The sequence below is a fragment of the Stieleria mannarensis genome, assembly GCF_014154935.1.
GTDB lineage: Bacteria > Planctomycetota > Planctomycetia > Pirellulales > Pirellulaceae > Stieleria > Stieleria mannarensis.
The window spans coordinates 1-115,343 of sequence record NZ_JACEHH010000019.1 but is presented as its reverse complement, the minus strand read 5'-3'; the positions used below and the strand labels follow the sequence as shown (position 1 = coordinate 115,343).

At 61.1% G+C, this 115,343-nt stretch carries 60 protein-coding genes (1 of these 60 running past the window's edge); 40 read left to right on the top strand and 20 right to left on the bottom strand.

Translation table 11 applies throughout. From position 1 onward, the window contains the following. The 3 genes from H1B37_RS14590 to H1B37_RS14580 form a co-directional block, all read right to left on the bottom strand. Positions 1-1,280, bottom strand: partial view of a TonB-dependent receptor plug domain-containing protein gene (locus H1B37_RS14590; RefSeq protein WP_182867398.1) — the 5' portion only. Its footprint begins 1,099 nt before the window's first position; 1,280 of the gene's 2,379 nt are visible here — the first part of the coding sequence; the start codon lies at positions 1,278-1,280; the stop codon falls past the left edge of the window. A gap of 556 nt (positions 1,281-1,836) precedes the next feature. Further along, entirely contained in the window at positions 1,837-3,180 is a 1,344-nt protein-coding gene (locus H1B37_RS14585) for a DUF1552 domain-containing protein (protein WP_286177761.1), read from the bottom strand. Positions 3,181-3,225: 45 nt separating this feature from the next. Continuing rightward, positions 3,226-5,835, bottom strand: coding sequence for a DUF1592 domain-containing protein (locus H1B37_RS14580; protein ID WP_182867396.1), 2,610 nt, complete (start codon positions 5,833-5,835; stop codon positions 3,226-3,228). A 400-nt stretch (positions 5,836-6,235) separates the two neighbouring features. Here H1B37_RS14580 and aroF point away from each other — a divergent pair, with 400 nt between their 5' ends. The 8 genes from aroF (at position 6,236) to H1B37_RS14540 (ending at position 13,286) form a co-directional block, all read left to right on the top strand. Continuing rightward, positions 6,236-7,273 (top strand): 3-deoxy-7-phosphoheptulonate synthase, encoded by a 1,038-nt coding sequence (gene aroF, locus H1B37_RS14575; protein ID WP_182867395.1) that lies wholly within the window; start codon positions 6,236-6,238, stop codon positions 7,271-7,273. Continuing rightward, positions 7,270-8,025 (top strand): triose-phosphate isomerase, encoded by a 756-nt coding sequence (gene tpiA / locus H1B37_RS14570; RefSeq protein ID WP_182867394.1) that lies wholly within the window; start codon positions 7,270-7,272, stop codon positions 8,023-8,025. Before aroF ends, tpiA begins: the two co-directional genes overlap by 4 nt. Positions 8,026-8,072: 47 nt before the next feature. After that, entirely contained in the window at positions 8,073-8,633 is a 561-nt protein-coding gene (gene secG, locus H1B37_RS33835) for a preprotein translocase subunit SecG (RefSeq protein ID WP_286177760.1), read from the top strand. 9 nt (positions 8,634-8,642) lie between these two features. After that, complete coding sequence (locus tag H1B37_RS14560; RefSeq protein ID WP_182867393.1) at positions 8,643-9,650, top strand: YicC/YloC family endoribonuclease; 1,008 nt, start codon at positions 8,643-8,645, stop codon at positions 9,648-9,650. Positions 9,651-9,673: 23 nt separating this feature from the next. Further along, a complete protein-coding gene (gene gmk / locus H1B37_RS14555) occupies positions 9,674-10,276 on the top strand; it encodes a guanylate kinase (RefSeq protein ID WP_182867392.1) in 603 nt (200 codons plus the stop codon). After that, complete coding sequence (locus H1B37_RS14550) at positions 10,261-10,539, top strand: DNA-directed RNA polymerase subunit omega (RefSeq protein WP_147869873.1); 279 nt, start codon at positions 10,261-10,263, stop codon at positions 10,537-10,539. The genes gmk and H1B37_RS14550 overlap by 16 nt, the downstream gene beginning before the upstream one ends. 477 nt (positions 10,540-11,016) lie before the next feature. Next, positions 11,017-11,568: a flavoprotein gene (locus H1B37_RS14545; RefSeq protein ID WP_182867391.1), complete on the top strand. Its 552-nt coding sequence runs from the start codon at positions 11,017-11,019 to the stop codon at positions 11,566-11,568. A 74-nt stretch (positions 11,569-11,642) separates the two neighbouring features. Further along, on the top strand, positions 11,643-13,286 hold the full coding sequence (locus tag H1B37_RS14540; RefSeq protein WP_182867390.1) for a putative manganese-dependent inorganic diphosphatase: 1,644 nt from the start codon (positions 11,643-11,645) through the stop codon (positions 13,284-13,286). A gap of 286 nt (positions 13,287-13,572) precedes the next feature. Here the strand turns inward: H1B37_RS14540 and H1B37_RS14535 are convergent, their stop codons facing one another. Beyond that, complete coding sequence (locus tag H1B37_RS14535) at positions 13,573-15,051, bottom strand: BBP7 family outer membrane beta-barrel protein (RefSeq protein ID WP_182867389.1); 1,479 nt, start codon at positions 15,049-15,051, stop codon at positions 13,573-13,575. 241 nt (positions 15,052-15,292) lie between these two features. Between H1B37_RS14535 and H1B37_RS14530 the strand changes: the two genes are divergently transcribed. The 3 genes from H1B37_RS14530 (at position 15,293) to H1B37_RS14520 (ending at position 18,186) form a co-directional block, all read left to right on the top strand. Continuing rightward, positions 15,293-15,685, top strand: a complete 393-nt coding sequence (locus tag H1B37_RS14530) for a heavy-metal-associated domain-containing protein (protein WP_182867388.1) — start codon at positions 15,293-15,295, stop codon at positions 15,683-15,685. Positions 15,686-15,726: 41 nt separating this feature from the next. Next, complete coding sequence (locus H1B37_RS14525) at positions 15,727-16,455, top strand: sirohydrochlorin chelatase (RefSeq protein WP_286177758.1); 729 nt, start codon at positions 15,727-15,729, stop codon at positions 16,453-16,455. Positions 16,456-16,926: 471 nt separating this feature from the next. Next, on the top strand, positions 16,927-18,186 hold the full coding sequence (locus H1B37_RS14520; protein ID WP_182867387.1) for an LL-diaminopimelate aminotransferase: 1,260 nt from the start codon (positions 16,927-16,929) through the stop codon (positions 18,184-18,186). Positions 18,187-18,322: 136 nt separating this feature from the next. Here H1B37_RS14520 and lnt read toward each other — a convergent pair whose 3' ends face one another. Continuing rightward, positions 18,323-20,122 carry an apolipoprotein N-acyltransferase gene (lnt, locus tag H1B37_RS14515; RefSeq protein WP_182867386.1) on the bottom strand — a complete coding sequence of 600 codons (1,800 nt, stop codon included), beginning with the start codon at positions 20,120-20,122 and terminating at the stop codon, positions 18,323-18,325. A gap of 303 nt (positions 20,123-20,425) precedes the next feature. Between lnt and H1B37_RS14510 the strand changes: the two genes are divergently transcribed. Next, positions 20,426-22,480, top strand: coding sequence for a serine/threonine-protein kinase (locus H1B37_RS14510; protein WP_182867385.1), 2,055 nt, complete (start codon positions 20,426-20,428; stop codon positions 22,478-22,480). A gap of 140 nt (positions 22,481-22,620) precedes the next feature. On the opposite strand, the gene H1B37_RS14505 is transcribed toward H1B37_RS14510, so the two are convergent. Next, entirely contained in the window at positions 22,621-24,114 is a 1,494-nt protein-coding gene (locus tag H1B37_RS14505) for an SGNH/GDSL hydrolase family protein (protein ID WP_182867384.1), read from the bottom strand. A gap of 22 nt (positions 24,115-24,136) precedes the next feature. On the opposite strand from H1B37_RS14505, the gene H1B37_RS14500 reads away from it, so the two are divergent. From H1B37_RS14500 to H1B37_RS14455, 10 genes are all read left to right on the top strand, one after another. After that, complete coding sequence (locus tag H1B37_RS14500; RefSeq protein ID WP_182867383.1) at positions 24,137-24,679, top strand: shikimate kinase; 543 nt, start codon at positions 24,137-24,139, stop codon at positions 24,677-24,679. Between the two features lie 356 nt (positions 24,680-25,035). Beyond that, positions 25,036-25,782 carry a sugar phosphate isomerase/epimerase family protein gene (locus H1B37_RS14495; RefSeq protein WP_182867382.1) on the top strand — a complete coding sequence of 249 codons (747 nt, stop codon included), beginning with the start codon at positions 25,036-25,038 and terminating at the stop codon, positions 25,780-25,782. A 10-nt stretch (positions 25,783-25,792) separates the two neighbouring features. Beyond that, positions 25,793-26,608: an NUDIX hydrolase gene (locus H1B37_RS14490; protein ID WP_182867381.1), complete on the top strand. Its 816-nt coding sequence runs from the start codon at positions 25,793-25,795 to the stop codon at positions 26,606-26,608. Between the two features lie 231 nt (positions 26,609-26,839). Continuing rightward, entirely contained in the window at positions 26,840-27,169 is a 330-nt protein-coding gene (gene trxA, locus H1B37_RS14485) for a thioredoxin (RefSeq protein WP_147869862.1), read from the top strand. Positions 27,170-27,175: 6 nt separating this feature from the next. After that, entirely contained in the window at positions 27,176-27,970 is a 795-nt protein-coding gene (locus H1B37_RS14480) for a thymidylate synthase (protein WP_182867380.1), read from the top strand. A gap of 127 nt (positions 27,971-28,097) precedes the next feature. After that, positions 28,098-28,634, top strand: a complete 537-nt coding sequence (locus tag H1B37_RS14475) for a dihydrofolate reductase (RefSeq protein ID WP_182867379.1) — start codon at positions 28,098-28,100, stop codon at positions 28,632-28,634. A gap of 185 nt (positions 28,635-28,819) precedes the next feature. After that, a complete protein-coding gene (gene rpsM / locus H1B37_RS14470) occupies positions 28,820-29,191 on the top strand; it encodes a 30S ribosomal protein S13 (RefSeq protein WP_436298275.1) in 372 nt (123 codons plus the stop codon). A gap of 166 nt (positions 29,192-29,357) precedes the next feature. Next, positions 29,358-29,741 carry a 30S ribosomal protein S11 gene (rpsK, locus tag H1B37_RS14465; RefSeq protein ID WP_147869860.1) on the top strand — a complete coding sequence of 128 codons (384 nt, stop codon included), beginning with the start codon at positions 29,358-29,360 and terminating at the stop codon, positions 29,739-29,741. Positions 29,742-29,806: 65 nt separating this feature from the next. Continuing rightward, positions 29,807-30,796, top strand: coding sequence for a DNA-directed RNA polymerase subunit alpha (locus H1B37_RS14460; protein WP_182867377.1), 990 nt, complete (start codon positions 29,807-29,809; stop codon positions 30,794-30,796). 72 nt (positions 30,797-30,868) lie between these two features. Then, positions 30,869-31,537, top strand: coding sequence for a bL17 family ribosomal protein (locus tag H1B37_RS14455; protein ID WP_182867376.1), 669 nt, complete (start codon positions 30,869-30,871; stop codon positions 31,535-31,537). 443 nt (positions 31,538-31,980) lie between these two features. Here H1B37_RS14455 and pgl read toward each other — a convergent pair whose 3' ends face one another. Then, positions 31,981-32,688: a 6-phosphogluconolactonase gene (gene pgl, locus H1B37_RS14450; protein ID WP_182867375.1), complete on the bottom strand. Its 708-nt coding sequence runs from the start codon at positions 32,686-32,688 to the stop codon at positions 31,981-31,983. A 218-nt stretch (positions 32,689-32,906) separates the two neighbouring features. Between pgl and H1B37_RS14445 the strand changes: the two genes are divergently transcribed. Next, on the top strand, positions 32,907-33,683 hold the full coding sequence (locus tag H1B37_RS14445) for a 3-keto-disaccharide hydrolase (RefSeq protein WP_182867374.1): 777 nt from the start codon (positions 32,907-32,909) through the stop codon (positions 33,681-33,683). Then, positions 33,680-35,593 (top strand): AAA domain-containing protein, encoded by a 1,914-nt coding sequence (locus H1B37_RS14440; protein WP_182867373.1) that lies wholly within the window; start codon positions 33,680-33,682, stop codon positions 35,591-35,593. Before H1B37_RS14445 ends, H1B37_RS14440 begins: the two co-directional genes overlap by 4 nt. A gap of 113 nt (positions 35,594-35,706) precedes the next feature. On the opposite strand, the gene H1B37_RS14435 is transcribed toward H1B37_RS14440, so the two are convergent. Next, the gene (locus H1B37_RS14435; RefSeq protein WP_182867372.1) at positions 35,707-37,080 is read right to left on the bottom strand and encodes a glycosyltransferase family protein; all 1,374 of its coding nucleotides are present in this window, start codon (positions 37,078-37,080) and stop codon (positions 35,707-35,709) included. A 179-nt stretch (positions 37,081-37,259) separates the two neighbouring features. On the opposite strand from H1B37_RS14435, the gene H1B37_RS14430 reads away from it, so the two are divergent. Beyond that, positions 37,260-39,575: an efflux RND transporter permease subunit gene (locus H1B37_RS14430; RefSeq protein ID WP_182867371.1), complete on the top strand. Its 2,316-nt coding sequence runs from the start codon at positions 37,260-37,262 to the stop codon at positions 39,573-39,575. A gap of 67 nt (positions 39,576-39,642) precedes the next feature. On the opposite strand, the gene H1B37_RS14425 is transcribed toward H1B37_RS14430, so the two are convergent. Together H1B37_RS14425 and H1B37_RS14420 are read right to left on the bottom strand one after the other, a co-directional pair. Next, on the bottom strand, positions 39,643-41,301 hold the full coding sequence (locus H1B37_RS14425) for a sulfatase family protein (RefSeq protein ID WP_182867370.1): 1,659 nt from the start codon (positions 41,299-41,301) through the stop codon (positions 39,643-39,645). 56 nt (positions 41,302-41,357) lie between these two features. Then, entirely contained in the window at positions 41,358-42,131 is a 774-nt protein-coding gene (locus H1B37_RS14420) for an AraC family transcriptional regulator (RefSeq protein ID WP_286177756.1), read from the bottom strand. A 291-nt stretch (positions 42,132-42,422) separates the two neighbouring features. Between H1B37_RS14420 and H1B37_RS14415 the strand changes: the two genes are divergently transcribed. After that, positions 42,423-43,445: a DUF3500 domain-containing protein gene (locus H1B37_RS14415; protein WP_182867369.1), complete on the top strand. Its 1,023-nt coding sequence runs from the start codon at positions 42,423-42,425 to the stop codon at positions 43,443-43,445. Positions 43,446-43,590: 145 nt separating this feature from the next. On the opposite strand, the gene H1B37_RS14410 is transcribed toward H1B37_RS14415, so the two are convergent. Then, positions 43,591-44,145: an NUDIX hydrolase gene (locus H1B37_RS14410; RefSeq protein ID WP_182867368.1), complete on the bottom strand. Its 555-nt coding sequence runs from the start codon at positions 44,143-44,145 to the stop codon at positions 43,591-43,593. A 104-nt stretch (positions 44,146-44,249) separates the two neighbouring features. Between H1B37_RS14410 and truB the strand changes: the two genes are divergently transcribed. Beyond that, the gene (truB, locus tag H1B37_RS14405; RefSeq protein ID WP_182867367.1) at positions 44,250-45,143 is read left to right on the top strand and encodes a tRNA pseudouridine(55) synthase TruB; all 894 of its coding nucleotides are present in this window, start codon (positions 44,250-44,252) and stop codon (positions 45,141-45,143) included. Between the two features lie 274 nt (positions 45,144-45,417). Further along, positions 45,418-46,119, top strand: coding sequence for a LuxR C-terminal-related transcriptional regulator (locus H1B37_RS14400; protein ID WP_182867366.1), 702 nt, complete (start codon positions 45,418-45,420; stop codon positions 46,117-46,119). A gap of 10 nt (positions 46,120-46,129) precedes the next feature. Here H1B37_RS14400 and H1B37_RS14395 read toward each other — a convergent pair whose 3' ends face one another. Then, positions 46,130-47,425: a hypothetical protein gene (locus H1B37_RS14395; RefSeq protein ID WP_182867365.1), complete on the bottom strand. Its 1,296-nt coding sequence runs from the start codon at positions 47,423-47,425 to the stop codon at positions 46,130-46,132. A gap of 258 nt (positions 47,426-47,683) precedes the next feature. On the opposite strand from H1B37_RS14395, the gene H1B37_RS14390 reads away from it, so the two are divergent. The 3 genes from H1B37_RS14390 to tnpA all read left to right on the top strand — a co-directional run bounded on the left by H1B37_RS14390 (position 47,684) and on the right by tnpA (position 53,090). Then, entirely contained in the window at positions 47,684-50,476 is a 2,793-nt protein-coding gene (locus H1B37_RS14390) for an FG-GAP-like repeat-containing protein (protein WP_182867364.1), read from the top strand. Positions 50,477-50,541: 65 nt separating this feature from the next. Next, complete coding sequence (locus tag H1B37_RS14385) at positions 50,542-51,267, top strand: PEP-CTERM sorting domain-containing protein (RefSeq protein WP_182867363.1); 726 nt, start codon at positions 50,542-50,544, stop codon at positions 51,265-51,267. A gap of 1,370 nt (positions 51,268-52,637) precedes the next feature. After that, positions 52,638-53,090: an IS200/IS605 family transposase gene (gene tnpA, locus H1B37_RS14380; RefSeq protein ID WP_182867362.1), complete on the top strand. Its 453-nt coding sequence runs from the start codon at positions 52,638-52,640 to the stop codon at positions 53,088-53,090. Positions 53,091-53,439: 349 nt separating this feature from the next. Here tnpA and H1B37_RS14375 read toward each other — a convergent pair whose 3' ends face one another. Both H1B37_RS14375 and H1B37_RS14370 read right to left on the bottom strand, forming a co-directional pair. Next, positions 53,440-55,206: an AAA family ATPase gene (locus H1B37_RS14375; RefSeq protein ID WP_182867361.1), complete on the bottom strand. Its 1,767-nt coding sequence runs from the start codon at positions 55,204-55,206 to the stop codon at positions 53,440-53,442. Between the two features lie 43 nt (positions 55,207-55,249). Further along, entirely contained in the window at positions 55,250-55,894 is a 645-nt protein-coding gene (locus H1B37_RS14370) for an MOSC domain-containing protein (RefSeq protein ID WP_182867431.1), read from the bottom strand. An 87-nt stretch (positions 55,895-55,981) separates the two neighbouring features. On the opposite strand from H1B37_RS14370, the gene H1B37_RS14365 reads away from it, so the two are divergent. From H1B37_RS14365 to H1B37_RS14355, 3 genes are all read left to right on the top strand, one after another. Then, complete coding sequence (locus H1B37_RS14365; protein WP_182867360.1) at positions 55,982-57,196, top strand: DinB family protein; 1,215 nt, start codon at positions 55,982-55,984, stop codon at positions 57,194-57,196. 147 nt (positions 57,197-57,343) lie between these two features. Beyond that, entirely contained in the window at positions 57,344-58,477 is a 1,134-nt protein-coding gene (gene solA, locus H1B37_RS14360) for an N-methyl-L-tryptophan oxidase (RefSeq protein WP_182867359.1), read from the top strand. A gap of 430 nt (positions 58,478-58,907) precedes the next feature. Further along, a complete protein-coding gene (locus tag H1B37_RS14355) occupies positions 58,908-59,864 on the top strand; it encodes an AEC family transporter (protein ID WP_286177755.1) in 957 nt (318 codons plus the stop codon). A gap of 241 nt (positions 59,865-60,105) precedes the next feature. Here the strand turns inward: H1B37_RS14355 and H1B37_RS14350 are convergent, their stop codons facing one another. From H1B37_RS14350 to H1B37_RS14340, 3 genes are all read right to left on the bottom strand, one after another. Beyond that, positions 60,106-61,284, bottom strand: a complete 1,179-nt coding sequence (locus H1B37_RS14350) for a hypothetical protein (RefSeq protein WP_182867357.1) — start codon at positions 61,282-61,284, stop codon at positions 60,106-60,108. Further along, positions 61,281-61,682, bottom strand: coding sequence for an SseB family protein (locus H1B37_RS14345; RefSeq protein ID WP_182867356.1), 402 nt, complete (start codon positions 61,680-61,682; stop codon positions 61,281-61,283). The genes H1B37_RS14350 and H1B37_RS14345 overlap by 4 nt, the downstream gene beginning before the upstream one ends. Positions 61,683-61,901: 219 nt before the next feature. Next, a complete protein-coding gene (locus H1B37_RS14340) occupies positions 61,902-62,942 on the bottom strand; it encodes a TIGR00266 family protein (RefSeq protein WP_436298274.1) in 1,041 nt (346 codons plus the stop codon). A 236-nt stretch (positions 62,943-63,178) separates the two neighbouring features. On the opposite strand from H1B37_RS14340, the gene H1B37_RS14335 reads away from it, so the two are divergent. The 4 genes from H1B37_RS14335 (at position 63,179) to metX (ending at position 69,015) form a co-directional block, all read left to right on the top strand. Further along, positions 63,179-64,573, top strand: coding sequence for a Gfo/Idh/MocA family protein (locus tag H1B37_RS14335; protein ID WP_182867355.1), 1,395 nt, complete (start codon positions 63,179-63,181; stop codon positions 64,571-64,573). A 5-nt stretch (positions 64,574-64,578) separates the two neighbouring features. Further along, positions 64,579-65,709: a S1C family serine protease gene (locus H1B37_RS14330; RefSeq protein WP_182867354.1), complete on the top strand. Its 1,131-nt coding sequence runs from the start codon at positions 64,579-64,581 to the stop codon at positions 65,707-65,709. A 232-nt stretch (positions 65,710-65,941) separates the two neighbouring features. Then, entirely contained in the window at positions 65,942-67,246 is a 1,305-nt protein-coding gene (locus H1B37_RS14325; protein ID WP_182867353.1) for an O-acetylhomoserine aminocarboxypropyltransferase/cysteine synthase family protein, read from the top strand. Then, entirely contained in the window at positions 67,243-69,015 is a 1,773-nt protein-coding gene (gene metX, locus H1B37_RS14320; RefSeq protein WP_182867352.1) for a homoserine O-acetyltransferase MetX, read from the top strand. Before H1B37_RS14325 ends, metX begins: the two co-directional genes overlap by 4 nt. Before the next feature lie 51 nt (positions 69,016-69,066). On the opposite strand, the gene H1B37_RS14315 is transcribed toward metX, so the two are convergent. The 3 genes from H1B37_RS14315 to H1B37_RS14305 form a co-directional block, all read right to left on the bottom strand. Then, positions 69,067-71,004: an ATP-dependent helicase gene (locus H1B37_RS14315; RefSeq protein ID WP_182867351.1), complete on the bottom strand. Its 1,938-nt coding sequence runs from the start codon at positions 71,002-71,004 to the stop codon at positions 69,067-69,069. A 62-nt stretch (positions 71,005-71,066) separates the two neighbouring features. Continuing rightward, complete coding sequence (locus H1B37_RS14310) at positions 71,067-72,530, bottom strand: sulfatase (protein ID WP_182867350.1); 1,464 nt, start codon at positions 72,528-72,530, stop codon at positions 71,067-71,069. Between the two features lie 490 nt (positions 72,531-73,020). Beyond that, complete coding sequence (locus tag H1B37_RS14305; protein WP_182867349.1) at positions 73,021-73,761, bottom strand: hypothetical protein; 741 nt, start codon at positions 73,759-73,761, stop codon at positions 73,021-73,023. Positions 73,762-74,106: 345 nt separating this feature from the next. On the opposite strand from H1B37_RS14305, the gene H1B37_RS14300 reads away from it, so the two are divergent. Together H1B37_RS14300 and H1B37_RS14295 are read left to right on the top strand one after the other, a co-directional pair. Further along, the gene (locus H1B37_RS14300; RefSeq protein ID WP_182867348.1) at positions 74,107-114,606 is read left to right on the top strand and encodes a CARDB domain-containing protein; all 40,500 of its coding nucleotides are present in this window, start codon (positions 74,107-74,109) and stop codon (positions 114,604-114,606) included. 4 nt (positions 114,607-114,610) lie between these two features. Further along, complete coding sequence (locus H1B37_RS14295) at positions 114,611-115,072, top strand: hypothetical protein (RefSeq protein WP_182867347.1); 462 nt, start codon at positions 114,611-114,613, stop codon at positions 115,070-115,072. The last annotated feature ends 271 nt before the right edge of the window (positions 115,073-115,343 follow it).

The window sequence follows — 115,343 nt, the reverse complement described above, 5'->3', positions numbered from 1 at the left end:
TTGGTGGTGATTTCGCCCTGCGGAGTGAAGCGTTCGAAATCAAACAGGTCCCAACTGGCCATCCATTCCACGTTGAACGTGTCGGTGCACTCGAAGAGATACTTGCCGGCAAACGTCAGCTGTTGGTAACCGGCCTGGGACGTCAACAAGTCATCGAAACTGCTGCCGAGAGGTGCGACGCCGACCGGATCAAACGCGATGTCACGCCGATCGGGATCAATCTGTTGACCGCCGCGTGTGTAACGTACCCAGGCGTTCAAGTTGCCTTCGGTCCATTGCGCGTGCAACTTATGCTTCGGCTTGGAGCGATAGGAACGCCCGTCATCGTGGACGTCGAACGTCACCGGCTCGCCCGCCGTGACCGGAATGTTGTCTCGGGCAAGGAATGTTCGTCCAAATACCAGCGGTGCGTCGGATTGGTCGGCCCCGTCTTGGGTCGCAAATCCGTAGTACAGAAACACACCCGATTCCTCCGTGAATTTTCGCCCATAGCGAAACTCGGTCGCCGTGAATTCATCCATGAATCCCTGGCGCACGGTCGCATCAAATCCCTGGAACGTGAGTCCCGTGTGTGTCTGCAGATTGATCACACCGGCGATCGCCCCCGGCCCGTCCGTCGCCCCGCCAGGACCACGTAGGAAATCCACCAGGTGAAGATCGCCCATCAACGGCAAATCCCGCTCATGGTACGCCCCCGCCTCGCTCCGGTTGTTCATGATCCGGCCGTTGACCTTCAACAGAATCTTGTCGTCGCGGTCGCTGATGATCCCCCGCATGCCCATCTTGGGACCGGTGGCGACCTGATGCACGTGCTGGTAATTCGGCACCAGAATATCGAACAGCTCGTCCAGGTTCCTCGCACCGGACGACCAGATCGTCGGGGCCGCGATCCGCGTGACCGCCGCCGGAGTGATTCGAGAAATCGCCGGGATCCCGCCTTCAATGGCAACGGGAGCGACTTCGTCGATCGTGTCCAGCGTTGCCAGCGTTGCCGGCGCTTCAACCGGGACCAGCAGTGGTTGCTCGGCAAACTCCTCCAACGAGGGCAGATCAAAATCCAGACCACTTCCCAACGGTTCGTCCGCAGTGGTCGGCTCGTCAGTGGTCGGCTCGTCAGTGGCTCGCGCCGCGTTTTCCGACGCAGCCTCGGCAGCGACGCCTTGTTCGTTCAGCGGTTCCGGCGTGACCGGGACCAGTTCGCTCGCGCCCGGCTGGTCAGAGACGTCTTGTGGCTCGAACGCCCCAAACGTCGAGAGGGGCGTCTCTGCAACGGCCCGCATCGGCAGACCACTCGCTAGACAGCACAAGACGAAGAGCGTCGATCGAATCATGGCACGGCCGAACCAGCACGAATGGAAAAGAAATCATCCCCCTAAGTGTGTGGTCGACCGGAATCCGCGATTTATTCAAATTTGTGCACGCCGCCCTCAAATCTTACTGTGGCAGCCCCCCTGAACGCCCTCCCCGCCGGTGAGGTCGTTTGGCATTTAACCTCTGATTTAACAGGCGTTTACGCCTTCAGCCTGCCTCGGAATGTCGATCGAATGATTGAGGCTTCTAGCAATCCGTTTAGATCCTCTCTCTCCGGGAGAGACGGCGTTTGCGCAGCAAGCAAACGCTCGAGAGGGCCCGCGCTGCATTCGTCTTGGCAACTTCCGCTGCGATCAAATCCGTCACTAATCCAATCGACCCTCCCCTCGCTGCGCTCGACCCTCCCTGCCAGGGAGGGTGAATTCCTTGACTTGGCGTCTCTGCCCCTCGCTGCGTTCGACCCTCCCTGCCAGGAGGCTGATTTTAAGAACCGCATGACCTCGAACCGCAAACAGCGACGCGGTTCTAAATCGTCAAACGTCCGCTGCTGTCGCCGATTGATTCGGCAGGGGTGCCCATCAGATCCAGCATGGTGAGGAACAGGTTCGCCATCGGGCATTCTTTGCCGGCATCGAGGTAACGGCCGGTTTCGACCTGTCCTGACGCACTGCCGGCCAGCACGATCGGCAAATCTTCGTGACGGTGGCGATTGCCGTCGCTGATGCCGCTGCCGTAGAGCACCATCGACTGATCCAACAACGACCCGCCGGCGTCCTCTGTCGCGTCGAGCTTCTCCAAGAAGTAGGCGTATTGCTCGACCAGGTAACGATCGATCTTGCGCAGATTCGCGACCAGTTCGGGCTTGTCGCGGTGGTGGCTCATTCCGTGGTGCCCATCACTGACGCCGATCTCGGTGTAGCGTCGGTTGCCGCCAGCATTGTCCAGCATCATGGTCGCCACCCGCGTCGTGTCGGTTTGGAAGGCGAGCACCATCAGATCAAACATCAACCGCGCGTGTTCGCGGAACGCTTCGACGCGACCGAAGGGGACCTCGAGATCGGGCAGTGCCGCGGCGTCTTCTTGTTCGCTGCGTTCGATCCGCTGCTCGATTTCCCTGACCCCCGAAAAATACTCGTCCATTTTTCGCTGGTCGGTTCGGCCGAGTTGTTTCATCAGCCGTTGTGCGTCGCCGCGAACGACATCCAATACGCTCTTGCGAATCCGGTTGGATTCCCGCCGCTCGGCCAAGTCACCGCTGCCGAACATCCGTTCAAACGCCAAGCGTGGGATCGTCTCCTTGGGCATCGGCTGAGTCTCATTGCGCCAGGAGATGTTGCTGCTGTAGGCACAGCTGTAGCCGGAATCGCAGCTGCCGGCGTTGCGGCTGCCTTCGATTCCGAGTTCGATCGACGGCAAGCGTGTCTGTCCGGCCAATTGAGACGCGGCGACCTGGTCCACCGAAACGCCCAGGCGGATGTTGCCGCTGGTTTTCAGCGGACGCGCCGCGGTCAAGAACGTCGCGCCGCAACGGGCGTGGTCGCCGGCACCATCTTTGTAGCCGCGTCCATTGTCGTGGGTCAAATTGGAGATCACGTTCAACTTGTGCTTCAGTGGCGCCAGCGGCTGCAGCGTCTCGCTGCATTCCCAATCGGTCGGCTGACCGGATGGGCCGACGATCGGTTTCCACTGCGGCATGATCACGCCGTTGGGGACAAAGATGCATGCCATGCGTACCGGACGCTCAATCGCTTCGGCTGACGCAAACGCGCTTTTCGCCATCGGCGTCATCGCCTCCAACAACGGCAGCCCCAGCACCGCTGCGGATCCTCGTAGGACGGTCCGACGATCCACCATCTTGCGCTGAATCATTTTTGATTTCGTGCTCATCATTCAGTTCTCTCCTTCGTTGATTCGCTACCGTTTGGTCGCGTCGGCGTCGTAAGTTTGGAATCGGAATTGGCGGCTGAGGACGACTTCGCTGACCAGGTCGGCCAAACGAAATTGATTGCCACGCGTGTGTTCGATGATTTCGTCGATCGTGCAACGGTCGTCGGGTGTCAGTTCGCGGCCGATGGCAAAGGTCAGCAATCGCTCGGCCAACGTTCGGGCCAGCCCCTCGATCTCGGTCTCGGCCAACATGCCGCTCAGTTCGGCGCCCCCGTTAAAGGACCGCCCGTCAGGCAGCGCGCCGCTGGCGTCGATCGGTTTGCCGCCCTCTTCGGTACGGTATTGGCCGATCGCGTCAAAGTCATCCAAGCCGAAGCCCAATTGATCCATCACACGATGGCAGGACGCACAGGACGGACTTTGACGGTGCAGTTCGAGCTGCTCGCGAAGCGTTGCGTTGTTGTCGGCAGACTTCCCTTCATCTAAATCGGGGACACCCGCCGGCGGATCCGGCGCTTTGGTCCCCAGGATGTTTTCCAGAATCCACTTGCCACGCAGCACGGGACTGGTGCGATTGGGCGTGCTGGTCAACGTCAATACGCTGGCATGAGAAAGCAATCCGCGGCGGGGCGTGCCGGACAACGAAACCTTTTGATACCGCTGACCGCTCTGGGACGCATCATCGACGTTCAATCCGTAATGCCGGGCCAGCGGCTGATTGACGAACGTGTAGTCGGCCGTCAGGAACTCGCCGACCGGCAGGTTCTCTCGCAAAATGTGCAGAAACAATGCTTCGGTTTCACGCACCATCGCCGATTTCAGTTGGTCATCAAACGTCGGAAACCGTTTGCCGTCGGCCTCGTGATCGGTCAGGTTCCGCAGCCCCAACCACTGGGCGGCAAAATCCGATGCCAACGCATCGGCCTTTTGATCGGCAAGCATGCGTTCGACGTGGCCTTTCAATCGTTCCACGTCCAACTGATTGCGATCGGCCTGTTCCAACAAGGTTTGATCCGGCGTGCTGCTCCACAAAAAGTACGACAACCGCGTCGCGAGTTGGTGTTGGGAAAGCGGAACGTCTCCGAACGCATTCGGTTGACTGTCGGCCGGCGGCGTCTCGACACGAAACAGGAAACGCGGACTGACCAAGATTGCCGACAATGCGATTTGTGTCGCCCGATGGTACGATGCCCCGTCCTTGACCGACTGTTCGACCAATTCCGCGTAAGGGCGAACCTCTTCGTCGGTCACCGGACCACGAAAAACCATTTGCATCAGTGGTTTTAAATTCTTCAGCGCCACTTTTTCCACATCGCGATAACGGCCTCCTTTCTTCAGCGCGTCGTGACGGACAATTTCAAACTGCTTCGGCGGATGGGCCTCGCGTGGATGCTTTCTCGGACCGCTGACCTTGAAGGAACGGAACATGAATGGAAAGGCATCCGAATCGATTCCTCGCTCTACCGGGACGGGTTTGCCACGTTTTGCCAGGATCGATTTGACGCGATCCGGATCCAGGTTGGTGACGGATTCAAACTTGGTCTCCCCCACCTTCAACTCTCGATCATCCAAAACGGGAACAAAGATCAAGCGGTGTTTCCCCTTGGACAACTCAATGGTCTTGTTCATCGAATCCGCGCTACCGCCTCCGCCGAAATAATCCAGCCCGTCGGTGGCCAGCAACGTTCCGCTGGCATCGCAAATCGCAACGTTCACGCGGCCGCGATCTTTCGAGGTCGCTCCGCCACGCACATCGATGCGGTACTCGCCGTCAAAGGGCGTTTCCAAATCGATCCAGGCAAAACTTTCACCATCAATAAAGCGGCCGTTGAAACTGCCGATCTTCGGCTCGCCATAAATCGGGATCTGGTCGGGGGGAACATCAAGACGCAATTCCGGCAGGTCGGCGGGATCGACGATCACTTGACGCGAGACGGACTCCGCCGCTTCGATGAACTTTTCGATCAACATCGGACTGAGCGACAGCACATCGCCGTTGTTGTCAAACCCCGCGCCGACTTCATCGGAAGGAAACCGATCGGCCGGTCGCAGATCCATCCCGAATAAATCGCGGATGGTGTTGTTGTACTCGCTTCGGTTGAGTCGCCGAACGGTGACCTTTCCCGCTCGCGGTGTCAGATCGCAAGTCGAGGAATACATCGTGGCCTCCAGCGACGAGACCAACAACTTGCGTTCTTCGATCTCCGGCGTGTCGTAGTCTTCCGGCGGCATCGCGCCGAAGCGGACCATTTCCAGCACGCGTTTGACTTCCGCCGTGGTCAGGTCGCTCAGCGTTTCAAAGGGGCTCAGGTCCAAGCCGCCTTCCTGGACGTCTTCGTTGTGACAATCCACACAGTAGGCCTGCATCAGTGGCAACCCGCTCGATTGCCATTCGGCGAGCGCCTCGGATGCCGCCGTTTGTTCATCGGCCGGTGGGGCGGCCTGCGAAGACGCCCCGTCGGCGACGATCCAGAGGCAGGCGAGCAAACAGGCCAGCGGCGATGGACGCGCGATCGTCAATCCGAAGGTCGAGCGGTTGTAGCGAGGCAGGACGTCGTAGGGACGTATTGCGATCGGGTGATCGAACACGGAAAAACCAGCGGGTAGTTTGTAGGCGGGACCGCAATCGGGATTCATCGGCGGGCGACAAAACGCACCCGACCGACGGCACACCCGACCGCGGTGATGGGAAGGGACAGTTAATTGTAGGAATCCGGTCACCTTTTTCCAGAGAAATCGACGGTTCTGGGCCAATTAAGACAGGATGGACGAATCCCCCCGGATTTTGTCTCCAGTTTCCCCAGGCCACTCGAGAATCGTGTCGTCAATCACCGCTGGAATAAAGAGGGGTTTGGGGCTAGGCCTGCCTTGGAGGTCGCCTTTGGCCAACCGAGCCGAGTTGGGAGAACACGGGGACTGTCTTTCCGCCCCGCAAAAACCTTTGGCCTCGACGAACCGCCCCCCGGATCGCTAGACTCTCCCGCTTCGATTCCTTTCCCGGCCCGATTCTTCCCCATTTTGTTTCCTGCGATTCACCGTGATTCTGATTCTCAAGGGCGGAGCGACTGACGAGCAAGTCGACCACGTCATCGAGCGTGTCGAAGCGATGGGGTTGAAGGCCCACCTTTCGCGTGGGACGTATCGGACGATCGTCGGCATCATCGGTGACGAATCCAAGATCGTCGTCGAATCGGTGCGCTCCATTCCGGGGGTCGCGCAAGTCGTCCCGGTGCTGCCGCCCTACAAATTGGCGTCCCGCGAAGCCCATCCCGAATCCAGCGTGATTGATGTCAGCGGCGTCAAAATCGGCGGCGGGTTTGTCGGCATGATCGCCGGGCCGTGCAGCGTCGAAGAAGAGGACCGCATGCACCGGATTGCCGAGCAGGTCGCCGCGGCCGGTGCCAACCTGTTTCGCGGCGGCGCCTACAAGCCGCGCACCAGCCCGTACGCGTTCCAGGGACTTGGCGAGGAGGGGCTGAAGCGACTGCGGGACGTCGGCCAGGCCCATGGGATGCCGGTCGTGACCGAGGTGACCGACCCTCGGTTGGTCGGACGGGTCGCCGAGTACGCCGACATGCTGCAAGTCGGTGCCCGGAACATGCAGAACTTCGCGTTGCTGAACGAAGTCGGCGCCTCTCAGCGACCGGTGTTGCTTAAACGCGGCATGTCGGCGACGGTCACAGATTTGCTGATGTGTGCCGAGTACATCTTGTCCAAGGGCAATCCCAACGTGGTGCTGTGCGAACGCGGGCTCAAGAGTTTCGACCCGGCGACACGCAACTTGTTCGACGTCGCCGCCGTCCCGTTGGTGCAGCAGCTGAGTCATTTGCCGATCATCGTCGACCCGTCCCACGCCACGGGCAAGCCCGAATTGATTCCCGCCTGCGCCATGGCCGGCTTGGCCGCCGGGGCCGATGGGATTCACATTGAAGTGCACGATTGCCCGGAAGTCGCCAAGAGTGACGGACCCCAGGCGTTGTTGCCCGAACAATATGCCGAATTGACGAGCCAGCTGAAATCGCTCGCCAAATTACTAGGAAAAACCATTTCACCCCTGCCGGAGAAGACAGCGTGAGCCGCCGAACCATTATCGCCGGAAACTGGAAGATGAACACACGTGCCGCAGACGGCGCGTCGTTGGCCCAAGGCATCGCCGATGCCGTCGGCGAAAACCCGACCGTCGAAGTCGTCGTCTGTCCCCCTTCGGTCTACCTCAGCCGGGTCGCCGATGTGCTGGCCGGATCCGCGGTCGGGCTGGGGGCGCAAAACCTGTACCCGGCCGACGACGGTGCCTACACCGGCGAAGTCAACGCCGCCATGCTGTGTGACAGCGGGTGCCGATACGTGATCCTGGGGCACAGCGAACGACGCGCCATCCTGGGTGAAACCGATGCCCAGATCAGCGAGAAACTGGCCGCCGCCCTGGCGGGCAATCTGGTCCCAATCGTCTGCGTCGGCGAAACGCTCGACGACCGCGAGGGCGGCAAGACCGAAGCCGTCGTCGAAGAACAACTCCGCGGCTCGCTCGATGGCCTGGACGAAGCCCGGGCGTCCGGCGTCGTCATCGCGTATGAGCCCGTTTGGGCTATCGGCACCGGAAAAACCGCCTCGCCCGAGCAGGCCGAAGAGGTTCATGCGTTCATCCGCAAACTGCTCGGTGAATTGTTCACCGACGAAGTCGCCCAGCAGATGCGAATCCAGTACGGCGGCAGCGTGAAACCCGGAAACGCCAAGGAATTGCTCGGACAACCGAATATTGATGGCGCCCTGGTCGGCGGTGCCAGTTTAAAAGTGGATGACTTCGTCGCAATCATCAACGCCGGCTGATCTCCCGTCGGCCTCCCTACGATCCAAAGACAGACAACGGATTTTCAATGACCATGTTTACCAATCAGACCTTGATCCTGGGTTCTCTCGGCAGCGCCGTGCTGGGATGGCTGATGTTCATGCTTTCGGTGTTCCTGATTCTGCTGATCCTGGTCCAACGCGGCAAAGGCGGCGGGCTGACCGGTGCCCTGGGAGGACCCGGTGGCCAAAGTGCCTTCGGCAGCAAAGCGGGAGACACGTTCACCCTGATCACCGCCGTTTCGGCGATCATCTGGGGTTTGGTTTGCGCCATCGCGATGTATTCGTTGGGGGTTCCCCCGCTGACCGCCGATGACGCCGACTACCCCATCGACGACACCCCCGCGTTGCAGTCGCCGGCCGATGATTCCGCGGACGCCACCGGCGCCGGCGGACTGAGCGGACTGAGCGGATTGCTGTCGGAAGAACCGGCAGCGTCGGACCAGCCGGCTGCCGATTCCGATCCGGAAGCCGACACACCGTCAATGGAGTTGACTCCGGCTGAAACCACCCCAGCCGAGGACGCTCCGGCTGAAGCCACTCCGGACGAGGACGCTGCGGCCGAATCGACCGAGTCGAATCCCGAATAGGGCGGCTGCATGGCTTCAGACCAATCGACCATCGCAGCGGCCGGCGACACTGGCGGTGTGACCGGGCAAATTCGCAGCATGACCGGGCAAATTCGCAGCATGACCGGGCAGGGGCGGGCCGCGGGGCCGACCGACATCGGCACCCTGACGGTCGAACTGCGGACGGTCAACAACCGCGGATTCAAGTGTTCGATCCGGACGCCGGACGCGCTTTCGGGCGGCGAATCGCGGATCGAATCGGTCGTCCGCAAGTACCTGCACCGGGGATCGGTCAACCTGGCGATCAACGTCGAACGCCAGCAGGGCCAGACACCGGTTCAGATCAACGACACCGTGTTGGCCGGGTACATCCGTCAGTGCCAAACGGCGATCGACCAAGCCGGGGCGGCATCCGCAGCGAACGTTTCACTGGACGTCGCGTCGCTGATGACGCTGCCCGGCGTGCTGACCGGGTCGCTGCCCGAGGGAGATCAGGCGGAGAAGATCTTCCAGCAGACTCGCCTGGTCGTGATCGATGCACTGGAGAATCTGGTGGCGATGCGGCAGCAAGAAGGCGCCCACATGGTCGAAACCTTGCTGGGGGAATGCGCAACGATTGCCGCCCATGTGCGTGCGATCGAATCACTGGCCCCACAGGCGGCCGAAAGCTATCGCGTCCGCCTGGAGGGAAAAGTCAAGCGGGTGCTGGCCGAATACGATGCCGAAGTCAATGCGGTCGACCTGCTTCGCGAAGTCCAGGTGTATGCCGACAAGGCGGACGTCAGCGAGGAAGTCACCCGCTTGGACGGCCACCTGAAATTGTTCCAATCGGTGCTGCGGGGCGAGACCCCCGATGGAGAAAAGAACGCGACGAAAGACGAACCGGTCGGGCGAAAGCTGGATTTCATCATCCAGGAAATGTTCCGAGAAACCAACACGATCGGCTCCAAATCCGCCCACGCCGATGTCTCGGCGATCGTCGTGGAAATCAAATGCGCGATCGAGCGGATGCGTGAGCTGGTGCAAAACCTGGAGTAGCCCGGCAGGGCGGTGTTTGAACAATGGCTGAATCGACTTCTGCGCAACTGATCCTCATTTCCGGTCCCAGCGGGGCGGGGAAATCAACGGTGACGCGGCGGCTGTTGTCCGACTGTGAGCTGCCGCTGCGGTTGAGCGTTTCGGCGACCACCCGAGCCCCGCGCCCTGGCGAAAAAGACGGAAGAGAATATCATTTCCTGTCCCAGCAGCGTTTCCAGGAACTTCGCGACCAAGACGCCTTTCTGGAATGCAAAGAAGTGTTCGGCAGGGGGCATTGGTATGGCACCTTGCGCAGTGAAGTCGCCGAGGGCTTGGCCGCGGGGGATTGGATCATCCTTGAAATCGATGTCCAGGGTGCGATCGAAGTCATGGAGCATCTGGAAGCGGATCCCATTTCGCTGTTCATCCATCCCGGCGGAATGGACGAATTGGAACGCCGGCTTCGCGACCGGGGGACGGAAACCGAAGCCGGGATCCAGAGCCGTTTGGAGACGGCCGCGGGCGAAATGCGGTTCGTGCACCGCTATCAATACGAAATCATCAACGGCTCGGTCGATGCGGCCGTCGCCCAAGTCTGCCAAATCCTAAGAGACCATCAGGAGAAACACACATGCTCGAAGAACTGAAAGACGAAGAAACCGTCAACAAGGTCGGCGGTCGATTCAAATTGAGCACCTTGATTCAAAAGCGACTCGTCCAGTTGAACCAAGGCAGCCGTGCCCTGGTCAACGTCGACACCCACGACAAGATGTCGATCGTGCTGCAAGAAATCATGCAGGACAAGATCGTGCTGAATATGGACAACGAAGTCGAGCAAGTCCAAGAGATGGACTTGGATGCAACCATCGCCGCGGCCGAATCGCCCGACCTGGACGCCGCCGACCTGTAGTCCGGCGGGGACATGTAGGTAGCTACGCTCGTCAGAGCGTGGAAATCATCACGTAGCTACGCTCGCCAGAGCGTGGAAATCATCGCTGGTCTCCAGCGGGACGCGTCACGGCCTGTTGATTAAATCAACCGGCCGGTCAACGACCGGCACGCAGCCATGCTCTCGTACCCAGCCAGAGTTGCGCGATCCTGGTGTGGCTCCGTCACACGCCACACCAGTCCCAGAAGGCTCAGCTTCGGTTGCACAAAATCGCGAGGCCTGCCATCGTAAAATCTCTTCCGAATCGTTTCTTGGACGCCTGCAGAAGTCGGGTAAAAAGATTTTGGGGGTAAGAAAATGATGAGATGCACCATCCATCGCAGTTAGCCAATTTTCCTGCCTTCAAAATCTTCCTACCTCTCCACTTGCCACCTCAGAGGGAATGGAGAGAACAAGCTCGCGATACTCTCCCGTTCCATCGTCTTCACTCACGACACCATGTCCGACGCGGCTCCACCCCCACGAATCTTGCTGGCCGTCGGCGGCGGGATCGCCGCTTACAAGGCCGCGATGCTTTGCAGTCGGCTGGCGCAGCGGGGCTATCGGGTGCAGACCGCGATGACGCGTTCGGCGACCGAGTTTTTGGGGCCGGCGACCTTGGCGGCCTTGTCTGGACGCGGCGTCGGTTTGGACGGATTTGACAACAAGCACCCGCTCGGTTCGCACATCGAACTCGCTCGCGATGTGGACCTGATGATCATCGCCCCGGCGACCGCCAACCTGATCGCCAAGTTCGCCCACGGCGTCGCCGATGACTTGGTCAGCACGCTGTACCTGCAAAACACCGCGCCGGTCCTGGTCGCTCCGGCGATGAGTGACCCGATGTGGAACAAGCTCGCGGTCGGTCGCAACGTCGACCAGCTGGCCGCCGATGGATGCCATCTGATCGGACCAGACAGCGGATGGTTATCCTGCCGTGTCAAAGGCATGGGGCGGATGAGTGACCCGGAGGCGATTCTGGATCGGGCGACGGAAATCTTGGCCCGGTAGGATCGACGATGGCAGCGATTGCGGTGACAATGCCCGGCGGGTCCCGGCAAAACGTTCCATTCTAATCGTGTCTTATGGCTTTATTCGTTTTTGGTCATCGCAACCCCGACACCGATGCGATTTGTTCGGCAATCGCGTACGCCGATTTTCTAAGACGCACGACACGGCCCGATGCGATCGCGGCCAGTTGTGGCCCGCCCAACCAACGGACCGAGTACGCACTCAAGGTCGCCCAGCTCTCGGCGCCCCGGATCGTGATGGACGTCCACCCGTTGGTCGAAGACGTTTGTCAGACCGACGTCACGTCGGCCCATCACGACGAAGTGTTTTACGACGTCTATCGCCGGATGGATGAACGTGGGTTGCGAAGCATCCCGGTGGTTGACCGTGACGGCAAACTGACCGGGCTCATTTCGCTATTGGACATGTTGGAACTGGTGCTCGACAGCGGCGTCGATTCGCTGAAATCACGCCAGGTCCGGACGAACCTCAGCAAGATCGCGTCGGTGCTCGGCGGGTCGTTCCAGCACGTCGTCAACCCGGAAATCGACGAGGACTTGATCGTCAGCGTGGGGGCGATGAGCGCCGGCGGATTCACCGACCACATCAAACAGTTTCCGGCGGAAAAGTTGCTCGTCGTCAGCGGTGACCGACCGACCATCCAATTGCCGGCCTTGGAACTGGGCGTCCGCGCATTGGTCGTCACCGGCGGTTACCAGTTGTCCGACGGGTTGATGCAATTGGCCAAAGCCCGCGGGATCACCGTCTTGGGCAGCCCGTTTGACACCGCGACGACCACGATGCGAATCAAGGCGGCCCAGTTGATCGGCGATATCGTCCAGCAGGATTTCGTTTCGCTGCCCGCCAAAATGCCCGTGACCGAAGCCCGCGACAAAATCTTTCGCTCTCCGCAAACCATTTTCCCCGTGCTCGAAGACGGCAAACTGGTCGGCGTGCTCAGCAAAAGTGACCTGGTCAATCCGCCCAAGACCGAATTGGTGCTGGTCGACCACAACGAACTCGGACAAGCCGTCCCCGGGGCCGAAGACGCGCGGATCGTCGAAGTGCTGGACCATCACCGTTTGGGCGGCTCACTCAAGTCCACCGAACCGATCCGATTGACGATGGAACCGGTTGGTTCGACGTGCACGCTGGTGGCCAAGATGTATCGCCAAGCCCACATGGATCCCGAGCCCGGGGTCGCACTCTGCATGGCGTCGGGAATGATCAGCGATACGCTTTACCTGCGTTCCCCCACGACCACCAACACCGACCGCGAACTGCTGCAGTGGTTGCAGCAGTATTGCACCGTGCCGCTGGAATCGTTTGCCGAAGACTTCTTTAAAGTCGGCTCGGCACTCCGCACCTGCTCGCCCGATCAAGTCGTTCGCGAGGATTGCAAGCACTTCGAAGAATCCGGTCACGCATTCTCCATCTCGCAAATCGAAGAGATCGGATTCGATCTGTTTTGGGAGCGTAAAGACGAACTGTTCGGGGCAATTGAGGGCATGGCCCGGGATCAAAAATTGGACTTCAGCGCCTTGCTGGTCACCGACATCGTCAGCAACGGCAGTTTGTTGATGATGAGCAGCGAACCCAAGGGGTGGGAAGAAATCAACTATCCCGAACTGGAGGACCGGCTGTATCAACTCGATGGTGTCGTCAGCCGCAAGAAACAACTGCTGCCGCTGATCAGCAGCCTGATGGAATCGGCCTAAATCGCCGCGCCCGTTGGTGTTTAGCCTTGAGGCGATCCCCCGTCGCTGCTTGGGACGTCAATGGAATAAGTGACGGATTTGTTCGTAGCGGAAGTCGCCAAGACTTTCGTGTTTCGGGGCAGAAGCGACTCTTCTAGCGCCGGCCCTCTCTGGCGTTTGCTTGCGGCGCTAACTCCGTCTCTGCCTGAGGGAGAGAATTTAAATGGGTTGCCAATAGACGCCGCAATACAATCGACGTTCCAGGCCGCGAGCGCCGGCGGCTAAAGTCTGGACACCAGCGCAAACCCTAAAAATTCAGCTCACCGCCCAGCTGTAACCCATGGGCCAGGTAATCCGATTGGTCCCAAGCGACCGCTGGCCGCAGGACACCTGAGACAGCACCCGCACCGGGCGGGATCAATCCCGGGTGGATGTCCCGGTCGATTTGCTCGGACGCGCGAATCACGTTGGGCAGATACAGCACCGTGTAGCCGATGTGGGCGTGCAACCGATCGGTCAACCGGAATCCCAGCCGAATGCCCAGCTCGGGGATCATGCCGAATTCATCGCGGCTCCGCGTGCCGCCGTTGGTCGTCTGTGCCAACAATCCGCCGCCATAGGTTGCCGAGCTGCCTTGATCATTGATCGTGGTGCTGCCGGAAACTCGCAGCGTTTGTTCGATGTTGCCGATCGCGACCCGCATCGAGGTTTCCAGCCAGGCCCGTTGAAGCAACCGGCGGCGAACGATGCCCAGTTGCAGTCCGTGGAACTGGTTGGTCGTCTGGAACTGATCAGAAGACGCGATCGTTCGGTCCTGCCCGACCACCAAGCTGCGGCGGTTTTCGTTGATCGCCAACGAGTCCCGCAAGCGGATGTTTCGGTAACCGATGATCCAGTCGGTGCGGTTGCGCAGTCCACAATTTTGGCAACAGACGCCATGGGCGGGGCACAACGAGACGCGCGCGTCGATCAAGAACGATCGCAAGTCGGTCTCCGAGCCGACGCGAATGTCACCGCCGACCAACCCCGGGTACGCGATCAGTTCGGCCGTCTCGACGCCTTGGCTGACGTCGACATAAGGACGCCCCAAGATCACCGCGCCGTCACTCGATCCGTTGTAACCGTCATCGAGTTCATCCAGTTGAAAGTACTCCATTTCGATCGCAACATTGCGTTGCGGTGTGATCCACCATCCGCCGCCGAGCAAAAAGCCGCTGACGGAACCGTCGTTGACCGAATCGCCGCCGAAGGCAACCGAGGTGCCCGGCTGGCCGAGCACGGCGGCGCTGCCTTGGCCGGTGCCATTGGGGCTGGTCGTCACCAGTGGCGGGGTGTCCATTCCAGTCACGTCCCAGAGCAGGTATTCGGCGCGAAAAGAAAGCCGGGATTCGATCCGATTTCGCAGCTCGGGAATCAGTGGATCGAAATGACCGACGGTGTTGTAAATCGGTCCGCCCTGAAACAGCGGCCCGCTAAACAGACCGGTCGCGCCTTGCACGTTTTGCCCTGCGGCGGGGGGGCTGGTCGCTGTCCCCAGGGTGGGCGCCGGAGCCAGCGCATAGGGGTCCGCGCTGTGATAGACCTGACTGTCCACTGGCACGAGCCCAGCCGGTGCGACAAACGAAGCCGGTGCGACGATTTGGTAGGGATCGCTCGATGCTGTCCCGGCGACCAGCGGCGGCATGTTGGCGGAAACCGACGACGGGGGCGACTGGGCGTCGCTAAAACCGGCGATCACCAGCAAACTGACCAGCCCGCCGAGTTGCATCAGCGGCGCTAGAGCCACCGGCCGACCGGCCGAAATCCGGCCCCTTTGGTTCGCGATTGCCTTCCAGATGTGACGCAACGGGCTAGTCTCCGAGCGAAAGAGGTGTGAAAATCGCCTGGATCGCGGATTTTCGATCAAGTTTTCGGTGGCGGATGCCGACGACCGACGGAAATTGCGATAATTGACCAATTCACGTCAAGATGAAACGATGGGGGCAGCCCCACCATCGCCTACCTTTCCAAGCCCAAGGACCTACCACATGCGTTCTCTCGCTTACGGTGCCGCCATTTTGGCCGCTGCCGGAATCATGTACCTGATCACGATGTCATCGAACGAACCCGCCGGCCAGAACAGTGAGTCGCCGGCTGCTGCCGAGACCTCTTCGATCACTCCGGATGCCGAAGTGAACACGGCATCGCTGACGATGAACGTTCCCGAAATGCATTGCCCGTTCGCCTGCTACCCTAGCGTCAAAGAAAACCTGGAAAAGCGATCCGACGTCCTGACCGTGGAATTGGCCCCGCAAAAAGAAGACGGCATCATCGACAACCCGCAAGTCATCGTGACCTACAAAGACGGCTTCGATGCCGACCAGGCGATCGCCCAATTGGAAGCGGCCGGATTCAGCGGATCGACGGTCGTCAACAACTAGTGGGCGAGCTTTCGGCAGCCACTTCATCCCCCGATGGGGTTTTGCTGGTCGGTCACGGGACCCGAGACCCCGAGGGGACGGCCGAGTTTTTTCAGCTGGCGTCGGTCTTGGCCCGGCGGATGGTGCCGGTGCCGGTGGAAGGCTGTTTGCTGGAATTCCAGCACCCCACGATCCCCGAAGCGTGGCAGACGCTGGTCCGCCGCGGCGCGAAACGCATTTGTGTTGCGCCCTTGCTGTTGTTCGCCGCCGGACACGCTCGCAGTGATATTCCCGATGCGGTCGCCGCCTGTGCAGCGGAAACCCCCGGCGTGATGTCTGTCCAATCGGGACCCTTGTCACGTGCCCCGACCATCGTCGAACTGCTGGCGTGTCGGATTCAAGAAGCCACACCCCAGGCCGACGATTCGGTCGGCCTGTTGATGGTCGGGCGGGGCAGCTATGACCCTTGTGCGAAAGCGGACATGCGGGTGCTGGGGGAAATCGTGGCGCGGCGTTGCGGCATCGGCCAGCACGCGGTCGGCTTTTACGCGATGGCCGAGCCCAAGGTTCCCGAAACACTGGACGAATTGGCGGCCCGTCCGGGAATCCAGACGGTGATCGTCCAGCCACATTTACTGTTCCAGGGGCGGCTGTACGACGCGATCGGCACGCAAGTCCGCGAGGCCTCGCAGCGCCACCCGGATGTTCGATTCGTCGTCGGCGATTACCTGGGGCCGACCCCCGAGGTCGCCGAGGCGCTGATGCGACGCATCGGCCAAGCGACGTGGTAGGCGGTTGGGCGGGTGTTAGGATCGGCCCTGCAGGCGGGTGTTGCTGCCTCGACAAATTTCTTTGCCTGAAGGGCATGCAAATCCGTAGCCTGGGGCAAGCCGATTGAGCGTAGCGAGGCGGCGCCGCCCCAGGAAAACTGCGGCAACGATCTCGGATTTGGCCAACGGCCATGCACATGCCTCGCGTCGGCCTGAACAGTTGTCTATGGCCGTTGGCCAAAATCGTTCCAGAATTCTTTTTGCACCTTGGGCGATGCCCAAGGCTAGGGGTGTAAACGGCCTATGGCCGAATTCTCTCGGTGCGAGCCGGTTTCCACACTCAAGGTTTGCGGTGCCCCCCAGTGTCCTGCCCGGGAGGGCGAATTGCCAAAACACCCGCCGGGAAAACCCACCCGGCGGCACTCGCGAGTTTTTGTCCGTCGGTTTATCATTCCGAGCTAACATTTTTCTTCAATTCCACCGATCGTCGCCATGTCCACCGCTACCGAACCTGACGTCAAAGATCCCTACTTCCAATCGCTGTTCGCCGACCGCATCGGCGGGGCCGGTTACGGAAAGAGCACCGAGATTTACAAGTTCGAAAAGATCAAACGCGCCAAACGCAACGCGCTGGCCGCCCATCCGGACCGCCAACTGCTGGATTTCGGGATCGGTGAAAACGACGCGATGGCCGACGAATCGGTCCGCAACGTGATGGCGGCCGAAATCAACCAGCCCGAAAACCGCGGCTACGCCGACAACGGCGTGAGCGAGTACAAGGAAGCCGCCGCCCGGTTCATGAAGCGACACTTTGACGTCGAGCTGGATCCCGCGACGCAAATCAATCACTGCATCGGCAGCAAACCCGCCTACGCGATGTTGCCGGCATGTTTCATCAATCCCGGTGACGTGACGATGATGACCGTGCCGGGCTATCCGGTCGCGGGGACGCACACGCGCTACTACGGCGGCGACGTGTTCCGATTGCCGCTCTTGAAAGAGAACAACTTTCTGCCGGATTTGGATTCGGTTCCCGACGACGTCTATCGCCGCACCAAGTTGCTGGTGTTGAACTATCCCAATTCGCCGACCGGACGATTGGCGACGCCGGAGTTTTACGCCAAGGTGGTCGCACTGGCCAAGGAAAAAGAGTTTGTCGTTGTGCATGACGCGGCGCATCTCCTGCTGACCTTTGACGGCAAACCGACCAGTTTCTTGCAAACGCCCGGCGCGTTGGATGTCGGCGTCGAAGTGCATTCGATGAGCAAGGGCTATGACATGATCGGATGGCGGATGGGATTCGTCGCCGGTCACGAGCGGATCGTGTCCGCCTTTGCCGACGTCAAGGACAACAGCGACAGCGGCCAATTCATCGCCACCCAAAAAGCCGCCGCGGCGGCGCTGGATGACGATTCGATCCCCGCGCGGATCAACGCCAAGTATCGTCGCCGGATGGAAAAGCTGGTCGCGGTCCTGAAAGAGTGTGGTTTCGATTGCGAAATGCCCGGCGGAACCTACTTCCTGTACACGCCCGCGCCGACCGGGACCGAAAGCGGCGAGACGTTTGAAAAGGCCGAGGATGCGACGCGATTCCTGATCGAACAACTCGGCATCGTCACCGTGCCGTGGGACGACGCCGGCGCGTACCTGCGTTTCAGCGTCACCTACGTGGCCGACAGCGAAGCCGACGAAGACGCGTTGATGGCCGAGACCAAACGCCGGCTCAGCGCAGCCAAGTTCACCCGCGGGTAGGCGGCTTCCGATGACCGGTGGGGAATGTTCGTCATCCCTCCCATGCAAACGTCACCCCATGCAAACGTAGCTACCTTCGCCAGAAGGTGGTTTGCCGGGATTGATCCGCGCTCGTATCGAGCGTGGCTACGTTGAATCATCGCTGCCCGGCGAGGTCTTCTTCATCCTGCGATCGATCGGCATCTGCCGCTCGGCCGGGTATCCACAGCATCGCCAACACCATCAGCGTGCAAACCCGCGCCGGCCAGTCGCCGATCATCAGCACCAAACTGGTTCGGTTGTCGATGGCGGGCGTGGCGATCACGCATCCGTTGTCGCCTTGACGCAGTTCCTCGACGACGCGGCCGTTGCTGTCGATCCACACCGTCGGGCCGTTGTTGGCCGCCGAAAGGATCGGACGACGACAGGCCACCGCGACCAGTTGGGCGCATCGTTTGTGGTGCACGACGACGCTGGAATCATCGAACCAGGCGTCGTTGGTGACGGTGACGATCGCGTCGGGCAACCCTTGATCGTCGCTTTTAAGTTCACGCAGGTGATTGATCGCGACGCGTTCGACCGCGGTCTCGATGCAAATGTTGGGGCACAAGGTCGTCTCGCCGACCGCAAATCGTTTGGCGTGCTCGCCCGACGTGAGCCCCATGTTCTTGGGCACCCAATCACGCACGATCGGCAGGTGTTTGACCAGCGGAATGTACTCGCCGAACATGACCAGGTGCGTCTTGCCGTACCAGTTGCGGACCTGGCCGTCCGGCCCCACGTGGACGATCCCGCTGTACATCTTTGTCGTCGCACCGTCATCGATCACGCCGCAGCCGCCGATCACAGCGGGTCGAGGCGTGTCGGGGCCGTTGTGGGTCGCCAGCATCGCTTGGAGCGAGGCGGCGCGAAATTGAAACCGATTGCGGTGCTCGGCGATCATCGCCCGCTCTTCATCCTCGGTCAGCCCTAATTCACGCGCCATCGCGCCGTTGCCCTTGCCGGCCATCCAGGGGATCCGGCCGGTGAACATCGACTCCGGCCAGACGACTGCATCGATCGTTCGATCCGTGGACTGGAAGGTTCGGATCGATTCTTGTGCGTAGGCATCAAATAACTCCAGTTCCCGCGACGGGTCTTGGTCGTATTCCACCGGTTCGTTGCGTCCGATCAAAGCGATCGTGGTCGGGGACGGTGTCGTCGGCTGACTCAAACGATACCTGCCGTATAGAAACGTGGCCGCGACGAGCGCGGTGGCGGCGACACAGCAAACCACGACTCCGCCGATCAAGGGCTCTCGCGGCGTCGCACCCCCTGGCGTCTCGGCCGTCGCGTTCACCACAGCGGCTCGCCGTGAGCACACGAGTGAAAACAACGCCACGTTGACGACGACGATCAGCAACGATACCGCGTAGCTGCCGCCCAGGTCGGCGATTTGGATCATGGTCGGAACGTCGGCCAGGGTGTGCCCCAACATCGTCGCCGAGATTCCGGTCAACAGGTAGTTTCGAATGCACTCGATCGCCACCCAGGCCAGCGGTGCGGCAAGGATCATCGCGACGCCGTTTCGCATCAAACGCCGCAGCATGACCACAAAGGCGATCGGATAAATCCCCAAGTACGCCGCCAGCGCGATCCAGCAAGGGTAGATCAAGGGATTGGCGAATCGCAGCCCCTGCAGCGTCAATGCCCAGTAGCCGGCGCCGGCCAGGTACAACACCGCGTACTGTCGCCGCGAGATCGTTTCGCGTGTCGCGGCAACCAGCAGCGGCATGACGGCGACGGCCGCCAACGGCCACCACGCCAACGGGGGCTGGCTCAGCCACGGCACGATCAACGACGCCAGCGCGATCGACCACCACGAGCGCCCGATCGGCGACTTGGCCATCGTCGGCTTGGGGCTTGGCTGGCCTTCGGCGGACAATGTTCGTTCGTCAGATGGTGGTTCAGACCGCATGGATTCCGCTGGGGGGGCCGAGGTATTCATGCCCAGATGGTACGGAAATCCGGCGGCCAGCGGAATTCGGATCCGGCCACCCCCAGACGTATGATGCCGGAAACCTGCTAGATTAATGAAGTCAGCTTGCTCGCCCGGGACCACGGGGTGTCAACACAAAACGTCAGGTTTGTTGAAACCCTCCCCTCGCTACGCTCGACCCTCCCTGGCAGGGAGGGTTTTGCAAGACGAGTCGACCACCAATGGTCTGACACACGGTCTGATTCCCCCTTCTCGCAGTCTTTTCTCACGCTCCGATTCGACATGAAGCCCCCCGAATACCTTGGCCCCTATCGGATCGGCGAGACCCTCGGCAAGGGTGGCATGGGATCGGTGTTCAAGGCCCAGCATGCCAAATCGGGCCAGGACGTGGCGGTGAAATTGATCTCCGCACAAATGTCCGACGAAATGCGGTTTCGACGGCGATTTGACACCGAAATCAAAACGCTCAAGCTGCTCAGCCACCGGAACATCGTCAAATTGATCGGGTTCGGCGAAGAGCAGGGCATGTTGTTCTATTCGATGGAGTACGTCCAAGGTGACACGCTGCAAGAATTGATCCGACGCGAAAAGAAGTTGCCGTGGATGAAGGCCATCGAGATCGCGATTCAAGTTTGCGCGGCACTCAAACACGCCCACGACTTTGGCGTGACGCATCGCGATTTAAAACCGGCCAATCTGGTCGTGCAGCACGACGGCACGGTGAAGCTGTTGGATTTCGGGATCAGCAAGATTTTTGGCCAGGACCAGACCGCCGCCGGGTCGATCATGGGCACCGCCGACTACATGGCCCCCGAGCAGGCCAACAGCGGCGGCGTCACCTCGCGGACCGATCTGTTCGCACTGGGGTGTGTGATGTACGCGATGCTGTGCGGCAAGCCACCGTTTCGTGGCAAGAACATCACCGAAGTCATCTCGGCGCTGCAGCACAAGGATCCCGTTCCGCTGGACCTGGTCGACCCCGACCTGCCCGAGGACGTCGTGCAGATCGTGATGGAGTTGCTCGAGAAGCGTCCCGAGGATCGGCCGCCGACGGCACTGGCCGTGATGAATCGATTGAAAGCGATGCGGGCCGGATTGCATCGGCTGCAGACCTTGTCCGATCGCCCCGTCGATGAGTCAAATTCCCCGACCGGCAGCGGCACCAAGCACCAGCCCCCGGAGGTTTCCGCTGACGACAACCGTGCCGACACGGATCGATCGGGGCGCCAGTTCGATACCACCGGTCCGGAAAAGAAGACCGACGGCAGCGCCGACAAGGCACGCTCGGCCAAAACACGTCCCGAAGACACGGTGCCCTTTTGGGACATCGATGACGAGGGACGCACGGCGGCGGGCAAGGTCGATTCCGCGGCGCCGACCGTGCAAACCGAGGGCCATGACGGGAAACAGGCCACCGTGCTCGGCACCGCGGTCACGGCCCCACTCGGCGGCGACCCGGCCGCAAAGGATGGCACGTCCGGCGATCAAGGCTCCAGCAACATCGACACCTCGGTCGGCTTGGGAGGGAAGACACATTTTCAAACCGTTTCCGACGGCGAAGTGCGCGAAGGTTTTTTTGTGCCCTCCAAAAGCCAGGCGGAACACCCGGCGCTGCGCGTCGTTTCGATCGCCGCGCTGTCACTGTTGCTGATCGCCGGGGCCGTCTTCTTGTTCCTGTCCACACGCGGGCCGACGGCGGAGGAATTGCTCGCCAAGATCGACACCCCGGATCAATCCGTCCAGTCGTTCCAAGTTCAAAATGAAATGGAACGGTTTTTGAAACTGTTTCCCGATCACCCCCGGGCCGACGAGATTCGACAGCGAGAATGGATCTATCGCGTCGAAGGGACGGTGCGGCGTTTGAAGTTGAAGGCCAAATTGCGCACCAGCGAAGACCCGCTGTATGAGGCGACGTTTCTGCAGGCGATGGAGTTGCGGAACAGTGACCCGCCCGCCGCGGTCGAAAAATTGCGTCAATGGATCGCCGTCTTCGCCAACGATTCTGCCGATCAAGACGGCGAGCAAGCGAGCCTGGCCGAGTTGGCCCGATTCGAAATCGAACGGCTCACGCAGGCCCAGACAGAAAAACAAGAGTCGCCGGGTGACCCCAAGTTAGCTGAGCTGATGCGTCGGATCGACAACGCCGAACAATTGCCCGACCAGAAACGCAGGACGTTGCTCGAAGGCATCGTCACGCTCTACGAAGGTCAACCCTGGGCGGCGCCGGCCCGCGAGCGCGCCAAACAGTTGCTGCACGCCCCCTCGCAGTCCGGCGACTCTGAAGAAACGCCGGAAGTGCCGGACCGAGAACAACCCCCACAGCCGGGATCGAAGTGACCCGCTGATAGCGGCGCGAACGAAACGTCGTGTTTTGCCGGACAAACGTAGCTACCTTCGCCAGAAGGTGGGCCCCCGAGTCTTCCACGCTCTGGTGAGCGTAGCTACGTCCGGATCAACGGCTTCCCCCGATGTTCGATTTACTCCGGTTCCAGCGACAGCTTCCCGGCGCGTCCGGCGGCCCAGTTCTTTAGCCCTTCCAATCGCTGTTTGCCGCGGGCGTAATAGGTTTCGTCCAGCGAATCGAGATGTTCCGCCGCGCGTCGTCGATAGGCTTCCTCGCCGGATCCGCTGGCGTGGATCTGAAACAACGCCATCACGGAATCAGACACGGCGTGGGCGATTTCTTGATGCCCGGCGATCGTCGGATGGATGTGGTCGGCGAACCGCTGTGGATCCTCGATCCCATCAGGAAGCGGTCTCAGCTGAGAGTCGGTTTGATCGAACAGCTGGTCGCACCGGATCGGTTCCAATCGATGCCGCTGGGCGAGTTGCAAGACGATGTTGATGATCGGCGTGGTCGCGCGCAAGGGGCACACGTCGTGATCGCGGGCTGCGTAGAGATGGGCTCGCGCCGGCCTTGAGCGACCATTCTCCCAGTGCAACCTGCCCGCCAAGTAGTGGGCCCCGGCATGCTCGGGATCGATCTTCAAACACGCGTCGCAGGCTGCAATGCGTTGCTCGTACGCGATCGAGGGATCTTGAGCGATCGATCGATGATGTTGGAATTCCGCCAGCGAAGCGTCGTCTAATTCCGCCGCCAGCACTTTAAACGGTGGTGTCTTGACCACATCGCTGGTCGGCACACACAGCAGCAACGGAACCTCGGCGGCGGCACACATGCCGATCATGCGCTGGAGCGTGACGCGAAAATGTTCCGCCACGCCGCGTCGCCATTGATCGTCACGAACATAGCGTTCCATGCCGCCGGCATTGTCCAGGCGAGTTTGCAACGCCGGGGACAACTCCTGACTCGGGACGGTTTGGGGCCGCAGACGCCGGCGCAGCGATCGGACCAGGTAAGACGATTGGGCCAGTCGCTGCAGCGGATTGTGTTGCCAGGCGATCGTGTTGTAGCTGCGTTCTTCCAGAAACTCGTTGTGGCCGGTGTACAGCACGATCGCGTCGGGCGAGTGTGCCAGGATTTCGTCCAGGATGATCGCGACGCGGTAACTGGCGTAGGAAACGCCGCCACAATTGACGACTTCGTAGACGTGGGACGGATCCTGTGCCTGAAGCCGCAGCTGCATCCATTTGGCAAACGCGGTTTCGGTTTCGTAAGGCCGGCCCTGGACGGTCGACCCGCCGAGCACGAAGATACGCCGAACGTTGGCGGCTTTGACCGCGGCAAACGAGGCGGGGCGAAAGAAGTTCAGCCGTGATTCGGGAATCATCCAGCGCGACGAGTCATCCGATTTGACGAACAGCGAGGACTGGCCCGAGGTGTCGAACACGGGATCACGGGTCAGGTTTGCCGCGTCGACGGATTGGGTCGCGCGAAGGTAAAGTTCCGCCGCGACCAACGGCAGCACGGCCAACGCAATGCAGGCCAACCGGAACAACCACACTCGCCGCGTCGACAGTTTCGGTGGCGTTGACTCCGTCGGCGTTTGGATAGTGGATCGGTCCGGCACTTGAAATCAGAACTCCTAAGCAATGAATACGGATCGAATTTACTTGACCGGTTACCGGGGCACGGGAAAAACCACCGTCGGAAAACTGATTTCCGCCCAACTGGCCACCGAGTGCGTCGATTTGGATGAGGTGATTGAGCAAGCCGCGGGGAAATCGATCCGCGAGATTTTTGCCGACGGCGGAGAGGAACTGTTCCGCGATTGGGAAACACGTTGCCTGGGCCAGGTCGCTGCCGATCCGGCTCGGGGGCGTGTCATCTCGCTGGGCGGGGGAGCGATCTTGCGTGACCAGAATCGGCAAGTGATTCGTCAGACCGGGGTTTGCATTTGGTTGACCGCCGGCCCGGACGTGATCGCCGATCGTCTGTCCACCGACCAGACTAGCGGCGAGCGCCGCCCGGCGCTGACGGATTTGTCGGCGGTGGAGGAGATTCGTGAATTGCTGGCGAGGCGCGAACCGCTGTATCGCCAAGCGGCCGATTTTGTTCTGGCGACCGACCAGAAATCCCCCGAGCAATTGGCCGCCGAGGTGGTTGGGTGGTTGGACAAGGTGCGGAAAGCGTAACAGCCCCCAATGCCAGCACGCAGCGTGAGCAAGTGGTTTTCCGCATCTTCTTTGATTGGGCTAGACAGTCGCCGTCCTCTCCGAGGTCGGCGCGGGCCAAAGCTTTGCTTTTCCGATCCGCCGAGTTCGGAGAACACGGCGACTCACGCTTCCCGCTGGCATGAACGTTGGGTTTCGATTGGCACAATCGAGCCCCTTGGGCCCTTTCATCACCATCGCCCAAAAACCGGTCTTTTGCCCCGATCGCCAAACTCGGTACCCTTTCGCAAAACCCTTCGTGGCCGGGGCGTGCTGTTCGATCGCCCGCTGTCTTGCGTTCCGATATTTTTAGACGTTTGAATTGAAAGGATACTCCCGTGTTGATCGCCGCTTCTACTGAATGCTTCCCCGGTCTCGAATTACTCGGTGCGATCGAACTGGCTTCCGACTTGGAATTCACCGCCGTCGAGATCGCGATTCACGAGTCCGGGAACGTCAAACCGAGCGAATTGCTGGAGGATATGGATCGCTCCATCCAATTGCTCCGCCACACGCACCGGCTGGATATTTCCGGCTACAGCGTGCAATTGGCCTCCACCGGCGCCGACCATTACCAGCAATTCGCCAAGCTTTGCTGGCTGGCCAAGACCACCAAGGTGGTTACCGTCACCGTCCCCTCGGCCGAACAGGGCACCCCGTTCAACGAGGAGGTGGAACACCTGCAAAAACTGGTCGAAATCGGCGAAGCGGAGGGCGTTCGGGTCAGCGTGAAGAGCCAATTGGGATGCCTGAGCGAGGATCCGGATACCTTGATGGTGCTGTGCAACAACGTCGACGGGCTGGGGATTACCTTGGACCCGAGTGTCTACATCACCGGTTCGGCCAAGGGAAAGAGCCTGGACAACATCCTAAAGTTCGTCTGCAACGTGCACCTGAGAGACACCCGTCCGGATGCGTTTCAGGTCAGCGTCGGGCAGGGCGAAGTCGACTACGGAAAACTGATCACCCAGTTGGAACGCGAGAAGTACGATCGTGCGTTGACTGTCAACATGACGCCGATGGAAGGTTTGGATCACCGGGTCGAATTGCGAAAGCTGCGGCGTTTGCTCGAGACCCTCGTGTAAGGTTTTTGCCGTGTCCGCCGACGACCGTTCAACCGAAATCCAAAAGACGGCGGAATCCATCGAAGCCTTCGCTGCGGCGGTCGGCCCCGTGCTGGGCGGTTGGGACACACCGCGGCTAAGATCTCCGTTAATTCCTGTCTCCGACCAGCGGCTGGCGTCCGCACTCAGCCCACGATTGTCCTACGGTCGCCACCGCGGCCCGGCCCGATTGAACTCCCGCCAGGCGGCCGTTGCGATCGTCGTTTACCCCCAGCGGCAAACCGGGCGGTTGTGCCTGACGTTGACGCGGCGTCCCATGGCACTGTCGCATCACGGTGGACAGATCTGTTTGCCGGGCGGGCGAATCGAGCCCGGCGAGTCGCCGTTTCAGGCCGCCGTGCGTGAATACCAGGAAGAACTGGGGGTATCGCCCCAGGTGATTCAAGTGGTCGGGCGATTGAATCCGATCTACGTTTTCGCCAGCGATAACCTGGTCGAAACACTCGTTTTGACCGCCGGCAGCCCGGTCGGCGATTGGCGTCCCGATCCGGTGGAGGTCGATGAGGTGATCGAGATGCCCCTGGAGAGTGTGGTGCAGCTCGCAGGCGGCTCGCTAGCGTCGTCCTGTCCGCCATGCAAGATCATTGCGGAAAATCGGGACCGTATCGGTAAGAAACAGGGCACCGGCGAGGTATTCCAGTACAGATTTGGACACCCTGCGATCGAGTTTGTCGATTGCCAGGGGCATCGACGTGTCGTCTGGGGCGCGACCGCCATGCTGCTGGGGGAGTTTGCCGACGCGGTCTGCCGTGCCATTGATGAGGGTGCGTCCGACGGCAAGGATTGAACGTTCGTGGGGGCAACGAACCGACGAACCCGTCGTTGTTTGGGGTGTCCGGATTATCCCTGATGTGGAGTGGTGCCCGGACTGCGTTGGCCGGTCGAAACCCGCGTGGGTGAAATTCTCGCTGCGGCTAACTTGGCCGACCACCGGCAGCGTCCTACAATTCGCACTCGAGCATCGGCGTGCTATCGCCGGCCTCCACTTTTCCCTGTCGTTTTCTTGAGGACCAGAACCATGGCTTCAGATGCCGTGAAAGAATTTACTGATGACAACTTTGACGCCGAAGTCCTGCAAGCCGATGGCGCGGTGCTCGTCGATTTTTGGGCACCTTGGTGCGGCCCCTGCCGTGCGATCGCGCCGATGATCGATCAATTGGCCGAGGAAAACAGCAATGCCAAGATCGGCAAACTGAACATCGACGATGCGCCCAGCGTCGCCCAAAAGTTCGGGATCACCGGCATTCCGACGTTGCTGTTGTTCAAAAACGGCGAAGTCGAGCACAGTTTCCGCGGTGGCAACACCACCAAAGCGGCCCTTCAGGAAGCGATCGACGCGTCGGTCTAAAGCGAAATGCTTCAATACCTCCGCCTGCTCGAAGACATCCTGGAATCCGGCTCCGATCGCGGCGACCGGACCGGCGTCGGCACACGAAGCCTGTTCGGCCGCCAGTTGCGATTCGATTTGTCCGACGGTTTTCCGTTGCTGACGACCAAAAAACTGCACCTCCGTTCGATCATCATCGAACTGTTATGGTTTCTGCGCGGTGACACCAACATCGCTTGGTTGAATCAGAACGGGGTCCGGATCTGGGACGAGTGGGCCGACGAGAATGGTGACCTGGGGCCGGTTTATGGGCACCAATGGCGTTCCTGGCCGACCCCCGATGGGAAGACGATCGACCAGATCGCTTGGGTCGAAAACGAAATCCGCACCAACCCGCTTTCGCGCCGGCTGATCGTGTCGGCCTGGAACGTCAGTGAGGTCGGCGCGATGGCGTTGCCGCCCTGTCACACGTTGTTCCAGTTCTACGTCAGCGACGGCCGGCTCTCCTGCCAGCTGTATCAACGCAGCGCCGATGTCTTTTTGGGGGTTCCCTTTAACATCGCCAGCTATGCGTTGTTGACGATGATGATGGCCAACGTCACGGGGCTCAAACCGGGCACGTTCGTGCACACCTTTGGCGACGTGCACCTGTACCAGAACCATTTCGAGCAGGCCCGCGAGCAATTGACCCGCGAGCCGAAGCCGTTGCCGGAATTGTTGATCCGCCGCACACCGGAGTCGATCGATCAATTCGTCTACGAAGACTTCGAAGTCGTCCGTTACGAGCCCCATCCGCACATCAAGGCGCCCGTTGCGGTCTGACAGTCGCCGTCCTCTCCGAGGCCGGCGCGGGCTCAAGCCTCGCTGTTTCGAGCACGCCGAGTTCGGAGAACACGGCGACACTCCGGACACGCCGTCAAACCGCAGGTTGAGGATGAACGAACCACTCATGAGGCCAAACATCGAATTGGAGCGCAGCACTAGCTCCCCTCCCGTCACCGCCGTCGTCGCGATGACCCCCAGCGGGGTGATCGGGCTCGATGGCACCATGCCGTGGCGGCTCCGCGAGGATCTGCAGCGTTTCAAGCGGATGACCATGGGGGGCGTGTTGGTGATGGGCCGCAAGACGTTTGATTCGATCGGCCGGGCGCTCCCCGGGCGGCGGACGATCGTCGTCTCACGTCAACAGGGGCTCGATTACGAAGGCGTCGAACTGGCGTCCTCTCCCGAAGACGCCCTTCGGCTGGGCGGTGATGCCGCGATCTATGTGGTCGGCGGGGCGGAAATCTATCGTCAACTGATCGATCGTTGTGACCAGGTCTATTTAACACGGGTGCTTTCGGGCGTCCGCGGCGACACCCGATTGCAGCTGGATCTGTCGGATTTCCGCACGATCGAGCAGTTTCGCGTGCCGGCCGGGCCGCATGACGTGGTTCCGACGGAGTTTTTTCGGCTGGTGCGGAAACGGGGAAACGAAAATTCCTGAAAAGGCGAGAAAGTGGCCATTGAGCAAAAAGGGGACCATTCGCTATAGTCCGGGATTCTTGGCCAGCACTTTTTCTGACTTTCTGCGGTCGAGGTCCCTTCACGGGTCGCCTCCCACCACAGGTGTGCTGTGTCTTCATAGTTTTAGCACGATGATTTTGCAGGAGCATCGCCATGCCCCGTTTGTTGGGCGTCGACATCCCGAACGACAAACAGATCCAGTATTCGTTGACCTATCTCTACGGCGTCGGCCTTCACACGGCCCGCGAAGCCTGCGAGAAGCTCGGCGTGGAACCGACGCGCGCCGCCAGCGATCTCGGGGAAGACGAATTGGGTCAAATCGCAGCACTGCTGGAACGTGATTACACGGTCGAAGGACCTCTGCGTCGTCAAACGACCCAGAACATCAGCCGGCTGCGTGAGATCAAGTCGTACCGCGGCATGCGGCACCGCATGGGATTGCCGGTTCGCGGACAGCGGACCAAGACGAATTCCCGCACCCGCAAAGGCCCCAAGAAGACCGTCGCCGGAAAGAAGGGCGTCAAGGATCTTCGTTAATCGCCCGGACGGATTCGGCCGCGGCATGATCGCCGCCGGCCGGCCGCTCCGATGCGTTACCCAAGACAGATTTTCGTTCGGTCCGAGACAGTGTCTGCGCCCGCCGCGCCGCTGCCCTTCGGCCCCAGTTCAACCATCAACCGTTTGTAGTTTTTAGGACTTTGCAGTGGCAAAGAGCAACAAGAAAAAGCGAGTACGGCGTAACGTGACTAACGGCATCGCCCATGTTCACGCGACGTTCAACAACACGACGGTGACGATCACCGACGTCAAAGGCGACACGCTGTGCTGGGCAAGTGCCGGGACCAGCGGGTTCAAAGGCAGCCGTAAAAGCACCCCCTTTGCCGGTCAATGCGCCGCCCAGCAAGCCGCCGAAAAAGCGGCCAAGTTCGGCATGCGTGACGTCGAAGTGCGTGTCAAAGGCCCCGGCTCGGGTCGTGAAAGTGCCATCACCGCGCTGCAAGCAGCCGGATTGAAGGTCAAGCTGATCGAAGACGTCACGCCGATTCCGCACAACGGATGCCGGCCGCGGAAAAAACGTCGCGTCTAACCGACGGCGTTCACGTCTCCTCCTTTACACCCGCATTTGCACTCCCAAGCGACAGGATCACAACCATGCATATCCGTTGGCGTGGAATGGAACTTCCCAGCAACCTGGAAGTTGACCGCGATTCCCTTTCCCAAACGTACGGCAAGTTCACCGCCGAGCCCTTCGAGCGCGGCTTCGGCACCAGCGTCGGAAACAGCCTGCGACGCGTTTTGCTGAGCAGCCTGATGGGCAGCGCCGTCACGCAGATCAAGATCCGTGGCGCCCAGCATGAGTTCACCAACATCCCCGGCGTGCTGGAAGATGTGACCGAAATCGTCTTGAACGTCAAAAGCTTGGTCGTCCGCAACCACAGCGAAGCGACGCGGGTGATCACCGTCGAAGCCGACAAGGCAGGTGAGTTGCGTGCCGGTGACATCCAAACCGATTCGGATGTCGAAATCATCAATAAAGACCTCGTGTTGGCCACGCTGACCGAAGACACACCGTTCATGATGGAAATGGTTGTCGAAAACGGACGCGGTTACGTCCCCGCCACCGAGCACAGCAGCGCCGACCACGAAATCGGCATCATCCCCGTCGATGCGGTTTACAGCCCGATCACCCGGGTCCGCTATGAAGTCGAAGAAACCCGCGTCGGTCAAAAGACCAACTACGACAAACTGAACCTGGAAATCTGGACCGACGGCAGCGTCAATCCGGAACTGGCGCTGGTCGAATCGGCCAAGATCCTTCGCAAGCACCTCAACCCGTTCGTGCAATACCGCGAACTCGGTCCCAGCATCTTCTCGGCCGCCCGCGGCGGAGCAGGTTCGCCCGAGGCTCAGCTGGAAGCCAAGCTGAACATGACGCTGGCCGACCTGCGTTTGTCGGTCCGTGCCAACAACTGCCTGGAAAGCGAAAACATTCAAACGGTTCGCGACCTCGTTCAACGCAACGAGGACCAACTGTTGGAAGTCCGGAACTTCGGTGACACCACGCTGAACGAAGTCCGTGAAAAACTGGCTCAATACGGATTGCACCTCGGCATGCGAGTGCCCGCGCAACCGATGTTCTAGCGGACGCGACACTGCGTTGCCGCCGGAATCCCACTTTGCAAACACAACCATCCAACCCTATCCGAAAACGTCATGCGACACCGACGACGTGGCCGCACGCTGGGACGTAGTCCCAGCCACCGAAAGGCCCTGCTGAAAAACCTTGCCAGCGCTCTGTTCCTGACCGAGCGTGACGCCGAATTCGATGAAAACGCACCCAAGGTTGCCGGACGAATCACCACCACCTTGCCCAAAGCCAAGGAAGTGCGCTCGCTGGTCGAAAAGTGCATCACGATCGCCAAAAAATCGTTGCCGCACGCCGAAGAAGCCGCCAAGTACGCTTGCTCGGCCGACCGCGGCAGTGACGAGTACCGCAAGTGGCGCAAGAGCGAAGACTGGCAAAAGTGGGCCGCGGCCCGTGCCCCGGTCGTCGCCGCTCAGCGACGCGTCGTGCAACTGATCGGCGACAAGCAAGCAACCGCGATCCTGTTCGACACGATTGCCGAACGCTACGTCGATCGCGACGGCGGCTACACCCGCGTCGTGCGTCTGGCGATCCCACGCCTCGGCGATGCCGGCACGCGAGCGATCTTGGAACTGGTCGGCAAGAATGACCGCGTCTCGCGGAAAGCCGAACGACCGTCGTTTGCCGATGATTCCGACAGCGGTGAAGACACCGAAAGCAGCGACAGCCAAGCGGAAAGCTCGCAAGAGCAAGAGCCCGTCGCAGCCGCCGCCGATTCGGAAGAAGAAAAGGCGTAACGCCGAATCCCGCATCGAACCGATGCGGTTGGCTTGAAATTGGCCCGCGGATAGCAGGGCGAACCCACGGATCCCAAACCGCAGGCCATCCGTGGGCTCGCGCTGCCATCCGTGGGCTTTTTTTGTTCTTCACCCTCCCTGGCGGAGGACGTCCGTTTTATTTGACTTCACCCTCCCTGGAAGGGAGGGTCGAGCGCAGCGAGGGGAGGGTCGATTCGCGGTGTTTAAGTGCCTTCGAGCCACAGGCAACCCTCCCCGCGTCGTCGCCTACTCCTCCGCGACCCTCCCAATGGGAGGGTGGATTCGACTCAGCGATGCATCGCCCGCTTAACTTAATGCGTATGGGGTCGAGCGTAGTGAGGGGGGCAATGGGCGTGAGCGCCTGATAGATCAGGCTTTATAAACCGTACGGCCGCAACGACGACGGGTAAGTCGTGCTGACGTCATGCCCCATCACCACACGCCGCCGCGTCGACGAACCAACGCGTCGGCTGGATGCGTTGCGAGGGATAGCGAGCCGCATCCTCCTCCCCGAACAGGACCTGCTTCAACGCGTCCTGCTTCGCTTCTCCGGTGATAATGAACCAGATGTTGCGTGCCGATTCGATCGCCGGATAGGTCATCGTGTAACGAAAGGCGTCGAACTTCGGCACCCAGTTTTCGATGAACCATCGCTTCTGTTCGCCCAGCCCCAGTGTTTCGGGGAATAGCGAAGCGGTGTGGGCGTCGTCGCCCATGCCCAACAGAACCAGATCCCAATCGGGCACGGGGCCGTGGAAATGCTGACGGAGCGTTTGCTCGTACTGCTCGGCGGCTTTGGCGGGCGATTCCACATCGACCGGCACGGGGTGGATATTTTGCGGCGGAATGTCCACCTTGCTCAGCAGTGCCGTTTTGACCATGCGGAAATTGCTATCGTCGTGATCGTGCGGGACGTTGCGTTCGTCGCCCCAAAACCAATGGATTCGGTCCCAGGGAAGATTGCGGCCGCTGAGCATTTCGTAAACCCGCCGTGGCGTCGAGCCACCCGAAAGGGAGACGCGGAAGACGCCGTTTTTGGCGACCGTTTGTTCGGCGAGTTGGCAAAACGAATCGGTCACGGCCTGTTGCAGCGACGTGGTGTCGGCGAAGGGTTCAAAGGGGGATTGCATCAGAGGGCGATGGGGCTGTGTGATAGAAAATGCGGATCGCGGTCTGGTCCAGCCGACCCAAGGCCGAGTGTTTTGTCAACGTCTTCTTTTGCCGGTTGCGGACCTTGGTGGGAGATTCCCCGACGACCTGGTCGCTGGCGGCATCGCGGCGGAGTGACCATAATGCCGCTCCGATTAACGTCCCACCAAGTTCTCCCCCCGCATCCGATCAACGCATCATGTCCCGATTCCTTCTTGTCGCGTCCCTCGCCTTGATGACACTGCCGCTCTCCGCCGGTGAATACCTCAATGGCATCACTTGGCAAGCTCCTCCGGTCGTCACGCCGGGCGAAACCAATGCCGCGCCGCCGTCGGATGCCATCGTCCTGTTCGACGGCACCGACATGTCGAAGTGGAAAAACGGCGAGAACTGGCCCGTGGCCGATGGCGTGGTGACCGTCGGCAAGGGGCAGATCGTGACGAAAGACGAATTCGGTGACTGCCAAGTTCACATCGAGTGGTCGGCGCCGAATCCTCCGACCGGCAACGGGCAAGGCCGCGGCAACAGCGGACTGTTCTTGATGGGGACCTACGAAATCCAAATCCTGGATTCGTTCCAGGCCGACACCTACCACGACGGTCAAGCCGGTGCGATCTACAAGCAGACGCCGCCGATGGCCAACGCGATGCGTGCCCCCGGGCAATGGAACACCTATGACATCATCTGGACCGCGCCTCGATTCAACGAAGACGGGTCGCTGAAATCGCCCGCCTACATCACCGCGATTCACAATGGTGTGGTCATCCAACACCACTTCGAACTGCTCGGCGACACGCCCTACCACCGGCCGCCGGCCTACAAGGCCCATCCGCCCAAAGGCCCGATCTCGATCCAAGATCACGGCAATCCGGTTCGGTTCCGCAACATCTGGGTGCGTGAATTGTCTCCGGCCAGTGGCGAACAGACCCGCAAGCCTTACATCCGCGACGGACAGAAAGAAACGCCGATTGAATGACGACCATCACAAAACAACCACTCGACCGATTGAGCGTCGATGACTATTTCGACGTGCTTTCGTCCTGGTTGGATCTGGAAGCCGACGCCGAGCGGGCACGGATGGCGCTGCGTCGGCAGATGCGGAACACCCGTGATGCCGAACGGACCGGCGAGACGATTCTGGGGTTGAAACTGCAGGACCACCAGACGGGGCTTGCCGGACGATTCCTATTCGATTTTGCCAAGCTCAGCGGACAACCGTTGCCGCTGAACCGATTGAAAGTCGGCTCGCCGGTCGTGATCTCGGACGCCGATGATCCCGGCGATCAAGGGATCGCGGGTGTCGTCAGCCGTCGCAGCCAATCGGTGATTCAGGTGGCGTCGGAAAAATGGCCCGACGCCCGATCCTTTCGCTTGGATCTGTCACCAGATGAAACCACGCGTCGCCGACAACTCGCGGCGATGGCATCGGCCCGCTGCGCGAGCGGACGGGCCAAACAGATGCGCGACCTGCTGTTGGGGAAACGCCCGATCCGCGACGGCGACACCGACCCGGTTCAGTTCCGTTCGGGTTTGAATCCGCCCCAGCAGGAAGCGGTGCTGTTCGCGTTGGCCGCGCCGGACGTGGCGATTCTGCACGGACCTCCCGGCACCGGAAAAACGACGACGCTGGCCGAGGTCATCTATCAAGCGGTGATGCGTGGCGACCGCGTGTTGGCCTGTGCCCCCAGCAACACCGCCGTCGACAATCTGTTGGAACGTCTGGTCGCGATGTTGCCCAACGTGCTGCGGGTCGGGCACCCGGCGCGCGTGTTCGAATCGCTGCGTGGTCATACGTTGGATGAATTGGTCGACGCCGATCCCTCCTCGGCGGTGATCCGCGACATGCGGCGTGAGTTGTCGGAATTGATGCGTTCGGCTGCGCGGGCCCACCGCGGACGTGATGCAAAGAAACGCCGCAGTCTGCTGTACTCCACCGCCGGTGACCTTCGCGGCCAAATCCGATCGCTGGAACGAAGTATCGTCCGCAGCGTGATCGACGGGGCGGACGTGATCTGCACGACGACCACCATCGACGAAGACCTGCTGGGGGACGCGCGGTTCGATCTGGTTGTGATCGACGAAGCGTGCCAGTGCACCGAGTCGAGTGTTTGGCAAGCGGTCTTGCGCGCCGACATGGTCGTCATGGCCGGCGACCATTGCCAGTTGCCGCCGACGGTGTTGTCCGACCAAGCCGCGGCCGAAGGCATGCGCGACTCGATGATGCATCGATTGATCGAGCGCGAAGGCGAATCGGTCTATCGAAGACTGACGGTGCAATACCGGATGAATGAACCGATCATGGAGTTCTCCTCGCGTGAGTTCTACGACGATTCTCTGGTCGCCGATCGCAGCGTCGCCGGGCACCGCTTGTGCGATCTGCCGGGAGTGGAAACGTCGCCGATGACGGAAGATCCGCTGATGTTGGTCGACACCGCCGGAGCCAACCTGCAAGAACAACTGGAACGGGACGGGGAGAGCAAACTGAATCCGGGCGAAGGCAAACTGGTCACCCGGTTTGCGACCGAATTGATCCAGGCCGGCGTGCAGCGTGACCAAATCGCCATCATCGCACCCTACGCCGCCCAAGTCCGCTGGTTGCGGAATCGCATGGAGTTGCGCGACGTCGAAATCGACACCGTCGACGGATTCCAAGGGCGCGAGAAAGAAGTCGTCTTGATCACGTTGACACGCAGCAACGACCGCGGCGAAATCGGCTTCCTGGCCGACACCCGCCGGACCAATGTCGCGCTGACCCGAGCCCGACGAAAGCTGATCGTCATCGGCGACAGCGCCACGTTGGGTGGCAACGAGTTCTATCGCCGGATGTTGGAATACTTCGAATCACAAAACGCCTATCGAAGCGTGTTCGAATTCGGCGACGTTTGAATCCACGTCACAGGGCACCGTGGTTGGGGGGAGACGTAAGAAGATTTTGGAGGTAGGAAAATGAGGTCCATCAAATGCATGGGGTACCGTTTTCTTACCCCCAATGATTCTTTTTACCCCAACCTCTTCTTGTGCACACAAAACACCGCGATGATGGCGATCGCGGGCATCATCGGCGCACGCATTCTCATGTTGCTCCAGTAGACCGCGTGCACGCCGGTCAGCGTGACGGCCAACAACCAGACCGCCCACCAGCGACTGCCAAACATGCGATGCCGATGCCGCGCGACCGCGACGATCACGGCGATGAACAGTGTCAAATAAAACAAGCCGACCGCCGCCACGGCCAGCTTGGAACGGCCCGACACGTCATGCGGAAACGGGCTCCACAGACGCGCCACACGAACGACCGCCGACCAGGCAAACATTGACGGTTGACGTTTGATCGTGGCCACGGCTGATTCATAACACAATCGGTCGTCCTCGACTTCCGAAACCTTCGCGTCGAAGGTCGCCGCGGCGTCCCAATCGCGACGCCAAAACGCGGCTTCGCGCGGATCGGATTCATGGCGGTGTGCGTAAGCCTTTAAGAACGATGTGGCGTCCCAAGCCCGGCCGAACCGGCCTTGGGAAAGGTAACGATAGAAGGAATCGTTGTTGGCCAGTAGCAGCGTGTACCCGCCGTGGGTCGTGGCCCAGACCGGGTGTCCCAAAACACGTGCGTTGCGCCACGTCCAACCGCCGACCGCCACGGCGACCAAGGACGCGATCACCGCCGCCGACCACAGACCGCGTCGATTGCGAAAACGCAACACGGTCGCGACGACCAGCAACACCGCCCACACCAAAAACGTCGGTCGGCACAGATACGCCAGCGCCAATGCACCGCCCAGTCCCAGCGGAATCCCTCGCGACGAGGTCGCCGGCGCGGGGGCATCGTCATCGTGCCAAGCGACCCACAACCAGATCACCGCGGCGGATAAGGTGGCCGCCAGGGTTTCGGTCATCACTTCGATCGATTGACGCAACAGAATCGGATCGATGGCCGTCAAGACCGCGGCGGCCAACCCGAAGCGTTCCGGCGTTCGGATGCGGCCGCCGGAAAGGCTTGTCGCCAAGTGGCGTGTGGCAAGGAAAACGAAGGCGGCGGTGAATCCCGCCAAACCCAGGTGCAGCAACGTCACGCAGGTCGGCGACCACTGTCCGCCGGGCATGCACCACGACAGCAGCCACGGATACAGCGGCGGTCGAAACGCGATCGCCCGCGGCACGCCATCGGCACCGGTCAAGCCGAACACACCGGACCGCGCGATCGTCTCGGCGATCACACGATAGGCATCTGGGTCGGCGACAAACGCGTCCGAATCCAGCTCGATCGCCAAACCACGAATCACCAGCGTCAACGCGACAGCCGACAGCAATAACCGCAGGGACGATCGAGCTGGCAAGGAGGCGGGCAAGGCGATCGGCTCGGCAGAAAAGGTCAACGACGGGACAACCCGGAAACGATGTCGCCGATTCTATCAGCCCGGTCAAACCTCGGGCACGCCGGGGCTTCACGTCCATCACCCCCATCATTCTGCCCCGAATCATTCTGCCAACCCTGCCGCAACGCTTCCCGCCGGCATGGTTGACGAGTCGCGGGGCGGGCGCGTAGCCTGTCGCGATGCAGTCCCTGATTCAATACGCGATTCGCTGGCGATTGGCCTTGATGGCCGTCGGGATCCTCACGCTGGCCGCCGCGTATCCCGTCTCCACCCGCTTGACGACCGAACAGAGCGTGTCGTCGCTGTTCGGGGACGAAGACGTCACGCTGCAACAATACGAGAGTCTGAAGCGTTGGTTCGGCGAAGACGACGTGTTGGTGCTGATGTACCGTGACGAAGCCTTGCCAACACCGGGCGGTATCGACCGCAGTCGCCGGCTGACCGAAAGGGTCCGGGGGCTCCAAGGGGTCACCGCCACGCTCTCGCCCTGGGTGCTCAATGAAGCCGCCCAGGGGATGAACAAGGTCAAATTGTTGCCGTTCGGCTTGGGGGGGGATGCCCCGGCCGACAAAACCCCAAAGCTGATGCGCGCGGATGATCCGGTCGGCAAAGGGTTGAGCGAGATCTTTTCCGGCTACACCCATTCGGCGGATTATTCGCACGCGGCGGTCGTGGTGATGATCGATGATGCACAAACCGCCGCGACGGTGGCGGGGCTGCGCGAGATCACCGCGTGGTGGTCGGATCACCCCATGGTCAGCAACGTGTCGCTGGTCGGCGAGCCGGTGCTGGTCGATGAAGCGTTCGCGCTGGTGCGGCGTGACGGAGCGCGGTTGGCCGTCGTCACCGTCGCGTTACTGTCGCTGGTGCTGACGTTCGCGCTGTTGGACGTGCGATTGGTGTTGTTGTTGGCGTTGGTGATCGGCTGGTCGGTCGTCATCACCAAAGCGACGATGTACACCGCCGGGATCTCGCTTTCGTTGATCGCATCGATCCTGACGGCCATCGTCACGGTGGTTGCGGTGACCGCGGTGCTGCACTTGGGCGTGCGTTATCACAGCCGCCGCGGACGCGGGTTTTCTCCGCTGGAATCGACTGTGGAAGTCATGCAGCGGATGGCCGCGCCGATCTTTTGGACCTGTGCGACCGACGCGGCCGGATTCCTGGCGCTCTGGTTCTCCGAAATCCTGCCGGTCCGCCAGTTCGGATTGATGGTCGCACTGGCGGCGATGAACGTGTTCGTCGCGATTTTGCTGTTCACGCCGACCTGTTTGATGCTGCCCGAATGGCGTTGGATTCGACGGATCATCCCGACGCACCATCTGTTGACCCGGACCCTGCGTCGGCTGTGCTTTCGCGTCGCCGCCTGGTTCGCCGGAAATCGCAACTGGACCGTTTCGGGGGCGGCCGTGCTGATCGTCGTGGCGATCGCAGTCGTCACGCGGGGAGAGACCGAAACCAGTTTCCTGAAGAACTTTCGCCCGGACAGCACGATCGTCAAAGATTATGGCAACGTCGAAAACAATTTGGGCGGAGCCGGCGTGTGGGATCTGGTGCTGGATGTGCCCGCGACGCTGTCCAATCCGTTTCTGGCAAAGGTCCAGGCGCTCCAACGCGACTTGCTGGACGAACTCGGCGGCGACCGGGGGCTGGCCAAAGCGATCAGCATCGCCGACGCCACCGAAGTGCTCGGGCGTTCGTCGGCCGGCAAGTGGATGCCGGCCTCGGTGCGGATCGCCGCGATGCGGACTCGCTTGCCCTCCTTCATCAATGCGTTGATCTCCGAGCCGGTCGGTCCGGAACCGCAACGGCGCAAATTGCGTGTCATGTTGCGCAGCGCCGAAGGGTTGCCGGCGGAAACGAAACGAAAACTGATCGGCGACGTCCATCGAATCGCAAGCGAACATTCGCAACGCTGGGAATCTGAATCGGGTCAAGAAGATTCCGCCGCACCGGACGACGAACGTGTTACCGTGACCGGGTACTACGTGATCATGACGCGTCTGGTGGACCAGTTGGTGTCGGACCAGTGGCGGTGTTTTGTCGTTTCGGCGATGTTGATTTGGTTGCTGATGGCGATGGCGACCCGCAGCCTGCGTCTGGCGACGGCGGCTCTGGTGCCGAACTTGCTGCCGGCATTTTTGGTTTTGGCCACCGTTTCACTCGGCGGCGGCCGCATCAACATGGGTGCCGCGATGATCGCCGCCGTCTCGGTGGGGTTGTCGATCGACGGTTCGGTGCACCTGCTGTCGGTCTATCGACGCCGGCGATCGATCGGCCGCACCCCGGGACAGGCTTGTGTTTCGGCGGCCGGCAACATCGGCGCCCCCGTGATGCTGGCGACCTTCGCACTGGTCGCCGGGTTCAGCGTGCTGTCGACCAGCGAATTCATCCCGACGGCAACCTTCGGAACGCTGGTCGCTTGGACGCTGGTGATCGGAACCCTGATCAATCTGAGTGTCCTGCCGGCGCTGGTCCGCACCCTGGATCGTTAACCGTGGGATAGGCTTCCAGCCTGTCGTGATGGTGCATTGACAGGCTGGACGCCTGTTCCACACGTCATCACTTCGGTCGTCGCTCGTCCAGCCACTGTTGCTCGGGAACTTGCTCGGGGTGCTCGCGGGCCCAGTCGGGCTGCGGGAACCAACGCAATCCGCTGACGCGCGGATACGTTTCCCACACATCGGCTTTCTCCGGATCGGTCACGCGGACGTCGCCGGTCTGGCGCAGATAGTTTTCCAGCTGCGTCGACAAACGCTTGCGGAGCATGGCAAACTCAGGGTCGGCCGCCAAGTTGTTCATGCAAGCGGGATCTTTGGTGATGTCATACAACTCGTCGGCGGGACGCAAGGCGACTGACAAATCCAACAGCCGCGCGACGTCTGGCCGGTTCTTGTGCGCGATCATCCAATCCAGCGTCGGACAGGCGTCGATATCGTGATAGCCGCCGTCGGCCGGGCCCAATTCGGCGTCGACCAGCTGAGCGTTGTCGTCGTATTTAGCACGGCTGTATTTCTGTGCCGCACCGGCCGGAAATCGCTCGGGCGCGAAGTTGCGGATGTAAAGGTGGGTGTCCGTGCGGATGCAACGACAGGGGTACCCCAACGTATTGAAACGCGATGACGAGTGCCGTTCGCGACCGCTGAACACCGCCGCGCGTGGCGGGGCGACCTTGCCTGTCTGGTCGCTGCCTGTCTGGTCGCTGTATTGGGGCAGCAAGTTGATCCCGGGCATCTGATCCGATTGTTTCGGCTCGACACCTGCGGCGGCAAACAGGCTGCGGGTCACGTCGATCAGACTGACCAGGTCCTCGCTGTCCTGCCCGGCCGGAATCCGCCGGGGCCAGCAGATCGCCAGCGGCATGTGGATCCCGTACTCGTACAGGTTGGCTTTGGCGCGCGGGAACGACATGCCGTTGTCACTGGTGACGATCACCAACGTGTTGTCCAATTGGCCGTCGCGCTGCAGCCGATCGAGCATCCGTCCCAGGTGTGCGTCGAACCACTGGATTTCGTACATGTAATCGGCGATGTCATTGCGAACCTCCGGCGTGTCCGGCAGGAATTCGGGCACGGTGATCGCGTCGGCGTCGATACCGTTTTGTTTGCCCAATCCTTTTCCGAACACGCGGTGGGGTTCGGTCGCGCCGAACCAAAAACAAAACGGCTGGTCCTCGCCGCGGGCGTCCAGGAAATCGTCGAAGTTGGCGGCGTAGTCGTTCGAGGAAATGCCCTGGGGCGACTTCAGCTTTCGCTTGCTGTACGCTTTGCCGGCGGGATTGTGGGGCCAGCCGACGGCCTTGCCCGGCGACCAGCCTTTGCCGGTCATTCCCACGTGGTAGCCGCTTTCGGCGAGCTGATCGGTGAACACCGGCAAGTCGGTGGGGAAGAAACTGGCGTGCGTCCCGGCTTCGCGGATCTGCCAGATTTCACGTCCGGTCAAAAACGCGGCCCGCATCGGGCTGCATCCCGGCGCGGGGGTGAACGCGTTGTGAAACAGCACGCCGGATCGAGCCACGCGGTCGAAGTTTGGCGTCTTGATGGCCGCATCGCCATAGGCCGACGCGTGCGGATAGGACTGGTCATCGGAGATCGCGATCAAGATGTTCGGCCGTTGGGTCTGGGCGTCTGCACTGGGCGGCTGTACCGCAGACCAGCCACAAAGGCAAACGACCAGGCCGACGATCGTTCGCACTTCAATCAACAGATGGGGATGATTCATTGGGCAGGATGATCCGTCAGGAGGGAGGGGGCAGAGCGAGCGGTCAAAGCGTCGGCTTAGATTCGTGGCAATACACGTTGACGTTTACGGAATTTAAGTGGGGTTTCGCCGAGGTGTTTTTTGAACTGTTGGGTGAACGCGCTCTGGTCGCAGAAGCCGAATTTGACCGAGATGTCTCCGACGCTCAGATCGGTATTGATCAATGCATCGCTGGCCGCTTTGATCCGCGTCTTGGCCAAGAATTCTTGCACGTTCAGCCCGAACAATTCGACAAAGCGGCGATGCAATTGGCGTGACGAAACGCCGGCGATCTCCGCCAGCTCGTTGACGCCGATCTTTCGATCCAGGTTTTGGTGGATGTGGTTCAGGATGTCGTCGATTTGCGAGTAGGCTTGGATCTCCGCTCGCGCGCCGTTGTAATCCCGCACCGTCCCCATCACCCCGATCACCTCACCGCGGTTGTTTCGGATCGGCAACTTGGTCGTCACGAACCAGTCCAGCAGCCGATGTTCGGTGTACCAGATCTCGACGCGATTGATCAACGGTCGCCCGGTTTCGATCACCGCTCGGTCGTCCCGGACGAATTCATCGGCTAGCTGTGCGGGGAAATGATCATGGTCCTTGGTGCCGATGATTTCCGCTTCGGTGGACAATCCCAGCCGTTTGAGAATCGAGTCGCTGACCGCCATCATTCGGCTCTCGGCGTCTTTGACGAAGAAGTAGACGTCGGGAAGGTAGGCGAACAGTTGTTGAAATTGCTGGGGGCCGCCCATCGCTTGGAAAAACTGTTCCTGAAGCTGATAGGGGTTGCCGGGCGGGGATGCACTCATGGTCGGGAACGTCGCTCTGCGGGCCGTTTGCGCGTGGTCGGGAGCTGCTTATCGTCGACCATCGGCACCGCATTTGCAACCAAACCCTCCCCCAGAGTCCGCCGGGGGCAAACCCTGGTGGGTTTCGCGGTCGCTTCGTAGTAGAATTGTCCGCAGACGCCGGCCCCGGTTTCGCTGCCGTGGCGTGGATTTCGGGAGTCCGACAGCCGAGTCGATTTTTCCGACGCCCACCGCGGCGCCCCACCCATTGAACTCCCCCCACCGTTCTCCTTTCTCCTGAGCGTTCCGTCCATGCGAATTATCTCCCTTGCGTTGGTCCTGTTGTGTCTGGTCGTCGTCGGATTGAAGGTCGCCGACGATCCGGGCACCCGAGTTGCCGTGTTCGCCAATAACTTTCTGGACCAATTGGACGACGACCAGAAATCCACGGCAACGATGCCCTATGACAGCGACAAACGAGTCGATTGGCACTTCATCCCCAAAAAGACTCGCAAAGGACTGATGCTTCGCAACATGAACTCCGCTCAACGCGTCGCCGCGCTGCGGTTGCTGCGCAGTGCCCTCAGCGAAGCCGGTTATGACAAGGCCAGCAAGATCATGTTGCTCGAAGGCGTCTTGCGAGAACTGGAAGGCGAAGGACGGACTTGGGAACGCGATCCGCACAAGTACTTTGTGACGATCTTTGGCACCCCCGGCGACGAAGGAAAATGGGGACTCAGCTTCGAAGGCCACCACCTGTCGATGAACTTCAGCTTCAGCGACGGAGCGTTGGTCGACAGCACGCCCCAATTCTTTGCCGCCAATCCGGCCACCGTCATGAACGAAGTGTCCGGCGATCTCGGCAAAGGAACCCGCGTGTTGCGGGACGAAGAACAGCTCGCGTTTGATCTGGTCGAGTCACTCGACGGTGGCCAAAAAGACGTCGCGATCATCGACCAAGACGCACCGGCGGAAATCCGCTTCGCCGGCGAAGCACAGGCCGATGCGGGTGACCCCGAAGGCATCACCTATCGCGAATTGAGCGATGCGTCGAAGTCCCTGCTGACCCAATTGGTCAACACCTACATCGACGCGGTTGCCGAGCCGGTCGCCAAGGAGCGTCGGGCACTGATCGACCAAGACGGCTGGGACGACGTCCATTTCGCATGGGCCGGAGCGACCAAGCCGGGCATCGGTCACTACTATCGCGTCCAAGGCAAGCGTTTTCTGATCGAGTTCGTCAACACCCAAGCCGACGCCGCCGGCAATCCCGCCAACCACATCCACTGTGTCTGGCGTGACCTGTCGGGTGACTTCGATTTGCCCAACGGCTGACCCGCCGCTGAAACGTAGCTACCTTCGCCAGAAGGTGGATCCCCGGACTGTTCCACGCTCTGGAGAGCGTAGCTACGTTCGCCTGGCGTTGCCAAGCAAGAATATCGGCTGCTCGCGAAATGGCCGTTCGGACATGACGTTGCAATCAACCCGTCGCGGTTCCGCCTGACAACCAGGCGTACAACCCCACCAACGTCTTGGCGTCACGGATCGTGCCGTCGGCGATCCAGGTTCGTATCTCATCCCGCGTGGCGATCCGATTGACGATCGACTCGGTCGCTTCACGCTCGGGATCGCCCGCGACCAATTCGGTCGCCCGGTACAGGTGCATCAGCTCGTCGCAAATGCCCGGGGCGGAGTAGAACTCATGAACCAGTTCCAGCTTGCCGGCACGGTACCCGGTTTCTTCGATCAACTCTCGGCCCGCGGTCACGAGCGCCTCTTCGCCCGGTTCGCGGGTGCCGGCCGGTAATTCCAGCAGCGTTTCGCCGACCGTCGGACGCGTGTTTTCAATCAACACCACGCGGCCGTCGTCGAGGATCGGCAGCAGGACGACCGCGCCGGGATGCCGGATCACTTCCCGCTCGTAGAGCCGGCCGTCGTCGCCTTTGAGCGTCATCCGATGCACGTTGAACCTGGCACCCTTTAAAAGCATCGGTTCCTGTGGATCATCGGCTTTCGGTTCATCGGTTCGGTTCATCGGTCGTCACCCTTCTTGGCAGCATCTTGTCTTGGTGGTTCGGCCGGATATGTTACGCCGGACACTTGGTTTTGGACATTCCACCCCACCCTCCGAAAGGAAACATGTTCGGGTTTCTCAACTGCAACAAGCCGGTCGGGTTTTCTTCACGCGACCTGGTCAACGTCGTCCAGGGGCGATTGCGAGGACGCAAGGTCAAGGTGGGCCACTGCGGGACGCTCGACCCACTGGCCAGCGGCGTGCTGGTCGTCGGTGTGGGCCCGGCTGCCAAACTGGTCCCGTTTGTGCATGAATCTTCCAAAAGCTATCGCGCGACGTTCCGACTGGGCGCCGAAAGCCCGACCGGCGATCTAGAACACGAACCGACCGTCTATCCCGATCACCCGGTCCCCACGCTGGAATCACTCGCGGCGGCATGTTCCCGGTTGACCGGACTGATCGAGCAGATCCCGCCGGCCTATTCCGCCATCAAGGTCGACGGCAAGCGGGCTTATAAAATGGCGCGTCAGGGACACGACGTGGCAATGCCGACGCGGACGGTGCAAGTCGATGCGATCGAAATCCTTGCTTACGACTACCCCGATCTGCAGCTGATGATCACCTGCGGCACAGGCACCTACATTCGCACGCTGGGGATGGATGTGGCCAAAGCCGTCGGCACTGTCGCGGTGATGACCTCACTGGTCCGAACGCGGGTCGGTGAGTTTTCGATTTCCGATGCTGTTTCCTTGCAGCAGCTTCGTGAAAACGAGCTGGAGTCTTTGCTGTTGCCGGCGGCACTCGGTGTCTCGCATCTCCCCCGGTTGACGGTGAACCCAGAGGATTGCAAGCGTCTGTCCAACGGCTTGTGTCTCGGCGACCGCAACCCCGAATCGACCGGCGCCGCGGCAGCCCGTGCCGAACATGTCGCAGCGGTCACCGACACCGGCCATCTCAAAGCGATCTTGGTCCAGAAGCGTTCGGCCTGGTGCCCCAAGCGAGTCTTCCCGGATAAATGAAGTGGGATAGGCTTCCAGCCTGTCAACGCGTCGGCGACCTCGATCCCCCGGGCCACTCAACACCAGGCCATTATTCTGCTCCCACATCATTCTGCCTTCCTCTCGTACGCTCATCCCATCTTTCTGCCCCCGGCGTTCCTCGCATGGAACCTCCCTGTGCGATAGCCTCCTCGATTGAGGGTTCCCGGTCAGTTCGGCGGTCTTCGGTGGGACCGAAAGAGTGGTTGATTAGGATGGCCATTCGCACACCGAATTTGCAACAGGAGCCGTCGAAGTGAGCAGTGATTGGGCATTGGACCGGCCGCGGCCAACCGATTTTGTCGACCCCTACTTTTTCTTTTCCAACCGTGGATCATCTGAAGTCACGTACGTCAGTCCCTCGATCCAGAGTGTATTGGGGTATGACCCCCGTGTTTTCGCCGGCCGGTCATACGAGCAGTTTCTGTGCCTGGGTGATCCGCTCAATGAGGATGTGCCCGAGTGCCAGCGAGCCGAACTGGGTGACGGCCACCGCATCCATGCACTTCGCAGCGTCCATGACGCCGAAGGCAAGCGACGCATCCTGTCGGTCTACACCGTCGGAGTGGCGCAGCGCGAAGGCGGCCCGATCGTGCGGCGGCATAACTTGGCGCGAGATGTGACCGCCAGCGTCCAGACCTACGTGCGTTTCAAACGACGACTCGATTCACTCGAACGCGCAGCGAGCCGGATGTCGGACCAAGAACGCGACGTTGCCGAGCGAATCGTGCAAGGAAAAATGAATCGCGAGATCGGCCGCGAGCTGCAGATTTCCGATCGCACGGTCGAACGACGACGCGCCGCGGTGATGAAACACTTCGACGCGGCGACGCTACCGGAATTGATTTCCAAACTCGTCCAATTGGACCTGCTGCGAACCTGGACCCAATCGGCTTGTGATTCCCAGTGGCGAGATGCACGGAATTCGCATTTGGCGATGGGCGAAGCTTCGGACTGATGGCACAACGTCATGGTGACGGGACACCCAACCAAGGCCGATCGGCGCGGCGTTCCAGTTCGCCTTGACCGATCAAGAACGTCTCTTGTCGCTTTCCGGTCCAGCGATCCGACGCACTTTTTAATTTCACTCGGATCGCTGGTCCCAGGTCATGTCGTTTGGCGAGCGCCAGCGCGAGCTGCAGTTGGTACCTGGCCTGTGGATAAACCGGCACGCGACGTTGATCAAGCGACCAGCCGCCGAGGTCCAAATCACGCCAGCGGTCGCCATCGTCATCCTCGGCCAAGAACTTTGCCACTCGGTCGGGTAAACGATCGATTGCCGAATCATGGATTTGGACGTCAACGCGACTGTTGTGTGGCGAGTACAGCGCCCAAGACGTCCAGTGATCCCAGTACCCCGATCGCTCGGAGAGCGGCAGTAGCAACGCGGCGAGGATCGGCATGCGAATCGCCCAACGCAGTGTGAGCGAGGCTGGGGACCGTTCGTTCGACTCCGAGTGCTCTGCCGACTCGGGGCCTGCTTCGCCGCGCGGTAAAACGACAAACAACAGCACGACCTCGACGGCCAGCAAACCGTTCCACGCCAGCACGCCCAGGCTGTGGCCGAGCGACCAGGGGCCGAGCAGGCCGATCAAGGTCAGGTGCATCGCGGCGGCAGCCACGCCGGCGATTCGGCGTGTCCGGGGAAACATCAGCGCCAGCGCGATCGACAATTCGCCCAGCGGCAACGCAAAGGCAAGCTTGGTCGCCGTCGCTTCGCCGAGTCCGCCGATCGGAGCGGCCAGCGTTTGAACCATTTGATGGCCGACGGTGTGGACGAATTGAAAGTCCAGTTTTCCAAAAGCGCTGTAGAAGTAAACACTGATCGCCAGCGCCATCACCCAGCGGCGTCCTTCCCGCCAAGGCAATCCGCCCAGGATCACGGCATACAGCATCGACTGGTACGCCCAGGGTTGCAATCGATGTTGGTCCAGCACGACAAGCGTCGCCAATGCCGCGGCGATGCCCCACCAGCACCAGCGCTGGATGCCCCACCGCATCGCGACGATCAAACCGAGCACCAAACCCAACAGTGCCAACGTCTCCACTACCGCGACGCCCCAGGCCCCGCCGGGGATCGCAATCCAGGGCACGCGCGGAAACCCAGCTTCCGGCCACCAGGGGTGAAACCAGATCGGCAACGTCACCAAGATCAACACGCCCAGCCCGATCGCCCGCACCCGGCCAAACAGAATCGCAAGCGAGCGAGTCTCCTGGGAGGTCGCCAAGCGTTGCGTTGCAGTCGTCTCGGTCGAAGTCGTCAAGAGGCGGACGTGACGGGGTGAGAAGGAGATCGGGGGGAGTTGCGAGGTCAAGCTCTGCATCAAACTCTGCAGGCGATCAGATTACACGACAATGTTGTCGCCAGCTCCTACCCCGCTGCCGGGTTTCTGGCCACGGGGGCAACAATTTGACACGGGTTGACCGGCGGGTTATTGTCACACTCCTCCCTGTTCCTACAACCGCTACGGTTTGCCTCTTGCCGCCTCGGCTTGATCCCCACACTTCTCGAGATGCACTCCATGTCGCTTCGTTATCGTCCCCGAAAGGGGGCCGTTCGACGCTCCTCGGCTTCACCGTTTCAACGCCGCCGAGTGTTCGTCGAGCAGCTCGAGTCACGGCAACTTCTCGCCGGGGATGCGGGTTTCATCGATGCACTCCCGACCGCCGAGGAGGCTCAATTCGGCAGCCCGGTGCTGACCGACCAAGGGCGTCAAGCGTGTTTGGCATTCAAGTCGAGCGGTCTGGCCGAAGGCGAATTAGCGCCGCCGCCACCGGCGGCTCCTGGCGACGTGGATTTATCCGCGGTGATCACCAACCAGCCTGCCGGACCACTTGCCCCCGGCGCCGCATTCACGTCGGAGATCACGTTTGAAAACAGTGCTGGTTCCGGCGATGCGACGGCGACGAACTTGACCGTCGGTTTCGACGCGGGACTGACAGGGGTCACTTGGCAGCGCGAGATTGTCCGCGCCCAACCGGCGGTGATCGCCGCGACAGACTTGGATGGGGCCAATGGGTTTCGCATCCAAGGCGACACCGCAGCTTCGTTCACCGGCAATCGTGTCTCCGGTGTCGGGGATATCAACAACGATGGGTTCGATGACGTTGCCGTCAGCTTTCTCGGCGGGGCCGGTTCGGATGGTGTCTTTATCGTCTTCGGATCGGATGCTGGTTTCAACGCGAACCTGGACGTCGGCAGCCTGGACGGGACCAACGGGTTTGAATTGACCGGAGTCGACGCGGGCGGGTTCACGCTTGATGTGGACCGTGCCGGTGACGTCAACGGTGACGGAACCGACGACCTGATCGTCGGTGCTCCGGGGATCGACAGCAGCACGACCGACCCCGGCCACGCCTTTGTCGTGTTCGGGAAATCGATGTTCGGCCCCCAAGTGGACGTGACCGCATTTGCCGCCGGTGACGGTTTCAGCGTCAGCGGGCTCAACAACGGCGATGCGTTGGGAGCCAGCGTCAGCGGCGCCGGTGACATCAACGGCGACGGTATCGCCGACATCATCATCGGGGCCAGTCTGGTCGACCAACCCAATCCCTCCGGTGTCGGCACGGATCCTCCGATCGTGGCCGCCGGTGAAGCCTATGTCATCTTTGGAAAACCATCGACATCCCCGTTCGGGACAACGTTTGATTTGACCACGCTGGATGGTTCCAACGGTTTCTCGATCAAGGGATCCGCCGAAGGCGACGCGTTCGGTTCCGCGGTCAGCCAAGCCGGCGACGTCAACGGCGACGATATTGACGATCTGGTCGTCAGCGCGCCCCAGATCGGCACCTCGGGGGCGAGCCAATTGGGCGAAGCCTTCATCTTTTATGGCAAGCCGTCGACGGGCACGTTCGATGCCTCGGTGAACAGCTCCGCCATCGATGGAACCAACGGGTTCAAGATCACAGGAATTCGCGCCGGACAAGGTTTCGGTTTTGATGCCAGTGGCCTCGGCGATATCAACGGCGATGGTTTCGCCGACGTGATCGTCGGCGAAGCCCCCGACACGGAACTCGACGCCGGTGGCGCCAAGGGCTACGTCGTGATGGGACACAACAACACGGCCGGAACCTTTGACCTGGCAACGCTCAACGGTACCAACGGATTCGAAGTCTCGCCGACGACCACTGCCAGCCCGTCGCACCTGCGTGTCAGCGATGCCGGTGACGTCAACGGCGATGGGTTCTTCGACGTGTTCGTCGGGTTCGCGCCCAATCAGGTCGACACCACCGTTACACCCGGCGGCGGCTTCGTCCTGTTCGGCAGAGATTCCAACCTGGACCCCTATGCCACCACCGAAAGCCTCCCCGCACTCGACGGGATCGATGGGTTCCGGATTGTGGGAGACCCCGCGACGGAGCTGATCGGCCAGGCGGGAGATGCCATCGCAGCAGCGGGCGATGTCAACGGAGACGGGAAAGGCGATGTCATCATGGCCGCCCCGTTCGCCGATGTCGGGGCCACCATTGCCGCCGGAGAAAGCTACGTCGTATTGGGACGCGGATCGACGACCACCAGCGGTAGCGGCGCGATCGACGAAACCTTGGATCTCGGCCCCGGCGACAAGGTGATCTACCGGGTGTCGGCCACCATCGCCGCCGCCGCGAGCGGTTCGACCGTGGTGACCGCCAGCGCGACACCCGGAACCGGCGTGACCGATACCATGCCCGGGAATGACAGTGCCACCGCCGAGACGTTGATCCAGCCTCCGCCGGAGGTCACAAAGATCTTTGTCAATGATGAGTCCGACGGAACGCTGAAAACCCGATCCCAAATCACGTCGGTCACGGTTGAATTCGATTCGATCCTGGATCACGGCCCACTGGCCAACGCCTTCAACATTACCCAGATTGACAATGGCACCCAGGTAGATACAATCGTACCCACCTTCAGTGACGCGACGGGCAAGACGGTGGCGGTGCTGTCGTTCGAAGTGACGGCGACCAATTTCGCATCCACCGTCCAGCGCGGTGCCGCTGGTCCACTGGGCGACTCGCTTGCCGATGGCAATTATCGCTTGGACATCCTCGCGGCGAACGTCGTCAGTGGCGGAGTGCCCATGGCGGCCGATGTGATGTTTGGGGGGCAGGATGCAGCTGTTCCACAAACAGACAATGATAATTTCTTCAGGCTTTATGGGGATACGAATGGCGACGGTCTGAGAGACGCGGTTGATCTTCAGGTTGTTATCCCGACACTCCTCAACCAAGCTGCATATCGGGCAGACTTGGACAGTACCGGGGACGGGCTGAGCGATGCCGTTGACTTGCAGGCACTGATCCCCACATTGCTTGGACCAGGAAGGCTATAAATCCCTTTCCCAATACATAAGTTTTAGCTGTGTTAAACACCCTCATGCTGCGATACCGTACCACGATGAAACTACTTACGGGCTTATTTGTTGCTGCGATTCTTACTGCATCGGCAACTCCGGCATCGGCCGCGATTGTGTACAATCTGGCGTTTCGTCTGCCGGGTGAAGTAGCGAGCTTTGATTCTAGAATTACGGCAGACGCGGGTGAGACCTTCTCCGGGGTTGAAATCCTTCTGATTGAAACTGTTGACAGTCCGTCTGAGTCGATCTTGGGCAATGACTCTTTGGTAGATGCATTTGTCCCGAACCGATTCGGAAACCTGACCGCGTTCAAGGCAAGTGTAGAAGCTTCAGGTTCCGATGGAGATTTTTCAAGTCTTTCGTCAAACCTCGATGGTGGCAATCCGGGACCGGGTCTGAATGACCGAACCATTTCCTTCCTCGCCATTGGAGCGGGGTTGGGTTCCGCCGGTAAAACTTCCGTCGCGCTTGGCGTATTGCCCAATGGAAAGACTGCAAGAGAGGCTGTGCTAGGAACCGTTACGCTAATTGCACCAACCGCGGGTGAGACGACCTTTTCCGTCAATGACTTCTCATCCGTTTCCAGCGATTTCGGTACGTTTGGTATCGGTAGCCTTGAGATAGCCTCTCGTGATTCGGGGGGCTCATTTAATAATGGTTCTCTGACCCTCGTTACCGCGATTCCCGAGCCTTCCTCACTAGCTTTTTTGATGGCGGTCGGCACTATCTGCGTTGCGCGAAGACGACAACGTCGCATCGTGAGTTGAGAGTTTGACGCGGGGCCTTCCCCGGGGGTCGATGTTCCACCGCCCCAATCGTATTGTGATGACCACGTCATAGGCATCACTGGCCGCACCCGCGGCCGTCACGCCAACGGCGTGCCACAACAAAGCTTGGGGTCGCGCGAGCGCACCCCAAGAACCGGTCACCACCCGGCGCGCCAACCCCAACGGGGTTGAATAGGACACGACCTTCCTTCGCCGGCGCCGCTCGCGCCGCCCGAACATCCCACGCCGTCTGTTGAACGCCGCTGGCGTTCCGTTTCCCGATGAACCCGATCCCCGGGGTGCGCTCACGCGACCCCGGGCTGTGTTGTTGCACCGCTCTGCGGTGTGACGCCGACGGCGTCGTCGCGATGATCTTTCATCGTCACCCCGGCCACATGGTAGTCGCGACGTCAAAGGCATCACCGGCCGCACCGCGGCCGTCACGCCAGCGGCGTGCCACAACAAAGCTTGGGGTCGCGCGAGCGCACCCCAAGAATCGGTCACCACCCGGCGCACCAACCCCAACGGGGTTGAACAAGACACGACCGCCCCTTCACCGGCGCCGTTTGCGCCGCCCGAACATTTCGCGGCGACTGTTGAACGCCGCTGGCGTTCCGTTTCCCGATGAACCCGATCCCCGGGGTGCGCTCACGCGACCCCGGGCTGTGTTGTTGCACCGCTCCGCGGTGCGACGCCGACGGCGTCGTCGCGATGATCTTTCATCGTCACCCCGACCGCATGGTCGTCGCGACGTCAAAGGCATCACCGGTCGCACCGCGGCCGTCACGCCAGCGGCGTGCCACAACAAAGCTTGGGGGCGCGCGAGCGCACCCCAAGAACCGGTCACCACCCGTCACGCCAACCCCAACGGGGTTGAACAAGATACGACCGCCCCTTCACCGGCGCCGTTTGCGCCGCCCGAACATTTCGCGGCGTCTGTTGAACGCCGCTGGCGTTCCATCTTCCAGATGGACCAACACCCGGGGTGCGCTATCGCGACCCCGGGCTGTGTTGTTGCACCGCTCTGCGGTGTGACGCCGACGGCGTCGTCGCGATGATCTTTCATCGTCACCCCGACCGCATGGTCGTCGCGACGTCGAAGGCATCACCGGTCGCACCGCGGCCGTCACGCCAGCGGCGTGCCACAACAAAGCTTGGGGTCGCGGTAGTTTGGATCGCCACCGGGCGATCCAACCCCAACGGGGTTGAACAATCCGACCTTTGATTCCGGCCGCCCCCAAAGTGGCGGAATCTTTTTGCGATTCAGCCTCGCCGCCGTTATACCAACCGGTTTTAGGCCGACCAAGTTGGGTTGATGTTCCTGCCTCGTCGGCACCCATGATCCAGTCAGAAAAACAGGAGACGAAGACATGGGGCAGTCGCTGGTTCAGATCTATGTGCACTTGATCTATTCAACCAAGGGGCGAAAACCTCTGCTGAAAGATCCTGCATTTCGTAAACGGCTGTACGGCTACAAAGCTGGGATTTGCAAGAAGCAGGATTGCCCCGCGATCATCATCAATGGTGTCGAGGATCATGTTCACCTCCTCTGTCGTCTCGGCAAAACGATCGACATCGCAAAACTCGTCCAGTCGCTCAAACGTCCCAGTAGCGATTGGATCAAGGAGGAATCGTCGATCAAGAACTTCTATTGGCAAACGGGCTATGGCGCGTTTTCGATTAGCCCGGGACACGTCGATGGATTGACGGAGTACATCCGCGACCAGGAGATTCATCATCGCAAAGAATCATTCCAAGACGAATTTCGGCGGATCTGTAAACGTTACGACGTTGACATCGACGAACGATACGTCTGGGATTGAATGCCATCCGCCAGCGGAGTTGAACCGGTGTTTGCGACGCCCATCAAACCACGCACCAATTGTTGAACCCCGCTGGGGTTCCTCCTCGAATTTCTCAACCTACCCGGGGTGCGCTATCGCGACCCCGGGCTGTGTTGTTGCACCGCTCTGCGGTGCGACGCCAAAGGCGTCGACCGGAACGACGAACCGCCGCGTTGCGATGTGGTTGGATCCGTTCGGTGATACCACCGGCCGCATCGCGGCGGTCACGCCAGCGGCGTGTGACAACAGAGCTTGGGGTCGCGGCAGCGCACCCCAAGAATGGGTCGCCACCGGGCGATCCAATCCCAACGGGGTTGAACCACCAGACTTACAACGCCTCTTCTTCGCCCGCGGGGAGTTCCAATACGGGTTCGCCCCAGTCGGCCAGGAAGGTTTCGCCGCAGGCTTCACATTGGACTTCGGTTCCCAACAACTGATCGTCGATCACTTGCGGGATGCCCTTGCACTCGACACGCACCTTGCCGGGCTGGGCTGCCATGGCTTTCAGGTGCATCGGGTCGACTCCGGCAACTTCGATGTCCTCCGGTTCCAGGGTCGTCAATAACTCTCGCGTCACCTCCTCCACCGTCGCAATCCGGTTGGCCAACCGTCGGACGCTTCGCTCCAGGCTATTCCGGGACGTTCGCCCGTTGCCGAAATGACGGTCGCGATTGGCGTGCAGGTAGGTGAACCCACGCAACAGCCGACGCCGCGATTCGGTCGGCAAAGTGTACTTCGACTTATTGGCGATCAATTCAAAGATCCGGCACAATGCTTCGGGTGAATAATCCGAGAACTGCATCGTCGTTCCGACCCGGCTGCTCAGTCCCGGATTGCTGCGGATCATCTGCCGCATTTCGACCGGATAACCGGCCAGGATGACAACCAGCCGGTCGCGTTGATCTTCCATTCGTTTCAGCAACGTCTGGATCGCTTCGCGGCCATATTGGTCTTGTCCGCTTTCGTCGATCAATGTGTAGGCTTCATCGATAAACAAGACGCCGTCGAGCGCTTCGTCGATCTTGGCATTGGTCTTGGGGCCGGTTTGTCCGGCGTACTCGGCGACCAATCCGCTGCGATCGGTTTCGACCAGATGCCCTTTTTCCAAGATGCCCAGCGCGCCATAAATCTCGGCGATGATTCGGGCGACGGTTGTCTTTCCCGTTCCCGGGTTGCCGACAAAGGCCAGGTGCAAACTGGGCCGTGACGTCGGCAGGTCCAGTTCTTTGCGTCGACGTTCCATGGCCAAAAAGTTCGTCAACGTCGTGATCTGGTCCTTGATGTTCTCCAACCCGATCAGACCGTTCAGTTTGGCCTTGGCGTCGGCCAACCGTTCTTCGGGGGATCGCTCATCGATCGGTTCGTCCACCGCCGCTGGCTTCGTCGACGTGGTGGCAGTGACGTCGCGACCGGCGCTTCCGCCGGGACCGGCCAGTGGCGTCGGTTTTTCGGCCGCGGTCGGCCCGACGCCTTCCCGCAACCGCTTGGCTTCTTCACGCAACCAGGTCAGCGCGTCACGGGCGTTGGACGTATCGACCTCACGGGTCAGCGTTTCCGGCGCACGGCCTCGGGCGGCATCGAATTGCTCTTTCATCCGCCCGATCCGGTCATTGTCCACCGCGCTGACGGTTCCGTCGACCGACGTCAACAGCGTCGCCATCCGCATCGCCAACGTCTCCAGTTCCCCCCAGTGATCGCGAAGCTCGGGCAGTTCGACGAACGGGCGCACTAGATCCGACCACTGAAATTCGTCTGCGGCGCCGATCAACCAATCGACCGCTTCGTGCAGTTGGCTTCCCAAAACCGATTTACCCCAGATATGTTCCAACAGCACGCGGCCGAGTTGCCGTTGCTCGATGTTCTTCGCACTCGCGTCGGGCACCGCGGTTGCAAAGACCTTCATCAGGAACCCTTGATGCAGGTCATTCATTTGATCGGCGACCGAGGCCGCATCGGGATCATCACCGCCACCCAGCCAGCCGTAGGATCCACGCACCAGTTTCCCGGCCTCGATGTACAGCGCTTGCGTCTCATCGAGGGCCTCGCGATACAGCCGAATCGATTCGATGATCCTGTCGTCGCTTGATCGTGACATGGTTTTCGTATCCTATGGGGGCGGCGGTTGTTTGGCACAGACGCTAGGCCAGTGCGTCCTGCCATTCTCGCGATAGTTGGGGAAGGTTCATCAGCGCGTGAACCGACATTCGATCGACTTCACGGCCATATAGCACATCATTCGCGCGGGCGACCGTCCAGTCCGGGTTGGGGCGGAGCTGAAGTTCCAGCTCCGCACCGGGGGCCAATGGACCGCCGGTGACGACGCGTACATACCACCCGGTTCGGCCGGTCTGGGCGACTTGCTTGGTCATCGACTTGGTCTGCCAGCGCCGGGCGATTTTCCAACATGGCTGACGTGGTTGACTGATCTCCAAAACACAATCGCCCGACTTGAATCGGTCACCGATACAGACGTCCGACTCGGTGGCACCGGCGAGTGTCAGGTTTTCGCCGAATCCGCCGGGCGCAAACTCGAGCGCCGGATGCTCTCTGGCCCAATCCCGATAGTGGACGCCTGCGTAGCACAAGATCGCTTTGTCCGCGCCGCCGTGGTTCTTGGTATCGGCCACCTGATCACCGACGATGCCCCGTTCATTCACCGCAACCGGACCGTTGACGGGGGTCTTTCGAAACGCACTGGTCCACCGACGTGAAAGGACGTCACGCGTGTCGGGGGCACCTTCGGTCACCACTTTCCCGACTTGGATCGATTCGATCGTGATCATTTACGCTACAGTGGGACGGGAATCGAAGAGGCGGTGGAACGACGCTCGAATCAAAATAACGGATCCGGTAAGGATTGATCTATGCCCATGACCAGAAGATTGCCCGTCGCACGCTCGTTTTGCGGTGCGGTGTCATTGATTGTGTTTCTGCTCGTCAACACGCCGAACCCGTCGGTTGCCGCCGACGGCGAACCCATCGCGATCCGAGCGTGGCCCGATGGTCGCGTCCATATCGAAAACCACTGGGGGCTCTGTGTTGTCCTGTCCGCCGGCGATGCGGCCGACAAGACACCGGATCCGTCTGTTCAAAAGCATGTCACCCTCGGCACCGGCATCGACCACGTTTGGTCACGACGACCGAATCAGGATGCCGCCACGTGGAACCCCGTGTCGGATTCACGATTACCTGCCGGATCGATTCGCGTGACGTCGCTTCTCGCAGCGAACCAGATTGCCTGTGGATGGTTGGTGCGTACCGACGGAGTGGGCTTGGCGGTCCTGACGGAACCAAACGCCCGCGGTTTCGCCGCTGCGAACGACACCGCGTCGACCGATGCCGTGCCTAGCATCGACGCGGTGGTCCTGCCGTCGCCGACCGCCGACAGGATTGCCGGCACTGCAGCAACGACTTGGATCAAAACGGTCCAACCACGATTCGTGCTGATCCCCTCCGGCAGCGCCACGGACGGTGCCGAACGATTTGCGAAACAGATCGATACGCTCGGCGACATCACCGAAATCGACCACAACACGTTTGCGATTGCTCAGTCGAGCGAACCCGGTCAAGTGACTCGTTTGGTGACGCTAGAAACAGAGCCCGTTCAGCTTTCCGGTGAGCTTGACGCATTGATGAAAAAGATGGAAGCATCGTGCAAGCGTTCCCAAGCGGTATTCAGCCGACTGAGCGCGAACCAGTTGAACTTTCGGCCGGCCAACGGAACGCACACGCCACGTTGGAACGCCGAGCACATGATGGGACGGCAACTGCTGTTCTTTTCACAGATCTACCACGCACTCGATCCGGCGATCCCCGTGATGGATTTGAATCCCCGGCAAATGCCACCGGATTATGTTGCGGCGCACCCCGACTGGGGTGGACAAGAAGAAGCACGGCAAATGCAACGCGTCAGCGACTTCACGCGACGGTTCGCCTACTTGCTCCGCGACATCAACCTCGACACCCGGGCGCCGGGCAGCCGCTGGACGCTCCGCGGTTTGCTGCGGCAGATGGAGCGGCATTATGACGACCATACCGCAAACACGAAAAAGAAGTTTCAACTAGCCGACTGGCCGAGCGAGTGAGCCGCGTTTAACGTGGGCGAACAATTGGACGATGTAATCCTTGGCATCTTTTTTGGCCCTGGCCGCGCTGCGCAGAATCTTCATGATTCAGCCCTTTCAAGTCGCGTGATTTGACATTGACTGCATGGAACGAGGAGGTCGACATCCATGGCAAACTGGGATGCCATCGTGATCGGACTGGGCGGGGCCGGCAGCGCCGCGGCCTATCATTTGGCCGCCAGGGGCTGCCGTGTGCTGGGGTTGGACCAACATCATCGTGGCCACGCACTGGGCAGCTCGCACGGCAAGACGCGGATCATCCGGCAAGCCTACTTCGAACACCCATCGTATGTTCCGTTGCTGCGCCGTGCTTATCAGTTGTGGAACGAATTGCAACTGGCCTACGGCGAGCAACTCTATCATCCGACCGGCCTGGTCGAATTGGGCCCGGCAGATGGAGTCGTGATTCCGGGGGTGCTGCGAAGCGCCGCCGAACATGGCTTGGCGATCGAAGAGTTGTCGGTCGATGAAGTCGCGCACCGCTGGTCCGGATTCGCCGGTCCCCGTTTGCGTCAACACGGTGATTGGCGAGCGGTGATCGAAAAGGATGCCGGCTACTTGCGTGTGGAAGATTGTGTCGAAGCCCATCTGCGGCTGGCTGAACAAGCATCAGCAACCCTGCGACATGATCGCCCGGTTCGTCAGTGGCGCACGACGGGCCAAGGGGTTGAAGTGACGACGGACGACGGAATCGAAGTTGCCGCAAAGCTGGTGATCGCCGGCGGTCCCTGGAACGGAACGCTGCTTTCGAGTCATGGAATCCGATTGCGTGTGCTGCGAAAGTATCAATACTGGTATCGGCCGAAGTTGTCAGGTTATGCCCAGCACGATGGTTTTCCCTGCTTCTTTCACGAAACACCGACGGGCTATTTCTATGGCTTTCCCGGCATCGGGGACGAGGGACTGAAGGTCGCCAGACACAGCGGCGGGACGCCGGTCGAATCCCCCACGTCCCCACACCCGATCGACCGCGAGGAACAGCGGCAAATCGAGGATTTTTTGAAGGGTTATTTGCCCGGTGTCGGTGCCCAATTGAAGGCGCAATCGGGATGTTATTACACGATGACGGCGGACGAACACTTTGTTGTTGACCTGATCCCAAACGCCCCCCAGGTCGCAGTCGTTGCCGGGCTGTCCGGCCACGGATTCAAATTCACCAGCGTGATGGGGGAACTGGCCAGCCAACTTGCGATCGACGGAGAGACGATGTTGGACACGTCACTGTTGCGGTTCGGACGCTGAAACAATCCCCAATGCCGGCGGGAAGCGTCACGGCCGGTTGATCTGATCTGATCAAACGTGGGATGAGCCCGTTCGCGCGAGCACGCGGGCCTGAAACACCACGAACAGGCCTGAAACACCACGAACAGGCCTGAAACACCACGAACAGGCCTGAAACACCACGAACAGGCCTGAAACACCAACAAAACGCACCGGGGGCTCGAAGGCTCGCGCCATACGGCTGATTGAATCAACAGGCCGGTCAGCGAGCGGCACGTGGGGCGCGTTTTCGCGACAAGGAACCCATACCGCCACTGGCTCCCGCCAAGTGATGGCATGGTGGCATTAGGGCCTAACGGCGCGCCTTTGGAGGCTGACTGTGGTGCCGGCGCCATCACCTTGCCCGCAGCACTTCTTACGCCCGAGGAAGGTTGGGTTTATGTTGGGCCGCATGCAAGATTTTTGGCCCATCATCGCGTCCGTCCTCGGTGTCTTTCTCGTGATGGGCGTGGGGGCTGCTTGCCGGTCGGTGGGATGGTTGACGGCCGAGGCCGATCGAACGCTGGCCAATCTGGCGGCCAACGTGATGTTGCCGGCCTACTTCATTCATCAGTTTTCGCAAAGCAGCGAAATCGGCAAGATCGCGACGGCGTGGCAGCCGCCGTTGTTCGGATTCGTGTCCACCTGCATCGGCCTGTTGCTGGCCTATGGGTTTGCCCGATCGGTGCTCGGCCGCTGGTTCGGCTTGGTCGGCGATTCGTCTCAGCGGGCATTCGCCTTGTGTGCCGGAATCTGCAATTACGGCTACATCCCGCTGCCGCTGGCCGAACAGTTTTATCCCACGGCGATGATCGAATTGATCTTGCACAATGTGGGCGTCTCGATCGCACTTTGGAGCCTGGGGATCGCGATCATCAGCGGTTCGGGCGGCGACGGTTGGAAGAAGGTTCTGAGCAGCCCACCGCTGTGGGCGGTCGTGATCTCGATCGTATTGAGTGCGATGGGGTGGGCGCAATCCATTCCGACTCCGCTGGCGACGGCCATCGGGGCGCTCGGCTCGTGCGCGATCCCGTTGGGGTTGCTGCTCAGTGGCGCGATCATCGTCGACTTCATCCGCGACAAGTCCTATCTGGCCGATGCCAAGGTGATCGCGGCGGGGATCGGCATCCGTCAAGTCGTGCTTCCGCTCCTGTTGCTCGGCGTCGGCGGCTGGCTCGTGCGGAGTCCGGACCTGCGAACCGTCGTGATGTTACAGGCGGCGATGCCGGCGGCGGTTTTTCCGATCGTTCTGACCAAACTGTACGGTCGCGACACCGAGACGGCGCTGCGCGTCGTGTTGTGGACGTCCGTCGCCGGGATCATCCTGATTCCGACCTGGTTGGCCGTCGGGGCCTGGTGGTTGGGGTAGTGGGCCGCTCGCTCACCGGCCTGTCGATTGAATCGAAATGGACAAGCTAATGATCAGCCGATGGGCGCTAGCCCCGGTTTTGTGGCGGCGAGAACCGCGGCTAGCGCCGTGCGGCTGATGAAGTCAACAGCCCGTCACGCTTCCCGCTGGCACATCCCTCGGATCGTCTTGCCCCCATTGTTTTGCCCCTCGTCATCCTGTCTCCTCTCAACCGCACACGATCCAATCACGGGCCGCTCGCTCACGCTTCCCACTGGCATCTCACCTTCGACTTGACCAGCGCGGTCGCTCGATTCCAATCGTCCGCACCGGCAAACTGTTCCCGCGACACCAAACAGCAAGCCGTGTCGTTCTGGTGCGGGTACAGGCCGATTGCATCGTCGGTGATTTCATAGTGATCAAAGAATTGCCACGTCGCCCGGGTCTGGCCGAGCGACGTCATCGCAACGTAGCCTTCGTCATCCAGCCAACCCCAGGACCACCAGGCGACCAGTCGGCCCTTTTCGGACGCTGACCGCCGCGCTCTTCGAACGCGGTAGAAGATTCCTGCCAGCAACAATCCGATCCACAGGAACAACAACCCGACGTACAGGCTTCGAAAACCGGTCAGGGTCAAGATGCTGACCAGCAAACTGATCAACAAGACGGCCAACACAAGCCACGTCTGCCACACAACTTGTTTGGTGGTCTTCAACAATCGAGTGTCCTGGGCGTTGTCCTCGTAAAACGGCCCTTCAAACGCGATCGCCTCTTCCGACATCGAAAACAGGCAGTCGCCTTCCGGCGGTGTTTGCTTCCGCTGGTCGATCAACTGCGGCGGCGCCGGCGGAAAAGCTCGTTGCAAATCTGCGGCAACGCTGCGTGCCAACGCCGGGTCACTGAACGCCTCGATCGGAAGCGTTTGCCAAAACGTCAGCTCTTTGGCAAAGCTGATCACCCACAGCTCGTGTGTTGCGGCGCAGGCGACGAGCTTGGAGAGCGGTTGGTAGGCTTGGCTCTGCTCGGTTTCGATCCAAAGCCCCTCAGCGTCGATCCAGCCTCGAATCGATCCGGTGGCAAGCTGGAACCCCGGGATCCGGGTCCCAATCAGCCAGCGTTGATGTCGGCAAAAAATCAGAATGCCGCCGACCAGCACGAGCGTCGAAAGCAGCACACGGATGACGCTGTCGAAATCCACGTCGCCCAGTGCCAGCGTCAGCACGCCGGTGGCCAACGTGTAAGCACCGGCCAGTGCCAACATGACGCGCGTCGCACTGCGGTAATCGGTTCGGATCCCGGCTTTGATGACCGCATCGCGATGATGTTGCCGCGTCAGCTGGCCTTGGAACTCCAAACGGTGCGGAACGAAGTGGCTGGGCGGTGGCGATGATGCCGTGGCAAAGGAATCCGAAAGCGGTGCTTGGTAGGGGTTGGGCGTCACACCTCGGACTTCTGCACCAGTTCCAACAAGTCGTGGTCGATCACCAGCGACTGTTCACTTTCAGGGTTCAAAAACAATCCGTGTTCGGGCGGCATGTATTGCAACAATGCGTCGCCGTCGAGCACATAGCCTTCGATCTCGTCACCCTCTTCGTAGTACTCTTCCATCGAGTGCACGAAGTCGCCGGCGGTTTGTTCGCTCGTGAACGCGACGACCAGGTGCATCCCATCCAGATCCGTGCTGAAGACGTTGGCGCCTTCTTCGTCGTCGTCTTCTTCGTCCGACATGGTCAACAGCACGAACTCTGCCGCTCCAAACAATTGGCGAACCAGAACGGCGTCTCGTTGTTCGATGGCGGTCGCCAATTGTGATTCCAGAGATTCGGTCGAGTCGGACATGGGAGGGCTCGCAGGGGTTTGGGGGCGGGGGGCCATCAGGTTCGATACGGTTAGTTATCGCAGCCCGGCCCCAAAAAGCAAACCCGTGACCGAAGCGTGGGGACAGCCGTTTGCCGCGAGCTGAGGGGCATTGGATCATTGCAGGCATTTCATCATTCTGCCCCGAATCATTCTGCCATCCCTCTCCCGGGTCCCATCGATCTGCCGGGTCCGGTCGATTCAGTCCCCCATGAACATTTCCCCGAATCCGCCCAGCAGCGATCCCTCGCCCTTTCGGGTATTCCCGCCGCTGGGGATCGCGGCGGCCAGCCGTCCGGCGAACCGCGAGAACGGCAGGGATTGCAACCACACCGGCCCGGGCCCCCGCACCGTCGCCAGAAACAGGCCTTCGCCGCCGAAAAAGGCATTTTTCAGTCCGCCGACGAATTGGATGTCGTAGTGCACCGAGGGGCCCATCGCCATCAGGCAGCCGGTGTCCAGCCGCAAGGTTTCGCCATGCTCCAGTTCGCGGTACATCATCGTTCCGCCGGCGTGGATGACCGCGATGCCGTCGCCTTTCAGGCGTTGCATGATGAAACCTTCGCCGCCGAACAGGCCGGCACCGATTTTCTTTTGAAACGCGATGTCCACCGTGATCCCGCGGGCCCCGCATAAAAAGGCGTCTTTTTGGCAGATGATTTCGCCGCCCAATTGATCCAGGTGCAGGGGAATCATGCGTCCCGGATGCGGCGCGCCGAAAGCCACTTTGGCTTGTCCGCGGCCCTGATTGGTGAACGTCGTCATGAACAGCGCCTCGCCGGTCAGCGCACGTTTCCCCGCCGAAAGGACTTTGCCGAACAGGCTGCTGTCCTGCTTGGAGGGGTCGCCGAACACGGTCGCCATCTCGACCCCCTCGGTCATGTACATCAGGGCCCCGGCTTCGGCGATGGTTTGCTCCCCCGGGTCGAGCGTGATTTCGACGTACTGGGTTTCGTGGCCGAAGACTTCGTAATCGATTTCGTCGCTGCGGCGGTTGACGCCGTCGCCGGACTGGCCGCCGCGCATCGTCACCGGCGCCGTGCTCATTTCGACCTCGCCGGCGGAGAACCGGTCGTCGCCGTCGGCCGTCGAATCCATCGGAAAATCGCCGCCGGTCGTGCCTGCGGCATCGCTTCCGGGAACACGAAACGTCTGTCGGCAGGCCTTGCAATTGACCTGTTTTCCCGCCATTGAATCGTCCGCCTGGTAGTCTTTTCCGCACATCGGGCAATTAAATCTCACCGCTTTCTTCTCCTTCCATTCGTCTACGCGACGGTCATTTTTCTCTGGTCCAACGTCTGCCCCACCGGGCCCGTTTCCAGTTACCATAGGGCGCTGCAACTTACCATAGGGTTTGGCGAGCGATCTCCCATGTGCCCTCATTTGAACATCCACTCCGCGATCGTCGGCCGTGTTCACGCTCGCGACCGCGAATTTACATCCCTCGATTTCCACTCCCCCCATCATAAGGCAGTCCGATGACCCAGCGATCCAAATCGAAATCCGGCCCGCAGCGTCGCCAGTTCCTCAAGACCGCCGCGGCCGCCACCGCCGCCGCTTCGGTTCCGTATTTTTATTCGACGCCGAAAACTCTGGCCGACGAAACCAAGAGCAAGAACGATCGTGTCGCGATGGGCGTGATCGGCGCCGGCGGCATGGCCGGCGGCAACATGAACAGCGCCAAAGACTGGGTGGACGTCGTCGCCATCAGTGACGTGGACATCGGTCGCCTCCAGTCATTCAACCAGCGACACAGTGGCGGCAAGGCCGTGGAAGCGGTCGACTATCGCGAACTGCTGGACCGCAAGGACATCGATGCGGTCCACATCGCGACCCCCGATCACTGGCACACCAAACCGCTGATCGAAGCCATGCTGGCCGGAAAAGATGTCTACTGCGAAAAACCGCTCACGTTGACGATCGACGAAGGCAAGTTGATTCGCAAGGTCCAAAAGGAAACCGGTTGCATCGTCCAAGTCGGCACGCAACAACGCAGCACGTTCCATTTGTTTGTTAAAGCGATGGCGATCGTCAACGAAGGACGGCTGGGTAAGATCCAGGAAGTCCAAGCGGCCATCGGTGGTGCTCCCACCAGCCCGCCGATTCCCGTCGCCGAGGTGCCCGAGGGATTGGACTGGGACCGCTGGTTGGGACCGGCACCCTTGGTCGATTACCGCAACCTGCCAAGCCAAAAGAATCGCGGTCGCGGCAACACGAACTGCCACTATGAATTCCGCTGGTGGTACGAGTACAGCGGCGGAAAACTGACCGACTGGGGCGCACACCACGTCGACATCTGCAACTGGGCACTCAAGCTGAACGGCCAAACCGCCGGCCCGTTGTCGATCAGCGGCACCGCCGAGCATCCGGTCGAATTCAAAGACGGCATCCCGCAACAAAACGATCGCTACAACACCGCGACCTCGTTCCTGTTCAACGTGATGTACCCCGGCGGCACCAAGATGATCATCCGCAACGACACCGACAACGGCGTCTTGATCACCGGCGACAAGGGCAAGATCTTCGTCAACCGCGGCCGATTGGTCGGCAAGCCCGTCGAAGACTTGAAGGACAACCCGCTGCCCGAAGACGCGATCGCCAAGGTCTACAAGAACTTGCCGATGGAACGCAACGAACGCTCGGCCCACTGGGCAAACTTCCTGCACTGTGCCAAGGAACGCACCGAGCCGATCAGCGACGTGCACACCCACATGGAAATGCTGAACGTGTGCCACTTGGCCGGCATCAGCGCTCGGCTGGGCGGACGCGAGCTGAAGTGGGATGACCACAGCGAACAGATCGTCGGCGATTCGCAAGCCAACAGCATGCTCGCCCGGCCGTACCGAAGCGGCTACGAAATCGACATGGGCTAGTGCCGATGCAATCCGAAGACGCGATCGATCTGCGGCGTCAGCTACGCCTGACCTGGTTGTTGTTGACGGTCGTGGCCGTCGTCTTTGTCTGGCCGACCGTTCGCGTTTGGCTGGGGGTCGGCATGGCTGCCAGCGGCACGCCCCGCACGGTCACCCCGCGAGGTGAACTGGCCGAATTCGAACAGTCGACGGTCGAACTGTTCCGCACGGTCAGTCCGTCGGTGGTCTACCTGACGACCCGATCGCGCATCGCCAGCCCGTTTTCGCGGCGGGCGATCGAGGTCGACGCGGGGTCGGGCAGCGGTTTCATGTGGGACGAATTCGGCCACATCGTGACCAACTTCCATGTCCTGCAAGAAGCGTCTTCGGCCAAGGTCGTGCTGTGGGACCAATCGTCTTACGAAGCGACACTGATCGGCGGATCGGCCGACCACGACTTGGCCGTGCTCAAGATCAACGCGGCGGCGGCAAAGCTGCTTCCCGTTGCGATCGGCACCAGCGGTGACCTGTTGGTCGGGCAGGCGGTGTTCGCCATCGGCAATCCCTTCGGGCTCAATCAAACCCTGACCACCGGAGTCGTTTCCGCCAAAAGCCGCTCGATCGACAGCCCCACCGGGCGTTCGATCGAAGACGTGATTCAGATCGACGCCGCAATCAATCCCGGCAACTCCGGCGGTCCGCTGCTTGATAGCGCCGGGCGGCTGATCGGGGTCAACACCGCCATCTACAGCCCCTCGGGAACCTCGGCCGGCGTCGGGTTTTCCATCCCCGTCGACACGGTCAACCGGGTCGTGCCGCAAATCATCGCCAACGGTCGCTACGAGCCGCCACAGTTGGGCGTCCGCGTGATCGCCGAACTCAGCGATGCGGTCACACAGCGACTGGGCGTCGAGGGCGTGTTGATCTTTCACGTCGTCCCCGGCGGCCCGGCTGACCGCGCCGGGCTGCGGGAAACCGTGATCGGCCAGTCCAGCTTGGTTCGTCCCGGCGACATCATCCAAAAGATCGGCGACCGAACCGTCCGCGACATGAATGACATGCTGGAAGCCCTGGAACACTACGCCGTCGGCCAGACCGTCACCGTCGAGTACCTGCGAGAGGGCAAAACCGAATCGGTCGACGTCGTGTTGCAGTAACCGGGGGAATCCTGACTAGTCGTAGCTGCCTTCGCCAGAAGGTGGTTCCCCTGGGAGTTCCACGCTCTTGCGAGCGTAGCTACGGTCAACAAGCAATTGCCCGGCAGACCGGCCACCGAAACCCCACCCGCATGCGATTCCGCGGCGCCCACCCGCACCGTGGTCAGCCTCGTCGGATTGCCCTACACTGTTCGCCCCTCTCGACAGACCACCCTCCCCAGGACGCGAATTGATGAGCGAGAACTATCGCCCCGGAACCCTGGCGTTGCACGCCGGCCAAGAGCCCGACCCGACCACCAACGCTCGCGCGGTGCCGATCTATGCGACGACCAGCTACACGTTCAACGACACCGACCATGCCGCGGCGCTGTTCGGGTTGACCGAATTCGGGAACATCTACAGCCGGTTGATGAACCCCACCGTCGACGTGCTGGAAAAACGTCTGGCGGCACTCGACGGCGGCGTGACCGGATTGTGTTTTGCCTCCGGGCAAGCGGCGATCACGGCCGCCATCCTGACGATCGCCCACAGCGGGCAAAACATCGTCAGCAGCACGTCGCTCTACGGCGGCACCTGGACCCTGTTCACGCAAACGTTCAAGAACCTTGGGATCGAAGTCCGTTTCTTTGATCCCGATCATCCCGAACAGATCCATGAATTGATCGACGAGAACACGCGTCTGGTCTACATGGAATCGATCGGCAACCCCAAGAACGACGTGCCGGATTTCAAAGCCATCGCCGCTGCCGCGCACAGTGCCCCCCACGGCGCGATCCCGCTGCTGTGCGACAACACGGTGATGACTCCGATGTTGCTCAAGCCGATCGAGCACGGCGTCGACATCGTGATCTATAGCACGACCAAGTTCCTGGGCGGCCACGGCACACACATCGGCGGTGCGATTGTCGACAGCGGCAATTTCAAATGGGCCGATCAACCCGAAAAATGGCCAGAGTTCTGCGGGCCTTCGCCGTCCTACCACGGTGCGGTCTTCGAAGAACACCTGCGGCCGATGGGCAACATCGCCTACCTGATCCATGCCCGAACGCACTGGTTGCGCGACACCGGGGCGGCGATGAGTCCGTTTGCGGCATTCCTGTTCCTGCAAGGCTTGGAAACACTGCACCTGCGGATGCCCCGGCACTGCGAAAACGCTCAGAAGGTCGCCGAATTCCTGGAATCCAACGACGCGGTCGAGTGGGTCAACTACCCCGGACTGAAATCGCACAAGAACTACCAACTCGGCCAACAGTACCTGCCCCACGGCCAAGGCGCGATCATGGGCTTCGGCATCAAGGGCGGAATGGAAGCCGGGAAAAAATTCATCAACGCGTGCAAACTGTGCTCGCACCTGGCGAACATCGGTGACGCCAAGACGTTGGTGATTCACCCGGCCAGCACGACGCACCAGCAATTGACGCCGGAAGAGCAGGCCAAAGCGGGCGTCGTTCCCGAATACGTGCGTGTTTCCGTCGGCATCGAAGACGTCAATGACATCATCGATGACTTGAAACAGGCGCTCGCCGCGGCGACGTGAGCCAGCGCGATTCCACGACCGATTTGTTCGCCAGCACCGATGACGACCGCGTCGCCGGCCCGCTCAAGCACGTCCGCTCGGTCACCTTTGACGGCGATGTGCAGCTGGAACTCGGTGGGCGGCTGAGTAACGTCTGCTGCGCATTCGAAACCTGGGGCGCGCTCAACGCCGACGCCTCCAACGCTGTGCTGATCTGCCATGCCGTCTCCGGTGACTCGCACGCCGCGCGGCACGACCCCGGTGACGATCCGGGCTGGTGGGACGATCTGATCGGACCGGGCAAGCCGGTCGACACCGATCGGTTCTTCGTCGTGTGCCCCAACGTTTTGGGCGGCTGTCGTGGCACCACCGGCCCCGGCGACATCGACCCGCAAACCGGGCGTCCCTTCGGCGCCGATTTTCCGCGGATCACCGTCGGCGACATGGTCACCGTCCAGCGGATGCTGGCCGAACATCTGGGCATCACCCGCTGGCACGCCATCATCGGCGGTTCGCTGGGCGGCCACCAGGCGATGACCTGGGTCGCAAAGCATCCCCATTCGACTAACTTGTGCGTCGTCATCGCCTCCAGCGCCCGGCTGACCAGCCAAGCGTTGGGGTTTGACATCATCGGCCGCAACGCCATCCAGACCGATCCGCACTTTTATGGCGGGCAATACTACGACCAGCCCAAACGGCCCACCACGGGGCTGGCGATCGCCCGGATGCTCGGCCACGTCACCTACCTGTCGACCGAAGCGATGGAACAAAAGTTCGGATCGGATCGACACGACCCACGCGAGATCGCGACGATCTTTGAACAGCGTTTCAGCATCGGGTCGTACCTCGCCCACCAAGGCCAAAAATTCACCACCCGGTTCGATGCCAACAGCTACGTCACGTTGACGATGGCGATGGACCTGTACGACCTGGGCGCCAATCGGTTGCAGTTGATGGAAACCTTCAACGACGCCGACTGCCAGTTTTTGGTCGTCAGTTTCAGCAGCGATTGGTTGTTCACTAGCGATCAATCCCGCGACATCGTCAACGCGCTCACGGCGCTCGATAAACCGGTGTCGTATGCGGAAATCACCACGCCACGCGGACACGATTCGTTTTTGATCGCCGACGACATCGACCAGTACGCTCCGTTGGTCCAGGCCCGGCTGGGAGACATTGACACGACACCGGCATCGGTTTCCGAAGTCGAAAAATTGATTTTGGCCGAGATCCCCGACGGCGCTTCGGTGTTGGATCTGGGGTGTGGCGACGGTCACCTGTTGGCCGCGCTTCGCCAACGTGGCCACCAGAAACTGGTCGGTGTCGAAGTCGCACAGGACAGCATCATCAAAACCGGACACCGGGGGCTGCATGTCATCGACTATGACTTGAACAACGGACTGCCCGCCTTCATCGACAACCAATTCGACGTCGTCGTCCTGAGTGCGACGTTGCAAGCGGTCGCCAATGTGGAGACATTGTTCCAGGAAATGATTCGGGTCGGCCGGCGAATCATCATCAGTTTTCCCAACTTTGCCTATCGCAAGCTGCGCGAGGACTACGTCGTCCGCGGGCGGTCACCCAAAGCCCCCGGCGAGTTCGCCTTTGAATGGTACAACACGCCCAATCGGCGGTTCCCCAGCATCGCCGACGTGCATGACCTCTGCGATCAGATGTCCCTGCGTTTGGAGAAAGAGATCTACGTCGACGCGTCCCTGGGCAAACGAATCGACGCCGATGACGACCCCAACCTGAACGCCGACACCGCAATCCTGGTGATCGTGGGATAGGCTTCTAGCCTGTCAGTGCCGAATGACAGGCTAGAAGCCTATCCCACCGATTCACCCCCGAAACGAGGTGATCGGTGCATCAAACGGATCGGTGTTGATGTCCAGATCCGATTGAACCAAATCGGGCGGCACATCTCGCAAGAAATACGGTTGCGTGTTCGATCCGCCGGATTGATAGAAACGGTTGTGGTGTGGGACGTAGGCTCCGTGAGAACGCAGGGACCCGGTCAAAAACAACTCGTTCTGGGCGCGGGTCATCGCGACGTACAGCACCCGGCGTTCTTCCTCCTCCTTGTCATCATCACCGATGCTGCGGACGTGGGGATAGTTGCCCGGTTGGACGCCGATCAAGTAACACACCGGCGCCTCGGTGCCCTTGGCGCTGTGCACCGTGATCAGCGTCACCAAGTCGTCGATGTCTTCGTTGCTGGCTTCCGATTCGGTGATCGGATCCAGGGTGTACGTTTCCAGAAACTCGCCGACCGATGAATGTTTGGCCGCCAGACGACGCAACAGCTTGAAATCTTTGCTGCGTCGATCCCAGTCGTCATACTTCTTTTCCAGCAACGGCGTCATCTTGTCGGTCGCGGCCCCGATCACATCGCTGGGCCGGTCCCAGCATTTCAGGCACTCATCGATCGATTCGGCCAGCCGCGGATTGGTTTTGTAGCGGTCGGCTAATAATTTGCTAATGGCTTTGATGTCCGGCAAGGTCAACAGTGTGCCGATCGTATTGGCTGCCGTCTTTTCGCCGATTCGCGGCCACAGCGTCAAGTAACGCATCCAAGCCAGTTGATCGGCCGGGTTGTCGATCACCCGCAGCAGGCTGAGCAGATCCTTCACATGCGCCGATTGCAACAGTTGCGTCCCGCCGATGAACCGATAGGGGATGTCGTTTTCGATCAAGGCGGCTTCGACACTGCGGGCGGCCCAGGCGCTGCGTGTCAAAATCATATGCTCGCGCCAGGGATCGCCCTCTTCGTGTCGCTGCATCAAATCCGACGCCACCCAGTCCGCCTCCTCGAAGTCGCTGTCCACTTCGACCAAAACCGGTTTGATGCCGGGGCCGCGGGCGGCGTGGAGGTGTTTGTCATAGCCCAATGACGACTGGTCGAGCAGCCAATTGGACAGATCCAGAATCTCCTGGGTGCTGCGATAGTTCTGTTCCAGCTTCAACACCTGTGCCCCGGGAACACGCTCGGTGAAGGAGTGCACATTACGGAAATCGGCACCGCGGAATGCGTAGATACTCTGCGCGTCATCGCCGACACAAAACAATTTGGCCGGGTCGCGCATGCCGTCCAGGATCAACCACTGCAACGGGTTTGTGTCCTGCATCTCATCGACCAGGATGTGGTCATAGCGTGCTTGCAGCTTTTCCCGCACGATCCGGCTGCGGTGCAACTGCCGGGCAAACAGATGCAGAATATCGTCGTAGTCGAAGTAGCGGCACTCTTGCTTGCGTTTGGTGTAGTCCTGCAGGACGGCGCTGATCCGCTTGATCGCGTCTTCATCGTAATCGGTGAATTCGGCCAGGTATTCCGCGGTCGGACGGTTGGTGTTTCGCGCGTAGGAATAATAGTTCGCCAGCTCGGCCGACTTGGGGAACCCGGCGTCCTTGCCCACGATGTTGGCCCGGGCCAGTTTCATCAGCTGCAATTGGTCGTCACGGTCGATGATCGTCAGCGAACCGCATTCGAACAGATCCGGCCAGCGACGCAGGTATTGCAAACAGAAGTTGTGAAAGGTTCCGGTGGGCACGGTCTTGGCCGGGGAACCGATTTGCTGGGTCAACCGATGCCGCATCTCGCGGGCGGCGCGGCGGGTGAAGGTCAACAGCAAGATTCGCCGCGGATCGACGCCGGTCTGGGTCAGATGGGCGACGCGGGCGACGATTGTGCTCGTCTTGCCGGTCCCTGCGCCGGCCAGCACCAGCACGTCCTCCCCATCGAACTCGGCGGCACGTGTTTGCTCGGTATTTAGTTCCATCACATCCCTTCCCACGCGAATTCGATTGCCAAATCTCAGGCTATCGGTTCCCCCCGTTTTTTTCAAGCGTCGCGTTTTTTCAGGCGTCGGGCGATCTCTCGCGCCTCGTCGTCGGCGTCAAAGTCGGGGTTCGGCTCGGTCGGTACCGGGGCGCCGGTCGATTCTCGCCAGGCCTTCAGCAACCCGTGCAATCGCTCGCGCTGCCGCGGATGCGTTTCGGCCAGATTCGTCGATTCCCCCGGATCGGCTTGCAAATCGTACAGTTCCAAACCGCCGTCTTCGAAATATTCGTGCAGTTTCCATTTCCCGTTGCGGATGACGCTGCAGGGCCGCGAGCGATACAGCACATCGCGTTGCTCGTCGCTGCGCTGGTAGCTTTGCAAATACGCCGGGAAGTGCCAGAACAGCGAGCGGGACTGGAACTCGGAATCGGGCTTGCCGGCCAACAGCGGGCAAAGGCTGATGCCGTCGAGCGGTTGATCGGGCAGCGTCGCCCCGGTCACTTCACAGAACGTCGGGAACAAGTCGACGTTGATCACGGGGGCGTCGCAGGTCGTCCCCGGCTTCGTTACGCCCGGCCAAACAACAAACATCGGTTCGCGAATGCCGCCTTCGTAGTAGGTCCCCTTGTAACCCTTCAGAGGTTTCATCGACGTCGCCGGGCCATAGCCACCGTTGTCACTGGTGAACACGATGATCGTGTTTTGGGTTTGCCCCAGTGAATCGATCGTGTCGACGATCCGTCCGACGCCCCGATCAACACTTTCGATCATCGCCGCCATCACGGGATGATCGTGCAGCTGGCCGGGCTGTTTCTGCTGGTACTTTTTCACCAGTTCCGGCTCGCCCTGGATCGGCGTGTGCACGGCGAAGTGGGTCAGGTACAGAAACCACGGCTGGTCGGATGGTTGGCCGATGAACTTGATCGCTTCATCGGTCAAGCGATTCGTCAGGTATTCGTCCTTGGGGGCGTCGGCCAATTCGGGGATGTCGCCGTGTGGGGGGAAGTAGCCCCGTGGCGGGCTTCCGCTGTGGGTGCCGGCGAAATTGAAATCGAACCCGTACGGGATCGGGTCGTCGCTGAGATGCCATTTCCCGATCGTACCGGTCCGGTAACCCGCCTCGCGGACACAGTGAGCCCACGTGCGAATATCGGTTCGCAACGTGTCGGTACCCGGGATGTGCATCAAGCGGCCGTGTTTTCGTTTGCCCCGCCGCGACGTTCCGACGTTATAGATCTCGTGACGCGGTGAATACTGCCCCGACAACAGGCACGCCCGCGAGGGGGCACAATTTGCGGCACCGGCGTACGCATCGGTGAACACCATGCCGCGCGCGGCCAGTGCGTCCAGATTCGGCGTCTCGTAGAAATCGCTGCCCATGAAACCGGCGTCCCGCCAACCGAAATCGTCCAGGAAAATGAACAACACGTTCGGCTTGTCGGCGGCTCGGGCGATCACGCCTTGGCTGACCGCGGATACCACAATGACGCAGCAATAGACGACGGAGACAAGCTTGAATGGCATGGCGCAGATCATTTGGGAGGGACGAGGCTCTGTCGAAGCGGGTGACGAGGATCAATGATAGCCTGTTGACAGGATCGCGGGCGCACCTCAATCCGACACACCGGGTGAAACTCAGGAGACGACGCACCGATTCGGGGGCAATGCCAAGCCCATTGTAGAACCGTTGTCCCAACTGTTCCCCCGCGGCCCAATGTAGAACCGTTGTCCCCAACTGTTCCCCCTCAGCCGCCCGCGGCTGACCCGGCATCCTCTGCCCGCTGCGCGGACTCCTCCGGAGTCGGTGCAACGCAGCAATCAGGCGCCGGGGGTGAAGCCCCGCGGTGGGCGCTGGGGGAAATAGGACCAATGCGACGTAGGGGACAAATGGGACCGGGCAGTGGTCGAGGGAACACGCCGTCCTATCGGTCGCGTGGGGCCCATTGGTCTCATTGGTCCTATTTTCCCACCCGTCCGGTCGCCGCCGCGTGCCCGCCACCCACCATTCAGACGCTCAGCGACGGCCCCTCCGGGGCGGACGCGCCGGCTTTGCACACCGGACTCGTCGTCGGCGGTGGCAAGCAGAAACGCCCCACAGCGTCGCTGCCAAAAAGGCGACCGAGCCGGGTTCGGGAATCGCCGTGATCCTAAAGACGCTTTTTTCCGATCCGTTTGGCGACGAAAACTCGGGGTTGACCAACATCGTCACCGACTCGCCCGACGCCCGGACGGCGATCGAGGTCGTCCGCGTCGCACTGCCGTCGTCGCGACCAAAGATGTCCAGCGTGACCGTGTCGCCGGGCTGCATACCGAGCCCGCTGTAGTCAAACGTCAACGTGCCGACGGCAAACGGATCCGTCGTGGTGATTTCATAGGGAATCGGCTCATCCGGCAGATAGGAGTCCAGCACGATTTGCGATTCGAACCCCGATGACCCGCTGCCGAATTGTTGCCCGTCATGCCACGGGGCGAATTGTGGCCGAGCGTCGAAACGAACCCGAGAGTAGTCGGTCAGTGCCGCTGCATTGATGGTGCTTTGGACGATGTCCAAATTGATCAGCTCGATCACATCGCCGATCGCATCCGCCGTCCCCGCAAGCACCAAGTCGCTCTCGAATCGTTCTCCCGCGGCGGCTCGTGAGGGGGTGAGGTGGGCGACAATGACGGCCGGGCAACGGCGCGCGTCCAACCACGCCACCCAGCTCCATGCCACCAGACCGATCAGTGTGCAGCAAAAACATCGGCGATCAAGCATTCGGTCAAGCACCGGCCCGCGGGTTCGTTGAAGTCAGAGTCGCCAATGCTAAATCCAGCGGGTGTCAAAAGCAAGCTTGCAATCGGTGGCGGAACCACTAACCTGTGGGGGTCGCAGGGATGGGCTGACGCGACAATAACGGGGGGCACGCGATCGTCGGTCTCTGTCCTTGCACGCGTGAATCGAACAGACAGCGGATGCGATTCACGCCGATGGTGCTTCGTTTGCGTTGCTCGCCCTTTGCGACCCTATTCCCATCTCTCGGCCGGGAACGCTACAAGGGTCACACGCTTTTCGGTAGCCTTTCACCGTTCCAGTGCCGAATCGACTTGAAAGGCAGCATTGATGGCACGGAAACAGGACCGGTCGCGGCGGCGGCCGGGGTTTGGACACCGATGGCGGGACCGACGCCGGACCGCCGTGGCCAGGAAGGCTCGGAAACGTATCAGCCAGGGGCTGGTTCGACCACCGTTTGAAACACTCGAAGCCCGACATCTGCTGGCGACCCTTCACTGGGACGGCGGCGGCGATGGAACCCGCTGGCATGATCCCTTGAACTGGGACGGCGATGCGTTGCCGGGACTCGCCGACGATGTCACGATCGACGATCTTTCGCGTGACCTTGTCGTCCGCATCGACGCCGCCACCGAAGTCGCTTCGATCGTCTCCACAGAACAACTGCATCTGGTCGGCGCGGAACTGAAGACGACGTCGCTGGTCGTCGACGAGTTGACGCTGCAAGACGCCACGCTGCGTCCGCGCGAGAATGCGACGCTTTCGGCCACCATTGCCGATCGACTGACGATCGATTCCGCGTCCAGCCAATTCATGATCCTGGGCAACCTGCACGTCGACGGCGACCTGATCCTGCAGTCGCCTGTGCACCTGGTCGCCGAGGGAACCCAGGCCAGCCTTCACGTCGACGGCGATGTCGATTTGGGTCAGGCCAGTCTGACCGCTCGCGACGGCGGCGTGATCTCGTTTCCGTCCGTTCAAAGCGATCGGCATCGCTCGACGGGCAACAACCAATGGCGACAGTTTCTTGCCAACGGCGCCGGCAGCCGAATCGAACTCGGCGGCCTGCGATCCCTGACCGGCGCCACCCACTACAACTCCACCACCACCTACCAAGCCGACGGTGGCGGCGTGATCGACCTATCCGGCGTGCAGTCGGTGATCGACCCGGTCCAAGGGGACACGCGGCGCCGATCGTTCACCTTCCTCGCGGCCGATGCCGGCAGCCGCATCGATCTCTCCAGCCTGACGTCGGTCATCGACCAAAACTCGGACCAGCGGACAAGCTTTTCGGCAACCGACGCCGCGACGATCAATCTCGCCGCTTTGACCGATGCCCGTGGCAGCCGTTTCGTTGTTGACGGCACGGGCAACCTCGCGGTCGATTCCTTGCGGTCACTGAACGAATCCGAATTGATCGTCCGCGCGAGCGACGTGACGCTGTCGCAGCTGACCTCGGCGGGCGGAACCACCTTTGATGTCGCCGCCGCTCAGCTCGCGCTGCCCCTGATCGGTGAACTTCAAAGCGGAGCGATCGTCGTCGACGAGGGGGCCGTCTTTTCCGCGCCGCAGCTGGACAACATCGACGGAACCGACCTGGTTGCCCGCGGCGGTGTCACGTTGTCGTTGCCCGGCATCACCCACTACCGACACCTCGGCGACACATCATCGGTCGATCGGTCCTGGTCGGCCAGCGGATCCGGTTCGCGGCTTGAACTGCCCCATCTAACGGCGGTCATCGGCGGGCACGGTTACAACAACGATCACAACATCCACGCCGATGACGGCGGAGTGATTTCGCTGCCGGCGGTCACACAGTTGGTCGACGAACCGACCGGCGACCTGAACTTCCGCTCGTTCGACATCCTCGCCTCGGGAACGGACAGTCGCATCGAATTCGATGCGTTGACGTCGATCATCGACCGCAACGGCAACGGGCCCGGCCAGCATTCCCGAATCGACGCCGAGGCCGGCGGTGAGATTCTCGCTCCGGCACTGCAATACTTGCGCGGCACCGAAGTCAATGCGGACACCCCCGGTGACATCGATGTCGCGCTTCTTGCCGCGATCGAAGACGGCATGGTGACGATCGATGGTCGACCGGGCGACTTCGAACAACTGGTGTCAATCACAAACTCGCATTTGGCGTTGTCCGCGACCGACGCAAGGCTTCCGCAAATCACGCGGTTCGAACACAACTTGCTCGAGACCGACGCGGCGGCAACCGTCGCGATGCCGTCGGTGTCCAGCATCGACGGATCAAGTCTGCGCGCTCTCGGCGGAACCGAAATCGAGTTGCCGCAAATCCAGTCCTACGACTTTGCGACGACGGAAATTAATTCATTCGCGTCTTGGATCGCCGAAGGGGCCAACAGTCGCATCGATCTGTCCGGGCTGCGCTGGATCCGCGGCGCGACCGAATCCGGCGCGCAGCTCGGCGTCGAAGCGACAGCGGGTGGACACGTCGATTTGCAAAACCTGGTGCAAGTCGTCGATCCGACCGACGGCAACACGAGCGGCCGGCGTTTCACCTTTTCCGCCGACGGAACCGATTCACAGCTCCGGCTCGGTTCGCTGGTCAACGTCGTCGATCGCAATGAAAACGTCGTCTCTTCGCTGACCGAGACCTCCGGCGGAGAAGTCATCGCGCCCGCGCTGACCGCGCTCATCAATACCACGTCGACGATCCAGGCGGGTGATCAAACGTCCGACGCAAGCCGACCGGCACCCGTGCAACCGAGCCCGGACGCTGACGCGAATCGGCCGATGGCAACGGAGCATCAACCCTCCGCGGCTGCCCCGCCATCCTCCAGCGAATCCATTCCCAGCGCTCGAACCGTCACCTGGATCGGCGGCGATGGGAACTGGGATGATCCGTCCAACTGGGGCGACGGAGTCGTCCCGGGGCGCCTGGATGATGTCGTCCTTGCGGTCGCCGGCGTTACCGTCACCATCGACGACGGCGACAAGGTCATCCGCAGCATCCAAGGTCCCGGCGGACTGAACCTAATCGGCGGCTCACTGACCGCCACCGCGGACTCGACCCTCTCCGGCCCCTTCAACCTGTCCGGCGGTGCCACGCTTGTCGCCCAAGGCCCCGAGGCGTCGCTGGTCATCGACGGCACGCAAGCCATCGACGGCGGCAACCTGCGTGTCGAAGACGGCGGCGAACTGATTTTCAATCACCTGACCACCTACCATCACGCCGCGACGGCCAACAATGTCCAGCGAAATTGGATCGTCCAAGGTGCCGGCAGCCGCTTGGTGTTTCCGTCTTTGCAAACGATCCATGGCGGCACCAACTACGGAAACCGACTGAACATCCAAGCCCATTCCGGCGGGCACATCGATCTGGGGACCGTGACACAGATCGTCGATGATGACGGAGGCAACACCGCGCGCCGTGGGATCACCTTCGTCGCCGAAGACGCCGGCAGTTCCATCGACCTGCGTTCTTTAACGTCCTTCAGTGACCGTGCGACGTTGCCCGATGACCCGCTGTCCTATTCCAATCTCATCGCCCGTGGCGGAGGCGCGTTCACGCTCCATTCACTTGAAACGCTCGATGGCGTTGCGGTTGCCCTCGACGCCGACAGCCACGTTCCGCTTGCCGCCGTGACGACGTTCGATCGCGGACGGCTCGACGTGACCGGCCAAACCGTCACACTGCCGGCGCTATTGTCTGCCGATGAAACCTTCTTGCAGTCCGACAACGGTTTCATCGACACCGCCGCGTTGACCTTGTTGACCCGCGGCGGATTGCGGTTGCTTTCCGGCGGTCGAATCAACACCAGCCTATTGGCAACAATCGATGGGACCAGCATCGATGTCGCCGACGGTATTGCGCTGTCGCTCCCTTTGGTGACGACGTATTCGCACGCGACCACCGATAGTTCCCAGACGCGGACGCTGATCGCATCCGGCAACGGCAGCCGACTTGAGTTTCCCAATCTGGCTCGGGTCGAAGGCGGTTCCTCGTTTCGATCCCAACTCGTGATCGACGCACATGACGGCGGTGCGATCGATCTGTCTGGTGTAACAGAGATCACCGAGCCCGCCGGCGGAAACACTTCCGGCCGGGCCGTGCACGTTTCGGCCGACGGCCCACTGAGTGTGATCGATCTGTCATCGCTGGCCACCTTCACCGACCGCGGTGAATCGCCGGCCTCCCAGAACGCCGCCGGCGGCCACTCGTCGCTGACCGTCACCCGCGGCGGCGCGATCCTCGCCCCCGTGTTGGCGTCGCTGACCGGAGTGCGAATCTTTGCCGATGCGGGCAGCTCGTTTTCATGCGCCTCGATCACCGATGCAACCAACAGCGTCTTGCACGCCGTGGGCAACGGGCCGCTTTCGTTTTCAGCCCTCACCACCGCCGCCGGCACCGCGATTCGGATCGACGGGCACGCCGCCGCACTGCCGGCACTGACCGATCTTTCGGCAGGCGAACTCTCGCTCGCTGGTGGCGGCACGGCGACCGCGCCGCTGTTATCGGGCATCGACTCGGCAACCCTGATCGCCCGCGATGGCGTCACGCTCGCCCTCCCCTCGGCCACGTCCCTTCACCACGCGACCACGGCTCCGAATCAAACCGCGATGCTTCGTGCCGAAGGCTGGGGCAGCCGCATTGAGCTTGCCGCGGTCACGGAAATCGTCAACGGCGACGATTACAACGCACGCATTTTCATCGACGCCTTGTCCGGTGGCGCTGTCGATCTGTCCGGGGTTGAATCGATCCAAGACCCGGACACCGGCAATGCGTCTCAACGGAGGATCGAATTGCTCAGCGAGGGCGTCGGCAGTCAGATTCGATTGGGCCAACTACAAGCCTTTGTCGACCATTCCTCCGGCTCGCTGACCGGGTCGGATCGTTTCTCGACCATTCATTCACGCTACGGCGGAACGATCGATCTGGGCAGCAGCGTTCCCGGTGGCAGCGTTCCCGGTGGCAGCGTTCCCGGCGGCACGACACTCGGCGGCGTCCACTTGACGGCCGGACCCTCCGGATCGATCAACGGCAAGTTCGCGTTGGAATCGGATTCGGTCCTGACCGGCAACGGCCACGTGCAAGCGGACATCGTCGTTGCGGGATTGGTCGATCCAGACCACAAACTGATCGTCGACGGTTCGTTGACGCTCGCCGCCGGTGGCCAGTTGAACTTGGACATCGGCGGAGTGACGCCGATCGACGAGCACGACGTGTTGGAAATCACCGGCGCCGTCACGCTCGATGGCATCATCCGAACCACCCGTGTCAACGATCACCGTCCACAACCGGGCGACGGCTATGTCGTGATGACCTACGCGTCGCGCAGCGGTTCGCCCGACTACACCGGACTTGACTTCGGCAGCCAAGTTTTGACGCCGGAATTATCGCCGACGGCACTCGGATTCGTCACGGGGTTCTCCAGCGGTGCCGCAGTCGTCTCGATCACCGCCTCGGACAGCGCGATCGATCCCGACGGTCCTTTCGTTGTCATCGAGTTCAGCGAGCCGATTGATCGTGATTCGTTGACCGCAGACGACGTCGCGTTGGTCGGACCGGCCAATGGGGCGCTCGCGATCGAATCGATCCTGCCGGTGCTCGGATCCGATCACCGATTCATCTTGCGTCCGGAAATGGACTCATTCGTCAACGGGGACTACTCGCTGACCATCGGCCCCGACGTGCTCGATTGGGGCGGCAACCCGATGAATCAAGACGGCGACGAAGTCAACGGCGAACCGGTCGAGGACCAGGCATCCGGACTGTTTCACTGGGCATTGCCGGATCTGGCGTTGGACGGAAATGTCTTGCCGACCGACGCAACCGAGTTTTTCTTCGGCGCCGACGTGTCGTTACTGTTCGAGATCAAGAACGAAAGTACCGCTGCGGCGGGCGGCAGTCCCTGGACCGATCGAATTTACCTATCAACCGATCCCGTCCTGGACGCCGGCGACTTGCAGCTTTACGAATCGGTTCGCAGCGCATCGCTCACCGCCGGCGAATCCTATCGGCACGACATCGATGTTTTGCTGCCGCTGCTCCAGTCGCTTGAGAGTGGCACGTACTACTTGATCGCTTCGATTGATGACGACGGCCAGATTCATGAAAGCGACGAAGTCAACACGTTTGTTTCTGCGCCGCTCGCGTTGACGGTTCCGCCGCTGGTCGACTTGTTGCCGACGTCGATCAGCGGACCGGCAACCGGTCAACCGCGGACCGCGAGTGTGTTCACCTGGACGGCGATCAACCAAGGCGACGCGGCGACGCCCGACCGCTGGTTCGATCGCGTCTACTTGCAATCGGTCGCGGCTCCCGAAATCTCACATCTGGTCGGAGGCGCTTTCCAAGCCGACGTGGTCGCGCCAGGCGAAAGCTATCTGTCGATGATGACGATCGACTTGCCAAACCTGGACGACGGCGAGTATCGCATCATCATCGTCAGCGACGACACCGGGCGGTTGTTCGAAGGGCCGTACGAGTCGAACAACCGGCTGGTCGGTGACACGATCCAGATCAGTCACCCCGACGTAGTTGCGACCAACTTAGCCGTGCAGACCGCGACCAACTCCGGGCAAACCCTGCCGATCAGCTTCGAATTTGCCAACCAGGGCTCGGGCGTCGCGTCACAGTGGCAACAACGCATCTATTTGTCGGACGACCTGACTGTTTCCGCCGACGACGCCTTGATCGATCAGTTTGAAATCTTTCAGTCGCTCGCGCCCGGGCAAACCCGCAGCATCAACCGCGAATTGACGATCCCCGTCCATCTGCAGGGTGAAAAGCATCTGTTGGTCGTCACCGATGCCGCGAACGAACTCGGCGAACGGCCCGATGGTGAAGCCAACAATCTGACAACCGCACCGATCACCGTCACGCTTTCACCCTACGCCGATCTTTCGGTGAGCAATGTTTCCGGGCCGGCACAGGTGCTGGGGGACCCTGCGCAGCTGACGGTCGGCTGGACCGTTTCCAACATCGGCACCGGCCCCGGACTGGTGGATCGATGGACCGATGCAATCGTGCTCAGTCCCAATGACGTTTTCGGCGACGATGATGATGTTGTGGTTGCGATGTTCCAGCAGACGGGGTTCCTGGACGTCGGAGGTTCTTACGCACGCAGCGAAACGGTTTTGTTGCCTGCCGGGGTTAGCGGACGATTCAACGTGATGGTCCGCAGCGACTTTGGCGATCGGGTGTTCGAAAACGGCAACGAGGCGAACAACGATGCCGCCCACGCCGGCGTGATCGATATCATGCCGGTCCCGTATGCGGATCTGGTCGTTGCCGACATTGACATCCCGCTGCCGGTCAACTCCGGATCCGTTGCCCGTGTCTCGTGGGCGGTCGAAAACGCTGGGATCGGGATCACCAACCGCGGCGATTGGTACGACGTGGTTTATCTGGCGACCGACCCCGCCGGAACACAGGCCGTCGAGGGTACCGAAACGCGTTTCCAACACTTCGGTCAACTCGCTCCGAGCGATCGCTACACTCGGACCGGCAATCTGATCGTGCCCGATGGATTGTCCGGTAACCACTACTTGATCGTTCACACGGCGGCCGACGATGGACCGTACGAGTTTATCTTCGACGACAACAATCGGGCGACCGACACGTCGTTTCCGATCACCTTGTTGCCGTCGGCGGATCTGGTCGTCAGCGAGATCGTGGCGCCGAGCGTCGCTCAAGAAGGAACGCTGGTCGACGTCGGCTGGACAGTCACCAACAGCGGCGACGGCCTGGCATCGGGTGGCTGGATCGACCGAGTCTATTTGCAACCGGCCGGCGATCCCGACGCGGAAATCATCCAACTGGGAACGTTCCCCTTCGTCGATCCCATCCCGCCGGGCCAAAGCTACTCACGCAGCGAATCGATCCGCATTCCGATCCAGGCGGCGGGTGCCTTCAATCTATTCGTCCGAACGAACCATGGCGATTTGGTTTACGAAGGCACCGCAAACGCCAATAACACGACCGCCCGGCCGATCACCGTTGACGTTCGACCGCGAGCGGATTTGCAAGTCGACTCGATCACCATCCCCGAGCGGTTGTCCGCCGGAGCGACGTTGGCTCCCCAATTCACCATCGTCAATCAAGGCGCCGTCGGAACGGGCAGTATCGGATGGGTCGATCGCGTTTATCTGTCGCTCGATCCGGTCATCGACCCGGCTGACATTCTGATCGGCGAACTCGATCACGGCTCAGCCTTGGCGGCGGGCCAGCGTTACAGCACCGAAGCGGGCAGCGTGACGATCCCGATTCGCTATCGCGGTGACGTCTATGTGATCGTCCAGACCGACGCAAGAGATAACATCGCCGAATGGCCTAACAACCAAAACAACCTTCGTTACCAATCGATCTTTATCGAACCCGAACCGCTGGCCGATCTGGTCGTCAGCGATGTGGTCGCGCCCGGCCAAGTCGTCGCCGGAGCCGAGATTCCCATCCGCTACACCGTCACCAACCTGGGCAGCGGCGCAACCCACGGCGACGCTTGGGCGGAAAACGTCTGGCTGACGCGAGACAAAAATCGCCCCCACCCCGGGCAAGGCGACTTGCTGCTGCGAACGACCACCCACGTCGGATCATTGGATCGCATGGCCGGCTATGAAACCGAGACGACGATCCGCATCCCGTTGCAACTGGAATCGGGCCACTGGTTTGTGACGCCTTGGGTCGACCCGCTGGGTGTCGTTCCCGAAGACACGTTGGCGTCGAACAACAACCCCGACGATCCCAACAACGTCGACAACAACAATTACAAAGCGCGGCCGATCCAGGTGCTCGGGGCACAACCGGACTTGGTCGTCAGCGAGATCGTCGCACCGACGGTTGCAAGCGGCGGTGATTCCGTCACGATTTCCTGGACGGTCGACAACCTTGGATTGGCCGATGCCCTGCCGGGCGGTTGGATCGATCGCGTCTATCTGAGCGACCATCCCGATCCCAAATCCGACGCCGCGAGGACGTTGTTGTTGGCTGAAAAGAAACGCGACTTGCCGCTCGCCAAAGGCGCCTCCTACACCGCTTCGGTCGACGTCGATTTGTCACCCTCGGCCGCGGGCAGCTACATCGTCGTCATCACCGACGACGACCTGCCGCCGCAACCCTCGATCGATCTGTCCCGCTTCTTCGCCGCCGCGACCGCTGCCGAAACGTTTGCCCCGGTGATCGAAGTCGATGAAACCAACAACGTCACCGCGATCGCGACAACCATTCATTCGGCCGCAGCTAATTTGAAAGTCGTCGGCTTCGATCTGCCCGCCGATGCGAGGTCCGGCGAAGAAGTGACGTTGCGCTACACCGTCGAAAACATCGGCCAGCATCCCGTTTGGAGCGGCACGACGTACTGGAAAGATTTCTTGTGGCTCTCGCCCGATCCCACGTTCATTCGCGAGCGGGCGTCCTATCTGGGGGCATCGATTCTCGCGCCGGCCGAAACGATCGATCCCGGTGATCAATACACCGTCAGCTTCACCACGACCCTGCCCCAAGGCACCGGCGGTGATTATTCGTTGTGGGTGCACTTGAATGCCAACAACGACCAGTCGCCGTTTCTGTTTCCCTATCAATCGCGTCGTCTGTTGACCGACTGGTACCCGGCCGACGAAGGCGACAACACCCAGTGGCGGTCTCATTTCGGGCATTGGGCATTCGACGATCCCTCCGACAACCTGGCCCGCGCCGACTTGTCGATTCAATATGACGAAGCCGATTTGACGGTAACCGATTTTCAGGCGCCCGCCGGTGCAAGTTCCGGTGAAACGATCGAATTGGTTTACGCGGTCCAAAACACGGGCAACCGGGCAACGCGAGTGGATTCGTGGGCGGATCGTGTTTTCTTGTCCCGTGATGCATCGCTGGACAATTTGGACACCCAAATCGCATCGGTTTCGCACCGCGGTTCGCTCGATCCCGGCCAGTCGTACACGGGCCGCGTGTCGGTTCAGATCCCCGACGGCATCGAAGGCGATTTCCATCTGCTGTTGTTCACCGATTCGGCGGCCATGCGCGATCGATCGGGGCGACCGAGCGACATTGGTTTTCGTCGCGTCGGGATCGAATTTGAACTTCCCGGCGTGCTTGCCCCGTGGGACTTGGCATCCTCGGCGGCGCGTGAATCGGCGCGCGGCGACGTCGCGGAGTATCAATCCGAAGGCAACAACATCGCGGTGCGCAGTCTGCCGGTGACGTTGTCCGATCTGCCGGACTTGCAAGTCGCGTCCGTCACCGCGCCCGACCGCGCGACGCGGGGTCAAGAAATCGATGTCACCTACACCGTCACCAACCACGGCGGAACGACGGTCCAGGGGCAACGCGAATGGATCGATGGTGTTTATCTGTCGCGGGACAGGTTCTTGGACCTGCATCGCGACCTGTATTTGGGATCATCGACGCACGAAGACGGCTTGGTCGGGGACGCTTCGTACACGAACACGTTGACCGTGTCGTTGCCGCCCGGGTTGCTGGGACCATACTACGTGTTTGTCGTCACCGATCCCGATCGATCACGCCCGACCGGCGATGTGTTCGAAGGTCCCCGCGAACGCAACAACGACGCTTCCCCGCCGATCCCGATGGTCATCCAATTGCCCGATCCGGCGGACTTGCAAGTGACCGCCGTCGACGTCCCGCCGGACGTCACCGCCGGCACATCGGCCCAGATCACTTGGACGGTGACCAACACCAGCGACGTCACGGTCTCCGGCCGTTGGTCCGACAGCGTGTACTTCAGCAGCGACGCGACCTGGGACATCGACGATGCGGCGGTCGGACGCGTGGAATTTCGTGGAACGTTGGCCGCCGGCGAAAGTTATACGTCATCGGCGGAGATCATCACGCCGTCGCTGACCCCCGACAGCTATCGAGCCATCGTCCGCAGCGACATTTTTGATCAAGTCTACGAGGACGTCGGGGAAGGCAACAATCAGACCGCATCGGCATCGACGATGCATCTGGTCGCTCCTTCGTTGACCTTGGGCGTGCCACGGGACAGCACGTTGTCGACGTCCCAGCAACGGCTGTTCGCGGTGGACGTCCCCCCGAATCGAACCTTACGGGTCACCGCAATCGCCGCCGACGATTCGATTCATGAAGTGTTCCTGCGACACAACCAAGCGCCCACGGCGCGGTCCTTCGACGCCTCGTCCGGCGGCGCACTGTCCGACACCCCCGCGGCGATCGTCCCGACCACCGACGCGGGAACCTACTACGTCCTGATCAGTGGTTTTTCGACCGAACAAGACGATTCGCCCCTAAAAGTTCTGGCCGAGTTGTTGCCGCTGGCGATCACCGACATCCGCACCGACATCGGCGGCGATTCGGGACTGGTGACGACGACAATTTTCGGCGCGGGATTCCATCAGGACGCGATCGTCAAATTGGTCCGCCCGGGGTTTGCCGAATTCGTTCCGGCGGCACAAAACCATGTCTCCGCGTCGCAATTGATCGCCACCTTCGATCTGCAAGATGCACCGCACGGGTTGTACGACGTCCACGTGATCAACCCGGACGGCGAAATCGCGATCGTACCGTATCGCTTTCAAGTCGAACGAGCCATCGAACCCGAAGTGACCGTCGGCATCGGCGGCCCACGCTACGTTTTGGCCGGCGACAACGGAACCTACAGCGTCACGCTGGAAAACACCGGCAACGTCGACGCACCGTACGTGTTCTACAACGTCGGGATTCCCGAACTGGGGATCAACCAAAACGTCTACAACCTGCCCTACAACCATTTCACGTCCAACCTGCGTGGCGGGATGGAGGGTTCGTTTGCGGATCTGCCCTGGGCCGAACTCGATTCGGCGGTCAACCTCGACGGGCACGTGACCGCTGCCGGCTACCTGTTGGATCATCCGGCCGATGGGTTCGCCGGATTCACGTTCCAAGTCCAAACGTATCCGGGACTGCGTGAATTGCACGACCATGCCTGGGACGCGTTCAAGGCAAAGATCTACGAAGCGATCCCGCAATATGCCGCGACAGACTTCTTGGCCGACGGGCCGGAATCGCTTGACAAGATCTCGCCCGGCCTATCACTGGTCTGGGAAGCCTTCGGTGCGGTGCCGGATTTGTTGATCCAGCCGCTGATCCCGTTCCAGTTCCACGTCGTCGCGTCGGCAACCTCGATGACGCGGGACGAGTTCCTGCGACATGCGCTCGACCAGGCCGATCAACTTCGCCAAGGCATCCTGGCCGACGAACACGCCGACGCGGCACTGGTCAATTTGGCCGGCGAACCCGAAGCGTGGCGATCACTCTACATCAGCTACCTGACCGAAAGCGGAACACTGCGCGCCGTCGATGCGCCCCCGCCGACGCGACGCGATCAAGAACTGACCAGTTTGATGGCCACCCTGGCCGGCGCCGTGTTGACAGGCCCCGGCGGCGACCAAGTCATCGCTAGCGGCGACTTGACGGATTTCTTTGAGGACGTGCGGCGATGGTATGGACATGACCCGACCATCCAGGCCGCGATCGATCCCAACCAAGTCAACTTCACCTCCGATTCGCTGTCCTTCCTGGGCATCCTGCAAAGCCCCAATCCGGTCGCGGCTCTGCCGACGCTGGATGATTACGACTTGGCCCTCGATGCGAACACCCATTTTCAAACCATGCGCGTCTATGTGCCGTGGGTGCCGTTCGGCAATCGCGGCGCGGGGATTCCGGCGGAGTATCAGATCAGCGGGATCACGCCGAACGATGAAGACGTCTTCTTTCCGCTGAACTTGCAGGGGTACTACGATCAGGAAGACGCCAGTACCGGGGCGGTGTCCCAGACGGGGCCTTTCACGCTGGAAACCGGGGGCTACGTGCCGGCCGGCCAACCGCTGCCGTTTACCGTCCACTTTCAAAACGATCCCGGCACGACCAACGATGCCAACGAAGTCCGCGTCGTCGTTCCGCTGGATGATGCCGTCGACCCCCGCAGTTTCCGACTCGGTGACATCAAGATCGGTGACATCACCATTCGCGCCCCCGAGGGAAGATCGCTTTACCAGGGCGAATTCGATTTCCACGACAGCCTTGGGTTTAACCTGCGAGTCAGTGGGGGAATCGACGTCAAGTCCAGCGCCGCGACGTGGTTGATTCAGGCGATCGATCCGCTGACCGGCCAGGTCCGCACCAGTCGCGACGGCGGATTGCTGCCGCCCAACAATGCCCGCGGTCAAGGCGCCGGTTTTGTTTCTTACAGTGTCCAGTTGGCCGACGCGGTCGAAACCGGTCAGACGGTCAAAGCGCGGGCTCGGGTGATCTTGGACAACGCGCCGCCGGAGGACGCCGCCGCGTTGACGTACACCATCGATGCGTTCGCGCCGACCAGTCAGATCGACGTCACGGCGCTCAATGACCAAAACGATTTTCGAATCCGTTGGAACGCGACCGACGACGAAGGCGGCAGCGGGTTTCAACACGTTTCCTTGTACGTCGCCGAAGACGGTGGCGACTTCAAACTTTGGAAACGGCAACTGCCTCAGTCGAGCGGCGAGGATGTGTTTATCGGCCGTGTCGGCAGGGCCTATGAATTCCTGGCCCTCGCCACGGATCGAGCGGGCAATCGAGAAACGCCGCCCTCGGGTGCGACCGCCGATGACGACGGATCGACCACCGCGCTGGGCGGGTTGCCGAGCGTCGACGCAACGACTCGCCCCGATCTCGGTCAGCCGCCCGAGCCCATGTCGCCGTCAACGCATCCACTGTTTACGTCAGCCGAGCAGCGGATCCCGTCGACGCAAAACAATGCGAACCCCGCCGCGTTCAACACCGTTTTTCAGCCATTCTCCGCCGCGCGGTTTGCAGACGGGTTTGACGTCGCGGTCGGTGCCGCGCAGGAATCGGGGATCGGCCCGATGGCGATCGCGGAGACACCCCGCGGCGACATCTTGGTCAGCGGCGGACCGGCCCGCAACCAGATCTATCGCTTTACACCGGACGGCGGAACAGCCAACGGAGTGTGGGCAGAACTCGATCACCCGATCTTCAACCTGGCCTTTGACGCATCCGGTCGACTTTGGGCCACGACCGGTGGCGGCCCGCTGTTGGAACTCGATCCGAACGACGGCTCTCTGCTTGCCCGGCACGGCGATGGGCTGACGATGGGGCTGGCCGTCGATCCGGCAACCGGTGACTTGGTCGTCGGATCTCGCTATGGTGTCGAACGCTTCGATCCGACCCGCGGGACGTTCACCCGACTCAGCCGCGATCAAAACCTGCGGGTGGGCAGCCTGGCGTTCGCCGACGACGGAACCTTGTATGGCGTCCAGTGGCCCCAACGCGATGCCGTGATCCAGTTCTTGCCCACCGGTCGCGCCGAAACCGTGCTGTCCTTTGACACGCCGATCGATTCGATCGCACTGGGGCAACGTGACACGCCGCTGCAAGGCTTGATGTTCGTCTCGCACAACGATGGATCGACGAATGTCGGAAACGCAAACGGCGGCAGCGAATTGACGATGATCGATGTCGCCAGTTGGCGGCGCGTCGACTTGGCCAGCGGTGGGACCCGCGGCGATGTGGTGGCGACGACCCGCGACGGTCGCCTCTTGATCAGCCAAACCAAGGCGGTCGATGTCCTCCGGCCGATCGCCGTCCCCGAAGTCCTGGCCACCAATCCGGCGCCACAAAACGTCGTCGCCTTGCCGCTGGGATTGATCCGCGTGTCGTTCAGCGAAGACATGTTCACGGGATTGGGAACCGAGCAACATTCCGTCTTGAACCCCGGCAACTATGCGGTCCGCGGCCAGGGAGACGATTCCCCAACGGTCACCGAGGTTCGCTACGACGAATCCACTCGCACGGCCTACCTGTTCGTCACGGGTTTCTCCGTCGGGGAGCAGACGCTGTCCATCGGCAAGGGCATCCAAAGTGTCGGCGGTTTCTCGCTCCCGGCCGACTACGAAATCCCTTTCACCACCGTCAGCGAGTTTTCAGCAAACGTTGATATCGAACTCTCCGGCACGCGGCTGGATCGTCAATCCCAAGCGATCACCTATGAAGTCGTGATCACCAACCGCGGCGACCACGACTTGCTGCTGCCGGCCACTCTGGCACTCGACCCGGCCGGCGGGAATCGCAGTGGGCACAACAGCGCCGTTCCGGGGCAAACCGCGATTGCTTCGACCGACGGCCGCTGGCTGTTTGACGTGGCGACCAATGTTCCCGGCGGCGTTCGGTTGCGACCGGGGCAATCAACGACGGCCAAATCGCTTCGTTGGCTGGCCCCCGATGACGCGACGGCTGATTTCGTGCCCCATTTCCTGGCCTCCGCGGCACCAAACCAACGACCTCGCTTTGATTCGATTCCGACCGAAACCGTCACCGCCGGTGCCGTCTATCGCTACGACGCGATGGCCAATGATCCCGACTCCACCACGGTCGCTTACCTATTGCAACGCGGCCCGGCCGGATTGCAGGTCGATCCGGACACCGGCGTGATCACTTGGCAAACCGACGTGGAAACGGCCGAGCACAACGAAGTCGTCTTGTATGCCTTCGACGCACGCGGCGGATTTACGTCCCAATCTTGGACGATCACCGTCGTCGGCGGAAACCGAGCCCCCGAATTCGTCTCGCCGCCAGACCATGCCGCGATGACGGAAAACGAAACACTGGTTTTGGGCGTCAGCGTGATTGACCCAGACGACGCGGCGATCGAAGTTTGGGTCGACAACCTGCCGCCGGGCGCGTTTTTCGATGCGACCAATCGAACCCTGTATTGGTCGCCGGGCGAAAACGCGGCGGGGATTTATCGCGACGTCACGCTGGTCGCCAGCGACGGCGTCAACACGATCCGCCACGCGTTCGACTTGGTCGTCGCCGATGCCGACCGACCGCCGCTGATCGATCCCCCGCCAGCGTTCACGTTGCGTCAGGGCGACCAATGGACCTATCGCATCGCGGCCCGGGACCCCGATGGCGACACGCTGACGTTTACCAGCGACGACCTGCCCCGCGGTGCGACCCTGGATGCCGACACCGGAACCTTGCACTGGACCGTCACCTTCGATCAAGCCGCGACACAAACCATTCCGATCACGGTCAGTGCGGGCGGCCAATCCGTCCACGACGAAATCCATGTCGATGTGATCAACGCCAACGGGGCACCGAGCTTTGAATCGATGCACGGTTGGTCGGTCGACGAAGGCCAAACGCTGGTCGTGCAAGCCTTTGCCCTTGACCCGGACAACCCCGAGTTTCGTTTGCCGATTCGTGATGCAGACGGCGCGCTCGTCCCCGCCGGTTTGGTGTCACCGGTCAGCTATCACGCGACACAATTGCCCGAGGGGGCATCCTTTGATCCCGAAACGGCCACGTTGACTTGGACGCCCAGCTACGACCAATCCGGCGAGTACACGGTACGCTTCGAAGCGACCGATGACGGCGACGCCGCCGGCGCGCCGGTCACCGTTACGTCCCTGGTCCCGATCTCGGTCCGCGACGTCAACCGACGGCCAGCGATCGACAGCCTGGAAACGCTTGTGCTCGAGCGCGGACAAATCGTCGATCTGCCCGTCGCAGCCTTTGATCCAGACGGTGACGTGATCACGTTGACCGCCGCCAGCGGATTGCCGGGGTTGCCGCTGCCGGACTTCATCGAATTCAGCGACAACGGCAACGGAACCGGGTTCTTTCACTTCACTCCCGGCACCGGCGATCGGGGCAGCTACACGCTGTCGGTCATCGCACGCGACGACGGCAATGGTCTCGGGCGAGGCCGTGTCGAAACGACGCAATATGACTTTGTCGTCACGGTCCAATCGGCCAACGACCCGCCGGTGCTTTCGCCGCTTCCCTCGACCATGGTTCTGGCCGGCGACTTGCTGCGATTGCCGCTAAAGACGACCGACATCGATCAAGAACCATTGCACTACGCATTCAGCGGGCTGCCGGCCGGCGCACGGATCGTCGATTCGATCGGCTACGGCGAAGCGCTGTTAAACTGGGATCCGCAAGCCGCCGACATCGGGACCTACAACGTGACCGTCACGGTGACCGATTCGGGCAACGACGGGATGGCAAACTCGCTTTCGTCGTCGCAAGACATTGCGATCCAGGTTCGTGACCACAACACCGCACCTGTGTTGGCGGACGTTCCCGATGCGAGTGTCGATGAAGGCCAATCGTTGACGCTCCAGTTGACCGCGACCGACGTCGACGGCGATGCCATCTGGTACACGTCACCGAATTTGCCGGATGGAGCAAGCTTGGATCCCGTCAGCGGCACGCTGCAATGGACGCCGTCGTTTGATGCATCCGGTTCCTACATGATCGACGTCACCGCGTCCGACGGGTCGGCTTCACACACGAAATCACTTTCCGTCGTTGTCGATGCGGTCAATCGGGCGCCCCGACTGGCGTTCCCGGCACGCCAATTCACGCGTGAAGGTGCGGTGATGGAGTTCCACGTCACCGGCGCCGATGACGACGGTGGGGTGTTGACGTTGACCGCGGCGAACGTGCCCGAGGGAGCCTGGTTCGACCCCAGTACCGGTCAGTTCCGCTGGCAACCGGAATTCGATCAGGCCGGAAACCACAACGTCACGTTTACGCTGACCGATTCGGAGGGCGCGTTCGATTCGATCACCGTCCCGATCGTCGTGGACAACGTCAACCGCGCCCCGGTCATCGAAAGCCGACACCATCAAGTGGTCGTCAGTGAACTTTTGCAACTCGACGTGGCCGCGTCTGATCCCGATCCCGACGAGACGCTGACCTATGCCGCCTACGGATTGCCCGACGGCGCGACGCTGGATGCAGCAACGGGGCGAATCGCGTGGGTTCCCAACCCGGGCCAACTCGGAACGTACGTGATCGACGTCCGGGCAAGCGACGGTTTGGCCGAAACCAAACACAACCTGGTCATTGACTCGGTCGCGACACCGCGATTGCCGGATGTTCGAATCGTGACCACGCCCAGCTATCCCGCGACGCCGGGACAAACGATCCGCGTTGCCGTCATCGCCGACGGTTTGGCACCGATCGACTCGCTAGGGTTGACCTACGAAGGCGCCGAGGTCCCCTTGGACGATCAAGGGCGCGCAAGCGTCATCGCCGCATCGCCCGGCAAAACCACGCTCACCGCGACCGCGATCGATACCGATGGGTTTGCGGGAATCGTGACCGAAATCATCCGCGTCCGCAACGTCGATGACAAAGACGACCCACGCGTGACGTTGCGAATCGATGGTTCGACCACGATCACCGAATCGGCTCAACTGGTCGGCTCGGTCAGCGACGTCAACCTGGACCGATGGACGTTGGAAATCGCATCCCGCGGATCGGGCTCCTCTCGAACACTGGCCGGCGGCGAAACGACCGGCGACGACCTGCAACTGGCGACACTCGACCCCGCAACCTTGGCCAATGGGTTTTACACCGTGCGGCTTTCGGCGACCGACATCAGCGGACGCACCGCACAAACCTCACTGGACGTCGAAATCAATTCGGCGACCAAAACCGATGCCTTCCTCCGCACCGACGTGGATGCGGAAATCGCGATCGGCGAGAAAACGTTTTCGATCGCCCGGCAATACGATTCCCATCGCCGGTCTTGGCGGTTCACCTTCCAAGATGTCGACTTGCAATCCGTCGCGAATTCCGGTGACACCGCGTCGGTCGGGATCCACCCGGCGCTCTCCCGCGGCGATCGTGTTTACTTGAATCTGCCCGATGGACGCCGGGTCGGATTCACGTTCGATCCCCAACCGGTTCGGCCGTTTCCCGCCAGCGAGTCGCTGGTGTTGTACAAGCCGCATTGGACCGCCGATGCCGGTGTCGTGTACGAACTGACGTCCCCGGATCGTTTGTTGGTCCTGGGCGGACAACGCTTCTACGACCATGCGACCGGTTTGGCCTATCACCCCGCCAATGATTTGTCAGGGGACAATGCCGGTTACGAATTGCGGCATCCCGATGGCAGGGTCGACGCGATCGATTTCAGCGGCCGAATCAAACGCGTGACCTGGGCGGACGGTGAAGTCTGGCAGATCAGTGATAGCGGAATTTCGCTGTCCGCCGATCTGTTTCTGCCGATCGTCCACAACGCAGACGGTTCGATCGCATCGATCCGGACACCGGCGGGCGATTTGCACTACGTGTACGACGATGCCGGGCGGTTGGTGGAAGTGCTGCGATCTGCGGAAACGCCCGAGTCGCTGCACCGCTACGGTTACCGATCCGCAACCGACGCGGTACTGGCGGTCGCCGTCGGCAGCGATGGGAATCACCGCGCCTACCCCAGCGACACGCCGCTGACAGCCGACCTGGGACGCTCGGCCGATTTTTCTGCCGCCGCGATCATCGGCGATCTTGATGCCGGCCAGATCGATCAATACGCGTTCACGATCGACCAGGCACAGCTTCGCAGCACCGACCAGCAAGTGGTTTGGGTTCGCGCGATCGTCCAGCGTTACCGCAGCACCTTCGTCGTCGACACGCCCGCGATCGCCGGACTGTCGCCGGTCGCACGTAGCGTCGACGGCGATCGGACGATCGCGTTGTTCGCCATTGAGCGTGCCGATCAATACCTGTTGAGCGTCCGAGGGGCATCGGCCGACAGTGCGGGCAAATATCGATTGCAGCTGGACGTGGTGGGCGACATCAACCAGGACGGCGCGGTTGATGGGATCGATAGCGAATTGCTGGTCGGTTTGCTGGGCACTTTCATCGGCGACCGTGTCTACGACGTCCGCGCAGACTTCAACGCCGACGGTGCGATCACGATCGCCGATGCACAGTTACTGGCTGCCAACTTCGGCCTGACGTCCGACGTGACCGCGACGACGGTCGGCGACCGGTTTGTCACCACGTCTGAATATCCGACCTACGCACCACCACCGGGCGACGGGACGCGACCGCCGATCGATCCGCCCGTCGATCCGTCCACCGGCGATGACACACGCATCACCCCCGAACCCGATTTGCCGCCGGCCGTCGAGCCGCCGACGTTCACGCCGACGTCCCTGGCGCCGACGGTCGGAGCGACGTTCGGAATTCGCAACGGCCGGTTCGATGTCGATGGCGACGCCTGGACGACCAGCGGCGACGTCGACTTCAGCGGCGGGGCTGCGGAACTGCGGGAAACGTCGACGCAGCGCACGTCACTTCGCCAAGCCTTTTACGTTCCCGATGACGCGTCGATCTTGCGACTGGCCGTTTCCGACTTGCAACTCCCCGCGGACATCAACCGCGCGCCCGACGCCCTGGAAATCGCGTTGCTCGACGCCAATACGTTTGCGCCGCTGGGGGACACGATCCCGATCGGCGACAGCGACGCCTTACTGAACTTTAGCGCTGATGGCACCTACCATCGCGGCACCGGTGTCGTCGTCGGCGATGCCCGATCACAGGATCCATCGTTGGACCTGGTGGGAATTTCCAGCGACGGCACGATGCTCGTTCAAATCGACATCAGCTCGATCCCGACGGGGACACTGGCGGTTCTGTCGATCGATTTGATCGGGTTTGCGGCTTCCGAAAGCCGCGTCCGCATCGACGACGTCTTCCTGGTCGCCGGACCGCTGCGATCGCCCGTCGCCCGAACCGACTTGACTACGACCAGCGAAGACATGCCGGTCAACCTGCAGGTGCTGGAAAACGATTCCGACCCCGAGTCGACCTTGAACCCCGCGACGCTGACCGTGGTGACGCCGCCTGATCACGGCCAAGTGTTTGTCAGCCCCGATTCGGGCATCATCACCTATGCCCCCGACCCCGATTACTCCGGCGACGACGCCTTCACCTACACCGTCAAAGACGCCGACGGATACGTTTCCAACGAAGCCTTCGTCAGCATCCAGGTGTCGCCGATCACCGACACGCCGCGGTTGAACGTCACGACCGTTCGCGGCAACCAGGACACGGCGCTGCCACTGGAAATCGACGCCGCGGCAACCGACGTCGATGACAGTGAAAACGTTCAGATCATGATCACTTCGTTGCCCCAAGGCGCGACGCTGAATCAAGGCATTCGGATCGCCGACGGACAATACCAACTGGACGCCGAGGACTTGGACGGTTTGCAATTGATGCCCTCGTCCGGTTGGAGCGGGCAAGCGATCGTCGACGTCACCGTCACCGCGACCGATCAGTCCGCCGACCCCGTCTCCATCGATGGTTCATTGTTGTTGGACGTGGGCAGTGTGATCGTCAGTCCGATGTCGATTCGAGCGTTCGAGGTCAATGGCGGGGAAATCCAACGATCGCAATTGCACACGCTGGCGGTGACGTTCAACCAAGACGCCTGGATCGCCGACGCCCCGGCCGATGTGTTTGTCGTCAACCACACCGGCGACGAAATCCGAATCTCGCCCAAACGGTTTGCCTATGACCGCGATACATTCACGCTGACGATCAATGTCGACGGTCTGGTCACCAACGACGATCAATATTATTTGATGCTACGAAACGCCGGGATCGCCAGCAGTGCGAACCGGTTGCAAACGATGGCCAGCGGACCGGAATCGGGCAGCGAGTTTCTGCCGCTGCCGTTCTTCAGCCTGCTCGGTGACGTCAACGGCAACAACGAAGTCGACGTCGATGATTGGCGTGACATCCGCATCAGTTTGAACTCCGACGCCAACTCGCCGCGTTACCTGCGACACCGGGATTTGACCGGCGAGGGGATCATCGACCGACACGATTTCGTCGCCTGGCGAAACCGACTAGGGCTGACGACCGATCAGGATGCACCCCAGGTCCTAGCCGCCATCACGCTGCCGGACAATCGATTGCCGTTGGTCAGCGCCTTTCAAACCGATGCGGATCTATCGCTGGTCGTCGATGACGTCAGCGATGTCGATTCGCTGACGGTTGCGGTCAATGGATCAACCCCCGTGGAAATCGCGGAACGCTTGTCCGCCGAAAACTCGCTGCGGTTGCCGCTGACGGAATTGTTTTCGATCGCCGGGCAACCGCTCGCCGCAACCCGGCATACGCTGACCTTGGTGGCGATCGATCGGTACGGCAACACGTCGGATCCAACCGAAGTCGCGTTCTCAATCGATGTGACCGCGCCGGCCACTCCCTCGGCTCCCGTGTTGCTGGACGAACAAGGTGACGTCTCGTCGACCCTGACGGTCGCCAATCCGAATGTTGTGATTCGATCGGTCGGCGAAACCGACAGCATCGTGCGTTTGTACCGCGACGGCCGCGAAGTCGGTTTGGGGATCGCGCAAAGTCCGGTTGATTTCCCCGTGAATCTCGGATCGCTCGGTGACGGGACGTTCACCTTCACCGCAACCGCCGAAGACCCCACGGGCAACCGAAGTGCAACCTCACAATCGCTGTCCATCACCGTCGACACGACCGCACCGCTGATCCCGTCGTTAAGGTTGGATCCCGGCAGCGACACCGGCACCGTGGGCGATCAAACGACCGACCTAGAACAGATTGCATTGATCGGAATCACCGAACCCGGCGCGACGGTGTCTCTGGCAGGTGACGTGGACCACACGGTCGTTGCCGATGCCGACGGCTCGTTCCAGCTGGGCAACATCCCGGTCCGCTTCGGCCCCAATCGTTTCACCGTTATCGCCGCCGACGCCTTAGGCAACCAGCGGACGCGCAGCATCAACCTGTTCCGACCACGGCTGGAATCCGATCCGCCGACGATCGCACTGTCCCTGGCCGAGGACACGGGACACTACTCCAGTGACGCCGTGACTGCGTCGCCCGCGATCCGCGGTGCACTAGATGACCAGTCCAACGTGACCGGGCTGTTCCTGTCCATCGAATCGGTCTCCGGCAACCAATCGGCAGCGTCGGCCGCGGGACCGTTCGACGTTTCGGCCGCCATCACCGGTGATACTTTTGAAATCCCCCCCGCGCTGATCGACGTCGTCCTGGGGCAAGCGCTCGACGATGGCGAAGTGACGTTTCACTTGGTCGCGGTGGACGAGTACGAAAACGCGTCGCAACCGCGGTCCATTTCCTTCACCCTCGATCGGACCGCGCCACTGGTTCCGGGCGCTCTCCTGCTCTCACCGGCCAGCGACCTCGGTCGCGATTCGGGTGACGCGATCACCCGCGCCGGTTCGTTGAACCTGGTGTTGGATGTTCCCGAACCGGCCACGGTCACGTTCTTTGTCGATGGAAACTCACACGCGGAGTTCCGCTTGCCGGCGGGAATCGGCGAGGTCACGTTGCCCGGCCTGACGGAAGGAGATCACCAGATCACCGCGTCGCTGGCCGACGTTGCCGGAAACGTGCAAGCGATGGCCGCGGCCCTGGATGTCACCGTCGATACCACCGCCCCAGCCGCTCCGGTCGTCGACTTGCAACTTCCCCCGTTCGGCAGCGACGCCGGCGCAGTGGTTGTGACGACCGAACCGGCCGCGACCGTTCGCGTCTATCGCGGACTCGATTCGCAAACCGTCGTTGCCCAGGCGATTGCGGCCGCCGACGGGAGCGTCCGCATCGAGGACCTGCGTTTTGCCGATGGTACCAACCGGTTTCGCGTGGTGGCCGAAGACGTCGCGGGGAACCCGAACGAAACGATCGGATCGGCCCACTTTGACGCCCCCGACTTGTCCGCCCCCGAAATCCGCTTGGCACTGGACAGCGACACCGGCCGATCCGATGCCGACGGATTGACAAACGACCCCACGGTCACGGGAACGATCGACGACGCCAGCCGGATCGCCAGCTTCCAAATCAGCCTCAGCGGCGGCCCCTATGTCAATTCACTGGGGTCACTTCACGACAACCGCTTCACACTCACCCGCAGCGTCCTGGAAACGATCGCCGGGCATCGGCTGGCGGACGGTCAAGTCACCGTTCGCGCACGAGCGACCGATGTCCTGGGGCATGTGTCCGACGTCGCGGAGTTGACGTATGTGCTGGATGCATCACGCCCCGCCGTTCCCGCCCCGTTGGTCTTGCACGGCGACGACGATAGCGGCACCGCCGGTGACTCCATCACCAACCGCACGACGCTGACCTTCGTCACCGGCGCGACCAGTGACGATGCTGACGTGATTCTGTTTGCCGACGGCGACAAAGTGGCTCGGGTCGCGGCGGCCGAAACCCTTCACTTGACCGTCGACAGTTCGCCCGGCCGGCATCGCTACGTCGCCCAGTCGGTCGACGCCGCCGGCAACATCAGCCCCTTCACGACGCCCCGATTCGTCACCGTCGACACGTCGCTGGTCGCACCGACGATCCGCTTGGATGTTCCCTACCGACGTGATGACTTGGGCGGCCCCTTTCATACCGCGTCCCAACAAGTTTCGTTGGTCGGTACCGCCGAGCCCGGCTCGCGTTTGGAAATCGATGGCCGGCCAAACTTTGCCGACACCGACGGCTTGGGGAACTTTTCGATCGACGCGGTTCAGCTGGTCCCTGGCATCAATCCGATCTCCGTGACCGCGACCGATGCGGCCGGCAACGCGCAGACCGTTCCGATCGAAGTCGTCTTTGTCGACGCCGACGGCCCGACGTTTGACATCGGATTGACCAACGACACCGGACGTAGTGACAACGACCGGATCACGCACGACCCTTCCATCGGCGGAACCCTCCGTGACGCGTCGACGATTCAGTCGCTGACCGGATCCATCAACGGTTTCCCGCCGGTCGACATTTCCGCGGCACTGGTCGGGGAAACACTCTCGATCGACGCTCCGACCCTCGGCTCCCTGGCCGGCCAACCGCTGCCCGACGGTCGCTATCAAGTCGCTTTGTCGGCGATCGACGCCTTCGGAAACGAATCCTCCGCCACGTTGCAATTCGATCTCGACCGCCAGGCACCTCCGATTGACTCCGGACCCGATCTGTTGACCGCCAGCGACCTCGGTCATGATCCGTTCGACAACCTGACTGCCGAAACGCAACCGACCGTACGTTTGTTCGCCGAACGCGGTGCGCTGGTTACGTTTTACGTCGACGGCGTCGTGTCCGGCGAAGTCTATTCGACCGGCGTCGCCCAGTACACGCTGCCGGCACTGGCCACGGGCACCTACCACGTCATGGCAACGATCGAAGACACCGCCGGAAACATCGCCGGCCCCAGCGATCCGCTGCTGCTGTCGATCGACGATCAAGCCCCCGCGGAACTTTCGCTGGAACTGCTGCCGCGGCACCGCAGCGGCGTGGATCCGAATCACACGACGGACGCCCAAGTCACCTTGGCCGGCATCGCGGAACCCGGCAGCCGGATCACGATGACCGGGCAACAGGAAACGCCGATCGCCGATGCGTCCGGCCAATTCTTCTTTGTGGTCGACTTGGCCACCGGAGCGAACGAGTTTGTTGTCACGTCGGAAGACCCGGCCGGCAACGTGATCGAGCAAACATTCGCCTTCACGCGCGGCGGCGAATTGCCTCCCGCAGTGACGTTGACACTGACCGATCAGGGCGACATCACCCCGCCGATGGTCCAGGGCCGAGTGGATTCCGAATCGCCAATCGCAAGCGTTCTGATCAGCACCGATCCAAACTTTGGCGGTCGCCTCGTCGACTTGACCGATTCGATCACCGCCGGCCGATTCACACTGACCGCAACGGATCTGGAATCAATTCATGGCGGACCGTTCGTCGATGGGAATCACGCGATCTACGTCCGTGCAAGCGACGGCGAAGGCCGTCGAAGTGAAACGGCGGTCGCCGATTGGTCGCGCGATTCGACGCGTCACGCCGACTTGCAGTCCAGTGTCACACCGATCGGCGACGACTATCGTTACGTGGTGACCGCGACCGCAGCGTCCAACCCCGCGCTACGTCTTGATGAAATCCGCTTCCCGGTCCCGACCGATATCACCCTCACCGACATCGTCGCTCCGCCCGCCTGGTCGATCGCTTACACCGCCGGCGCCGCGGAGATGTTGGTTTCGCCCGATGACCCCGACGATGGACTGGTCGGATCAAATCGGCTGACGTTCAGCTTCACCGCCGACACCGCACCGACGCCGGGACTCGCGACCGAAACCGTCGCGGATCTGGCCGGCGGTGGACAGTCGCGTTTCGTCGACGTCGCGATCGCGGTTCCCTCCGCCGCCGCGACCATCGCCGTCACCGATCACTACGATGCCGACGCGTCCGAGTTGCTTTCGGTCGATGTCGCCCACGGGCTGTTGGCCAACGACGCCGCGGCGGTCACGTCGCTGGTGGATTTTGATTCGACCACACGTTGGGGAGCCGACGTCTCGGTCAATTCCGACGGCAGCTTTGTGCTGTCCCCGGGCCGGGATTACGAAGGCGTCGGGCCGGGCGAATTCATAACCGACGTCTTTCAGTACACCGTGCGGGCCGCAGATTTTAGCCTGCACACGGCCAGCGTCTTGATCCGCATCAGCGGTGACAACCAGAACCCCATTGCACGTGACGATACGCCGACTCCATCGACGCCATCACTGTACGCGCGGGCGGGAATACCGGTCGTGATTGACACCGCCGACTTGCTCCGCAATGACAGCGACCCGGATGTCAATGATGTGCTGGGCATCGCATCGATCGCCATGACGAGTGCCTTGGGCGCCACCGTGATGCAAGTCGATGGAGTGTTCCGATACGACCCGACCGGTGTGGCGGCGTTTGAGAACCTCGCGGCCGGCGAGTCTCTGGTCGACCAGTTCAGTTACACGATCACCGACGGCAATGCGGAAAGCTCGCCCGCGATCGCCGAGGTCTGGGTGCAAAGTGCGGTGAACCTTCCGCCAATCGCCGCACCTGTTTCCGTAACCATCACGGAAGACGGATGGATCGATCCGGCGGGCTTCGACAGCTTGCTGGCCGGTGCCACCGACAGCGATCGTTTGCCCTCCGACCCGCCGTTGGCGACTGTTCCCGAAACGGTTACCAGCAACTTGGGCGCGAGCGTGGTGATCGCCGGCGACGGGACGTTCAGCTACGACGCCGACGACGTCACCGCGATCCAATCTCTCGCGCCGGGCCAGACCGCACCGGACAGCTTCATCTTTCGGCTGACCGACGGCTCGGACACGTCGTCGCCGCAAACCGTCACGCTGACGGTCACCGGCGTCAACGATGCACCACGTTCGGTCGACGACCAGTACAACGGCGTCGCCGCCGACGGGCGTCTGACAACCACGCTCGCCGACGGCCTGCTGCGAAACGACACTGACCCCGATTCGCCGCTGCCGCTGCTGATCGATCCCAGTCGGACCGACGCGTTGTCCGCCGGTGGCGCGGTTGTGACCCTGCGTCCCGACGGCACCTTCGATTACGACCCGACCGGCGTGTTCACCGAGTTGGCCGAGGGTCAGCGGGCATTGGACACGTTCACGTACACCGTGATCGACGACTTTGGGGCGACCTCCACCGCCACAGTCACCCTGGAAGTCGTCGGCGTCGACGACGCGCCGGTTGCCGGCGACGACGGCATCGAGCGTGGATTCTGGACGGTGGCCTCACGACGGCTTGACGTTTCGGCCGATAACGGTGTCTTGGCCAACGACCGTGACCCCGACACCGATTCGGGCGCCTCTACGCTGCAAGCCTCCTTTGACGGATACAGCCAGTACGGTGCACGTGTGGTCGTTAGCGCCGACGGCAGCTTCAGCTACGACCCGACCACCAGCGAAACCCTGCGGCAATTGCAAGCAGACGGCGTCGACGTCATCGACACCTTCACTTACACGGTCCGCGAAGCTGATGCGCAATCCCCGATCGCATCGCCGCTCGTTTCCGAATTCGCAGCCCCACCATCCGGCCCACCGGCCAGCCAAGCGTCAAGCCAAGGCGTCGTCGAAATCGTCCTCCGCAGCGGTCCCTCCGCCTACAGCTTTGACAAGGTCGCCGACGGATACGATCGCATCGGCAGCGGTGTGTCCATCAATAACTACGGCCTGGTCGCCTTCTCGGCCACCGAAGACGGCAAGGACAACCTGTATATCTGGGACGAAACCGGCGGCGTCAAACCCTTGATCCCCGACGAATTGGTCTTCGGCGAGAACAGTGTTTCGACACCGCCACGCGGCGAACTCACCGATTCGCCGATGATGCGGTTCAGCGACACCGTCCAAGTCAACGATGCCAACGGGGTCTACGCACAACGTCAGCTTAACGCCCGCGCAATCACCGGGATGGTCGCAATGGGATTGCCGTTGTTGACCGGAACCAACGTCGCGATGACCTACGCCGAACTTTGGAACGCCGACAGGTTGTATAACCCGTTGCCGGCCCCCGGATCGGGCGACACGGGCCAGGGTGGCGGCACGGATTTCTGTGCCGCGTACGGTGGCGGCGACAGCGACGACACAGACGCGGGCGGCGACGAGCCCGACGGAGATGACTCGGGCGGAGACGGCGATGGCGAACTGCCACAGCGTGTCCCGCCGCCGGAAAACAACTTCGCCAGCCCGCGTCAAATCGCCGTCGGCGACGAAGGACTGGCCGCCGCCGGATTGCGTTGGGGCGACCCGACGATGCTGGACATGGTGTTCGCCCAAACCACGGCCGTGCTGCCGCCGTTGCTGGGCACCGCCGCGACGGCCCAGTTCACCATGGTGCCACGGATCTGGACCGTCGACCCAGTCTGGTCCAGCGCCTTCTTCACACCGGTCAATCCAGTTTGGAACGCGTTTCAACACCCCGATGCGATTAACCTGACCACGTTGCGCTCGACCGCGTTGGTGACTTCATTGATGCCGATCTACGTCGACCAACTTTACGTCACGCCCTTCGTTTCGATTCACCCCGAGTCCGCTTCGGTCAACAATCGTGGCGAAGCGGTCTTCGTTGCCGACACCAATGACGCCGAAGTCGATCCGGGGTTGAGTCTGGTGACGTTCAGCCGCGAACGCGACCAACCCTACGTCCGAACCTTCATCGATTCGCCGGTCAAGAATGTTCAACTGTCCGACACCGGATGGTCGGCCTTCGTCCAAGATGGACAGGTCAAAGCGATGTCGATCGACGGGGAAATCAAGTCGTTTGGTTTGGCGGCGATCGGCGACGAAATCGCGATCAGCGACACCGGCGTGATTGCGGCCGCAGCCGACGGGCCGCTCGGACGCGGCATCTATGCGATCGATCCCGAAACGGGCCAGTGGGTTAAGGTCGTCGGCGAATCCGGCGACGGCGTGCTGGATGCCAACGAGGTCGATGTGGAAGGCCAAGACCGCGGCGGAATCGCCTCGCTACTCGGCGGACCGATCGGGATCAACGGAGCCCTTAGCACCGGGACCAGCGATCGAGGCGACATCGACGATCAGAGCGGTGAAAACGGCGGGGGTGGCGGAGGCAACGTCTGTGAGATCGGCGAAGACCTGACCCAGGGACTGGCCGGTCAACTCACCGGCGGCAAAGCGCCACCGAACGGAACGCCGTTCCTGACCGTCTCCTTCATGGCCGCCGACGCAAACGGCAAGCAAGGGTTGCACTCGGCCAAGTTCTACTTTCCCTCGGACACCGACCGCGACGTGCTGCCCCGGCCGATGTTCGTCGGTCACGGCAAAGTCATCGATCTCGGTGAAATCCTGCCCGGGATCGGAGCGGTCGACAAGATCGAAGGCTTTGACATCGTCAACAACTCCGGCCAGATCGTCTTTTCCACCGGCCAGGCGATCGTCCGCGCAACGGCCCCGGTGTACGCCACGGGCGAAGTCGTCTATGCGCTCGAAGGCCGCCCGACCAGCGAAAACGCGACCTTCGCCCGCGACGACGGCGCCGCGGTCGCCTCCTTCATCGCCGGCGATCCCAACGCTTCCGCATCCCAATTCGTCGCCACGATCGACTTCGGTGACGGAGAAACCGCGGTCGGTTCGGTGCGGCAAAAGACCAGCGGCACCGCCCTGGTCCCACTCAGCTTCGAAGTCGTCGCCGATCACGCCTATCATCGCGAAGGCCCCTACGCGATCACCGTCCACATCAGCGACACGAAAAACGAAACCGGTGGCCTGGCAGTTACCCTGGCCAACATCATCGACGTCAAAAGCGAAGAAAACCTCCAGCGGCTGGCGTTGACCGATGACGACGGTAACTCGATCACACCGCAAGTGCAAAGCTTCGCATCGCCGATCACCGACGGCGATCAAGGCGGTGGCGGAGGGACTACATCGGGCGGGACCGGTGCGGCGCCGACCTCCTTCGGGCTGTCCACCCACGTTGCCCTCGATCGCGCCGCGGGGACCTATGAAGTCGTCTCACTCGGCACGGCCGGCTTCTCCTATGCCTTCGGGTACGAAACCGCCGGCAGCAACGGCCTGGGCGAACCGAACGCCAGCCAACGGGGCGACGGCTCGGGCGTCAACGTTCGCAAAGTCATCGCCCGCGGCTCGGTCGACGGAGTCAGCTTTGCACCCGCCGCCTTCAACGTCGCTTCTTATGAAACCGCTTTCGACGGAACCGCCGACCTGACCGCGACGAACCAGTCGAATTCATCCAGCCAAAACGCCACCACCACGTCCACCATCGCCAGCAACTTCATCGACGAAAAAACGTGGGACCAAGGCCAATTCGAATGGACACTGCGCTCGCAAAAGCAGACCCAATTCACCACCAGCGGCGAGCGCTACGTCGATGGCGATCTCGTCGGCCAACTCGACGGACTGATCGGTGGCGGTGGAACCTCGATGGTCGGCAACTTCGTGATGCGGGGAACCGAGTCGACGATCGAAGTGCTGACCGAATCTGGTTCCAATGATTCAGCTGAGCGCAATCTAAGCATCGAGACGACGACCACATCGGATCACCAGGGCGGACGCCAACGATTCGACTTTCTCGACGCAGCGACCAGTACACGCGTCGTCCAGTCCAGCGGCTCGGTCAGTCGATCGGGGGACTATGCCATCTCGGTCACGACGACCACCCACGCAACCATCATCGATCGACGCCAGACCAACGGCCCCCAAACCACAACCACGTCGGGATCCAATCACGTCATCACGACGATGCAAAAGTCCGGCAACATCCAGTCTGGATCCTTCAACCTGTCCACCACGTCAACGTCGACCGGCAACCAATCGACCACGCTGACCAATCAAGGCCATCAGAACACTTCCGTCACCCACAGCACCTCGACGTCCAGCGTCACCGGCACCGGGAACGACCAAACCGGATGGTTCTCCTTCAGCAACGACAACACCTCGGAAACCACGACCGAAACGACCACGACCAACTCGGTCGATGATGACTATCGCGTGCAGTCGACTCATGAAAGCGTGACGGAATCGTCGGTCGACCAGTCCGGCAACCTGTTCGGCGGCGACTACGTTTACGACGAGCGTTTCGATCAGTCCTACACCACCGACACCGTCACCGACAACGGTCCCAGCCAAACCATCACCCACGCGACCGGACAAACCACCGGCACCAAAGAAACCACGGGCAACAAGAAAAGCGGCGAATTCACCATTGTTTCCGACTCCATTTCGACCGGCGATTCGACCTCCACCACGACCAACCAAACGGTCCAGTCAACCTCCACGACGCACACCGAAACCGAGTCCCAGTCTGAAAAATCCGGTAACGCCAAACAAGGCCACTACACCTTTGACGGTTACAGCTACGGAGAATCGGAAACGACCAGCCGATCGACCAACAGCCACGCTTCGGGTGTCTCACGCTCGGTTGAAACTCACCAGCGATCCGTCAGCGAATCAGAATACTTCGGCGAGGGCGACGCCCGATCGGGCAACCTGACCAAACAGGAAGACAATCGGTCCGAATCGACCTCCACACAAACCACCACCCACCAAACGGCCCGCACCGAGCAAACTTCCCAAAGTAATTCGTCCAGCCGCGTCGTCTCTCAGTCCAACACGCTGTCGGGGCTGTTCTCAACCTCCACCCAATCGCGTGCTTCGTCGACAACGACGACGTCCAACTCGAACCAGGACGCCGTGTCTTCGCAGACGCTGATCGTCGACCGCAGCTCCGACTCGATCGTGGAAGGTGATCGAATCACGGGCCAAGCGGTGACCCGGACCCAATCGTCGGCGACACAATCCACGACGGGATCTTCCAGCCTGCTCTCGCAGTCGTCCACTTCGTCCAGCCTGACAACCCTTCAATCACAAACGCAATCGACTCGCAATTCCGTCACGGGCGACTTCACATCCACCGAATCAGTCCTCAGCGAATCGCAACACTCCACCGCCAACACGAACCAGACGACCACGTCGCACCAAACGGCCGTCGGTCAGTCTTCCTCGACGACTCGTTCGACCGGCAACTCGATCCGCGGCGACGTCGTCCGCGATTCGGAATCCCAATCCAGCCGGCGTTCTCTCGCGGCCTCCTTCAGCGGCCCCAACCGACTGAACATCGGCAGCGACCTCGACATCCGCCTGAACCCACTCTCGGATCTCGGACTGCTCGCAGGCGACCTCTCCCTCTCGATCCCCGCCGGCACCACCCTCGGCAACGACGATCAAACTTTAGTGGTTTCCTCCACCACCTCCGAAAGCACGTCGACCAGCACCGCCAACAGCATCAGCGGTGTCTACGAAACCAGTTCCTCCGGGACGTCGTCGTCGGAAACTCGCTCGCGTCGTGGCAACCATTCCTCCGTCACCACGTCGCACACGACCGACCAGCGTACCGAATCGTCCGCCCAATCGGGCAATACGATCACCGGCGACCAGACTTCGTCTTCCACGTCGTCGTCCGCTCTGGAAAGTTCGTCGACCAACGAAAACCAGGGCCTCACTCGCACCGAGACATCAACCGCGACATCAACGCAAACCAGTTCATCCGCCGGCAACGAACTCTCCGGGATCTTTACCGGCGAATCCTCGTCGACCGACAACCAATCCTCGCACTCTGTCATCCTCAACCAAACGCTCCGCCGCGAAACCGAACAACAAACAACCTCCACCACCACGGCAACCCAATCGAGCAATCGAATTCTCGGCACCCGTCAATCCGAACAACAACTTGCGACCGAGACGACGTCGGAATCGACCGTCACCAACCAGACCTTCTCGTCCACCGAAGTCTCCGATTCCGTCTCGTCCATCACCGTCACCAGCGACAGCAATGCCAACACCGGCACCTACAGCGAATCTCGATCCGCTTCGACCACCGTCGACCGAGAATTCAATTCGGCCAACGGTCCCCAAGCCATTTTCGGCACCGAAACCACCTTGTCGACCACGGCCAGCACTTCGACCGGCAACAGCGCCACGGGGCTTTTCCAATCCACCGAGACGCTGAATCAAACGACCGAGGCGTCGACGGTCGAAACCAACCAAACCCTCCGCAAAACCACCACCTCGACCGCGACAACGGTGTCGGAATCCGATCGCAGCGGCAACTCCGTCACCGGTGATTATGCCGACTCCTGGCAAAACGAATCCTCCACCAGCGAATCCCAAACCAACGTCAATCAAACCCGAACCACCCAACTGACCTCCGCCGGCACCAGCACCAGCGTCGGGACGGTCACGGGCAACCACTCCAGCGGCGACTACACCCGCATCACCAGCGACGAATCAACGCTGACACGCAGCGACTCCACGACCAACGGTCCGCTGTCGGTCACGACGTCCGTGCAATCGGAAAGCTCCGGCACCACGACGTTGACCGGCAACACGATCCGAGGAACCAAAGACGTCTCCAGCGAGTTCTCCGAGACCTCGCAGCAAACCGACCAATCCGCCAACGGCCTGGAAACCACGACCCTCACACTCAACGACGAAACCTCCGGAACCACGCGACGCACTTCCAACGCCCTGTCCGGTACCTACAACGAAACGACGTCGATCCAATCCCAATCCACACGCCACACCGTTGCCACCAACCAAACCGAACGCACCGAAAACACGACCACGACGGGGTTCAACACCTCGGTGGACGAATCTGGGAATCAAATCACCGGAGCCTTCTCCCGAACCGCCACGTCAACCACGACGGGACAGTCCGACGAAACGACGACCAACCAAACGTCGACGAATTCCGTTCTCGCCAGCGAGACCGAGACATCCAGCGAACAGACTACCGGCAACTCGATCACCGGTGACCGCAGTGGTTCCATTGTTGCGACCACCATCAGCACCCTGGAAACGTCACTGCAAAACCAATCGCTGTCGGTCTCCGCCGAAATCGCCGAATCGGTCACCCGAACCACCACCTTCACCGGCAACGCGATCGCCGCCGAAAACACGCAAACGACCGAAAACTCCGGCACGCGAACCCGCGAAGAATCCGCCGCCAACGGCTCGCTCAGCGCCCAGGCATCCGAATCCACCTCGTTTGAGTCCACCGCCGCGCGATCCGAAAACGTGATCACCGGCGCGTTCAGCGAAACAATCCTCGGTTCCCAAACCTCACAGATCACCGGGGCCGATGAAAACAAAACGCTCGACGTCGACTACACGATCACCGAAACCACGTCCTACGAAAACACGGGAACGGGGAACAACACGACCGGCGTCTTCGAGAGCACGTCCGAGTCGGAATCCGATCGCACGCGCGTCGCCCAGAATACCAACGGACCGCTGACCGTCGATTCGACGTTGCACACGACCGAGCAGTCGTCCGAGTCGATTGCGGGGAATAACATCGCCGGAACCAGTATCTCCGAGCTGACGATCGAATCGACGTCCCAGTTGACTCAAAGCGACAGCAACCAGGACCTCCGCGTCACCATCACATCGACGGGATCGTCGCACACCGAAGCCACATCGACCGATCACCGATTCACCGGCGTTTTCTCCAGCGAATCGACAACCACCTCCAGCGAAGTTCGCTCTGAAACCGCCGTCAATCAAGGTTACCAATCAAGCATCACGGTCACCTCGTCGGCAACCACCCAATCGACCAGCAGCGGCAATTCGATCACCGGCGATGCCTCCTCAACCGATTCGGTCACTTCCAATCAGGCAACCACCGCATCCAGTTCCGTGCAAACCGAGACGGTCAGCGAATCGACGACCACCGAGTCGACTGTCTCGTCCACGTCGACCTTCAACACGATCACCGGTGGCTACGCGTCCGAATCCACCAACTCCGAAACGACCACATCCTCGTCGTCACTCGAAAACCAAACCCTCTCGGTCACGCTCACGCAGTCCGCCACGACTTCAACGACCACTTCGGATTCCGGCAACCACATCACCGGCGTCTACCAATCCGAATCGACGTCGACCAGCAGCGTTTCGGGCACCGGCCGAGACGTCAATCAAGTGCTCGTCGTCGACTCCACCTTCGACAGCCAATCAACGACCGAAACGCTCGAATCGGGAAACACGATTGACGGAACCTACCAGTCTACCGTGACCACGTCGTCGTCGGAGCAGGCGACCGAGTCGAATCAAATCGGACCGACGTCGAACAACGCCACCACCAACACGTTGTCGTCGACGGTGATGACCAGCGGCGATCACATCATCGGATCCTATTCGTCCTCCGGTTCATCCAACTCCGCCTCGACCTTCACCGAGTCCTTCGCCTACTTGGACCTTAGCGCGACAACCGTCTCCAGCAGCACCCGCGAAAGCACGTCCACCGAAACCGGCAACGAGATCGCCGGCACCAGCACCTCCACCCGCCACACCGAATCCACCTCGGCCGGCACCGCCACCGAAACGAATCTCCAGCTCGTGACCGTCGAGACGACGTTCACTGCTTCATCGACCAGTGACACCGAAACGACGTCCAACGCAATCAGCGGTGTCTATTCCAGCACCACCACGACGGCATCGAACAACTCGTCCAGCGAATCGAGTTCCAACCAGTCGCGGACTTTCGAATCCAACGCGTCGGCCACCTCCAACCAAATCACGACGCGAACCGGCAACAGTGTGACCGGCGAGTTCTCGCAAACCGGCTCCTCCAGTCACAGCGGCACCGAAACCGAAACGACCGCCAACCAAACGCTGACCAGCGTCGTCACAACCAGCTCCGAAGGCACCGGCGAATCATCGTCCTCCGGCAACGCAATCACCGGCGCGTCCGCCTACCGGTCCAGCGGAACCGACGAACAAACCATTTCGCAGAACGACACCAATCAAACACTCTCGGTCACCTCCACCGAATCCTCTCAATCGACTTCCACAAGCTCTGGCAACGAGAACGCGATCACGGGGACTTACGACTCGACCTCGACGATCGAGCGAACGTTCCAGCAGAGCGAATCGGAAACAAATCAGACGGAAACGACGACACTCAATCGCGATGGCAGCTCCCAGTCCACCACCACAACCGGCGGAAACCAGGTCACCGGCGACTACACCTCCACGATCGCGGGTGAATCCTCCGCTTCGGCAACCGGCCAAACCCAAAACCAAACGCTGACCGTCACCACGACCCAGCAAACCGAAACCACGTCCGAAACGTCGACCGAGACCGGGAACTCGCGCTTCGACACCTACCTAACCGAGTCGACTGCGACACACACGACAACCACCACCCAATCGTCGCAAAACCAGACCTCTTCCGCCTCCGCAACTTCGACGTCGACCACCGAAACCTCCAGCACCCGCAGCGGCAACCGAACCGGCGGCGACTTCACCGAAGAAACCACGCGCAACACGGTTTCCTCAGACGACGGATCTTCCGCCAACCAAACCCAGGCCCAAACCAGCGAAACGTCTCGCACCGTCGACGAAGTCTTTCGGCAGATCGGAAACGACATCACCGGACTGTACACCTCGACGGCTACCACCACGTCGACCTCCACCGACGACCTGTCGCAATCCAATACCGATCGCAACGTCTCCGGCCAGTCAAACCGTTCTTCATCGGCCACCACGACCGCCAGCGGCAACCGCGTGACCGGCGACTTCAGCGAAACCCGTGAATCCAGCAACCAGTCGACTCGCGAACAATCCGGAACGATCGCTGACCGGTCCTTCACCTTGACCGAGACGATGTCGACGACCTCGCTCGATTCGACCACCGGAAACGAACTCACGTCCGCGTCGTCCACCACGTCGTGGTCCACCGACACGTACAACTACACCAAACAAACGACCTACGCAGACGGCAATGATCAGAAAACCGTCACTCGCAGTGACACGCGGTCATCATCTTCTTCCGAAAACGCGATCACCGGCGTTTACACTGCGTCGACTTCCAGTTCCTCGATCACTGACGTCAATGAATCCGGCACCCGCAGCGAATCCTACACCGCCACGTCGCGCGTCGAAACGACTTCATCGTCAATCGAAGAAGGCAATTCCGTCGTCGGCAGCTTTGATGATTCAACCACCGCCGAATTCACTTCCGCCGTCACTCGTTCGTTGACCGACGCGGCAGGCACCCGGCTTTCGATCGCGGAAAACGCCGCCGGCGACTCGACCGGCGATCAATCCGGAAACCAGATCAGCGGCGCGTTCACAAGTGCTGACCAATCAGAGGCGACCGTCACGACGACCCAAACGCTCCAGTCCGCTGATGGCACGCACGACCACGCTTCGGTCAACACCGCGACACAAGAAACCTCGTCGGAATCCAATGGCAACTCCGTCACCGGCGTCGTCACCTCACACTCCGATGCGACCACCACCACGACGCTGACCCAAGACGGGACGGTGGGCGGACTGACCGTCGACTACGACTCCACGTCAACCGACGTCGCCGAAACCGATTCCACCGGCAACACCGTGACCGGTGTCTTCGATCACACCACCACAGGAACCGACACCTATTCGTTCACCCATTCGATCGACCGCGGACTCGACGGAAACGCCTCCATCAGCGGATCAGGAACGAAAACTTACACGGTCGACCTGGATGAGAACCGGCTGACCGGAGACCTTGCGCGTCGCGGCGAAGGATCCGACACCTATTCGCTTTCACAATCGGGCACCGACGCCGCGGGTGTCTACGAAGTCGCATTGACCGGCGCGGACAGCTTCACCGAAACTGAAACGTCCAGCGGAGAAACCGGTGTCTTCGATCGATCCACCGAAATCGACGGCAGCGTGACGGGAACGCGAACGATCAACTCGGTGGCAACGGACTTCACCGAAGCGGTCGATCAAGTCGTCTCGGGGCAAGGCAACTACATCGACGGTGACATCGACCTCACATTGACCGGCCGCGGACGCTACGACGCCCTGATCGATTTCGTCGACACCTCCAACGCCGCGACGGGCACGGTCGGCGATCTGGATCATTCATCGACCGGCGTTCCGATGGTTCTCGGATCGGCACCCACGCTCCCGACGGCCGGCGGCGCCGAATCACTCGGGGACGTTTCCGCTTCGCCGATCTCCTCGCGCACCGCCGCACCGGTCGGCAGCCTTAGCGGTGCCGCCTTCCGCGATGTGCAATCGACAGGCATCCCGGCGATCACCCCGGGAAGCCAGTGGTCCTCCAGTGCGACCGTGGACCGCTTCGCACAAACCGGCAGCGCGACGATCGAGCAATATTGTTTCCCCGCCGGAACCGAGATCCTGCTCGCCGACGGACACACCAAACCGATCGAACGAATCGTCCCCGGCGACACCGTGGCATCGGCCGAGTTCAACGGCGACGCCTCCACCGGCAATCTCACCACCGGGACCGTCACCGAAACCTACCACAACTCCCCGCAGCCGCTCCTCACCATCCACCTCGGCGACGTATCGATCGCCACCACCGCCGGCCACCCCTTCTACGTCCGCCCCAAGCCCACCGCATCGGAGAACTTGAAACATGAAACTCGCAACCTGAAACATGAAACCTGGACCCTCGCACAAAACCTCCGCCCCGGAGACCAGCTCAAAACCGCCAGCGATGATGCGTTAACGATCACCACGATCTCGCAACCGACATCGCCGCCGGTTCCGGTGTTCAATTTCTGTGTCGCCGAGCATCACAACTACCACGTTCGGCTGCCGGGGACCGATCACTTCGTCCTGGTTCACAACGATTCCTTCGGCACGTTCACCTACGGCAGCGCGCTCGTACCGGTGATCAACCAGGCCTATCAAAACAGCGGCTTCGCGGACGTCGTCGACGCGACGAACCAGCTGATCCAAACGGCCCAGTCGGCGGCGGCACCGTTCGTCGCGGCGGGGGCAGACGTCTATAACGCGGTCTCCAGTTTCATCGCGACGCAGCTGGAACCGTATCAAGACGAAATCGCTTGGGCGTCGGCGGTCGGCAGCGCGTTTTTCACGTCCGTCAGCGACACGCTCGCCGGCGCCGTCAACACCATTTCCGACGTGGCCAACACCGTGATCGTCGGCGCCGGGATCGTGGCCGACTTCTATGGCTTTGACGTCGGCCAGTCATGGATCGCATCGGGCCAAGCGGGAATCGCCGACAACACATTCCTGGGCGTCGAAGCGACACGGATTGCCAAAGCCGCTGTGGTCACGACGGCGCTCGCCGCGGCCAGCGCGGCGGTCGTCGTAGTCTCCGGCGGCACCGCGCTAGTGCCGGTCTTGGGGGCTTGGGCCGGCGGTGCGGACGCCTTCATCCAAGGCGAACTCGGCGAAGGGGCGGTGTGGTGGCAAGTCGCACTGGGGGCAACCTTCGGCGCGTTGCACCCGGTCGGCGCGATGGCCGGTCTGGGCGGGGGACTGACCGGATTGGCGACGGCCTATGCCGCCGGCGGAAACCTGGAAACCGGCTACATGGCCGGCAGCCTGATCGGCGGGATCACCGGTACGGGTTATTCGGCCTACGGGCGAGCCCTCGCGAAACTGGGCAGCACCGGCGCACTCGGCTACGCGGCCAAAGCGGTGGCGGTCGAATCGAGCGGCGCGGTGATCGGTTTCGGCTATGGGATCGCTACCGGCCAGGACTTGCAAACCAGTCTGACCTACGGGTTCTACGGACAGATGATCACCGGCGCGATCGGCGCCAAGACGGTCAAATGTTTTGTCGCCGGTACACCAGTCCACATCCCCTCGGCCGACCCCAGCCAGCGCTCCGCCACCAAACCGATCGAACAACTACGCGTCGGCCAACGAGTCTTAGGCGAGAACCCACTGGTCGACCGCCACGATCCCTGCTTGATCGAACCCGACTGGAGTCAATACGTCGCGGTCACCGCCAAAGTCACCAAACGCGACGGAGACATCCTCGAACTCACCACGCTCAAGCCCGACATCTGGCTGAAGACCAACAACGTCCGCGTCGGCAAACGCACCCTAATGGACATCCCAGTCGCCGACGCCCACAACGAAGCCCTGATCACCGCGATCAACCCCTGCCCGCCCATCCCCCCCGGCCCCGGCCGAGTGATCCTCTCCACCTTCCGCCACACCGCCCACGAAATTCTCTCCCTGACCATCGAAGGCGAACCCACCCCCATCCAAACCACCCCCGACCATCCGTTCTGGGATGAAGACGCGAAGTGGTTTATCAAAGCCGCCGATCTCAGCCCCGAATCCCAACTCCGCCACCCCGCCGGCACGGCCAAAGTCACCGCAACCACATCACATCAAACACAACAGCCCGTCTACAACATCACCGTCCACGGAGAAAACGTCTACGAAATAGGCCGAACTCACATTCTCGTTCACAACTCGGCGTCGTACGATGAAAGCGAAATCCGGGGCGTTCAAACAAACAAGCCCGCTCATCTCTTTCGTAAACTAATCGGCGACGCATATTTTGATGAATATCAGCGATTTGTTACCGGCCGACAGTACGAGCACTATTTTGACGTCGGTAAAGCGACTGGTGTTGATGGCATTCAGTCGAAATACATTGTCGAAGCCAAGTGGGCTGGACGCAACAATGCTGCCTTTCGGAAATCGGTCTACAATCCAGCAAACCCTCGGTACCACGAATTAGGAAAAGAATTGGACATCTTAGACCAAGCACACCGACTTATCGCGTTAAACGACGGCCTAAGTCTCAACGGAGTGAGGTACGCAATCTCCAATGCTGACGCTGCATCCCATTTTCAACGTCTCTTTACGGCGCACTTCACAGATGACGTCGCAAGTGGGACGCTGAAGGTATTTCATGTTCCCGGTGATGGGATGCAAAAACATAGGTGACCCAATGAAGAAAATCGTTCAAGAGATAAGCGATGCCATATTGCACGGGATGTTCTCCAATGTCGAAAACATCACACGAGCACTACGATTGGTTGAAAAGTGGCGTATTCCGGAATCTAACAGCGACTACGAGTGGATTTCGTTCGATTGGATTCCTCCAGTAATTTCAGTCAACATTCTGTTGGAAGACGGAATTTTCACACGAGCAGAGTTTATTGTCGCTCGCGAGGGACATGCTGATATTCTGGCATCGATGCGCCATTGGGAGGCTGAAGCCAGGGACATCTTTGGGGAGCCCGCCTTCCAGGGCGACTGGAGAAACGACGATTTCCCTGACGACGAAGAGGCTCTTTATCTTACCGAATGGAACCCATCTGATTCCACAGAGGTAGTCCTTATGCACCGAAAAGACGACTCAGAAACGCCAGCGGAAGTGGTTGTCGTTGTAAAAAAACTATCAGAGTAAGACGCATCAAAGGGGTCACGCAGACGCATCAAAGGGGTCAGGCCCGAATGGCACGGGCTTAAGCCTAAGCTGCTGGACGAAACAAGGACGAAACAAAGGGGTCAGGCCTCTTTGTTGAGCCATCGGTGAGGGTTAGGATGGGGGCCTCTTCAAATCGGGAGGACCAGACCATGCCACGAGCGCCTCGGGCGGATGAAGCGGGCGGACTGTACCATGCTCTCAACCGCGGCAATCTCCGCGCGGAGATCTTCCACAAAGACGCCGACTATGT

What these genes read in the sequence shown, in the direction of transcription:
- H1B37_RS14585 (WP_286177761.1), bottom strand. Translation starts at nt 3,180, where the DNA reads ATGATTCAGCGCAAGATGGTGGATCGTCGGACCGTCCTACGAGGATCC.
- H1B37_RS14580 (WP_182867396.1), bottom strand. Translation starts at nt 5,835, where the DNA reads ATGAATCCCGATTGCGGTCCCGCCTACAAACTACCCGCTGGTTTTTCC.
- secG (WP_286177760.1), top strand. Translation starts at nt 8,073, where the DNA reads ATGACCATGTTTACCAATCAGACCTTGATCCTGGGTTCTCTCGGCAGC.
- H1B37_RS14560 (WP_182867393.1), top strand. Translation starts at nt 8,643, where the DNA reads ATGGCTTCAGACCAATCGACCATCGCAGCGGCCGGCGACACTGGCGGT.
- gmk (WP_182867392.1), top strand. Translation starts at nt 9,674, where the DNA reads ATGGCTGAATCGACTTCTGCGCAACTGATCCTCATTTCCGGTCCCAGC.
- H1B37_RS14550 (WP_147869873.1), top strand. Translation starts at nt 10,261, where the DNA reads ATGCTCGAAGAACTGAAAGACGAAGAAACCGTCAACAAGGTCGGCGGT.
- H1B37_RS14545 (WP_182867391.1), top strand. Translation starts at nt 11,017, where the DNA reads ATGTCCGACGCGGCTCCACCCCCACGAATCTTGCTGGCCGTCGGCGGC.
- H1B37_RS14540 (WP_182867390.1), top strand. Translation starts at nt 11,643, where the DNA reads ATGGCTTTATTCGTTTTTGGTCATCGCAACCCCGACACCGATGCGATT.
- H1B37_RS14530 (WP_182867388.1), top strand. Translation starts at nt 15,293, where the DNA reads ATGCGTTCTCTCGCTTACGGTGCCGCCATTTTGGCCGCTGCCGGAATC.
- H1B37_RS14520 (WP_182867387.1), top strand. Translation starts at nt 16,927, where the DNA reads ATGTCCACCGCTACCGAACCTGACGTCAAAGATCCCTACTTCCAATCG.
- lnt (WP_182867386.1), bottom strand. Translation starts at nt 20,122, where the DNA reads ATGCGGTCTGAACCACCATCTGACGAACGAACATTGTCCGCCGAAGGC.
- H1B37_RS14510 (WP_182867385.1), top strand. Translation starts at nt 20,426, where the DNA reads ATGAAGCCCCCCGAATACCTTGGCCCCTATCGGATCGGCGAGACCCTC.
- H1B37_RS14500 (WP_182867383.1), top strand. Translation starts at nt 24,137, where the DNA reads ATGAATACGGATCGAATTTACTTGACCGGTTACCGGGGCACGGGAAAA.
- trxA (WP_147869862.1), top strand. Translation starts at nt 26,840, where the DNA reads ATGGCTTCAGATGCCGTGAAAGAATTTACTGATGACAACTTTGACGCC.
- H1B37_RS14480 (WP_182867380.1), top strand. Translation starts at nt 27,176, where the DNA reads ATGCTTCAATACCTCCGCCTGCTCGAAGACATCCTGGAATCCGGCTCC.
- H1B37_RS14475 (WP_182867379.1), top strand. Translation starts at nt 28,098, where the DNA reads ATGAGGCCAAACATCGAATTGGAGCGCAGCACTAGCTCCCCTCCCGTC.
- H1B37_RS14460 (WP_182867377.1), top strand. Translation starts at nt 29,807, where the DNA reads ATGCATATCCGTTGGCGTGGAATGGAACTTCCCAGCAACCTGGAAGTT.
- H1B37_RS14455 (WP_182867376.1), top strand. Translation starts at nt 30,869, where the DNA reads ATGCGACACCGACGACGTGGCCGCACGCTGGGACGTAGTCCCAGCCAC.
- pgl (WP_182867375.1), bottom strand. Translation starts at nt 32,688, where the DNA reads ATGCAATCCCCCTTTGAACCCTTCGCCGACACCACGTCGCTGCAACAG.
- H1B37_RS14445 (WP_182867374.1), top strand. Translation starts at nt 32,907, where the DNA reads ATGTCCCGATTCCTTCTTGTCGCGTCCCTCGCCTTGATGACACTGCCG.
- H1B37_RS14440 (WP_182867373.1), top strand. Translation starts at nt 33,680, where the DNA reads ATGACGACCATCACAAAACAACCACTCGACCGATTGAGCGTCGATGAC.
- H1B37_RS14430 (WP_182867371.1), top strand. Translation starts at nt 37,260, where the DNA reads ATGCAGTCCCTGATTCAATACGCGATTCGCTGGCGATTGGCCTTGATG.
- H1B37_RS14425 (WP_182867370.1), bottom strand. Translation starts at nt 41,301, where the DNA reads ATGAATCATCCCCATCTGTTGATTGAAGTGCGAACGATCGTCGGCCTG.
- H1B37_RS14420 (WP_286177756.1), bottom strand. Translation starts at nt 42,131, where the DNA reads ATGAGTGCATCCCCGCCCGGCAACCCCTATCAGCTTCAGGAACAGTTT.
- H1B37_RS14415 (WP_182867369.1), top strand. Translation starts at nt 42,423, where the DNA reads ATGCGAATTATCTCCCTTGCGTTGGTCCTGTTGTGTCTGGTCGTCGTC.
- H1B37_RS14410 (WP_182867368.1), bottom strand. Translation starts at nt 44,145, where the DNA reads ATGAACCGAACCGATGAACCGAAAGCCGATGATCCACAGGAACCGATG.
- truB (WP_182867367.1), top strand. Translation starts at nt 44,250, where the DNA reads ATGTTCGGGTTTCTCAACTGCAACAAGCCGGTCGGGTTTTCTTCACGC.
- H1B37_RS14390 (WP_182867364.1), top strand. Translation starts at nt 47,684, where the DNA reads ATGTCGCTTCGTTATCGTCCCCGAAAGGGGGCCGTTCGACGCTCCTCG.
- H1B37_RS14385 (WP_182867363.1), top strand. Translation starts at nt 50,542, where the DNA reads ATGAAACTACTTACGGGCTTATTTGTTGCTGCGATTCTTACTGCATCG.
- tnpA (WP_182867362.1), top strand. Translation starts at nt 52,638, where the DNA reads ATGGGGCAGTCGCTGGTTCAGATCTATGTGCACTTGATCTATTCAACC.
- H1B37_RS14375 (WP_182867361.1), bottom strand. Translation starts at nt 55,206, where the DNA reads ATGTCACGATCAAGCGACGACAGGATCATCGAATCGATTCGGCTGTAT.
- H1B37_RS14370 (WP_182867431.1), bottom strand. Translation starts at nt 55,894, where the DNA reads ATGATCACGATCGAATCGATCCAAGTCGGGAAAGTGGTGACCGAAGGT.
- H1B37_RS14365 (WP_182867360.1), top strand. Translation starts at nt 55,982, where the DNA reads ATGACCAGAAGATTGCCCGTCGCACGCTCGTTTTGCGGTGCGGTGTCA.
- solA (WP_182867359.1), top strand. Translation starts at nt 57,344, where the DNA reads ATGGCAAACTGGGATGCCATCGTGATCGGACTGGGCGGGGCCGGCAGC.
- H1B37_RS14355 (WP_286177755.1), top strand. Translation starts at nt 58,908, where the DNA reads ATGCAAGATTTTTGGCCCATCATCGCGTCCGTCCTCGGTGTCTTTCTC.
- H1B37_RS14345 (WP_182867356.1), bottom strand. Translation starts at nt 61,682, where the DNA reads ATGTCCGACTCGACCGAATCTCTGGAATCACAATTGGCGACCGCCATC.
- H1B37_RS14335 (WP_182867355.1), top strand. Translation starts at nt 63,179, where the DNA reads ATGACCCAGCGATCCAAATCGAAATCCGGCCCGCAGCGTCGCCAGTTC.
- H1B37_RS14330 (WP_182867354.1), top strand. Translation starts at nt 64,579, where the DNA reads ATGCAATCCGAAGACGCGATCGATCTGCGGCGTCAGCTACGCCTGACC.
- H1B37_RS14325 (WP_182867353.1), top strand. Translation starts at nt 65,942, where the DNA reads ATGAGCGAGAACTATCGCCCCGGAACCCTGGCGTTGCACGCCGGCCAA.
- H1B37_RS14315 (WP_182867351.1), bottom strand. Translation starts at nt 71,004, where the DNA reads ATGGAACTAAATACCGAGCAAACACGTGCCGCCGAGTTCGATGGGGAG.
- H1B37_RS14310 (WP_182867350.1), bottom strand. Translation starts at nt 72,530, where the DNA reads ATGCCATTCAAGCTTGTCTCCGTCGTCTATTGCTGCGTCATTGTGGTA.
- H1B37_RS14305 (WP_182867349.1), bottom strand. Translation starts at nt 73,761, where the DNA reads ATGCTTGATCGCCGATGTTTTTGCTGCACACTGATCGGTCTGGTGGCA.
- H1B37_RS14300 (WP_182867348.1), top strand. Translation starts at nt 74,107, where the DNA reads ATGGCACGGAAACAGGACCGGTCGCGGCGGCGGCCGGGGTTTGGACAC.
- H1B37_RS14295 (WP_182867347.1), top strand. Translation starts at nt 114,611, where the DNA reads ATGAAGAAAATCGTTCAAGAGATAAGCGATGCCATATTGCACGGGATG.